Source organism: Cellulomonas terrae (genome assembly GCF_007990265.1).
Lineage (GTDB): Bacteria > Actinomycetota > Actinomycetes > Actinomycetales > Cellulomonadaceae > Cellulomonas > Cellulomonas terrae.
The window spans coordinates 115,344-198,548 of record NZ_BJWH01000005.1; the positions used below are offsets into that span (position 1 = coordinate 115,344).

The 83,205-nt window shown below is 73.0% G+C and carries 76 protein-coding genes and 2 riboswitches (1 of these 78 cut by a window edge); of the genes, 48 read left to right on the plus strand and 28 right to left on the minus strand.

What is annotated here, in order from left to right:
• A protein-coding gene (locus tag CTE05_RS07150) for a LacI family DNA-binding transcriptional regulator (protein WP_146845430.1) crosses the window boundary here: on the minus strand, positions 1-649 show its 5' portion. The gene continues 440 nt to the left of window position 1, outside the view; 649 of the gene's 1,089 nt are visible here — the first part of the coding sequence; the start codon lies at positions 647-649; the stop codon falls past the left edge of the window.
• A 250-nt stretch (positions 650-899) separates the two neighbouring features.
• Here CTE05_RS07150 and CTE05_RS07155 point away from each other — a divergent pair, with 250 nt between their 5' ends.
• The 6 genes from CTE05_RS07155 (at position 900) to CTE05_RS07180 (ending at position 9,156) form a co-directional block, all read left to right on the plus strand.
• On the plus strand, positions 900-3,206 hold the full coding sequence (locus CTE05_RS07155; protein WP_146845431.1) for a beta-xylosidase/alpha-l-arabinosidase: 2,307 nt from the start codon (positions 900-902) through the stop codon (positions 3,204-3,206).
• Entirely contained in the window at positions 3,203-4,240 is a 1,038-nt protein-coding gene (locus tag CTE05_RS07160) for an ABC transporter permease (RefSeq protein WP_246123393.1), read from the plus strand. Before CTE05_RS07155 ends, CTE05_RS07160 begins: the two co-directional genes overlap by 4 nt.
• Positions 4,237-5,142: a carbohydrate ABC transporter permease gene (locus tag CTE05_RS07165; RefSeq protein ID WP_246123395.1), complete on the plus strand. Its 906-nt coding sequence runs from the start codon at positions 4,237-4,239 to the stop codon at positions 5,140-5,142. Before CTE05_RS07160 ends, CTE05_RS07165 begins: the two co-directional genes overlap by 4 nt.
• A 33-nt stretch (positions 5,143-5,175) precedes the next feature.
• A complete protein-coding gene (locus tag CTE05_RS07170) occupies positions 5,176-6,843 on the plus strand; it encodes an ABC transporter substrate-binding protein (RefSeq protein WP_146845433.1) in 1,668 nt (555 codons plus the stop codon).
• 115 nt (positions 6,844-6,958) lie between these two features.
• Positions 6,959-8,473, plus strand: a complete 1,515-nt coding sequence (locus tag CTE05_RS07175; RefSeq protein WP_146845434.1) for a GH39 family glycosyl hydrolase — start codon at positions 6,959-6,961, stop codon at positions 8,471-8,473.
• Positions 8,474-8,478: 5 nt separating this feature from the next.
• Positions 8,479-9,156 (plus strand): DUF624 domain-containing protein, encoded by a 678-nt coding sequence (locus CTE05_RS07180; protein ID WP_186814768.1) that lies wholly within the window; start codon positions 8,479-8,481, stop codon positions 9,154-9,156.
• Here CTE05_RS07180 and CTE05_RS07185 read toward each other — a convergent pair.
• Genes CTE05_RS07185 through manD form a run of 3 tightly spaced genes read right to left on the minus strand, consistent with a single transcriptional unit; the run spans position 9,146 to position 13,606 of the window.
• Positions 9,146-10,144: an NADP-dependent oxidoreductase gene (locus CTE05_RS07185; protein WP_146845436.1), complete on the minus strand. Its 999-nt coding sequence runs from the start codon at positions 10,142-10,144 to the stop codon at positions 9,146-9,148. The genes CTE05_RS07180 and CTE05_RS07185 overlap by 11 nt on opposite strands.
• Positions 10,145-10,163: 19 nt before the next feature.
• Positions 10,164-12,326: an alpha-glucuronidase gene (locus CTE05_RS07190; RefSeq protein WP_146845437.1), complete on the minus strand. Its 2,163-nt coding sequence runs from the start codon at positions 12,324-12,326 to the stop codon at positions 10,164-10,166.
• Complete coding sequence (gene manD, locus CTE05_RS07195; protein WP_246123397.1) at positions 12,323-13,606, minus strand: D-mannonate dehydratase ManD; 1,284 nt, start codon at positions 13,604-13,606, stop codon at positions 12,323-12,325. The genes CTE05_RS07190 and manD overlap by 4 nt, the downstream gene beginning before the upstream one ends.
• A 193-nt stretch (positions 13,607-13,799) precedes the next feature.
• On the opposite strand from manD, the gene CTE05_RS07200 reads away from it, so the two are divergent.
• Together CTE05_RS07200 and CTE05_RS07205 are read left to right on the plus strand one after the other, a co-directional pair.
• Positions 13,800-14,804, plus strand: a complete 1,005-nt coding sequence (locus tag CTE05_RS07200) for a LacI family DNA-binding transcriptional regulator (protein ID WP_146845438.1) — start codon at positions 13,800-13,802, stop codon at positions 14,802-14,804.
• Positions 14,805-14,985: 181 nt separating this feature from the next.
• A complete protein-coding gene (locus CTE05_RS07205) occupies positions 14,986-15,465 on the plus strand; it encodes a nucleoside deaminase (RefSeq protein ID WP_146845439.1) in 480 nt (159 codons plus the stop codon).
• Positions 15,466-15,502: 37 nt separating this feature from the next.
• Here CTE05_RS07205 and recQ read toward each other — a convergent pair whose 3' ends face one another.
• The gene (gene recQ / locus CTE05_RS07210; protein ID WP_146845440.1) at positions 15,503-17,587 is read right to left on the minus strand and encodes a DNA helicase RecQ; all 2,085 of its coding nucleotides are present in this window, start codon (positions 17,585-17,587) and stop codon (positions 15,503-15,505) included.
• 149 nt (positions 17,588-17,736) lie between these two features.
• Between recQ and CTE05_RS07215 the strand changes: the two genes are divergently transcribed.
• Genes CTE05_RS07215 through CTE05_RS07230 form a run of 4 tightly spaced genes read left to right on the plus strand, consistent with a single transcriptional unit; the run spans position 17,737 to position 20,482 of the window.
• Positions 17,737-18,531 (plus strand): SDR family NAD(P)-dependent oxidoreductase, encoded by a 795-nt coding sequence (locus CTE05_RS07215; RefSeq protein WP_146845441.1) that lies wholly within the window; start codon positions 17,737-17,739, stop codon positions 18,529-18,531.
• Between the two features lie 30 nt (positions 18,532-18,561).
• Complete coding sequence (gene pyrE, locus CTE05_RS07220; protein WP_146845442.1) at positions 18,562-19,137, plus strand: orotate phosphoribosyltransferase; 576 nt, start codon at positions 18,562-18,564, stop codon at positions 19,135-19,137.
• Positions 19,138-19,144: 7 nt separating this feature from the next.
• The gene (locus CTE05_RS07225) at positions 19,145-19,855 is read left to right on the plus strand and encodes a DUF3137 domain-containing protein (protein WP_146845443.1); all 711 of its coding nucleotides are present in this window, start codon (positions 19,145-19,147) and stop codon (positions 19,853-19,855) included.
• Between the two features lie 57 nt (positions 19,856-19,912).
• Complete coding sequence (locus tag CTE05_RS07230; protein WP_146845444.1) at positions 19,913-20,482, plus strand: LemA family protein; 570 nt, start codon at positions 19,913-19,915, stop codon at positions 20,480-20,482.
• On the opposite strand, the gene CTE05_RS07235 is transcribed toward CTE05_RS07230, so the two are convergent.
• Both CTE05_RS07235 and CTE05_RS07240 read right to left on the minus strand, forming a co-directional pair.
• Positions 20,479-21,219: an HAD-IIA family hydrolase gene (locus CTE05_RS07235; RefSeq protein WP_146845505.1), complete on the minus strand. Its 741-nt coding sequence runs from the start codon at positions 21,217-21,219 to the stop codon at positions 20,479-20,481. The genes CTE05_RS07230 and CTE05_RS07235 overlap by 4 nt on opposite strands.
• 41 nt (positions 21,220-21,260) lie before the next feature.
• Complete coding sequence (locus tag CTE05_RS07240) at positions 21,261-21,995, minus strand: VTT domain-containing protein (protein ID WP_146845445.1); 735 nt, start codon at positions 21,993-21,995, stop codon at positions 21,261-21,263.
• An 84-nt stretch (positions 21,996-22,079) separates the two neighbouring features.
• Here CTE05_RS07240 and CTE05_RS07245 point away from each other — a divergent pair, with 84 nt between their 5' ends.
• The 7 genes from CTE05_RS07245 to fbaA all read left to right on the plus strand — a co-directional run bounded on the left by CTE05_RS07245 (position 22,080) and on the right by fbaA (position 29,809).
• Complete coding sequence (locus CTE05_RS07245) at positions 22,080-23,084, plus strand: LacI family DNA-binding transcriptional regulator (RefSeq protein ID WP_146845446.1); 1,005 nt, start codon at positions 22,080-22,082, stop codon at positions 23,082-23,084.
• 153 nt (positions 23,085-23,237) lie between these two features.
• Positions 23,238-24,605: an extracellular solute-binding protein gene (locus tag CTE05_RS07250; protein WP_146845447.1), complete on the plus strand. Its 1,368-nt coding sequence runs from the start codon at positions 23,238-23,240 to the stop codon at positions 24,603-24,605.
• 82 nt (positions 24,606-24,687) lie between these two features.
• Positions 24,688-25,575, plus strand: coding sequence for a carbohydrate ABC transporter permease (locus CTE05_RS07255; RefSeq protein ID WP_246123412.1), 888 nt, complete (start codon positions 24,688-24,690; stop codon positions 25,573-25,575).
• Positions 25,575-26,498, plus strand: coding sequence for a carbohydrate ABC transporter permease (locus CTE05_RS07260; RefSeq protein WP_146845449.1), 924 nt, complete (start codon positions 25,575-25,577; stop codon positions 26,496-26,498). The genes CTE05_RS07255 and CTE05_RS07260 overlap by 1 nt, the downstream gene beginning before the upstream one ends.
• A 32-nt stretch (positions 26,499-26,530) precedes the next feature.
• Positions 26,531-28,066 carry an arabinosylfuranosidase ArfA gene (gene arfA / locus CTE05_RS07265; protein ID WP_146845450.1) on the plus strand — a complete coding sequence of 512 codons (1,536 nt, stop codon included), beginning with the start codon at positions 26,531-26,533 and terminating at the stop codon, positions 28,064-28,066.
• A gap of 10 nt (positions 28,067-28,076) precedes the next feature.
• Positions 28,077-28,703, plus strand: coding sequence for a TrmH family RNA methyltransferase (locus CTE05_RS07270; RefSeq protein WP_246123401.1), 627 nt, complete (start codon positions 28,077-28,079; stop codon positions 28,701-28,703).
• Between the two features lie 80 nt (positions 28,704-28,783).
• Positions 28,784-29,809, plus strand: a complete 1,026-nt coding sequence (gene fbaA, locus CTE05_RS07275) for a class II fructose-bisphosphate aldolase (RefSeq protein ID WP_146845452.1) — start codon at positions 28,784-28,786, stop codon at positions 29,807-29,809.
• 43 nt (positions 29,810-29,852) lie between these two features.
• Here fbaA and CTE05_RS07280 read toward each other — a convergent pair whose 3' ends face one another.
• A complete protein-coding gene (locus tag CTE05_RS07280; protein ID WP_186814769.1) occupies positions 29,853-30,272 on the minus strand; it encodes an STAS domain-containing protein in 420 nt (139 codons plus the stop codon).
• Between the two features lie 79 nt (positions 30,273-30,351).
• Between CTE05_RS07280 and CTE05_RS07285 the strand changes: the two genes are divergently transcribed.
• Positions 30,352-32,478: a SpoIIE family protein phosphatase gene (locus tag CTE05_RS07285; protein ID WP_371863355.1), complete on the plus strand. Its 2,127-nt coding sequence runs from the start codon at positions 30,352-30,354 to the stop codon at positions 32,476-32,478.
• Here CTE05_RS07285 and CTE05_RS07290 read toward each other — a convergent pair.
• Positions 32,475-32,846, minus strand: coding sequence for an STAS domain-containing protein (locus tag CTE05_RS07290; RefSeq protein ID WP_146845455.1), 372 nt, complete (start codon positions 32,844-32,846; stop codon positions 32,475-32,477). The genes CTE05_RS07285 and CTE05_RS07290 overlap by 4 nt on opposite strands.
• Positions 32,847-32,954: 108 nt before the next feature.
• On the opposite strand from CTE05_RS07290, the gene CTE05_RS07295 reads away from it, so the two are divergent.
• On the plus strand, positions 32,955-33,383 hold the full coding sequence (locus CTE05_RS07295; protein WP_146845456.1) for a DUF3151 domain-containing protein: 429 nt from the start codon (positions 32,955-32,957) through the stop codon (positions 33,381-33,383).
• A 114-nt stretch (positions 33,384-33,497) separates the two neighbouring features.
• Entirely contained in the window at positions 33,498-34,784 is a 1,287-nt protein-coding gene (locus tag CTE05_RS07300; RefSeq protein WP_146845506.1) for an adenylosuccinate synthase, read from the plus strand.
• Here CTE05_RS07300 and CTE05_RS07305 read toward each other — a convergent pair.
• A complete protein-coding gene (locus CTE05_RS07305; protein ID WP_146845457.1) occupies positions 34,777-35,358 on the minus strand; it encodes a GNAT family N-acetyltransferase in 582 nt (193 codons plus the stop codon). The genes CTE05_RS07300 and CTE05_RS07305 overlap by 8 nt on opposite strands.
• Before the next feature lie 19 nt (positions 35,359-35,377).
• The gene (locus tag CTE05_RS07310; protein WP_146845458.1) at positions 35,378-36,640 is read right to left on the minus strand and encodes an MFS transporter; all 1,263 of its coding nucleotides are present in this window, start codon (positions 36,638-36,640) and stop codon (positions 35,378-35,380) included.
• Positions 36,641-36,706: 66 nt separating this feature from the next.
• Between CTE05_RS07310 and CTE05_RS07315 the strand changes: the two genes are divergently transcribed.
• From CTE05_RS07315 to purD, 3 genes are all read left to right on the plus strand, one after another.
• Entirely contained in the window at positions 36,707-37,303 is a 597-nt protein-coding gene (locus tag CTE05_RS07315) for a winged helix-turn-helix domain-containing protein (RefSeq protein WP_146845459.1), read from the plus strand.
• Positions 37,304-37,408: 105 nt separating this feature from the next.
• Positions 37,409-39,274, plus strand: coding sequence for a phosphoenolpyruvate carboxykinase (GTP) (locus tag CTE05_RS07320; RefSeq protein WP_146845460.1), 1,866 nt, complete (start codon positions 37,409-37,411; stop codon positions 39,272-39,274).
• 11 nt (positions 39,275-39,285) lie between these two features.
• Positions 39,286-40,590, plus strand: a complete 1,305-nt coding sequence (purD, locus tag CTE05_RS07325) for a phosphoribosylamine--glycine ligase (RefSeq protein WP_146845461.1) — start codon at positions 39,286-39,288, stop codon at positions 40,588-40,590.
• Here purD and CTE05_RS07330 read toward each other — a convergent pair.
• The gene (locus CTE05_RS07330; RefSeq protein WP_222595428.1) at positions 40,587-41,096 is read right to left on the minus strand and encodes a P-loop nucleotide/nucleoside kinase family protein; all 510 of its coding nucleotides are present in this window, start codon (positions 41,094-41,096) and stop codon (positions 40,587-40,589) included. The genes purD and CTE05_RS07330 overlap by 4 nt on opposite strands.
• An 18-nt stretch (positions 41,097-41,114) precedes the next feature.
• Here CTE05_RS07330 and CTE05_RS07335 point away from each other — a divergent pair, with 18 nt between their 5' ends.
• The 6 genes from CTE05_RS07335 to CTE05_RS07360 all read left to right on the plus strand — a co-directional run bounded on the left by CTE05_RS07335 (position 41,115) and on the right by CTE05_RS07360 (position 46,490).
• Positions 41,115-41,525 (plus strand): hypothetical protein, encoded by a 411-nt coding sequence (locus CTE05_RS07335; protein ID WP_146845462.1) that lies wholly within the window; start codon positions 41,115-41,117, stop codon positions 41,523-41,525.
• A gap of 19 nt (positions 41,526-41,544) precedes the next feature.
• Complete coding sequence (locus tag CTE05_RS07340; RefSeq protein ID WP_146845463.1) at positions 41,545-42,429, plus strand: phosphoribosylaminoimidazolesuccinocarboxamide synthase; 885 nt, start codon at positions 41,545-41,547, stop codon at positions 42,427-42,429.
• Positions 42,430-42,520: 91 nt separating this feature from the next.
• Positions 42,521-43,561: an ABC transporter substrate-binding protein gene (locus CTE05_RS07345; RefSeq protein ID WP_146845464.1), complete on the plus strand. Its 1,041-nt coding sequence runs from the start codon at positions 42,521-42,523 to the stop codon at positions 43,559-43,561.
• 19 nt (positions 43,562-43,580) lie between these two features.
• On the plus strand, positions 43,581-44,609 hold the full coding sequence (locus CTE05_RS07350) for a FecCD family ABC transporter permease (protein ID WP_146845465.1): 1,029 nt from the start codon (positions 43,581-43,583) through the stop codon (positions 44,607-44,609).
• A 49-nt stretch (positions 44,610-44,658) separates the two neighbouring features.
• Positions 44,659-45,687 (plus strand): FecCD family ABC transporter permease, encoded by a 1,029-nt coding sequence (locus CTE05_RS07355; RefSeq protein WP_246123405.1) that lies wholly within the window; start codon positions 44,659-44,661, stop codon positions 45,685-45,687.
• Positions 45,684-46,490: an ABC transporter ATP-binding protein gene (locus CTE05_RS07360; RefSeq protein ID WP_146845466.1), complete on the plus strand. Its 807-nt coding sequence runs from the start codon at positions 45,684-45,686 to the stop codon at positions 46,488-46,490. Before CTE05_RS07355 ends, CTE05_RS07360 begins: the two co-directional genes overlap by 4 nt.
• A gap of 7 nt (positions 46,491-46,497) precedes the next feature.
• Here CTE05_RS07360 and CTE05_RS07365 read toward each other — a convergent pair whose 3' ends face one another.
• Entirely contained in the window at positions 46,498-47,292 is a 795-nt protein-coding gene (locus tag CTE05_RS07365) for a DNA/RNA non-specific endonuclease (RefSeq protein WP_146845467.1), read from the minus strand.
• Here CTE05_RS07365 and CTE05_RS07370 point away from each other — a divergent pair, their 5' ends adjacent.
• Positions 47,293-48,753: an amidohydrolase gene (locus tag CTE05_RS07370; RefSeq protein WP_146845468.1), complete on the plus strand. Its 1,461-nt coding sequence runs from the start codon at positions 47,293-47,295 to the stop codon at positions 48,751-48,753. It begins immediately after the preceding gene.
• 120 nt (positions 48,754-48,873) lie between these two features.
• Positions 48,874-49,908, plus strand: a complete 1,035-nt coding sequence (locus tag CTE05_RS07375) for a zinc-binding dehydrogenase (RefSeq protein ID WP_146845469.1) — start codon at positions 48,874-48,876, stop codon at positions 49,906-49,908.
• Positions 49,909-49,917: 9 nt separating this feature from the next.
• Here the strand turns inward: CTE05_RS07375 and CTE05_RS07380 are convergent, their stop codons facing one another.
• A complete protein-coding gene (locus tag CTE05_RS07380; protein ID WP_186814770.1) occupies positions 49,918-50,865 on the minus strand; it encodes a DMT family transporter in 948 nt (315 codons plus the stop codon).
• Positions 50,866-51,074: 209 nt separating this feature from the next.
• Here CTE05_RS07380 and CTE05_RS07385 point away from each other — a divergent pair, with 209 nt between their 5' ends.
• From CTE05_RS07385 to CTE05_RS07410, 6 genes are all read left to right on the plus strand, one after another.
• Entirely contained in the window at positions 51,075-51,422 is a 348-nt protein-coding gene (locus CTE05_RS07385) for a PadR family transcriptional regulator (protein ID WP_222595429.1), read from the plus strand.
• A complete protein-coding gene (locus CTE05_RS07390; RefSeq protein WP_146845471.1) occupies positions 51,422-52,519 on the plus strand; it encodes a hypothetical protein in 1,098 nt (365 codons plus the stop codon). The genes CTE05_RS07385 and CTE05_RS07390 overlap by 1 nt, the downstream gene beginning before the upstream one ends.
• Complete coding sequence (locus tag CTE05_RS07395; protein WP_146845472.1) at positions 52,516-53,625, plus strand: hypothetical protein; 1,110 nt, start codon at positions 52,516-52,518, stop codon at positions 53,623-53,625. The genes CTE05_RS07390 and CTE05_RS07395 overlap by 4 nt, the downstream gene beginning before the upstream one ends.
• A gap of 80 nt (positions 53,626-53,705) precedes the next feature.
• Positions 53,706-53,960 (plus strand): phosphoribosylformylglycinamidine synthase subunit PurS, encoded by a 255-nt coding sequence (purS, locus tag CTE05_RS07400; protein WP_056593189.1) that lies wholly within the window; start codon positions 53,706-53,708, stop codon positions 53,958-53,960.
• Positions 53,957-54,652 carry a phosphoribosylformylglycinamidine synthase subunit PurQ gene (gene purQ, locus CTE05_RS07405; RefSeq protein WP_146845473.1) on the plus strand — a complete coding sequence of 232 codons (696 nt, stop codon included), beginning with the start codon at positions 53,957-53,959 and terminating at the stop codon, positions 54,650-54,652. The genes purS and purQ overlap by 4 nt, the downstream gene beginning before the upstream one ends.
• A gap of 7 nt (positions 54,653-54,659) precedes the next feature.
• A complete protein-coding gene (locus CTE05_RS07410) occupies positions 54,660-55,652 on the plus strand; it encodes a GNAT family N-acetyltransferase (protein ID WP_146845474.1) in 993 nt (330 codons plus the stop codon).
• On the opposite strand, the gene CTE05_RS07415 is transcribed toward CTE05_RS07410, so the two are convergent.
• Complete coding sequence (locus CTE05_RS07415; protein WP_146845475.1) at positions 55,580-55,957, minus strand: hypothetical protein; 378 nt, start codon at positions 55,955-55,957, stop codon at positions 55,580-55,582. The two genes, CTE05_RS07410 and CTE05_RS07415, sit on opposite strands and share 73 nt — an antisense overlap.
• 89 nt (positions 55,958-56,046) lie before the next feature.
• Between CTE05_RS07415 and CTE05_RS07420 the strand changes: the two genes are divergently transcribed.
• A complete protein-coding gene (locus CTE05_RS07420; protein ID WP_146845476.1) occupies positions 56,047-56,529 on the plus strand; it encodes a pyridoxamine 5'-phosphate oxidase family protein in 483 nt (160 codons plus the stop codon).
• On the opposite strand, the gene CTE05_RS07425 is transcribed toward CTE05_RS07420, so the two are convergent.
• The gene (locus CTE05_RS07425) at positions 56,526-57,785 is read right to left on the minus strand and encodes an O-succinylhomoserine sulfhydrylase (protein WP_146845477.1); all 1,260 of its coding nucleotides are present in this window, start codon (positions 57,783-57,785) and stop codon (positions 56,526-56,528) included. The two genes, CTE05_RS07420 and CTE05_RS07425, sit on opposite strands and share 4 nt — an antisense overlap.
• Complete coding sequence (locus tag CTE05_RS07430) at positions 57,782-58,195, minus strand: rhodanese-like domain-containing protein (RefSeq protein WP_146845478.1); 414 nt, start codon at positions 58,193-58,195, stop codon at positions 57,782-57,784. Before CTE05_RS07430 ends, CTE05_RS07425 begins: the two co-directional genes overlap by 4 nt.
• Before the next feature lie 60 nt (positions 58,196-58,255).
• A riboswitch (SAM riboswitch) is annotated at positions 58,256-58,356 on the minus strand.
• A gap of 117 nt (positions 58,357-58,473) precedes the next feature.
• Positions 58,474-58,588, plus strand: a riboswitch (SAM riboswitch).
• Between the two features lie 44 nt (positions 58,589-58,632).
• On the opposite strand from CTE05_RS07430, the gene CTE05_RS07435 reads away from it, so the two are divergent.
• The 3 genes from CTE05_RS07435 (at position 58,633) to CTE05_RS07445 (ending at position 61,488) form a co-directional block, all read left to right on the plus strand.
• Positions 58,633-60,027, plus strand: a complete 1,395-nt coding sequence (locus CTE05_RS07435) for an aminotransferase class V-fold PLP-dependent enzyme (protein ID WP_146845479.1) — start codon at positions 58,633-58,635, stop codon at positions 60,025-60,027.
• A 202-nt stretch (positions 60,028-60,229) separates the two neighbouring features.
• Positions 60,230-60,874, plus strand: coding sequence for a fasciclin domain-containing protein (locus tag CTE05_RS07440; RefSeq protein ID WP_146845480.1), 645 nt, complete (start codon positions 60,230-60,232; stop codon positions 60,872-60,874).
• 35 nt (positions 60,875-60,909) lie between these two features.
• A complete protein-coding gene (locus tag CTE05_RS07445) occupies positions 60,910-61,488 on the plus strand; it encodes a GNAT family N-acetyltransferase (RefSeq protein ID WP_146845481.1) in 579 nt (192 codons plus the stop codon).
• Here CTE05_RS07445 and CTE05_RS07450 read toward each other — a convergent pair.
• The 3 genes from CTE05_RS07450 to CTE05_RS07460 are packed head-to-tail and all read right to left on the minus strand — an operon-like array spanning position 61,472 to position 65,006.
• Positions 61,472-62,338 carry a MaoC family dehydratase gene (locus CTE05_RS07450; protein WP_146845482.1) on the minus strand — a complete coding sequence of 289 codons (867 nt, stop codon included), beginning with the start codon at positions 62,336-62,338 and terminating at the stop codon, positions 61,472-61,474. The two genes, CTE05_RS07445 and CTE05_RS07450, sit on opposite strands and share 17 nt — an antisense overlap.
• Positions 62,335-63,678 carry a 3-oxoacyl-ACP reductase gene (locus CTE05_RS07455; protein ID WP_146845483.1) on the minus strand — a complete coding sequence of 448 codons (1,344 nt, stop codon included), beginning with the start codon at positions 63,676-63,678 and terminating at the stop codon, positions 62,335-62,337. Before CTE05_RS07455 ends, CTE05_RS07450 begins: the two co-directional genes overlap by 4 nt.
• A 2-nt stretch (positions 63,679-63,680) precedes the next feature.
• Positions 63,681-65,006, minus strand: a complete 1,326-nt coding sequence (locus tag CTE05_RS07460) for an acetyl-CoA C-acetyltransferase (protein ID WP_146845484.1) — start codon at positions 65,004-65,006, stop codon at positions 63,681-63,683.
• Positions 65,007-65,110: 104 nt separating this feature from the next.
• Here CTE05_RS07460 and CTE05_RS07465 point away from each other — a divergent pair, with 104 nt between their 5' ends.
• Together CTE05_RS07465 and CTE05_RS07470 are read left to right on the plus strand one after the other, a co-directional pair.
• Entirely contained in the window at positions 65,111-65,944 is an 834-nt protein-coding gene (locus CTE05_RS07465; RefSeq protein ID WP_146845485.1) for a TetR/AcrR family transcriptional regulator, read from the plus strand.
• Complete coding sequence (locus tag CTE05_RS07470; RefSeq protein WP_146845486.1) at positions 65,941-68,013, plus strand: acyl-CoA dehydrogenase family protein; 2,073 nt, start codon at positions 65,941-65,943, stop codon at positions 68,011-68,013. Before CTE05_RS07465 ends, CTE05_RS07470 begins: the two co-directional genes overlap by 4 nt.
• A 108-nt stretch (positions 68,014-68,121) precedes the next feature.
• On the opposite strand, the gene CTE05_RS20430 is transcribed toward CTE05_RS07470, so the two are convergent.
• Genes CTE05_RS20430 through CTE05_RS07510 form a run of 8 tightly spaced genes read right to left on the minus strand, consistent with a single transcriptional unit; the run spans position 68,122 to position 77,895 of the window.
• Positions 68,122-68,835: a DUF2599 domain-containing protein gene (locus tag CTE05_RS20430; protein ID WP_222595430.1), complete on the minus strand. Its 714-nt coding sequence runs from the start codon at positions 68,833-68,835 to the stop codon at positions 68,122-68,124.
• Positions 68,832-70,307 (minus strand): alpha-amylase family glycosyl hydrolase, encoded by a 1,476-nt coding sequence (locus tag CTE05_RS07480; RefSeq protein WP_146845487.1) that lies wholly within the window; start codon positions 70,305-70,307, stop codon positions 68,832-68,834. The genes CTE05_RS20430 and CTE05_RS07480 overlap by 4 nt, the downstream gene beginning before the upstream one ends.
• Positions 70,304-72,109 carry a GH39 family glycosyl hydrolase gene (locus CTE05_RS07485; protein ID WP_146845488.1) on the minus strand — a complete coding sequence of 602 codons (1,806 nt, stop codon included), beginning with the start codon at positions 72,107-72,109 and terminating at the stop codon, positions 70,304-70,306. Before CTE05_RS07485 ends, CTE05_RS07480 begins: the two co-directional genes overlap by 4 nt.
• A complete protein-coding gene (locus CTE05_RS07490; RefSeq protein ID WP_186814771.1) occupies positions 72,106-73,665 on the minus strand; it encodes a glucoamylase family protein in 1,560 nt (519 codons plus the stop codon). The genes CTE05_RS07485 and CTE05_RS07490 overlap by 4 nt, the downstream gene beginning before the upstream one ends.
• A gap of 8 nt (positions 73,666-73,673) precedes the next feature.
• Positions 73,674-74,546, minus strand: a complete 873-nt coding sequence (locus CTE05_RS07495; RefSeq protein WP_146845490.1) for a carbohydrate ABC transporter permease — start codon at positions 74,544-74,546, stop codon at positions 73,674-73,676.
• On the minus strand, positions 74,543-75,559 hold the full coding sequence (locus CTE05_RS07500) for a carbohydrate ABC transporter permease (RefSeq protein WP_146845491.1): 1,017 nt from the start codon (positions 75,557-75,559) through the stop codon (positions 74,543-74,545). Before CTE05_RS07500 ends, CTE05_RS07495 begins: the two co-directional genes overlap by 4 nt.
• Before the next feature lie 4 nt (positions 75,560-75,563).
• Positions 75,564-76,838, minus strand: a complete 1,275-nt coding sequence (locus CTE05_RS07505; RefSeq protein ID WP_146845492.1) for a sugar ABC transporter substrate-binding protein — start codon at positions 76,836-76,838, stop codon at positions 75,564-75,566.
• Positions 76,839-76,878: 40 nt separating this feature from the next.
• The gene (locus CTE05_RS07510; RefSeq protein WP_146845493.1) at positions 76,879-77,895 is read right to left on the minus strand and encodes a LacI family DNA-binding transcriptional regulator; all 1,017 of its coding nucleotides are present in this window, start codon (positions 77,893-77,895) and stop codon (positions 76,879-76,881) included.
• A 281-nt stretch (positions 77,896-78,176) separates the two neighbouring features.
• On the opposite strand from CTE05_RS07510, the gene purL reads away from it, so the two are divergent.
• The 3 genes from purL to CTE05_RS07525 all read left to right on the plus strand — a co-directional run bounded on the left by purL (position 78,177) and on the right by CTE05_RS07525 (position 83,148).
• Positions 78,177-80,540, plus strand: coding sequence for a phosphoribosylformylglycinamidine synthase subunit PurL (gene purL / locus CTE05_RS07515; RefSeq protein ID WP_146845494.1), 2,364 nt, complete (start codon positions 78,177-78,179; stop codon positions 80,538-80,540).
• Between the two features lie 55 nt (positions 80,541-80,595).
• Complete coding sequence (gene rsgA / locus CTE05_RS07520) at positions 80,596-81,606, plus strand: ribosome small subunit-dependent GTPase A (protein WP_246123407.1); 1,011 nt, start codon at positions 80,596-80,598, stop codon at positions 81,604-81,606.
• A 177-nt stretch (positions 81,607-81,783) separates the two neighbouring features.
• Positions 81,784-83,148, plus strand: a complete 1,365-nt coding sequence (locus CTE05_RS07525) for a glycoside hydrolase family 6 protein (protein WP_146845495.1) — start codon at positions 81,784-81,786, stop codon at positions 83,146-83,148.
• Positions 83,149-83,205 lie beyond the last annotated feature (57 nt).

An 83,205-nucleotide genomic window follows, 5' to 3' on the forward strand; every position in this document is an offset into this window, starting at 1 on the left:
TGCAGAGCACGTCGACCGGGCCGGAGACGACGGCGATCTTGCGGTGACCGAGTCCGAGCAGGTGTCGCGTGGCCGCCAGGCCACCCGCCCAGTTGGCGGAGCCCACGGTCGGGACGCCCGCGGGCTGCTCGCCGGCGGTGTCGACGACGACGAACGGGATCGACCGGGTCTCCAGCTGGCGGCGCTGCGCGGGGTCGAGGTCGGACAGGACGAGGATGACGCCGCGCGGGCGCCGGGCGAGCACGTCGTCCAGCCACTCCTGGCGGGGCCGGTGCGCACCGCCCAGCTCGGAGAGCACGACCCCCAGCCGCTCGGGCCCGGCGACGGACTCGACGCCCTTGATGATCTGCACGGACCAGCCCGCGTCGAGCTCGTGGAAGACGAGGTCGAGGAGGCCCGGCCCGGTCTGGGCGCGGCCCCGGCGGCGGCGGTACTGGTGGCGGTCGATGACCTCCTCGACGCGCGCCCGGGTGACCGCGGCGACGTCCGTGCGGCCGTTGAGCACCTTGGAGACCGTCGGGATGGAGACGCCGGCCTCTTCGGCGATCAGGGCGATGGTCGCTGCGCTCCCGGTGCTCCCGGGGACCCCGGCGCCGGCCAGGTCCTCGTCGGTAACGGCGGCACCGTCGTCGGCGCTGGTGGTCGTCATGGTGGGGCGTCCCGGTCTGCTCGTCGCAACTATCGGGCCGAACGTAGCACCCACCTGCGGCGCGGCCCAGCACCGTCCGCGGATCTCATCCGCTCCCCGACAGTGCTCCGAATGAGAAACGTTTGCCAAAGTTCCCGTCCTGATTGCCAGGCGCCACCGAGGCGCCTAGCGTCCGTCAGCGGCAGATATCGACACCGCGGTCGATACTTTCGGCGCTCACAGGGCTGTGAGACGGGAGGTGGCAGGTCACATGACAGGACAGGAACACCGGCACGAGGCCCGGGTCGACGACCTGGTCGCCCGGATGACCCTCGACGAGAAGCTCTCACAGCTGGTCGGCCTCTGGGTCGGGGCCGACGCGGGCGGCGCCGGCGTCGCCCCGCACCAGTCCGAGATGACCGACGACGGCCTGCGCTGGGCCGACGTCATCCGCGACGGGCTCGGCCAGCTGACCCGTCCGTACGGATCCGCACCGGTCGCCCCGGCCGCGGGCGCCCGGTCCCTCGCGGCGTCGCAGGCCGAGGTCGTCGGCGCGAACCGCTGGGGCATCCCCGCGCTCGTGCACGAGGAGTGCCTCGCGGGGTTCGCCGCCTGGGGCGCGACCGCCTACCCGGTCCCGCTGTCCTGGGGCGCGAGCTTCGACCCCGAGCTGGTCGAGGAGATGGCAGCCCGGATCGGGACGTCGATGCACGCCGCGGGCGTGCACCAGGGGCTCGCGCCCGTGCTCGACGTGACGCGGGACTACCGCTGGGGCCGGACCGAGGAGACCATCGGCGAGGACCCCTACCTCGTCGGCACCGTCGGCACCGCCTACGTCCGCGGGCTCCAGGGAGCGGGCGTCGTCGCGACGCTGAAGCACTTCGCCGGCTACTCGGTCAGCCGCGCGGGACGCAACCTCGCACCCGTCTCGATCGGTCCGCGTGAGCTCGCCGACGTCGTCCTGCCCCCGTTCGAGATGGCGGTCCGCGAGGGCGGCGCGCAGTCCGTCATGCACTCCTACGCCGAGCTCGACGGCGTCCCGTCGGCGGCGGACAGCACCCTGCTCACCACGATCCTGCGCGACCGGTGGGGGTTCACCGGGACGGTCGTCGCGGACTACTTCGGCATCCGGTTCCTGCAGACGCTGCACGGCGTCGCGGGCTCCGAGGGGGAGGCGGCCGGGCTGGCGCTCGCGGCCGGGGTCGACGTCGAGCTGCCCAGCGTGCACTGCTACGGCGAGCCGCTGCGGGAAGCCCTGGCCCGCGGCGAGGTGGACGAGGGTCTGGTGGACCGGGCCCTGCGCCGGGTGCTGACGCAGAAGGCCGAGCTCGGCCTGCTGGACGCCGACTGGTCGCCCGTCGCCGACCCGGACCTCGACCTGGACGACGAGGGCAGCCGCGACGTCGCGCTCCGGCTGGCCCGCGAGGCGATCGTCCTGCTGACCAACCGGGACCGGACCCTCCCGCTACGGCCCGGCGCGCGGGTCGCGCTCGTCGGCCCCCTCGCGGACGACCCGATGGCGATGCTCGGCTGCTACTCGTTCCCCGCGCACGTCGGCGTGCACCACCCGGAGCACGGGCTCGGCATCGAGATCCCGACGCTCCTGGACGCGCTGCGCAGCACGCACCCGACGGTCACCCACACCCGCGGGTGCGACGTCACCGACCCCGACCGCACGGGGTTCGACGCCGCCGTCGCGGCCGCGCGGGACGCGGACGTGTGCGTCGTCGCGGTCGGCGACCGGGCCGGGCTGTTCGGCCGCGGCACGTCCGGCGAGGGGTGCGACGCCACCGACCTGCACCTGCCGGGCGTCCAGGCCGACCTGGTCCGGGCGGTGCTCGGCGCGGGGACGCCGGTCGTGCTGGTGCTGCTCACCGGGCGCCCCTACGCGCTCGGGTCGCTGGCCGACGACGCGGCGGCCGTCGTGCAGGCGTTCTTCCCCGGCCAGCTCGGCGGGCAGGCGCTCGCGGACGTGCTCACGGGTGCGGTGTCGCCGTCGGGCCGCCTGCCGGTCAGCCTCCCCGCCGACGCCTCCGGGCAGCCCGGCACCTACCTGTCCGCGCCGCTGGGCCGACGCACGAGTGTCTCGTCGGTGGACCCGACGGCCGCGTTCCCGTTCGGCCACGGCCTGTCGTACACGTCGTTCTCCTGGTCCGCCCGCGCCACCAGCGAGGAGTGGGCGGTCGACGGGGACGCCGAGGTCGAGGTGCTCGTCACCAACACGGGGGACCGCGCGGGCGCGGACGTCGTGCAGCTCTACCTGCACGACCCGGTGGCGCAGGTGACGCGGCCCGTCGTGCGGCTCGTCGGGTACGCCCGCGTGGAGCTCGCCCCCGCGGAGTCGGCGCTCGTCACGTTCGTCGTGCCGGCCGACGTCACCGCCTTCACGGGCAGGTTCGGCGCGCGCGTCGTCGAGCCGGGGGACGTCGAGCTGCGGGTCGCGCGGTCCAGCGCCGACGACAGCGACGCGCTCGCCCTGCGTCTCGTCGGCGACCTGCGGACCGTCGACCACACGCGACGGCTGACCACCGCGGTGTCCGTCGTGCCGCTGCACGCGCTGGAGGTGACCCGCGCATGAGCCTCAAGGAACCCGCGTTGGCCGAGCCGCTGGCGCCGATCGCGCCGGCCCTGGACCCGAAGCGCGGGAAGTCGCGCAACCCGCGCAAGGAGACCTGGGTCGCGCACGACGGCTCGGTCATCCCCGCCGCGCACCAGACCTGGCGGACGGCGCTGCGCAAGGACTGGCGGCTGTACTCGTTCCTGGTGCTGCCCCTGATCTTCCTGCTCGTCTTCCGGTACGTGCCGATCCTCGGGAACGTCGTCGCGTTCCGCCGGTTCCGCCCCGGCGGGAGCATGTTCGGCGACGAGTGGGTCGGCCTCTACTACGTCCGGATGTTCATCAACGACCAGCAGTTCTGGCACGCGTTCACCAACACGGTGATCCTCGGGTTCCTCACGCTGCTGGTGGTGTTCCCGCTGCCGATCGTCCTGGCCCTGATGCTCAACGAGGTCCGGTCGCGCCGGTTCAAGCGCAGCATCCAGACGATCTCCTACCTCCCGCACTTCATGTCCGTCGTCATCGTCGCGGGCATCGTCTTCCAGCTCACCAGCGTCAACGGCACGGTCAACCAGATCATCGAGGCGGCCGGCGGGCAGGCGATCACGTTCATGCAGGAGCCGTCGTGGTTCCGCACGATCTACCTGACGTCGGAGGTCTGGCAGACGGTCGGCTGGGGCACGATCCTCTACCTCGCGGCGCTCACGACGATCGACGAGCAGCTGTACGAGGCGGCCCGGATCGACGGCGCGAACCGGTGGAAGCAGACGTGGCACATCACCCTGCCGGGGATCCGCCCGACCATGATCGTGCTGCTCATCCTCAACGTCGGGACGTTCATGGCGGTGGGCTTCGAGAAGATCCTGCTGCTGTCCAACCCGCTGATCTACTCGACGGCCGACGTCATCTCCACGTACCTGTACCGCGTCGGGATCGTGTCCAACTCGATCAGCTACGCCACGGCGATCGGCCTGTTCGAGGCCATCATCGGCGTGACGCTGATCCTGTCGGCCAACGCGATCTCCCGGAAGACCGTGGGGGCGAGCCTGTGGTGACCGACATCGCCCTCCCGAGGAGCACCGGCGTCAAGGACAGCCGCGGCTACCGCACCTTCCGCTGGGTCAACGCGGCGGTCCTCATCATCGTGGCCGCCCTCGTCCTGTACCCGTTCGTCAACATCGTCGCCCAGGCGTTCAGCTCGGAGGGCTACATCAACTCGGGACAGGTCAACCTGGTCCCGCGCGGGTTCAACCTCACCACGTTCCAGGTGGTGCTCGGGGACTCGATGTTCTGGCGCAACTACCGCAACACCGTCGAGTACACGGTGGTCGCCACCGCCATCGCGATGGCCCTCACCACCACGTACGCGTACGCCCTGTCCAAGCACCACCTCAAGGGGCGCAAGTTCTTCATCGGCGTCGCCGTCGCCACCATGTTCTTCAACGGCGGGCTCATCCCGAACTACATCCTCATCAGCCAGCTCGGCTTCCGGAACACCCTGTGGGCGATCGTCCTGCCCAACGCCATCAGCATCTTCAACCTGCTGGTGATGAAGTCGTTCTTCGAGAACTTCCCGAGCGAGCTCGAGGAGGCCGCCTCGATCGACGGCATGAGCACCTACGGCGTCTTCTTCAAGGTGGTGCTCCCGCTGAGCAAGGCCGTGGTGGCGACGATGCTGCTGTTCTACGCGGTCTCGTTCTGGAACGGCTGGTTCGGCGCGTTCCTCTACATGGACGACCCGAACCTCTACCCGGTGACCGTGTACCTGCGCAACCTCATGGCGGGCGTCACGGGCGGCACCTCGATCCAGGGCGGCGGCACGGACAACCTCACCCAGATCGGCGCCAACGTGCAGTCCGTGACCATGCTCCTCACGGTCCTGCCCATCATCTGCCTCTACCCGTTCCTCCAGAGGTACTTCGTGTCGGGCGTGATGCTCGGCGCGGTCAAGCAGTAAGCCCACACCCCCTACTTCTCAACGAGGAGAATCATGCGTTCAACCAGGAAGCGCGTCGGGGCGGCTGCGTCGGTCGCGGTGCTCGCGCTCACGCTCACCGCGGCGTGCTCGTCGGGCGGCGACCCGGCCGACGAGCCGTCGGCCAGCAGCAGCGGCATCCCCGACGCTCAGCGCGTCGGCGCCATGGAGGACTTCGCGGTCGGCACCGAGTTCGTCGCGACGGAGCCCGTCACGCTCGGCGTGCTCTACCGCGACCACCCGAACTACCCGCTGAACGAGGACTGGCTGTTCTTCTCCCACCTGGAGGAGAACAACTTGGTCAGCTTCGACCTGACGAGCGCGCCGCTGTCGGACTGGGACGCCAAGAAGTCGCTGATCATCAGCGCCGGTGACGCGCCCGACCTGATCCCCGTGACGTACCCGGGTCAGGAGACGCAGTTCGTGTCCGGCGGTGCGCTGCTGCCGATCAGCGACTACGTGCAGTACATGCCGAACTTCCAGCAGCGGATCGAGGACTGGGACCTCCAGCCGTACATCGACAACCTCAAGCAGGCCGACGGCAAGTACTACATGCTCCCGGGCCTGTACGAGTCGCCGCAGCCGCAGTACTCCATCGCGATCCGCCAGGACGTGTGGGAGAACGCGGGGATCACCGAGGACCCGCAGACGTGGGACGACCTGCGGGACGACCTCGAGACGATCAAGGCCGCGAACCCGGGCGTCTGGCCGATGTCCGACCGCTGGTCCACGACGAACAACAGCCCGCTCGGCGCGACCCTGAACCTGGCGGCGCCGAACTTCGGCACGGTCGCCGGCTGGGGCTTCGGCAACGGCCTCGTGTACGACGAGGACTCCGCGACGTTCTCCTACGCGGCGTCGTCCGACGGCTACAAGGAGCTCGTCTCGTACTTCGCCTCGCTCGTCGAGGACGGCCTGCTCGACCCGGAGTCGGTCACCCAGGACGACGACACCGCGAAGCAGAAGTTCGGCAGCGGCCAGTCCCTGGCGATCTCGGGCAACACCCAGGAGATCACCAGCTACGCGAAGACCTTCACCGACGCGGGCAACACCGACGCGCAGGTCCACCTGATCCGCGTGCCCGAGGGCCCTGCGGGAGACAACGTCGCGTCGGGCAGCCGGGTCGCGTCGGGCTTCATGATCTCGTCGGAGGCGGCGGAGAAGCCGCACTTCCTCGCCCTCCTGCAGTTCGTCGACTGGCTGTACTACTCCGACGGCGGTCTCGAGTACGCCAAGTACGGCGTCGAGGGCACCACGTTCACCAAGGACGGCGAGACCCGCACCCTGGCGGCCGACGTCGACTGGAACGGCGTCAACCCCGCCGGCACCAAGAAGCTCAACGCCGACCTCGGGTTCAGCAACGGCGTGTGGATGCTGGCCAACGGCACGACGGACGACCTGATCCGCGGTCTGAACACCGCGGCGACGAACGAGTTCATCGACGCCATGGCGGACAAGACCGAGCTGCCGCTGGTCCCGTCCGCGCCCCTGGACGAGATGCAGCAGGAGCAGATCACGCTCTGGCAGGCCGCGCTCAACGACTCGGTCACGCAGAACACGGCCGCGTTCATCCTCGGTCAGCGCCCGCTGTCCGAGTGGGACGACTGGCTGACCGAGCTCAAGGGGCTCAACGTCGACCAGTACGTCGACACGTTCAACCAGGCGCTCGCCGCCAAGGGCTGAGCACACCGGTCGGCCCCGCGTGCTGCGCGGGGCCGGCCCCGACCATCTGACCGGCCGCGTCGTCGCCGTCGGTGACACCCTGACCCCGTCCCCCAACGGAGGTGCTCGTCCTCTCATGAACCGTCTCGTCGTCCCGTCCCAGCCCACCGGCCGCCTCTCGGACGCGTGGCGCGAGTGCGTCGGCACCGGCCGCCTCAACCTCGCCCTGCGCGCCGACTACCAGGAGTCCGCCGCGCTCGTGCAGCGCGAGATCGGCTTCCGGTACATCCGCGGCCACGGCCTGCTCTCCGACGACATGGGTGTCCTGCGCCAGTCGGAGGGCGTGACCCGGTACTCGTTCACCTACGTGGACCAGGTGGTCGACTCGTACCTGCGGATCGGGCTGAAGCCGTTCCTGGAGCTGGGCTTCATGCCCTCGGCGCTCGCGTCGGGGGACCAGACGGTGTTCTGGTGGAAGGGCAACGTGACGCCACCGCGCTCGCACGACGACTGGGCCGCGCTGGTCCGTGCGGTGCTGCGGCACCTGATCGACCGCTACGGCCTGGACGAGGTGCGCACCTGGCCGATCGAGGTGTGGAACGAGCCGAACCTGACGGTCTTCTGGCAGGGCGCCGACAAGGCCGCGTACTTCCGGCTCTACGAGGCGACCGCCCGGGCCGTCAAGGACGTCGACGCGTCCCTGCAGGTCGGTGGCCCGGTCCTGTCGCCCGGGTCCGACGAGTGGTGGGCACCGTTCGCCGACTTCGTCGCGGCGCGGGACGTGCCCATCGACTTCGTGAGCCGCCACGCGTACTCGTCCGGACCCGTCCAGCAGGTGCCGTTCGGCGTCTACCAGACGTTCGAGCCGCCGCAGGACCTGCTCGACCAGTTCGACGCCCCCCGCCGCTACCTCGAGGGCACTGCGCTCGCGGGCCTGCCGGTCCACATCAGCGAGTTCAACACCTCCTACCGGCCGGACAACCCGGTCCACGACACCGCCTGGAACGCCACCTACCTGGCGCCCGTGCTGGCCGGCGGCGGGGACCTGGTCGACTCGTTCTCGTACTGGACGTTCTGCGACGTGTTCGAGGAGGCGGACATCCCGACGTCGCTGTTCCACGGCGGCTTCGGGCTGCTGACCCACCGCCAGGTGCGCAAGCCGACCTACCACCTGTACGCGTTCATGGCCCGGCTCGGCGGGTCCGTCCTCGCCCGCGGCGTGGACCACCTCGTGTGCCGCGACGACGACGGGCGCGTGACCGTGCTCGCGTGGCAGCCGGTGGGGGGCTCCGACGACGGTCCCTACGGTTCGGCGCCGGCGACGCACGAGCTCCGGCTGCGGGTGCCGGTGGCCACGTCGAGCACCGCGGTCGTCCGGCGCTCCGTCAACGAGACCGAGGGCAACGCCTGGACCGCCTGGCGTGAGCTCGGCCGGCCGCGGAACCCGTCCGAGCGGACCCTCGACCTGCTCCGCGACGCCTCCGTGCCCGTCGTCCGGCACTCCTCCCTGTCGGCGACCGACGGCCACGTGGACCTCGACCTCGTGCTCGGGCGGCACGAGGTGACCCTGGTCGAGCTGCTCCCGGTGACCCCCGACGAGCACCCCGGACTGGACGACCGGCGGATCCTCGGCCAGGACGTGGTGGGATGACGGCCATGGCGACGAAGCCCGACGACGAGCTCGGCACCGGCGCGCTCTCGCGCTGGTCGGCGGTCGTCTACTGGTTCCTCGTGGTCGAGGGGATGATCCTGCTGACCTCTGCGCCCGGGCTGGTGCTGCTGACGCTGCTCGACCGGGACGTCAGCAACGTCCCGCTCGTCGCGCTCGCGTGCGTGCCGTTCGGTCCGTCGGTGGCCGCGGCGCTGTTCGCGTGGCGGGTGTTCGCCCGGGACCGTGACCTGTCCCCGGCGCGGCACTTCTGGCGCGGCTACCGGCTCGACGTCCTCGACGTCCTGCGCTGGTGGGTCCCGACCCTGGCGGTCCTCGCGATCATCGCCGTCAACCTCACGCACCTGGGCGCGACGGGCCTGCCGCCCGTCCTCGGCGTCGCGCTCGGGGCGGTCGCGCTGCTCGTCGTGCTGTGGTCCGGGCACGCTCTGGTGCTCAGTGCGCTGTTCTCGTTCCGCACCCGCGACGTGGCCCGCCTGGGCGCGTACTTCGTGGCGGGCAAGCCCCTGGTCACGCTCGGGTTCGTGTCGGTCCTCGTGCTCACCGCGGCGCTGACCTACGCGTCGGACTGGCTCCTGGTCCTGCTCGCCGCGCCGCTGACCTACCTGTACGCGCGGACGGCCGCGCCGATGGTCGCGGCGGCCGAGGCCCAGTTCACAGCCTGACCACCGTCTTGCCGGTCGTCTCGCCGCGCATCATCGCCAGGAACGCGTCGACCGCGTGGTCCAGGCCGTCGATGACCGTCTCGTCGTACGCGATCCGGCCGGCGGCGAACCAACCCCGCATGTCCGCGAGGAACGCCGGGTAGTGCTGCAGGTGGTACGGGACGGTGAACCCGCGCAGGGTGAGGCCCTGCTGGATGATCCGCGCCAGGTTCCGCGGTCCCGGCTGCGGGTGCTCGTCGTTGTACCCGGAGATCGCGCCGCACAGCGCGACCCGCCCGTCGCGCCGCAGGGCGCCGAGGGCCGCCTCCAGGTGCGCGCCGCCGACGTTGTCGAAGTACACGTCGATCCCGTCCGGCGCGGCCGCGCGCAGCTGGCGGTACAGGTGACCGTCCTTGTAGTCGAAGGCCGCGTCGAACCCGTACCGCTCCTGCACGAGCGCCACCTTCTCGGGCGACCCGGCCGAACCCACCACCCGCGACGCGCCCTTGAGCTTCGCGACCTGCCCGACCACCGACCCGACCGCGCCCGCCGCGCCGGAGACGAAGACGACCTCGCCGGGCTGCATCGACGCGATCTGGAGGAGCCCGAGGTGCGCGGTGAACCCCGTCAGGCCGAGCACCCCGAGGTACGCCGACAGCGGGACACCGTCGTCGACCACGCGGAACTGGCCGGCGTCACCCTGCGCGACGTCGCGCCAGCCCAGGTCGTGGCTCACCGCAGCGCCGACGGGCACGTCCGCCGAGGTCGACGCCACCACCCGGCCGACCGCGCCGCCGGTCATCGTGGCGTCCAGCGCGAACGGCGGGACGTACGACTCGGCGTCGTTCATGCGGCCGCGCATGTACGGGTCGACCGAGAGGAACGCGTTGGCGACGCGCACCTGGTCCCCGTCCAGCTCGGGCAGGTCGACCGTGACGGTGCGGAAGTCCTCGGGCACCGGCCACCCTTGCGGCCGTCGGACGAGCTGGACCTGGGTGCTGGTGGTCATGCGTCGATGATGGTGCAGGTCAGTAGATCGTGCGCCCCGTCGCGTCCGGGACGCCCGACCGGCGGAAGAACGCCGACCGCAGCTGGTCGCGCCACTCGCGGGCGCTGCGCTCCTGCTCGGCGAGCCGCTCGGTCACGCGGTCGAAGACGGCCTCCGGGACACGACCGTCCAGGGACGCCCACGCGGCAGCCATCCGCACCACGTCGTCGTACCCGTCCGCGTGCGTGTCGTAGACGTGCTGGATGACGGTCGACCCGCTGTGCAGCACGTGCGTCCACGGGACGTGGTGGAAGAACAGCAGCAGCTCGTCGGGGCAGGTCTCGACCGACTCGTAGACGTCCCGCCAGGGCGGGGGGTACTGACCGGTGAACCCGGTGCCCGTCGCGCGCGTGCGGTCGACGCCGATGCCGTCGCGGTCGGCGAAGTGGTACGTGCCCCACGCGGTGTACTCGTAGCCGTCCACGTCGGGGCCGTAGTGATGACCTGGGCGCACCATGAACCCGACGCCGAGCGGGGCCGTGTACTTCTCGTAGGTGCGCCAGGAGTCGTCGAGCACGGCGTGCACCGCGGACCGCACGGTCGGGTCGTCGCCGAACGTGAGCCCGATCCATTCGTCGAGGACCGCGAGCGGGTCCTCCTCGCCCCACGCGAGCCGCGCGAACGCGTAGAGGTTCGCCTGCGCGAGGGGGTGGCCGGTCCAGAACTCGTCGTCGCCGACGTTGGAGACCGCGACGATCCCCCCGGACGGCGGCACGGGGTCGTCCCTGTGGTGGACCGTTCCCGCGCGCAGTCCGGCCGCGACGTACCCCACCGAGCGCCCGTCGGCAGCGATCGGGAACCGCAGGATCTCGTCCCACTGCGGCGCGAGGTAGACGGCGTGCTGCTGCTGCCCCGTGTACTCCTGCGTCACCTGGAGCTCGACGGCCAGCCGCGTCCGGGGCATCGCGGCGATGACGGGGGAGACGGGCTCGCGCGTCTGGAAGTCCATCGGTCCGTACTTGACCTGGAGGACGACGTTGTCGTCGAACCGGCCGTCCAGGGGCGTGAAGTGGTCGTACGCGGCCCTCGCGCGATCGGTGCTGCGGTCGCGCCAGTCCTGGTGGTGGTCGTAGACGAAGGCCCGCCAGAAGACGGTGCCGCCGAACGGTGCCAGCGCCCGGGCCAGGACGTTCGCCCCGTCGGCGTGGTCCCGGCCGTACGCGAACGGTCCCGGCTGGCCCTCGGAGTCCGCCTTGACGACGAACCCGCCGAAGTCCGGGATCGACTCGTAGACGCGTGCGGCCGCGTCGGCCCACCACCGCTGCACGTCGGGGTCGAGCGGGTCGGCCGTCGTCAGTCCACCGAGTGACAGCGGTGCCGCGAAGCTGACCGACAGGTACACGCGGATCCCGTGCGGCCGGAACACGTCCGCGAGCCGGGCGACGTCGGCGACGTGGTCCGTGAGCAGCGTGGCCTCGGCGGCGTGCACGTTGACGTTGTTCAGCCCGACGGCGTTGATCCCGACCGACCCGAGCAGCCGCGCGTACTGCCCGACCCGCGCCAGGTCGTCGCGCACCCGCCCCTCGGACCAGAAGATCGAGCCGCCCGCGTACCCGCGCTCGACCTGGCCCATGACCGGATGGACGACGGTGTTGTCCCAGTGGTCGAGCATCCGGATCCTGTTCAGGGGCCCGTCCCAGTGCAGCTCACCCTCGGGGGCCGTGAACGCGGACTCCCCACGGCGTACCAGGGAGTGCATCCCGGAGAGCAGCCCGGCGGCCCCGTCGGCCATCACGACGGTGGTACCGCCGACCCGGATCGCCTGGAACGCACCCGGGCCTGTCGTCGTCCACCGGAGGATCGTGAAGCGCTCGCCGAGCACCGAAGCGATCGCGGGAAGGTACGGATCGTGCCGTTCCGGGGTGCCGGGACGGGGCACCAGCCGCGTGGCGAGGCTGCCGGCCACCGCCACGCTGGGCCCGATCGCGAGCACCACGTCCTGCGACTGCGCGACCTCGGCCGTCACGGACTGTGCTCGGGTCGTCGTCAGGCTGCCACCGAACCGTCGCGTGGCGGCGGCGACCTCGGCGATCACCGTCTCGGCGACCGGGCCGTCGTCCGGTCCGACCGCGACCAGCACGCGCCGCGACCCGAGCGCCCGGAACGCCTCGTCGGGCAGCCACAGGGGGTGCACGCCGGTCACCAGTCGTGCACCGTGCCGTCCTTGAGCCGGTTGAACGGCAGGTACGCCTGCGCGTACGGGTACCGCGCGGCGGCCTCGTCGTCGTAGGTGACGCCGAGCCCGTTCTCGGAACCGGGGTGGAGGTAGCCGTCCTCGAACGTGAACGTCTGCCGGAACACCTCGTTCGTCCGGGCGCCGTGCTGCATGTACTCCTGGATGCCGAAGTTGTGGATCGCCAGGTCCAGGTGCAGCGCGGCGGCCATGCCGACGGGGGAGATGTCGGTCGGTCCGTGGATGCCGGACTTGATCTGGTACTGCGCGGCGAAGTCGAGGATCCTGCGCAGCGCGCTGATGCCGCCCGTGTGCGTCACGGCGGACCGCACGTAGTCGACGAGCTGCTCGCGGACCAGCGTCTGGTAGTCCCACACCGTGTTGAACACCTCGCCGATGGCCAGCGGTGTGGTGGTGTGCTGCCGGACCAGGCGCAGCGCCTCCTGGTTCTCCGCGGGCGTGCAGTCCTCCAGCCAGAACAGGTCGTAGGGTTCGAGGTCCTTGCCCAGGCGTGCGGCCTGGATCGGGGTCATCCGGTGATGGCCGTCGTGCAGCAGCGGGACCTCGGGCCCGAACTCGCTGCGGACCGCCTCGAACACGGTCGGGATGTGCCGCAGGTACGCGCGGGTGTCCCAGTCCTCCTCGGCCGGCAGGGGAGCGCGCTGCGCGGGCTCGTAGTCGTAGCGGCCCGACGACGACGGCTGTGCGGCCACCCCGTAGACGGCGTCGATGCCCGGCACGGACGTCTGGACCCGGATCGAGCGGAAGCCCTGCTCCTGGTGGTCCCGGATGGAGTCGAACAGCTCGGGCAGGTCCCGCCCGCTCGCGTGCCCGTAGGCCATGATCCCGGTCCGGCTGGCGCCGCCGAGCAGCTGGTACAGCGGCATCCCGGCGACCTTCGCCTTGATGTCCCACAGCGCGACGTCGACGGCAGCGATCGCGGCCATGGTCACGGGGCCACGCCGCCAGTACGCCGACCGGTAGAGGAACTGCCACGTGTCCTCGATGCGGTGCGCGTCCCTTCCGAGCAGCAGCGGCACCACGTGGTCGGACAGGTACGACGCCACCGACAGCTCGCGACCGTTCAGCGTCGCGTCCCCCAGGCCGACGACCCCGTCCTCGGTGGTGAGCCTCAGCGTCACGAAGTTGCGGTCCGGGCTGGTGACGAGGACCTCCGCCGACCGGATCGCGGAGCCGTGCCCGGTCGGCGCCAGGTCGCCCGGCGCGGTGTCGGGGTGGTGCGTCGGCATGCCTGCTCCGTCCCGCCGACGACCTCGTCGGCGCTGCTCTGGTCCCTGGCGCAGCTCTGCGCGCGGGTCCACCGTAGGCGCACCGAGGACCGGAGACAAACGTTTGCCGATGGTTGCCAAGCGCCGGGTTGGCGGCCACGATAGGACCGCGTCGGGCCGGCCGGCCCGTCGTCCGACAGCTCGACGAGGACCGATGACCAGGCCACCCACCCTCCGGGACGTCGCGGCCGCCAGCGGCGTGGCCATCTCGACCGCCTCCCGCGCGCTCACCAAGCCCGGCCGCGTCAACGAGCGCACCGCGACGCGCGTCCGCGAGGCCGCGCGCCAGCTCGGCTACGCACCGAGCCCGACCGGCCGGGCGCTGAGCTCCGGCCGAACCCGCATGGTCGCCCTGCTCGTCCCCGACGTCACCAACCCCTACTTCTTCGGCATCGTCCGCGGCACCGCCGCCCGGCTCCGAGCCGACGGCTACGTGCACGTGCTGGTCGACGCCGAGGAGTCGGTCGAGGCGGAGGAACGCGCTCTGCGCGCACTGCGGCCCACCGTCGACGGAGCCGTGCTGGCCGCCTCCCGGCTGGACGACGACCGCCTGGAAGCCTGGTCGCACGAGTTCCCGATGGTCACGGTGAACCGCCCCGTGCCCGACCAGTCGGGCGTGCTCGTCGACACGGCGGGCGGCACGGGCCAGGCGCTCGCCCACCTGGCCTCCCTCGGGCACCGTCGCGTCGCCTACGCGGGCGGCCCGCGCGCGTCCTGGTCCGACCGCCGCCGGCGCGCCGTCCTGCGCACCGCGGCCAAGCGGCTGGGCGTCGAGGTCGTCTTCCTCGGTCCGTTCGTCCCGCGCCGCGAGGACGGGGCGGCCGCCGCGGACGCCGTCCTGCACGCCGACGTCACCGCCGTGCTGGCCTTCGACGACCTGCTCGCGTTCGGCATCCTCGACCGGCTGGCCGAGCGCGGGGTCGACGTCCCCGGCGCGATGAGCGTCGTGGGCTGCGACGACGTCTTCGGCGCCGACCTGGTCCGCCCCGGCCTGACCACGATCGCGGCCCCGCTGGAGCGCGCCGGCCACGCGGCCGCCGACCTCCTCCTGGCGCGACTCGATCCCACCCACCCCGGCGGCACGGTCACGGTCGAGCTCCCCACCCACCTGGTGGTCCGCGGCTCCACGGGCACGGCTCCGCTCCGCGTGGTCACCTGACACGCTCGAACCGCGCCTCCGCCGCCCCGAGGTCGGCAGTGTGGGACGAGAGCGTGCGTTGCGACTGCCGACCTCGTCGCCACGTGCCGTCCTCGCGCCAGGCCCGCATGGCCGGGCGGATGTCCCTGGTCCCGCACCGGCCGAGGTTGCGCGCTCGCGTGCTGGCCGCCACGGTGGCACGGTGACCATCTCCGACGTCGACCTGGCCCACCTCGCCCGTGCCGTCGAGCTCGCCCGCGAGGCGCTCGACGACGGCGACGAACCGTACGGCTCCGTCCTGGTCGACGCCGCCGGCCAGGTCCGGTTCGAGGACCGCAACCGCGTCAAGGACGGCGACGAGACCCGTCACCCCGAGCTCGAGATCGCCCGCTGGTCCGCGAACCACCTCACGCCGGCCGAGCGCGCGGCGTCCACCGTCTACACCTCGGGCGAGCACTGCCCGATGTGCGCCGCGGCCCACGCCTGGGTCGGTCTGGGCCGGATCGTGTACGCGACGTCCTCGGCGCAGACCGGTGCGTGGCTGGCGGAGTGGGGCATCCCCGCCGCACCGGTGGCACCTCTCCCGATCACCACGGTCGCACCGGGCATCCCCGTCGACGGACCGGTCCCCGAGCTCGCCGACGAGGTCCGCGAGCTCCAGCGCCGCCGGTTCGGGCTCTGATCAGGCGCCGTCGACCACGTCGTCGTCCGGGCCCCGGTCACACGGTCTCCGCGACCCCGTTCAGCGCGGCCAGCAGGCCCGGTCCGTGCCGTTCCAGCTTGGTCGCGCCGACCCCGCTGATCCCACCGAGCGCCTCGAGCGACGTCGGCCGCTGCGTCACGACCTCGCGCAGCGTCGCGTCGTGGAAGACCACGTACGCGGGCACGCCCTGCTCCTTGGCGACCCCTGCGCGCCAGGCCCGGAGCACCTCGAACAGCTCGACGTCGTCGCCGGTCAGGTCCGCTGCTGCGGTGGCCCGCGCGCCGCGCGAGCCGCGGGACCGGACGACCCTCTCGGTCTCCCGACGCAGCCGTACCTCGCGCGCGCCGCGCAGCACGTCCGCGCTGTCGGGCGCCAGCCGCAGGGTGCCGTAGCCGTCGGTGTCCACGCCGAGCAGCTCCATCGCCAGGAGCTGCCGGACGACCCCGCGCCACTCCCCGTCGGACAGGTCCTGTCCGACCCCGAAGGTCGAGAGCGACTCGTGCCCCAGCTGGGTGATCCGCGGAGTGACCTTGCCGCGCAGGATGTCGACCAGGTGGCCGACGCCGTACCGCTGCCCGCGCTGCTCCAGCCGGACGACCGTCGAGAGCAGCTTCTGCGCCGCGACGGTGCCGTCCCACGACTCGGGCGGCGTCAGGCAGGTGTCGCAGTTGCCGCACGGCTCGGACGGCTGGCCGAAGTAGTTGAGCAGCTGGACCCGGCGGCACGACACGGTCTCGCAGAGCGCGAGCATCGCGTCGAGGTGCGCGGTCAGCCGGCGCTTGTGGGCCGCGTCGCCCTCGGACGTGTCGATCATCCGCCGCTGCTGGACCACGTCGGCGAGACCGTACGCGAGCCACGCGGTGGACGGCAGCCCGTCGCGCCCCGCGCGACCGGTCTCCTGGTAGTAGCCCTCGACGGACTTCGGCAGGTCGAGGTGGGCGACGAACCGCACGTCGGGCTTGTCGATGCCCATCCCGAACGCGATCGTCGCCACCATCACGATGCCGTCCTCACGCAGGAACCGTGACTGGTTCCGCGCCCGCACCTGCCGGTCGAGGCCGGCGTGGTACGGCAGCGCGGTCACGCCGCGCTCCACCAGGAACTGCGCCGTCTGCTCGACCGAGTTCCGCGAGAGGCAGTAGACGATGCCGGCGTCCCCCTCGTGCTCGGTGCGCAGGAGGTTGAGCAGCTGGTCCCGCGGCTTGTCCTTGGGGGCGATCCGGTACTGGATGTTGGGCCGGTCGAAGCTCGCGACGAAGTGCTTCGCCTCCCCGAGCTGCAGCCGCTGCGCGATCTCCGCGTGGGTCTGCTCGGTCGCGGTGGCCGTCAGGGCGATCCGGGGGACCTCGGGCCAGCGCTCGTGCAGCATCGAGAGCTGCAGGTAGTCGGGCCGGAAGTCGTGCCCCCACTGGGAGACGCAGTGCGCCTCGTCGATGGCGAACAGGGCGACCGTGCCGCGGTCCAGCAGCTCGACGGTCTCCGGCACCCGCAGACGCTCGGGCGCCAGGTAGAGCAGGTCCAGCTCACTGGCGAGGTAGGCGTCCTCGACCTTCCGGCGCTCGAACGACTGCTGCGTCGAGTTGAGGAACCCGGCCCGCACGCCGAGCGCGGACAGGGCGTCGACCTGGTCCTGCATGAGGGCGATCAGCGGCGAGACGACCACCCCGGTGCCCTCCCTGACCAGGGCGGGGACCTGGTAGCACAGGGACTTGCCGCCGCCGGTCGGCATGAGCACCAGGGCGTCGCCGCCGCGGACGACCGTGTCGATGATCTCGGCCTGCTCACCGCGGAAGGCGTCGTACCCCCAGACGCTGTGCAGCACCTCCGCCGCGGCGGCCAGCGCGGCCTCCGGGTCGAGCGTCTGCGCCACCTGGCGGGGGATGTCCGGGCGGGCCGCGGGGGCGCGTCGGGGCACACCGGACCGGTCACGACGCTCCGCCGCGGGCAGCGCGCGCGGGTCGTCGTGCTCCGGCGGCGGTGCGTCGTAGAACGGGTCGAACGGCGGCTCCTCGTCGAGAGGCCAGTCCGGCACGTCGCTGCTCCACCCGTCAGTCACGCGGCACACCCTACGTCGCACCGCTGACGCGGGACGGCCCCCCATCCACAGGCGCTGCGCCGGGCGACCACGCCCTCGGTGCCGTCCGCGCAGGCCACGGCAGCACTGAAGACATGGTCGGCCCGCGGGACACCCGGAACGGACCCGTGTCGGCGACGCGCGCGACCTCGTGCGCTCTCCGTAGGGTGTTCCCCATGGCAACCGCACTCATCACCGGCGCGTCCGCAGGCCTGGGCCTGGAGTTCGCCTGGCAGCTGGCCACGGCCAAGCACGACGTCGTCCTGGTCGCCCGCGACGAGGAGCGGCTGACCCGTCTCGCCGCCCAGCTCGAGGCCGCCGCGGGCATCCGCGCCGAGGTGCTCGTCGCCGACCTGTCGGTCCGCGCCGACGTCGAGCGCGTCGCCGACCGCCTGCGCGCCACCGAGCGCCCGGTCGGCCTGCTGGTGAACAACGCGGGCGTCGGCCTCAACCAGCGCTTCGTCCCCGGCGACCTGGCCCGCGAGGAGACCGCGCTCGCGCTCATGGTCACCGCGGTGATGGTCCTCTCGCACGCCGCAGCGGGCGCCATGGTGCCGCGCGGCCGCGGGGCGATCCTCAACGTCTCGTCCGTCGCCGCGCTGCTGACGTCCGGCACGTACTCGGCGCACAAGGCGTGGGTCCGCGTGTTCACCGAGAGCCTCGCGGTCGAGCTGCGCGACACGGGCGTCACGGCGACCGCACTGAACCCCGGGTTCGTGCACACCGAGTTCCACGAGCGCGGCGAGATCGACATGACCGCGTACCCCGAGATCGCGTGGCTGAACGCCGAGGACGTCGTCGCGACGGCCCTCGCCGACGTCCGCCGGGGCGCGGTCCTGTCGACCCCGAGCCTGCGCTACCGGGCGCTGTCCGCGGCCGCCCGGCTGGCCCCGCGCTCCGCCGTCCGGGCGTTCGGTCGCTACCGCCGGGCCTACCAGGGCCAGGACACGGACGCCCCGACCATCGGCTGACGTCGGCCGGCTCCCGGTAGCCTGGCGGCCGTGACCCACGACCTCTCCCCGACGCCCCGCGAGCAGCTGCTCGACCTCATCACGACCCTCGCGGTCGTCCACGGGAAGGTCACGCTGTCGTCGGGCCGCGAGGCCGACTACTACGTGGACCTGCGGCGCGTCACGCTGCACCACCGCGCCGCCCCGCTGATCGGTCACCTGCTGCTGGACCGGCTGGAGGAGGTCGGCCTCGGCACCGCGGAGATCGACGCCGTCGGTGGGCTGACGCTCGGCGCGGACCCCGTCGCGACCGCCCTCCTGCACGCTGCCGCCTCCCGTGGTCAGGACCTCGACGCGTTCGTCGTCCGCAAGGAGGCCAAGGCGCACGGGATGCAGCGTCGCGTCGAGGGCCCGGACATCGCCGGCCGCAAGGTCGTGATCCTGGAGGACACGTCGACCACGGGCGGCTCGCCCATCGCCGCGATCGAGGCGGCGCGCGAGGCCGGCGCCGAGGTGCTGGGCGCCGCCGTGATCGTGGACCGCGCGACGGGGGCGCAGGCCAAGATCGAGGCGCTCGGCGTCCCGTACCACTACCTGTTCAGCCTGTCCGACCTCGGCCTGGCGTGACCCGACCGTGGGCGACGGTCTGTTCGGTGTCCTGGTCGTCCTCGGCCTGGTCGTCACGCTGGGCCTGTTCGTCGCCGGGCTGTGGGTGCAGAAGAAGCGCCACGAGCGGTTCGCGGCCTGGGCGCTGCGCCACGGCTGGACGTACGCCCGTGCGGACCACGCGCTGGTCGAGATCTCCCGCGGGCAGCCGTTCGGCCAGGGCGGTGCGCGGCGCGCGACCGAGGTCCTGCGGGGCACCTACGACGGGCGGGCCGCCCTCTCGTTCAGCTACCAGTGGACCACCGGGAGCGGGAAGAACCGCAGCACGCACCACGCGCACATCGTGGCGCTCGCGCTGCCGACGTACCTGCCGACCGTCGAGGTGACGCCCGAGGGGATCGGTGCCCGGCTGGCCAAGCTCGTCGGCGCCCAGGACGTGCAGCTCGAGTCCGAGGCGTTCAACCGGGCGTACCGGGTGGCGGCGACGGACCAGCGGACCGGGCACGCGATCCTGCACCCGCGGCTCATGGAGCGGCTGCTGCGCGGCGACGCGGTGGGCAGCGCCTGGCGCATCGATGGCACGTGGATCCTCTCGTGGGAGCCCGGCACCACGGACCTCGACCGGCTGGCGTCCCGGCTCGGTCTGCTCTCCGCCGTCGTCCGGTCGGTCCCGCGGCACGTCTGGCAGGACCACGGCTACGACCCCGCCCCGACCACGATCGGGCAGCAGGACGCCTGATCGTCGCCGTCCGACGCTACGATCGGCTGAACCGCCCTGTCTGCGAGAGGCCCTGCTGTGACCGCTGGTGTCATCGTCCTGATCGTCATCGCCGTGATCGTCGTGATCGCTCTCATCTGGGGTGTCGCGACGTACAACGGCTTCGTCCGCCTGCGGAACCTGGTGCAGGAGGCGTGGCGCCAGATCGACGTCGAGCTGCACCGCCGCCACGACCTGATCCCGAACCTGGTCGAGACCGTCAAGGGCTACGCCGCCCACGAGCGCGGGGTGTTCGACGAGGTCGCCCGGGCTCGCGCCGCCGCCGCCGGACCGGCCTCCGGACCCGCGGAGCAGGCGGCCCAGGAGAACCAGCTGACGCAGGCCCTCGGCCGGCTGTTCGCGGTGGCGGAGGCCTACCCGGTGCTGCGAGCGAGCGAGAACTTCCAGCAGCTCCAGGCGGAGCTGACCAACACGGAGGACCGGATCGCGGCGGGCCGCCGGTTCTACAACGCGAACGTCCGCGAGCTGAACACGAAGGTCGAGACCTTCCCGCCGAACATCATCGCGAAGGCGTTCCACATCGAGCGCGCCGAGTACTTCGAGGTCGAGGAGCCGAGCGTCCGCGCCGCCCCCGAGGTCAGCTTCTAGACGCGACCGACCAGGTCCTGGACCGAGTCCAGGATCTCGGTCGGGCGGAACGGGAAGCGCTCCACGTCCGCCAGCCGGGTGGACCCGGACAGGACCAGGAACGTCCTCAGCCCGGCCTCGATGCCGGCGACGACGTCGGTGTCCATCCGGTCACCGACCATGACGGTGGTCTCCGAGTGCGCGTCGATGCGGTTGAGCGCCGAGCGGATCATCATCGGGTTGGGCTTGCCGACGAAGTACGGCTGACGACCGGTCGCTGCACTGATCATCGCGGCGACCGCGCCGGTGGCCGGGAGGTCACCGTCGGCGGAGGGGCCGGTGACGTCGGGGTTGGTGGCGATGAATCGGGCACCGGCCTGGATCAGCCGGATGGCCTGTGTGATGGCCTCGAACGAGTAGGTGCGTGTCTCGCCCAGGACGACGAAGTCCGGCTGTGCCGCGGTCAGGGTGTAGCCGGCCTCGTACAGGGCGGTCGTCAGCCCCGCCTCGCCGATCACGTACGCGGAACCGCCCGGCATCTGGTCGGTGAGGAACTGCGCGGTGGCCAGCGCGGAGGTCCAGATGGCGTCCTCGGGCACGTCGATGCCCGACGCCGCGAGCCGGGCACGCAGGTCCCGCGTCGTGAAGATCGAGTTGTTGGTGAGGATCAGGAACGGACGGTCCCCGTCGCGGAGGGCCTTGACGAACTCCGCGGCACCGGGCAGCGCGGTCCCCTCGTGCACGAGGACGCCGTCCATGTCCGACAGCCACGAGCGGATCTCGCGCGGGCCGTGGTGCGTCACGCGCCGAAGGCCTTGCGCTCGACCTCGTCGCGCTCGGCCTGGTCGTCGTAGCGCTCGTCGCGTTCCTCGGGCTCGGCGCCCTTGCGGCGGGCCTTCCAGAGCTCGACGACGATGGGGATCACCGACAGGCCGACCACGACGATGAGGAGCGCCTCGATGTTCTCCTTGATGAACGTGAAGTTGCCCAGCCAGTACCCGAGCAGGGTCACGCCGACGGCCCACAGCAGGGCCCCGACCACGTTGTAGGTGATGAAGTACCGGTAACGCATCCCGCCCACGCCGGCCGCGACCGGGGCGTAGGTGCGCACGATGGGCACGAACCGGGCGACGATGATCGTGCGGCCGCCGTACTTGTCGAAGTACGCGTAGGTCTGGTCGATGTACTTCTTCTTGAAGAAGCGCGAGTCCGGCTTGTTGAACACCTTCGGCCCGACGGTGCGTCCGATGAGGTACCCGGTCTGGTCGCCGAGGAACGCGGCGGCGAACAGGACCAGGCAGAGCACCCAGATGTTGATGTCGAGCGAGTCCTGCGCGACCAGGGCGCCCGCCGTGAACAGGAGCGAGTCGCCGGGGAGGATCGGGAACAGCAGACCCGTCTCGACGAAGATGACGAGCGCGATGCCGACGAGGGCGGCGGTCCCGAACGACTCGATCAGGTGGTCGGCGTTCAGGAAGTCGGGCCCGAGGGCCGCGAGGGGCCCGGCGGCCGTGAGGGCGGTCGTCATCAGCATGTGCCCAGAGTACGGGGCTGCCGGTGAGCAGCCCGTGGCCGGGTTGTGCGGACCGTGTGCACCGGCGTGCTGAACAATGGCGGCGTGCGGGCCACCGTGAAGGACGTCGCTGCCCGGGCAGGGGTGTCGCCGAAGACGGTCTCCAACGTCATCCACGGCGTCGTCTTCGTGCGCCCGGAGACGCGGGAGCGTGTCGAGCGCGCCCTCGCGGAGCTCGACTACGTGCCCAACCTCGGCGCGCGCGGGCTGCGCAACGGCCGGTACGGACTGATCGCCCTGGCCCTGCCCGACCTGTCGACGGCGTTCTCCGCGGAGCTGGCGCACCACTTCGTCGAGGAGGCGCACTCGCGCGGCTGGTCCCTGCAGATCGAGGAGACCGCAGCGGAGCCGGGGCGCGAGCGCGACCTGCTGTCCCGCGCACGGTCGCACCTGCTCGACGGGCTCGTGCTCAACCCTGTCTCGCTGGAGGACTCGGCCGTGCCGGTGGTGCCGGGGCCGCTGCCGCCGACGGTGCTCATCGGCGAGGTCGTCCAGGACCGGGCGGACCACGTGGGCGTGGACAGCGTCGGTGCCTCGCGGGACGTGACGGAGCACCTCCTGGTGACGGGCCGGCGGCGGATCGCCGCCGTGGGGACCCCGCCGGTGGGCGTGGAGACGGCGGCGGCGCGGCAGCGCACGGAGGGGTACCGGGCGGCCCTGGCGGCTGCCGGTGTCGTGCACGACCCGGACCTCGAGATCCCGGTCCGGCACTGGACGACGGAGCAGGCGGTCGAGGCGACGCGGGCGCACCTGGTCCGCTTCCCGGCTCCCGACGCGTTCGTCTGCTTCACCGACTCCATGGCGTTCGGCGTGCTGAGCGTGCTGTGGGAGCGCGGGCTGCGGGTGCCGGACGACGTCGCGGTGGCCGGGTTCGACGACGTCGCGGGGGCCAGGTACGCGGTCCCGCCGCTGACCACGGTGGCGTTCGACCTCCGGGGCTACGCGGTCGCCGCGCTCGACCTGCTCACCGAGCGCATCGCGGACCCCGACCGGTCGCCGCGACAGCTGGTCTACCCGCACCAGGTCGTGGTCCGCGCCAGCACGGGCTGACGTCCGCGCTGGTCACGGACCTGTTGACTGCAGTGTGAGCGCGTCGGTTGGCGAGCCCGTTCCAACGATGTAATGATGCGAACCGGACACGGCGACGACGCCGGGCCGGCTACCGACGACGACGTCGGACGCGTCTCACGAAGGAGTGAGGGCATGGCACTGCACCACCTCGCGCCCCGCCGCACCCCCGCCGGCGCGGCCCTCCCAGCCGGTCCGGGCCTCACCCGGCGACAGATGCTGATCGGGTCCCTCGCCACCGTCGGCGGCGTCGCGGCAGCCTCGGCGCTCGCCGGGTGCGCTCCGACGGCGTCGGCGAGCGGCCTGCACCAGCTCGCCTACTGGCACCTGCTCAGCGGCGGTGACGGCATCAACATGGCCGGCCTCGTCGACCAGGTCAACGCCCTCGACCACGGCTACGAGGCCACCCAGACCGTGCTGGCCTGGGGGGCGCCGTACTACACCAAGCTGGCCATGGCGAGCGTCGGCGGGCGGTCGCCGGACGTCGCGATCATGCACGCCTCACGCGTGGCAGGCTACGCCCCGGGCGGGCTGCTGGACCCGTGGGACCTCGACCTCCTGGCCGAGCTCGGGGTGCAGGAGTCCGACTTCCTCGACCGCGTGTGGGCCAAGGGCGGGCTGGACGGCCAGCAGTACTCGATCGCCCTCGACTCGCACCCGTTCATCATGATGTACAACCTCGACGTCGCCGAGCAGGCCGGGGTGCTCGGACCGGACGGCCAGCTGGCGCCGATCACCAGCCCCGACCAGTTCCTCGAGGTCGCCCGGGCCATGCAGGCGGTGACCGGCAAGCACGGGCTGTCGTACGGCTACCTGGGCGACGGCGCCCAGATGTGGCGGCTCTTCTACACGTTCTACAAGCAGCACGACGCCGACTTCGACCTGTCCGGCCTCACGGCGACGGTCGACGACGACGCCGCGGTCTCGTCGCTCGAGTTCATCCAGCAGCTCCTCGACGGGACCATCTGCACACCGAACGGCGACTACGGCACCGCGGTCTCGGAGTTCATGTCCGGCGAGAGCGGGATGTTCTTCACCGGTGTCTGGGAGCTGCCGACCGCCAAGAACTCGGGCCTCGCGTTCGACGCCCAGCCCATCCCCACGCTGTTCGGGACGCCTGCCGCCTACGCCGACTCGCACGCGTTCACGCTGCCGCACCAGTCGAGCCCCGACCCCGAGCAGCGGCGGGCCAGCTACCGGTTCGTCGCCGACCTCCTGCAGAACTCGCTCGGCTGGGCCGAGGCGGGGCACATCCCCGGGTTCCAGCCCGTCGTGCAGAGCGCCGAGTACCAGGCGCTCGTCCCGCAGGCGCACTACGCGCCCGCCGCGGAGATCCTCAACTACGACCCGGAGGCGTGGTTCACGGGTTCCGGCAGCGACTTCCAGAACTACTTCCTGGAGACCGTGCAGGGCGTGTACCTGGACGGCGCCGACCCGGCCGAGGGCTTCGCCTCCTTCGTCCGCCGGGTGAACGTGCAGCTGGCCAAGCCGAACCCGGTGTGACCCGAAGGAGTTGAACGTGTCCTCTGCAGCTCTCGACGCCTCGGCCACGGGCGCACCGCCTCGCACGACGTCAGCCGAGGAGGTGCGACGCGGCGAGAAGGAACGCAAGGCCCGCGACAACCGCATCGGCTGGGCGTTCGTCGCCCCGTTCGTGGTCGTCTTCGTGATGTTCCTCATCTGGCCGTTCGTGCACGGCTTCTACCTCAGCTTCACCGGCGAGAGCATCACCGGGGCCGGTGGCCAGCTCATCGGGTTCGACAACTACGCCGAGGCGCTGCGAGACCCCATCATGTGGCGCTCCCTGCTGAACACCCTGTGGTTCACGGTGCTGTCCACGGTCCCGCTGGTCCTGGTCGCGCTGGTCCTGGCGCTGCTGGTGCACCAGGGGCTGCCCGGGCAGTGGCTGTGGCGGCTCTCGTTCTTCATGCCGTTCCTGCTGGCGTCCACCGTCGCGGCCCAGATCTGGATCTGGATGTACAACCCGCAGCTCGGGCTCGTGAACTACATGCTCGGGGCCGTGGGCGTCGAGCCGATCGCCTGGTTGCAGGACCCGACGTGGGCGATGATCGCGGTCGTCGTCGAGACGCTGTGGTGGACTGTCGGGTTCAACTTCCTGCTCTACCTGACGGCCCTGCAGAACATCCCGGAGCAGCAGTTCGAGGCGTCCGCGCTGGACGGCGCCGGCCGCTGGCGGCAGCTGCGGTCGATCACGATCCCGCAGCTGGGGCCGACGACGGTGCTGATCGCGATCCTGCAGGTCCTGGCCTCGCTGAAGGTCTTCGACCAGATCTACATGATGACCCAGGGCGGACCCGGCGGCGTCACGCGGCCGACCGTGCAGTACATCTTCGAGGTCGGGTTCACCGGCTACCGGTTCGGCTACGCCTCGGCGATCGCCTACATCTTCTTCGCCATCATCGTCATCGTCGCGATCGGTCAGATGCGGTTGACGACGAGGAGGAGCGCCTGATGACCACCACCGTCACCCCCCAGCCCCAGGCCGTCGGCGCGGTGCACAGGCAGCGCGGTCGGTTCGCCGAGAAGGCCGGCCTGCGCATCGGGGAGCGCTTCGCGAGCCCCGGTCGCATCGGAGCGATCGTCGCCCTCGTCCTGCTCGCCGCGTTCTGGCTGCTGCCGTTCCTCTGGGCCGTGGTCACCTCGTTCAAGTCCGAGACGGCCGCCGCCGCGACACCGGTGTCCTGGGTGCCGTCCGACGGCTTCACCACCGACGCGTACACGAGAGTGCTGCGCGAGGGGAACATCCCGCTGTGGACCTGGAACAGCCTGATCACCACCGTCGCGATCACGCTGATCACCCTGGTGGTGACGGCGCTGGCCGCCTACGCGTTCTCGCGGCTGGACTTCACCGGGAGGCGCTGGCTGTTCTGGGGGATCATCGCGTCGATCATCATCCCGCCGCAGGTGCTGATCGTGCCCCTGTTCTACGAGATGCTCACGCTCAACCTCATCGACACCTACTGGGCGCTGATCCTGCCGCAGGTGGTCCACCCGGCCATGGTGTTCATCCTCAAGAAGTTCTTCGACCAGGTGCCCATCGAGCTCGAGGACGCCGCACGCATCGACGGCGCCGGTCGCCTGCGGGTGTTCTGGTCGATCGTGCTGCCGCTGTCGCGACCGATCCTGGCCGCCGTGTCGATGTTCGTGTTCATCGGGGCGTGGAACAACTTCCTGTGGCCGTTCATCGCGACGAGCGACGCGTCGCTGATGACCCTGCCGGTGGGCCTGCAGACGGTGAAGAGCGCCTACGGCCTGCAGTACGCGCAGGTCATGGCGTCGGCGGTGCTCGCCGCGCTCCCGCTCGTGGTGGTCTTCCTGTTCTTCCAGCGCCAGATCATCAAGGGCTTCGCCACGACCGGCTTCGGCGGTCAGTAGCACCTGCACGACCCACCGATCGAAGGAGCTCCATGTCCCGCGCACGCGTCACGCTCGACCGCGACTTCGTCGTCGGGGCGGTTCCCCGGCGGATCTTCGGGTCGTTCGTCGAGCACATGGGCCGGTGCGTCTACACCGGCATCTACGAGCCCGGCCACCCGACGGCCGACGACCAGGGCTTCCGCCGCGACGTGCTGGACCTGGTCAAGGAGCTGGGTGCGACCGTCGTCCGGTACCCCGGGGGCAACTTCGTGTCGGGGTACGCGTGGGAGGACGGCGTCGGACCGGACCGGCCGCGACGGCTGGACGGCGCCTGGCACACCGTGGAGACGAACGCGTTCGGGCTGCACGAGTTCGTCGACTGGTCCCGCGTGGCCGGCGTCGAGGTCATGGAGGCCGTCAACCTGGGCACCCGGGGCGTCGAGGAGGCGCGCGCTCTCGTCGAGTACGCCAACCACCCGGGCGGCACCGAGCTGTCCGACCGGCGACGCAAGAACGGCCACGAGGACCCGTTCGACATCCGGCTGTGGTGCCTGGGCAACGAGATGGACGGTCCGTGGCAGATGGGCGCCAAGACCGCCGACGAGTACGGCCGGCTGGCGCAGGAGGCCGCGAAGGCCATGCGACTGGTGGACCCGCGGATCGAGCTGGTCGCGTGCGGCTCCTCCAACTCGGGCATGCCGACGTTCGGCGCGTGGGAGCAGACGGTGCTCGGGCACGCCTACGACCAGGTCGACTACGTCTCGCTGCACGCCTACTACCAGGAGCACGACGGCGACCACGCGAGCTTCCTGGCCAGCGCGGTCGACATGGACTACTTCATCGAGTCCGTGGTGGCGACGGCCGACGCGGTGCGCGCGAAGGGCAAGCACAAGAAGCACATCGATCTCTCGTTCGACGAGTGGAACGTGTGGTACCAGTCCGGCCTCGACACCGAGGACCAGCCGCACGTCATCGAGAAGGCGGGCATCTGGAAGGAGCACCCGCGGATCATCGAGGACGAGTACTCGGTGACCGACGCCGTCGTCGTCGGCACGTTCCTCAACTCGCTGCTGCGGCACGGCGACCGCGTGAAGATCGCCAACCAGGCGCAGCTCGTCAACGTCATCGCCCCCATCCGCTCGGAGGAGGGCGGCCCCGCGTGGCGGCAGTCGATCTTCTGGCCGTTCGCACGGACGGCGGCGCTCGCCCGCGGCGTGATCCTGCGGACCGCCGTGACCTCCGACCGCTACGACACCGCGCGGTTCGACGCGGTGGACCTGGTCGACGTGTCGGCCACCTGGGACGAGGAGCGCGGCCGGGTCGCCCTGTTCCTCGCGCACCGGGGTCTCGACGAGGACGCGGAGGTGACGGTCGACCTGCGCGGCTGGACCGCGGGCCGGGTCACCCGCGCCGAGGTGCTGACCGTGCCCGAGGGCGGCGACCGGCACACGACGAACGCGCAGGACGCCCAGGACCGCGTCGGGCTGCGTCCGCTCGACGGGGTGCGGGCCGAGGGCGGCGCCGTGACGCTGGGGCTGCCCCCGCTGTCCTGGGCCGTGGTCGAGCTGGAGGTCGCGCTGGCCTAGCGTGGCGCCCGTGGACGAGGAGCGCACGCAGGTCGGGGTCGGCCCGTGGCCGGGGGAGTGGCCGTCGGGTCAGCAGTACGACCCGGAGCTGCTCGCGCACGGGGACCGCCGCAACGTCGTCGACCGCTACCGGTACTGGACCCTCGAGGCGATCGTCGCCGACCTGGACACGCGCCGGCACTCGTTCCACGTGGCGATCGAGAACTGGGCGCACGACCTCAACATCGGGTCGGTCGTGCGCACCGCGAACGCGTTCCTGGCGGCGGAGGTGCACATCGTCGGCAACCGCCGCTGGAACCGGCGCGGTGCCATGGTCACCGACCGCTACCAGCACGTCCGGCACCACCCGACGGTCGAGGACCTGCTCACCTGGGCGGGCGAGCGCGACCTGCCGGTGCTCGGCGTGGACAACCTCCCCGGCTCCGTGGCTCTGGAGGGCTACCCCCTGCCGCGGGCCTGCGTCCTGCTGTTCGGCCAGGAGTCCGTGGGCCTCTCCGACGCCGCCCGCGACGCCGCCGTCGACGTCCTGCACATCGCCCAGTTCGGCTCGACCCGCTCCATCAACGCGGGCGCGGCCGCCGCGATCGCCATGCACGCCTGGGTCGCGCGGCACGCCGCCCCCGGTGTCCAGGGGTAGAACGTCCCGGGCGTCGCCCCGCGCGGGCGTGCCAGAATCGATGCGATACCCCCTCCCTCTACGCGCAGGAGATGCTGCAGATGGCCATCGCCACCCCCGAGGTCTACGCCGAGATGATCGACCGGGCGAAGGCGGGCAAGTTCGCCTACCCGGCCGTGAACGTCACGTCGTCCCAGAGCCTGACCGCCGCCCTGCAGGGCTTCGCCGAGGCGGAGTCCGACGGCATCATCCAGGTCTCCGTCGGCGGTGCCGAGTACGCCTCCGGCGCGACCGTCAAGGACCGCGTCGCCGGCTCGCTCGCGCTCGCGGCCTACGCGGCCGAGGTCGCCAAGGGCTACCCGGTGACCGTCGCGCTGCACACCGACCACTGCGCCAAGCAGAACCTCGACTCCTGGGTGCGGCCGCTGCTCGCGCTCGAGATCGAGCAGGTCAAGGCCGGCAAGCTCCCCACGTTCCAGTCGCACATGTGGGACGGCTCGTCCGTGCCGCTCGACGAGAACCTGGTCATCGCCGAGGAGCTCCTCGAGCTCTCGGTCGCCGCCCGGACGATCCTCGAGATCGAGGTCGGCGTCGTCGGTGGCGAGGAGGACGGCCACACGGCCGAGATCAACGACAAGCTGTACACGACCGTCGAGGACGGCCTGGCCACGGTCAAGGCGCTCGGCGCAGGCGAGAAGGGCCGCTACCTGACGGCCCTCACGTTCGGCAACGTGCACGGCGTGTACAAGCCGGGTGCGGTCAAGCTGCGCCCGTCGATCCTCGCGGAGATCCAGAAGGCCGTCGGTGACGCCATCGGCAAGGAGAACCCGTTCGACCTCGTGTTCCACGGTGGCTCCGGCTCGACCGAGGCCGAGATCGCCGAGGCCGTCGACAACGGTGTCATCAAGATGAACATCGACACGGACACGCAGTACGCGTTCAGCCGTCCGGTGGCGGACCACTTCTTCCGCAACTACGACGGCGTCCTCAAGGTGGACGGCGAGGTGGGCAACAAGAAGGCCTACGACCCGCGCGCCTGGGGCAAGCTCGCCGAGGCCGGCATGGCCCAGCGCATCGCGGAGGCCGCGCGCCAGCTCCGCTCGGCCGGGCACACGCTCGGCGCCTGACCCCTGACAGTCGAAAGGCCCCCCGGTTCCGGGGGGCCTTTCGTCAGTTGGTGCTGTCTCCGACCGGTTGGAACTCGGACTCGTCCCCCTCGACGACGTCCAGGAGCTCACCGATCCGCGTCACCTCGAGCAGGAACCGCACGGTGGGCGGCACCCGCAGCAGGCGGACGCGGTGCTGGGACCGGATGGACAGACGGGCCAGGAACGCGACTCCCGACGAGTCCATGAACGTCACGTGGTGAGCGTCGACCTCGATGGGCAGTCCCACCTGCTCCGCCTCCGCGGTCGCCTCCTGCAGCTCGGGGCCGAGGTCGGCGTCGACCTCGCCCGAGAGCACGATGCGTGTGGCGTCGGTCCCCACGATGACCTGCACCGCCCCCGGCTCTCCGACGACCCCTGCACCCTGGTCGGCCTGCGAGACGTCCGCAGGCCCGTCGGGGATCGTGCTGTTACCGTCGCGCACGGCGCTCCTCTCAGGTACTTCCGGCAGGCACGCGCCGCTTCTCGACGACCAGCCTGTTCGGAACGCTAGACGATCGGAGGTGGTGGTGGTCAACTCCCACGCCTCACCGCGCCCCGATCGGGCTCTCGCCGAGGTCCGCGACCGCGCCCTCAGAGCGACTTCCGTGCCGATGGCCCTGCTGGATGCGTCCGTCACGAACCTCCCCGTGATCTGGGTGAACGATGCGTTCGAGCGGGTGACCGGCTACGGCGTCGAGGAGGCGTTGCAGCGCCAGACGGCGATCCTGGACGACACCGCCCTGCAGCAGAGCGATCTCACCCGCCTGGAGGCCGGCCTGCGCGCCGGGCACGAGGTCGCCCACACGATCGTCCTGCGCCGTGCCGACGGCACCCGGCTCGCCTGCCGCGCGCACCTCTCCCCGGTCCGCGCCGACGACGACGGACCCCCGACCCACTGGGTCGCCGCGCTCCAGGACCTCACGGAGCAGCTGTCGCACGACGCGGAGCAGGCCGCGATGGTGGAGACGGAACGCCGCGAGCGGCGCAGCCTCGGGCTCATCGCGCAGGTGTCGGACCTCCTCATGGACGTCGACGACCCGCACGCCCTGCGCGAGATCGCGACGATCCTGCGCCGGGCCGTCGTCGGGTGGGCGGCGTTCTACCTCAACGACGGCGGCCTGCGCGTGGCCGACGGGATCGACGCGGGTCGCCCGCCGACCGGCAAGGGCTCGCGCCACGGGGAGGGTCCGACGGTGCGGGACGTCGCACCCGACCTCGTCCAGCAGCTCCTCGACGCCGAGACCGACCGGCCGGTCGAGGTGGCGCTCGGGAGCTTCTACGGTCCCGGGACGGCGTCCGCGTGGATCGCCCAGCAGGCGGAGGCGGGGCTGGGGGCAGCCCAGGACGGCACCGAGCGCTCCGTCCTCGTCTTCCCGCTGCCCGGTCGCCGCCGGGTGCTCGGGGTGCTCGTCGTGCACCCGCACGACGGTCACGGCCTGCGGGACCTGGAGCCGTCCGTGCGCACGGTCCTGGACCTGACGGCGCGCCGGGTCGGGCTCGTCATCGACAACGCACGGCTCTACGACCGCGAGCACCGGCTGGCCGAGACGCTCCAGCGGGCGATGCTCCCCGAGCAGGCCGAGGTCGACGGCCTGGACGTGTGGACGTACTACGCGCCGAACTCGGAGAACGCTCAGGTGGGGGGCGACTGGTACGACGTGCTGCAGGTCAGCCCCGACGTGGTCGGCGTGGTCATCGGGGACGTCGTCGGGCACGACGTCGAGGCGGCCGCGTCGATGGGTCAGCTGCGCTCGGTGGTCCGCTCCTACATCTTCGACATCACGACGCCCGGCCCGGTGCTGGAGCGTGTCGACCAGCTCGTGGCAGGGATGCGGGTGCCGCGCCCGGCGGGTCTGGTGCTGTCGACCCTGACCCGGACCGACGACGTGTGGCGGCTGGAGTACTCCCGGGCGGGGCACCTCCCGGCGCTGCTCGTCCGCGCCGGAGGCGTCACGCTGCTCGACGCGGCGGGCGGTCCGCTGATCGGCTTCGGCGGGACGCCCCGGTCCACCGGGTCGGTCGACCTGGAGCCCGGCGACGTCGTCGTCTACTACACGGACGGCCTCATCGAGCGCCGCGACCGCGGCCTGCGCGACGGGCTCGGGGCCCTGTCGGCGGTGGCCGCGGCCGTCACGGCACGGGACGCGGCGGGCGTCGGCGAGGAGCTGCTGTCGCGGCTCGCGGACCACCCCGAGGACGATGTCGCCGTCGTCGTGGTGCGCGTGCCGTCCCCGCTGGACACGTCCGGGCGCACGCGCAGCCCTCGCCGGCGTCGCTGGTCGCTGCCGAGCGAGGCGGCGTCGATCGGGCGCGCGCGGCACGCGGTGGTGCGGACCTGCCAGGCGTGGGGGATCGAGGACGCGGCGAACGCCGAGCTCGTGGTCTCCGAGCTCGTCGCCAACGCCGTCCTGCACGGGTTCGGGCACGTGTCGCTGCAGCTCTACGACACGGGGGACGGCCTGCGCATCGAGGTCGAGGACGCCAACCCCGCGCCGCCGGTCACGACCGACGGGCACCCTGGCCGGGTGGGCGGCTTCGGCATGCAGATCGTCGAGCGCCTCGCGGACTGGGGCTGGCGGCAGTCCCGCGGCGGCAAGCTGGTGTGGGCGAAGGTGCGACCCGGCTCGCTGCCGGACGGCGGACGCTAGGCCGGGGCGGACGCGCCGTCGGGACGGCGGAAGTCCGTCTGCTCGACGCTCGACTCGCACCGGTGGTCCGCGTCGATGCGGAACAGGTCGAGGGCGCCGCAGATCTCGATGACGAACAGGTCCCGCGGGTCCGCGCCGCGCAGGACGGTCGCTCCGCCGCGCTTGCGACCGGCGTCGGCGAGCGAGATGAGGAAGGCCGCCCCGGTCGAGTCCATGAAGGTGACCCGGCACATGTCGATGACCACGAGCTGACGGCGAAGGCCCACGACGCGCGCGGCGATCTCCGGGAACTGGTCACGCTCGGCCAGGTCCAGGTCGCCGGCGACGGTCAACGTCGTCGAGGTCGAGGACGTCGAGATCTCGATCATGGGCACCCTGTCTGCGGGGGGAGGTGCGTGCCGAACAGTGGTCCAGGTCGGCGGGACGACTGTAGTCGCGCTCCCAGCGCGTCGCACGCGGTGAGGGAGACTGGGTCCATGAGCCACGAGAACCTGCTGGACGGTCCCGCCCCGACGCTGCTGCCCGCCGACGGCCCGGACGCCGACGCCCGCGCGGCACTGAGCAGCGGAGCCACCCCGCGGGAGGCGGTCGCCGCGGCTCCGGCGGCGTCGATCCTGTGGGCGCTGCTGGCCGAGAACGCCCTCGCCGACGACGGTGACCCGGTGGCCGCCTACGCCTACGCGCGCACGGGCTACCACCGCGGTCTCGACGCGCTGCGCCGGGCCGGCTGGCGCGGTCGCGGGCCGATCCCCGCGGACCACGCGCCCAACGAGGGGTTCCTGCGGTCGCTGCTCGCGCTCGCGGAGGCCGCGGAGGCCATCGGCGAGTCCGAGGAGGCGACGCGGTGCGAGACGTTCCTCGTCGACAGCGGCACCTCGGTCACCGAGGTCGCCAACCTACGGTGAACATGACCATCTCTTGACGGTCCGGTACCCTCTCGGAGGTACTGGGTCACTGCCGCCCGGTGCCCGCGCCCTCTCCACGGGCGCGCACCGTAGGCAGGGGGAGTGGTGATCTGGATGCCGGCCGTCGTGGTGCTCGGAGCTCAGTGGGGCGACGAGGGCAAGGGCAAGGCCACCGACCAGCTCGGTGCGCGGACGGACTACGTCGTGAAGTTCAACGGCGGGAACAACGCGGGCCACACGGTCGTGATCGGTGGCGAGAAGTACGCCCTGCACCTGCTCCCTTCAGGGATCCTGTCGCCCGGTGTCGTGCCGGTCATCGGCAACGGCGTCGTCGTGGACATCGAGGTCCTGTTCGAGGAGATCGACGCGCTCGAGGCCCGGGGCGTGGACACGTCCGCCCTCAAGGTCTCCTCGGCGGCCCACGTGATCGCGCCGTACAACCGCACCCTCGACAAGGTCACCGAGCGGTTCCTGGGCAAGCGCCGCATCGGCACCACCGGCCGCGGCATCGGCCCCGCGTACTCCGACAAGATCAACCGCGTCGGGATCCGCATCCAGGACCTGTTCGACGAGAAGATCCTGCGGGAGAAGGTCGAGGGCGCCCTCGACCAGAAGAACCACCTGCTGGTGAAGGTCTACAACCGCCGCGCCATCACGGTCGAGGAGACGGTCGAGGACCTGCTGCGCCACGCCGAGCGCCTGCACCCGCTGGTCGCCGACACCCCGCTCCTGCTGAACACCGCGCTGGACGAGGGCAGGACGCTCGTCTTCGAGGCGGGCCAGGCGACGATGCTCGACGTCGACCACGGCACCTACCCGTTCGTCACGTCCTCGTCGGCCACGGCCGGCGGCGCGTGCACGGGCTCGGGCGTGGGACCGACGAGGATCGACCGCGTCGTCGCGGTCGCCAAGGCGTACACCACCCGCGTGGGCGAGGGGCCGTTCCCGACGGAGCTGCTCGACGACGACGGCGAGTGGCTGCGGCAGACCGGGGGCGAGTTCGGCACCACGACCGGCCGCCCGCGCCGCACCGGCTGGTACGACGCCGTCGTGGTCCGCTACGCGAGCCGCGTCAACGGGCTCACCGACCTGGTGGTCACCAAGCTCGACGTGCTGACCGGCCGGGACAAGATCCCCGTCGCCGTGGCGTACGACGTCAAGGGCCGCCGGTTCGACGAGATGCCGTACGACCAGTCGGACTTCCACCACGCGACGCCGGTGTACGAGTACCTCGACGGCTGGTCGGAGGACATCTCCGGGGCCCGCGAGTTCGACGACCTGCCCGCCGCCGCGCAGCGCTACCTGCTGCGGCTCGAGGAGATCTCGGGTGCGCGCATCTCGTCGATCGGGGTCGGACCCGGCCGCGAGGCCACGATCGTCCGGCACGAGCTGCTCAGCTGATCGGCCCGTCCCCGGAGACCCGGGCGTGCAGGTGCATGTCGTGCCAGCCGTCCGCGTGGAGGGCGTCGCCCCGCTTGGTGCCTTCCAGGCGGAAGCCCGCCCGGGTGGCGACCGTGCAGGAGGCGGGGTTGGCCACCGAGTGGTCCACCTCGATCCGGTGCAGCCCGAGCGTCGTGAACGCCCAGGTGCTGAGCGTGCGCAGCGCGGTGGTGGCGATCCCCCGGCCACGGGCCTGCGGCAGCACCCAGTAGGAGACGTCGGAGCGTCCGTCGCCGTGCTGCAGCGACCGCAGGCTGATCTGGCCGAGGACCTCGTCGGGCGTCGCGACGGCCCAGCCGGCGCCGGTCTCGTCCGCCCACCGCCGCGACCAGGACGCCGCCCACGCGACGGCCTCGTCGCGGTCCATCGACCGGTCGTGCCACCTGCGGATGGCGGGGTCGGTGTAGGCGGCGACCAGCACGGCGGCGTCCGAGGTGCGCCACGGCCGCAGGTGCAGACCGTCGGCGTAGAGGACCGGCTGGGGCAGGTCGCGCTGGGTTCCGGGCGTGATCGCCGGCGGCGTCAGTCGGGGCACGCGAGCAGTATGTCGAGGGTCAGACCGTCGCGGCGAGGGGTGCCGGGACGGCGACCTCGAGCTCGGCGACCATCCGCTGACGGACCACCGCGACGGGGTAGGCGACGGCGACGAGACACAGGGCCGTCGCGCCGACGAAGACCGCCGGCAGCCCCCACTGCTCCGCGACGAGCCCGCCGAGCAGCGCCCCGATGGGCATGAGCCCGTACGCCAGGGTCCGGCCGGCGCCCCCCACGCGGCCGAGCATCCCGGGCGCGACCATCCGCTGGCGCATCGACTGCGAGATCACGTTCCCGTTGGTGTTGGTGAACCCGAGCAGGAACACCGCGGTCGCGATGGCGGGCACGGTGGGCACGAGCACGGGGACCAGGAGCAGCAGGGTGTTCAGCGTCCAGCAGCCCAGCAGGAGCCGGACCTCGGGGATGCGGCGGCCGAGCGGCTCGGCGGTGAGCGAGCCGAGCACGGCACCCACCGCCAGCCCGGCGAGCACCAGCGGGTAGTGCGCGGGCTCGAGCCCGACGCGCGAGCCGGGACCGACCATCCAGAGCACGAACACCGCGAAGTAGCCGGTGTTCGCCAGGTTCAGCACGGAGCCCGCCACGAGCAGCGGTCGCAGCACCGGGTGCCGGACGAGGAAGCCGACGCCCTCCCGGACCTCGGACGACGCCGAGCGTCGCTCCGTCGCGGCGTGCCGGTACGACCCGGGGATGCGGGTGGCGATGAGCAGGAGCGCGAGCACGCCGAGCCCCGCGGGGAGCCCGAACAGCCACCCGGCGCCGAGGGCGAGCATCCCGCCGGCGACCGGTCCGCCGACGAACGCGGACATGACCTGCTGCGCGGCGAGCGTGCGGCCGTTGGCGGCGTCGAGGCGGGAGCGCGGCACGAGGTCGGGCACGAGCGCCGAGCCGGCGAGGTCGACGAAGACGTCGGTCACCCCGTAGAGCAGGACGATCACCGTCAGCGCGGGCATCGTCATCTGCCCCGATGCTGCCAGCCACACCGCGACCGCGAGCAGGGTGGCACGGGCGGCGAGCGCGACGACCTGGGTGTCCTTCCGGTCGCGACGGTCGACCACCACGCCGGCGGCGAGCCCGAGCACGAGCCAGGGGAGCCACGCGGCGGCGGTGAGCAGCGCGATCTGGGTGGGGGAGCGGGTCAGGGTGAGGGCGTAGAGGGGGACGCCGGTCTGCACGATGCCGTCGCCGAGGTTCGCCATCCCGGTGGCGGTGAGGTGGGCGGCGAACCTGCGACCGAGCGGCTTCCGCGTGGCGACCTCGGGCATGGCGTACCCCCGCTACGATTGAAGAGGAAACTCTGCAAAGACAACTCTGCAAAGGTATCTCTGCGAATGAGCGAGAGCAAGCCCCTGCCGTTCCGGGCCCGCGCCATCGGCCCGGAGGAGCTCAAGGCGCTGGCGCACCCCCTGCGGATGGCGATGTACGACTACCTGTCCGAGCACGGCTCGGCCACCGCCAGCCAGCTCGGCCGGCACCTCGGGGAGAGCAGCGGGCAGACCAGCTACCACCTCCGGCAGCTCGAGAAGCACGGGTTCGTCGAGGACGACCCCGCCCACGAACGCGGCCGGGACCGGTGGTGGCGCACGGTTGGGTACAGCCTCGACGGCCGGGACATGCTCCGCGACCCCCGGACCGCGGACGCCGCCAAGGCGCTGCTGCAGGGGGTCGTCGCCGACCGCGCCCAGGTGCTCCAGCGATGGCTGACCACGGGGGACACCCCGGAGTGGGAGGCCGCGTCGCTCAACGACCGGACGACGGCGGACCTGACGCTCGAGGAGATGCAGGAGGTCGTGCTCGCGGTGCAGGAGGTCGTCGACGGCGCGGTCAAGCGGGCCAAGGAGCGCAAGGCCGCCGGCGAGACGGAGGGCCGCCGACGCGTGCGGATCTACGTCGACGCGCTCCCGCTCCCGCTCGACGATGACGCCTGAGTTGTGCAGATCGAAAGAATCGCGGATGTTTCAGGCGTGAGGTGATGGAATCCCCGGGCGAAGAGGTCCACGGTGGAAGGACTGGATCCTTTCTCGGAGGTCGTCATGACGCTCGTCGAGCACTACCCCCTGCTCACCGTCCCGGCTGCACCCGGTGTGCACCGGCACCGGGCGCTGCACTCGTGGGTCGGGGCGGTCGCGGCACTCACGGAACCGGACGACGTCGTCTGGGTCGACGGTTCCGCCGAGCAGGCCGCCGCGCTCGTCGAGGGGATGGTCGAGGCGGGCACCCTCCTCCGGCTGAACGAGGAGCTCCGGCCTGGTTCGTACCTTGCGCGCTCCGACCCGTCCGACGTCGCCCGCGTCGAGGACCGCACCTTCATCTGCTCGGTCGACCCCGACGACGCCGGCCCGACCAACCACTGGCGGGAGCCCCACGTCATGCGCGCCGAGCTGGCGGGCGTGTTCGCCGGGTCGATGCGCGGCCGGACCATGTACGTCGTCCCGTTCTCGATGGGCCCGCTCGGCGGACCGATCTCGCAGCTCGGCGTGCAGGTCACCGACTCCCCGTACGTCGTCGTGAGCATGCGCGTGATGACGAGGGTCGGCACCCCGGTGCTGGACCTGCTCGGCACCGACGGCGACTTCGTCCCGGCGGTCCACTCGGTCGGTGCCCCGCTCGAGCCCGACGAGAGCGACGTCCCGTGGCCGTGCAACGAGACGAAGTACATCGCGCACTTCCCCGAGACGCGGGAGATCTGGTCCTACGGGTCCGGCTACGGCGGCAACGCGCTGCTGGGCAAGAAGTGCTTCGCGCTGCGGATCGCGTCGGTCATGGCCCGCGACGAGGGCTGGTTCGCCGAGCACATGCTCGTGCTGCGCGTGACGTCGCCGGCGGGCCGGGTCTCGCACGTCGCGGCGGCGTTCCCGTCGGCGTGCGGGAAGACGAACCTCGCGATGCTCCAGCCCACGATCCCGGGCTGGAAGGTCGAGACCATCGGCGACGACATCGCGTGGCTGCGGCCCGGCGGCCCGGGCACCGACGGGCGGCTGCGGGCGATCAACCCCGAGGCGGGCTTCTTCGGCGTCGCACCGGGCACCGGCGAGGCGACCAACCCCGCCGCGATCGCGACCCTGGCGCACGACGTGATCTTCACCAACGTCGCGCTGACCGACGACGGAGACGTGTGGTGGGAAGGCCTGACCGAGACGCCGCCCGACCACCTCGTCGACTGGCGCGGGAACGACTGGACGCCGGCGTCCGAGACGCCGGCCGCCCACCCCAACAGCCGGTTCACGGTCGCTGCGGACCAGTGCCCGACCATCGCCGACTCCTGGGACTCGCCCGAGGGCGTGCCGATCGACGCGATCTGGTTCGGCGGGCGACGGGCCACGAACGTGCCGCTGGTCGCGCAGGCGCGGAGCTGGTCGCACGGCGTGTTCCTCGGCGCGACGATCGCCTCCGAGCAGACCGCCGCCGCCGAGGGGCCCGTCGGCGCCCTGCGTCGCGACCCCTTCGCCATGCTCCCGTTCTGCGGCTACAACATGGCCGACCACTGGGGCCACTGGCTCCGGCTCGGCGCGCAGCTGTCCGCACGCGGCATCCCGCTGCCGGCGATCTTCGGCGTCAACTGGTTCCGCAAGGGCGCGGACGGGTCCTACCTGTGGCCCGGGTTCGGGGAGAACGCCCGGGTACTGGCCTGGGCGCTGCAGCGGCTCGACGGGTCGGTGGAGGGGACCGACTCGCCGATCGGCGTGCTGCCCGCCGACGGCGAGCTCGACGTGAGCGGGCTCGAGCTGCCGCCGGGCACGCTGGAGCAGCTGCTCGCGGTCGACCCCGCTGCGTGGCTGGCGGAGTGCGACCTGACCGAGGAGTTCTTCGCGCAGTTCGGCGACCGTCTGCCGCTCGCGATGGTCGACGAGCTCGACGCCCTGCGGACCCGTCTGCAGGCCGCGGAGGCCGCCGGGTAGGCTCCCGGCACGTGAAGATCCTCGTCGTCGGCACCGGTGCCCGTGAGCACGCGCTGGTGCGCGCGCTGTCCCTCGACCCCGCGGTGACCGCGCTGCACGCCGCACCGGGCAACCCCGGGATCGGGGCGCTCGCGACGCTGCACGCCGTCGACCAGCTGGACGGCGCCGCCGTGGCCGCGCTGGCCACGTCGCTGGACGCCGACCTCGTCGTCGTCGGCCCGGAGGCACCCCTGGTCGCGGGCGTCGCCGACGCGGTCCGGGCCGTCGGGATCCCCGTCTTCGGCCCGTCCGCGGCGGGCGCCCGGCTCGAGGGCTCCAAGGCGTTCGCCAAGGAGGTCATGGCCGCCGCCGGCGTGCCGACGGCCGAGCCGCGCGTGGCGACGACGATCGAGGAGGCCGCCGCCGGGCTCGACGCGTTCGGCGCCCCCTACGTGGTCAAGGACGACGGCCTCGCCGCCGGCAAGGGCGTCGTCGTGACCCACGACCGCGCCGAGGCCCTCGCCCACGCGCAGGCGTGCCTGGCCAAGCCCGGTGGTCGCCTCGTCGTCGAGGACTACCTCGACGGCCCCGAGATCTCGCTGTTCGTCCTGTCCGACGGGGTCGACGTCGTGCCGCTGGTCCCCGCACAGGACTTCAAGCGCGCGCTCGACGGCGACGAGGGCCCCAACACCGGCGGGATGGGTGCGTACTCGCCCCTGCCGTGGGCGCCCGCGGACCTGGTCGACGAGGTGGTCGAGCGCGTCGCGCGCCCGACGATCGCCGAGATGGCGCGCCGCGGCACCCCGTTCTCCGGCGTCCTCTACGTCGGGCTGGCACTGACGTCGTCCGGCCTGAAGGTCGTCGAGTTCAACGCCCGCTTCGGCGACCCCGAGACGCAGGTCGTGCTCGCCCGCCTGGAGACCCCGCTCGCCGCCGTCCTGCTCGCCACCGCGACGGGGACGCTCGGCACCCTGCCGCCCCTGCGGTGGCGCGACGACGCCGCGGTGACCGTCGTGATCGCCTCCGGCGGCTACCCCGGTGCGGTGCGGTCCGGTGACCCGATCACCGGCACCGAGGACGCCGACGCCCTGCCCGGGGTGCACGTCCTGCACGCCGGGACGGCGCTGCGGCTCAACGCGGCCGGCGACGACGACGACGCGATCGACGGCGCGCACCTGGTCTCCGCGGGCGGCCGCGTGCTGTCGGTGGTCGGGGTCGGCCCGGACCTCGCCGCCGCGCGGGCCGCCGCCTACGCGGGCGTCCACCAGATCGACCTGCCGCTCTCGCACTACCGCTCGGACATCGCCGCGGCGGTGGCCGACCTCCCGCTGGTCTAGCCGACCAGCGCCCGCACCTCGTCGGCCAGCGCCGCCGGGCTCCGGCCCGCGGTGTCGACGACGGTCGCCTCCGGCCAGGCGTCGAGGCTCCGCGACGCGACGTCGGACCAGGTCGGCTGCCGGTGCCCGGGGATGTCGGCCACCCGCTCCTCGACGCGGCGCCGGTGCTCGACGGGGTCGGAGCACACCACGTGGACCTCGACGATCCGCACGCCCGCCTCGTCGGCCACCCCCCGCCACCCCTCCTGGCTGGCGCGCACGGGGTTCACGCAGTCCGCGACCACGGGCAGGCCGAGGCGCAGGTTGTCCAGCGCGACCCGTGCTCCTGCCGCGTACCCCGCCTCCGCGGCGTCGGGGACCGCCAGCGACGACTGGACGATCGCCTGCTCGAGCGTGTCGATCCGCACGTGCACCGCGCGCGTCGCGCGGGCGAGCTCGCGCGCGAGCGTGGTCTTGCCGCTGCCGGGCAGACCGCCGAGGACCACCAGCACGGGTTTCTGGGTCATGGGTGCCATCATCGCCGGATGAGCACAACCGAGACCTTCGTGTACGGCGGCGGCGAGTGGGGCGGCGACGCCGACGCCGTCCCCAGCCTGACCATCGAGGTGCAGGACGGTGACATCGCGACGGTCGAGTACCGCCCGGCGCCCGACGGGCTCGGCCGGTTCTACCTGGGCTTCCAGCCGCGGGACTTCTTCGACGACCCGGCCGAGAGCGATCCGGTCGACCTGGCGGCCGAGGCGGAGGCGTTCGCGGAGTGGTCGCTGCTGGTCGGCGCGGTCGACGTCGAGGCCAAGCACGTCCGGCGCCTGCTGGCCGAGGAGCACGTGGACGAGCCCGAGGACACGTTCGTCGAGGAGACCGTCGAGCGGCTGGTCCGGCTGGTCGGCCTCCCGATCCCGGAGGGGCTCGACGGCGGGGACGACCTGGTCTGAGTCCTGCACACTAGGGGCCGTGACTGCTGAGCTCCCTGGCTGGACCCACTCGTACTCCGGCAAGGTCCGCGACCTGTACGTGCCGACCGACCCGGCGCAGGGGGACGTCGTCCTCGTCGTCGCGAGCGACCGGATCTCCGCGTACGACCACGTGCTCGACCCCGGCATCCCCGGCAAGGGCGTCGTCCTCACCCAGCTGAGCCTGTGGTGGTTCGAGCAGCTCGCGGACCTGGTGCCCAACCACGTGGTGTCGACGGACGTCCCCGCGCAGGTGGCCGGCCGCGCGATGGTCTGCCGCCGCCTGGAGATGTTCCCCGTCGAGTGCGTCGCGCGCGGCTACCTCACCGGGTCCGGGCTCGCGGAGTACCGGGTGTCCGGCTCGGTCACCGGCATCGCGCTGCCGGCCGGGCTGGTGGACGGCTCGCGGCTGCCGGAGCCGATCTTCACGCCGGCCACGAAGGCCGAGCTGGGGGACCACGACGAGAACGTCCCGTTCGAGACCGTGGTCGGGACCGTCGGCGCCGGCACGGCGTCGACGCTGCGGGACCTGACCCTCGCTGTGTACGCGCGTGCCGAGGCGATCGCGCGCGAGCGGGGCGTGATCCTGGCGGACACCAAGCTCGAGTTCGGCACCGACCCGACGACCGGCGCGATCACCCTGGGCGACGAGGTCCTCACCCCCGACTCCTCGCGGTTCTGGCCGGCGGACCTGTGGCAGCCCGGCCGGTCGCAGGCCAGCTTCGACAAGCAGTTCGTCCGCGACTGGCTGACGTCATCCGCCTCCGGGTGGGACCGGGCGGGCGACGCGCCGCCGCCGCGCCTGCCCGCGGACGTCGTCGCGCGCACCCGGGACCGGTACCTCGACGCCTACGAGCGGCTCACGGGGGCGCCGCTCGCCGTGTGACGCGTCGCTCACCTCGGACCACGGGACGGGCGGCGAGGAGAGGTTAGGCTTGCCTCATTCCACCGTCGCCCGACCGATTGGGAGCATCCCCGTGCGCATCGCCCGCCGCGCGGCAGCAGTGGCCTCCGCCACCGCCGTCGCGCTCACCCTCACCGCCTGCGCCGGGACGGCCGACGACCCTGCGGACGAGCCCACGCCGAGCGCGTCGGCGTCCGAGGACATCTTCCCCGTGTCGATCGACTCGACCCTCGGCACCGCGGAGATCGAGGCGAAGCCCGAACGCGTCGTGACCCTCGGCTGGGGTGCCGCGGACATCGCGCTCTCGCTGGGCACCGTGCCGGTCGGCATCGAGGAGGACACCTGGGGCGGCGACGCCGACGGGTACCAGCCGTGGTTCCGCGACGCGGTCGAGGACGAGGGCGCCGAGCTGCCCGAGACCATCGCGATGTACCCGGAGCTCGACGTCGACGCGATCGTCGCGCTCGAGCCCGACCTGGTGCTCGCCCCGCAGTCGGGCCTGGAGCAGGACGTGTTCGACCAGCTCTCCGCGTTCGTCCCCGTGGTCGCCTACCCCGGTGAGCCCTGGCAGACGTCGCTCGAGGACCAGGTGACCATCACCGCCGAGGCGCTCGGCGTCCCGGAGAAGGCCGAGCCGCTGCTGGCGGAGCGCCAGGCCGCGATCGACGACGCCGCTGCGGACAACCCGGAGCTGTCCGGGCTGACGTTCGCCTACGTCTACGGCGGCGACCAGCCGGGCGCCCTGTCGGTGTACCTGCCCGGTGACCCGCGCGTCGAGCTCCTGACCGGCCTGGGCCTGGAGCTCGCGCCGTCCGTCTCGACGCTGTCGGCGTCACCGGGGACGTTCGTCAGCACGCTCGGCCTCGAGAACGCGGACCAGCTCGACGACGCGGAGCTGCTCTTCACCTGGTTCAACGACACCGACGAGCAGGCCGCGACCGAGGCCCAGCCGCTCTGGGCGCAGATCCCGGCGTTCGCGTCCGGTGCCTACGTCCCCATGATCGACAAGCAGCTCGGCATGGCCGTCTCCGTGGCCACGCCGCTGAGCGTGCCGTGGGCGATCGACGAGTACGTCCCCCTGATCACGGCCGGCGCCGAGAAGGTCCAGGGCTGACGCTCCCTTCCTCCCCGCCGTGAGCACCGCAGTCGCCGAGGCCCCGCACGCCACCCGCGTGCGGGGCTCTCGCGCGCTCGTGCTCGGGCTGGTCGGCGCGGTCCTGCTGCTCGCGCTCGTCGCCGGGCTGAGCATCGCCGTCGGCGCCAAGCCCGTGCCGCTCGACGACGTGTGGTCCGCGTGGCGGCACCCGGACGGGTCCTACGTGTCGACGGTCGTCGCGTCGCGCATCCCGCGCACGCAGCTCGGCCTGATCGTCGGCGCCGCGCTCGCCGTGGCGGGCGTCGTGATCCAGGGCCTGACCCGCAACCCTCTCGGAGACCCCGGCCTGCTCGGTGTGAACGCGGGGGCGTCCGCGTCGCTCGTCGTGACGGCCGCGGTGCTGGGCGGGGCGGCCGGCCGGACGGTCTGGGCCGCGGTCCCGGGCGCGCTGCTCGCGGCGGCCGCGGTGTACCTGATCGGTTCCGGGGGCCGACGCGCGACGCCCGTCCGGCTCGTCCTAGCCGGTGCGGCCGTCTCGGCGGTGCTGGTCGCGCTGGTCGAGGCCATCACCCTGGGCAACCCGGAGGTGTTCGACACCTATCGCTCCTGGGTGGTCGGTTCCCTGGCCGGGCGGCCCTCGTCGACGGTCGGCGCCGTCCTGCCGTTCGTCGTCGTCGGCCTCCTCCTGTGCCTGCTCCTCGCGCGGCCTCTCAACGCGCTCGCGCTCGGCGACGAGACCGCGACCTCGCTGGGGCTGCGCGCCGGCCGGACCCGGTTGGTCGGTGCCGCCGGGGCGACCCTGCTGTGCGCCGCCGCCGTGGCCGCCGTCGGGCCCATCGCCTTCGTCGGGCTGGCCGTCCCGCACGTCGTGCGCTCGTTCACCGGCTCCGACCACCGCTGGCTCCTGCCGTACTGCCTGGTGCTCGGACCGGTCCTCCTGCTCGCCGCCGACGTCGTCGGTCGCGTCGTCGCCCGGCCCGGAGAGCTGCCCGTCGGGGCCGTGACCGCGTTCGTCGGCGCGCCGTTCCTCATCCTGGCCGTCCGCCGAGGACGGGTGGGGCTGTGAGCGGGCCGGAGGGCGGGGTCGCCCACGGGTCCGCGACCGGGAGAGCACGGTGACCGCGGTCCTGACCCTCGGTCCGGCCGTCGCCGTGCGCTGGCGGCGTCGGCCCGTCGTCGTCTGCATCGTCGCGCTGACGATCGTGCTGGTCACGATGCTGGTGACGCTCTCCGCCGGCCGGCTCGGCATCCCGCTGTCCGAGCTGCCGGGCGTCATCGCCGGCACCGGGTCGCGCGCGCAGGAGTGGGTGCTGTGGACCAACCGCCTTCCCCGGCTCCTCGTCGCCGCGGCGGCCGGCGCGGCGTTCGCGGTCTCCGGGGCGATGTTCCAGTCCGTCACGCGCAACCCGTTGGGCAGCCCCGACGTCATCGGCCTCGGCGCAGGCGCCGCAGCGGGTGCGGCGGCGGCCGCGCTCGTCTGGCCCGGGCTGGTGCCGGTCCCGGTCGGTGCGCTGGCCGGCGCCGGCCTCGCGATCGGCGCGGTCTACCTCGGCTCGGGGGCGGGGTTCCGGGCACCCCTGCGGATGGTCGTCGTCGGCATCGCCGTCGGCGCGATGTCGATGGCGTTCGTGCAGCTCGCCCTCGCCCGGGCGACGCGCGAGGACGCGCAGGTCGTCGCCGCGTACCTCAACGGCAGCCTCGCGGCGCGCGCCTGGTCGGACGTGGTCCTCATCGTGGTCGCGCTCGTCGTGCTGCTGCCCGTCGCGCTCGCCCTGACCCGGCCCATGCAGCTGGTCGAGATGGGCGACGAGGTCGCCGTCGCGGTCGGGGTCCCCGCGGACCGCGTGCGCACCTGGGCCGTCGTCGTCGGTGTGCTGCTCACCGCGGCGGCCGTCACCGTGAGCGGGCCGATCGCGTTCGTCGCCCTGACCGCCCCGCAGATCGCCCGCAGGCTCACCCGGTCGACGGGACCCGGGATGGTGGCCGCCGCGTGCTGCGGTGCCGCGGTGCTCGTCGTCGCCGACCTGGTCGCCCAGTACGCCGTGCCGGGCATCGTCTACCCCGTGGGCGTCGTCACCGCCGCGCTCGGTGGTGTGTACCTCGCGTTCCTGCTGGTCCGCGAGTGGAGGAGGAGCCCCGCGTGAACGGTCCGCCGCTCGAGGCCGAGGGCCTGACCCTCGCGTACGACCAGCTCGTCGTCGCCCAGGACCTGTCCGTGCAGATCCCGCGCGCCTCGTTCACCGTGATCATCGGGCCGAACGGGTGCGGGAAGTCGACGCTCCTGCGCGCGCTCGGCCGCACCCTGAAGCCGCGGGCCGGTCGCGTCCTGCTCGACGGCGAACCCATCGCCGCCCTGAGGAGCAAGGACGTGGCCCGCCGGCTCGCGCTGCTGCCGCAGAGCCCCGTCGCGCCCGAGTCGATCACCGTCGGCGACCTCGTCGCCCGTGGCCGCTACCCGCACCAGGGCATCCTGCGGCAGTGGTCCGCCGCGGACGCCCGGGCCGTCGCGGACGCCCTCGACGCCACCGAGGTCGCCGACCTGCGCGACCGGTACGTCGCCGAGCTGTCCGGCGGCCAGCGGCAGCGCGTGTGGCTCGCGATGGCGCTCGCCCAGCAGACCGACCTGCTGCTCCTCGACGAGCCGACGACGTTCCTCGACATCGCGCACCAGTTCGAGGTCATGGACCTGTGCGCCCGGCTGCACGAAGAGGGCCGCACGCTCGTCGCGGTCCTGCACGACCTCAACCAGGCCGCCCGGTACGCCACGCACCTCGTCGCGATGAAGGCCGGGGTCGTCGTCGCCGAGGGTCCGCCGTCCGACGTCGTGACCGAGCCGCTGGTGCGCGAGGTGTTCGGGCTCGCCTGCCGGGTGGTGCCGGACCCGGAGACCGGGACGCCGATGGTCGTGCCCGCCCGCCGCGACGCGCACGTGCGGCACCTGCCCTAGGAGCGCGTCAGAGCCGGACCTGCTCCAGGGTGGTCAGCGGCACCCAGCGGTCGCCGTCCGCCCGGGCGCCGACGGGCACGAGCACGTCGGCGTCGACCAGCGGCCCCAGGTCGATCCCGGTCAGCGACTCGACGTCGACGACGGGCACCTGGAACGTGCGGAAGGCGCCGAGCGGGGGGACCTCGGCCTGGAGGCTTCGCACGAAGGGCGTCTGGTCCAGCACGAACCCGGCCGCGCGCAGGTCACCGGACGACGCCCACGCGGCGACCTTCCAGAACCTCCGCGGGATCTGGACGCCACGGTAGACCGGGTCGTCGTCGGCGAGGACCGGTCCGGTGAACACCGACACCCGGTGACCGAGCGTCCGGGCGTACTCGAGCACGTGGTCCTCGAGACCCACCCAGAGCAGCTCGCCCTGGTTGAACGCGGACGCCTGCGGGGCGGCGTTCGGGTACGCGAACGTGTCGAAGTTCGCCCGTCGAGCGGTCACGAGGTCGCCCCAGACTGGGTCACGACGGCGCACCAGGTGGCCCCGGTCGAGGTCGTTGCGCGCGTACAGCTCCGGACCGGCCTGCTCGTCGGCGGGCACGCGCGGGTCGAGGTGCCAGTCGTCGCCGCGCTCCAGGTTCACCAGCTGAGCGCCGTCGATGTTGACCGCGGTCGCCGCGGCGAGCCGGCGCTCCGGGTCGAGCAGCACCGTGAAGTGCGTGGACGGGAGGTCGCGGACGGCCTGCGCAGGGACCGGGAGCGGAACCGGCGGGCCGAGGAAGGTCGGGTCGTAACCGCCGTCTACGTTGCTCACATGCGGACCGTACCGACCACCTCCGACCTCCTGCTGCGCGACGCCCGCCTGGTGGACGGCGGGGCGCCCGTGGACGTCCTCGTGCGCGCCGGACGCGTCGCCGCCGTGGGACCCGGGCTCGTCCACGACGGTCCGCAGGTGGAGCTCGACGGCCGCTGGGTCATGCCCGGCCTCTGGGACGCGCACGTGCACCTGACCCAGTGGGCGTTGGCCCGCCGGCGGCTGGACGTGTCCGGGGCGACGTCCGCCGCGCACGCCGTCGCGCTCGTCGCCGCCGCGCCCGCTCCACCCCCGGGCACGGCCCTCGTCGGCTTCGGGTTCCGCGACGGGCTCTGGCCCGACGTACCGACCGCCGAGCTGCTCGACGCGGCCGTCGGCGACCGCCCCGTCGTCCTCGTCTCCGGCGACCTGCACTGCGCGTGGGTCTCGACGGCTGGGCTGCGGTTCCTCGGCGTCGGCGCGCACCCCACCGGTCTCCTCCGGGAGTCCGAGTGGCTCCCGCTGCAGGGCGTCGTCGACCACGTCCCCGACGGCGTCGCCGACGCGCTCGTCGACGACGCCTCCGCAGCGGCCGCCGCCCGCGGGGTCGTCGGCGTGGTCGACCTGGAGATCGCCGACAACCTGGCCGTCTGGCGCCGGCGGACCGCCGCCCGACCCGGCCGGCTGCGCGTGCGCGCGGGCGTCTGGGAGGAGTTCCTCGACCGTGTCGTCCGCGAGGACCTGCACACCGGCGACGTCATCGGCGGGCTCGTCACGCAGGGACCGCTGAAGGTCATCACCGACGGCTCGCTGAACACCCGCACCGCGTACTGCCACGACCCGTACGCCGACCTGACCGGCCCGAACGCCCACGGCGTCCTGGCGGTGCCCCCGTCCCGGCTCGCGCCCCTCATGGCGCACGCCACCCGGCACGGCCTGCGCTGCGCGATCCACGCGATCGGCGACGCCGCGAACGCGCTCGCGCTCGACGCCTTCGCGGAGTCCGGAGCGGCCGGGTCCGTCGAGCACGCGCAGCTCGTGTCCTGGGCGGACGTCGAGCGGTTCGTGTCGCTCGGAGTGGTCGCCAGCGTGCAGCCCGAGCACGCCATGGACGACCGCGACGTCGCCGACCGGTACTGGCCCGGTCGCACCGACCGCGCGTTCGCGTTCGGGTCCCTGCACCGCGCCGGCGTCCGGCTGGCCCTCGGGTCCGACGCACCCGTCGCGCCCCTCGACCCGTGGGTCGCCGTCGACGCCGCCGTCAGCAGGTCCCGTGACGGCCGCCCGGCGTGGCACCCCGAGCAGGCGATCGACCGTCGGGCCGCGCTGGAGTCCTCCGTCGACGACCGTGGCCTGACCCCGACGGTCGGGGCGCCCGCCGACCTCGTCGTCCTCGACGCCGACCCGCTCACCGCCCCGCTGCGGGGGATGCCGGTGGCGGGCACGCTGGTGGCCGGCGGCTGGACCCACCGCGCGTTCTAGCCTGCCCACGCCGCGCACAGAGCTGCTCGTGTGAAGAGTTCGTCGTGCCCAGCGGAACGAACTCTTCACGCGAGCGAGTGTCGCGACGTCGTCGCGGCCGCGTCAGCGAGGATGAGTGTCGTGCGTGCCGTCGTGATCCCCGAGTTCGGCGTCCTCCCGACCGTCCGCGAGGTCCCGGCACCGACGTGCCCCGACGACGGCGTCGTCCTGCGGGTGACCGCCACCGGCGTCTGCCGCTCCGACTGGCACGGCTGGCAGGGGCACGACGACGACATCACGCTCCCGCACGTGCCGGGCCACGAGCTGGCGGGGGTCGTCGTCGAGGTCGGTCCGCTGGTCCGCTCGTGGGGCATCGGCGACGAGGTCACCGTGCCGTTCGTGTGCGCGTGCGGTGCCTGCGCGGCGTGCCTCGCGGGGGAGCAGCAGGTGTGCGAGCGGCAGCGCCAACCGGGGTTCACCGACGACGGCTCGTTCGCCGAGCTCGTCGCCCTCCACCACGCCGACGTCAACCTGGTCCGGCTCCCACCCGGCATGTCCGCGGTGACCGCCGCGGGGCTGGGCTGCCGGTTCGCGACCGCCTACCGGGCCGTCACCGTGCACGGGCGCGTCGGTGCGGGGGACTGGGTCGCGGTGCACGGCTGCGGGGGCGTCGGGCTGTCGGCGGTGATGGTGGCCGTCGCCGCCGGTGCCCGGGTCGTCGCGGTCGACGTGTCACCGGTCGCCCGCGACGCAGCACGCGAGATCGGAGCCGCCGTCGTCCTGGACGGCACCGGCGACGTCGCCGAGCAGGTCCACCGGGCGACGGGCGGCGGTGCGGCCGTCTCGCTCGACACTCTGGGCAGCCGCGCGACCGCGACCGCGTCGATCCTGTCGCTGCGCCGCCGCGGCCGGCACGTGCAGGTGGGCCTCCTGCTCGGTGCCGACACCGCCCCGCCGCTGCCCATGGGCCGGGTGATCGGGTGGGAGCTCGAGGTCTACGGCAGCCACGGCATGGCCGCCCACGAGTACCCCGCGATGCTCGCGCGCATCGCGTCCGGCGAGCTCGACCCGTCCCGGCTGGTCGGGCGCACGGTCGGCCTCGACGAGGCACCGGCCGCGCTCGCGGCCCTGGGCGACGGGTCGGGCGGCCCGGGGATGACGGTCGTCGTCCCCTGAGACCCGACCTCAGGTGACGTCGGCAGGCTCCGTCACGCGCTCGTCCGCCGCCGCCGCGTCCGCCGACCGCCGCCGCGCCGCCCCCCACTGCGTCAGGCCGACACCGGCGAGCACGATCGCGCCACCCACCGGCTCGTACCAGTGCAGACCCTCGTCCAGCACGAGGACGCCCAGCGTCGTCGAGACGAGCGGGATGACGTAGGTGACGCTCGCCGTGACGGTGGCGCCGGCGCCCGCCAGGACGCGCCAGAACAGCACGTACGCGAGCCCGGTCCCGCCCAGGCCGAGCGCGAGCAGGGCCAGGGCCGGCGCCGGGGCGACCGGTCCGACGAGCGGCGTGGAGACTGCGAACGGCAGGATCACCAGGGCGCCGACGGCCAGCTGCACGGCCGGCAGGGCGACGTTGGAGAGGCCGGTGCTGGTCAGCCGGCGCCGGCTCCACGCGTTCCCGAGGCCGTAGCAGAACGTGGCACCGAGCAGCATCAGGCCGCCGACCAGGTCGATGGCGCCGGTGTTCCAGACGCCCAGCAGGACGGCGATGCCGCCGAAGCCCAGCACCAGCCCGCCGACCTGCACCCGATCGGGCCGCTCGCTGGGCAGCAGGAGCGCGACGAACACGGCGGTGAACAGGGGAGTGGTCGCGTTCACGAGGCCCGCGAGGACGGACGTCACCCGCTGCTCGGCCAGCGCGAAGAGCACGAACGGGATCGCCGTCATGATCGCGCCGACCATCACGAAGTCGCCGATCCGGCGGCGCTCGACCCGCACGCGCTCGCGGCGGATCAGCAGGATGACGGCGAGCAGCGCGAACCCGATCGCGATCCGGCCGAACGCCACCTGGGTCGGCGCGAACGTCTGCAGCGCCAGGGCGATGAACAGGAAGCTGCACCCCCACAGGACCGCGAGCAGCAGGTAGGGGCCGATCCAGCCGCGGGTGGCGGGGGCCGCAGGAGTCATCCGCGCATCATGCCTCCGACCACCGACACGGACCCCATCCAGCGCCCTCGATCCGGTCGCAACCGCCATGAACCGACGCCAGGGTCGTGAGCGGGGGATCCTCCGATGGATGGTCGCGCGGAGCCCGACCTCGGGTAGCGGGACCTCCCGGCGCCGCTCGGGTGGCCGGGCCCTTGTCCTCATAGGTCGGCACGCGATATATATCGCGCATGGCGTTCCGGATGAGCGAGCAGGCGTACTACGTGCTCCTGTCGTTGGCCGAGGAGCCCCGCCACGGCTACGGAGTCGTGCAGGCGGTCAAGGACCTGTCGGACGACCGCGTCCGGCTCGGCGCGGGCACGCTCTACGGCATCCTCGACCGGCTGGTGGAAGCGGGTTACGCGGAGGCGTCGGGCGAGGTCGTCGTCGACGGCCGGCTGCGTCGCTACTACCGGCTGACGCGCGACGGGATGGCGGCCCTCGCCGCCGAGACCGCCCGCCTGACGGACCTCGCCTCGCTCGCGCGGCGCGTGCTCGCGGCCCGCCCGACGACGCGTCCCGCCCTCGGGTCGGCCTGATGCGCAGCCTGGACCGGTCCGCGGCGTTCTGGCTGCGTGCCTACACACCGGCCTGGCGGGCACGGCGTGCCGACGAGGTCACGGCCGTGCTGGTCGACCTCGCACCCGACGGCGCCCGTAGCCTCGACCTCCGGACGGTGCTCGGTCTGCTGCGCGGTGGCGTGGCGACGCGCTGGCGCCAGACCCCGCCGCTGCGCGTCTACCTGCCGTACCGGTTGCTCGACGTCCGTGTGCCGCCGCAGTACCGGGAGTGGGTGCGTCAGGACATCGCCTCGCCGGGTGCCCTGCGCCGCAACCTGACCGGTCGCCTCTGGCTCTTCGTCCTCCCGCTCTGGAACGCGCTGGCGTCTGACACCCGTGGCGACACCCTGGCGATGTGGACGGTCCTGACGATCGCACTCACGGCCACCCTGCTGTGCGTCCGCCCGGGCTCCGTCGTGCGGCGCAGGCTGCAGCGCCATGCCCGCACATCGCCCCCGGTCGTCGGCTCGTGGGTCTGGGTGCGGACGTCCCGCGCACGGGTGGCCGCCGAGCCGGGTGCCCAGGCGCTGGTGCTCCTGCTGACGGTCGGCGCGGTGGCGTGGTCGACCGCCGCCGTCCTCGCCCCGACGCGCCTCGGATCGGTGCCGTGCGACGCCGCCGGTGCGCTGGCGTGCTCGGAGCTCGTCGTCGTCCCGCGGGACCACACCGCGCTGATCACCGCCCCGCTGACGGCTGCCCTGCTCGCGGGCGTCGGCCTGGCGGTCGCCGTCCGGCGACGCCTTGCCCGGCACCTCGCCGACCGCCCGGAGCAGCCCGCCCGCCAGCTCGTGGGACTCGCGCCGCACGCCGGCCCGGGCCTCGCCCTGTGGGTCGGGCTCATCCTCGCGGGGGCGACGGCGGAGGCGACGGGGACATGGGCCCTCTCGCTCTCCGCACTCGCGGCACCGGCGTGCCTGCTGCTCCTGCCCACGGCCGCGGTCCTCTGGCTCCTGGCACGCACGACGCCCGGCTGCGCGTTCGTCGACCTGCGGCACGTGGCCTGGACGGGCCGCCCCGTCGAGGTCGACCGGTACGACACCGACCTGATCCCTGCTGCCGACCTGGTGAGGCGATGACCACCGACCCCCGCTTCGAGCGCTCCGCCCGCTTCTGGCTCCGCGCCTACCCGCGCCGCTGGCGGCTGCGGCGGGCCGACGAGATGGTCGCGCTGCTCGCCGACCTCGCCGCCCCGGGAGCGACGCGCGTCGACGTGCGGACGGCTGCGGGGCTCGTCCGGTCGGGGTGGGCGACGCGGGCGCGGACCCGGCCGCCGCTGCGGCACGCGCTCGCGTACCGGCTGTTCGACCGTCGCGTCCCGGCCCGCTACCGCGGGTGGGTCCGTGACGACCTGGAGGGTGCCTCCGCGCCGCTGCGGGTCGTGGGCAGCGTGGTGCTCGTGCTCGTGGCCGTCTCTGTGCTGCTCCCGCTGGCGACCGGCGACCGGCCGCACGCGCCGTCGTGGTCCGCCGTGGTGGTCGCCCTGGGGATGTCCGTCGGCCTCCTGTCCCGCGGCCGCCGGCAGCTGCAGAAGCAGTCACGCAAGCACCTCGTGCCCGACGGGGGTGAGGAGGTCACTGCCGACACCCTCCTGTTCGGGTGGGTGATGCGCGACCGGCTGACCGCACGCGGGACCGCGGGGATCCTGACGGTCGCCGTGGGGGTCGTCGGGCTGGGGGCCGTGGCGGCGTGCCTGGCGGCGCCGACCAGGCTCGCTGCGGCGGCGTGCGGCGACGCTTGCGTCGGGACCGTCACCGTCGCGCGCTCCGGCATCTCGCCCGCGCTGCTGGTGGCGCTCGCCGGAGCCCTGGCGGTGGGGGTGCTCGGCTCGCTGCTCGCCCGCCGCCGGCTGCGACGCCTGGTCCCCGTCCGGCCCGCGCAGCACGCCCGGCGCCTCGTCCGGCCGACCCCGCGGCACCGCATGCTGCTCGTCACGCTGAGCGGCTGCATCCTCGGTGTCGCCTGGGTGGAGGGCACCGGGCGCGCGGACCTGTTCTTCTCCGTCGGGGTCGCGGCGGGTGCGCTCCTCGTGCTGCCGGCGCTCCTGGTGGTCTGGCGCACGTCGTGGAGAGGCCCGGCCGACCTGGCCCTCGTCGACGCCCTGCGGATCGCGTTCCGGGGCCGGCAGTCGCGCGTCGACACCTTCCAGGAGGGCCTCGTCCCCGCCCTCGTCGCCACCGACTGAGCAGGTGCGCGGGACGCCTCGAACCACTCGCTAGAATCGCCGCGACCCCCCACCGCCGCGCGAACACCTGGAGCCCTTTCGTGGGACGAGTCGTCGTCGATGTCATGCCGAAGCCCGAGATCCTCGACCCGCAGGGCAAGGCCGTCGCCGGCGCCCTGCCGCGGCTCGGGTTCGGGCAGTTCGCGTCCGTCCGTCAGGGCAAGCGGTTCGAGCTCGAGGTCGACGGGCCGGTGACCGAGGAGATCCTCGCCGCGGCCCGTGAGGCCGGCGAGCACGTGCTGTCCAACCCGGTGATCGAGGACGTGGTCGCGGTCTACGAGGACACCCAGGCATGACGAGGATCGGTGTCGTGACCTTCCCCGGCACGCTCGACGACCGCGACGCAGCCCGCGCGGTCCGCCTCGCGGGCGCCGAGCCGGTCTCCCTCTGGCACGGCGACGCGGACCTGCACGGGGTCGACGCGGTCGTCCTGCCCGGCGGCTTCTCCTACGGCGACTACCTGCGTGCGGGTGCCATCAGCCGGTTCGCGCCGGTCATGGGGGAGATCATCGACGCTGCGCACAAGGGCCTGCCGGTGCTCGGCATCTGCAACGGCTTCCAGGTCCTCACGGAGGCGCACCTGCTGCCGGGCTCGATGATCAAGAACGACCACCTGCACTTCGTGTGCCGTGAGCAGGTCCTGTCGGTCGACAACGTCGACACGGCCTGGACCCGCGACTACACGGCGGGGGAGCACATCACGATCCCGCTGAAGAACCAGGACGGCCAGTACGTCGCCGACGAGCACACGCTCGACGAGCTGGAGGGCGAGGGCCGCGTGGTCTTCCGCTACCAGGGCTGGAACCCGAACGGGTCCCGCCGCGGCATCGCCGGCATCGCGAACGCGGCGGGCAACGTCGTCGGTCTCATGCCGCACCCCGAGCACGCCGTCGAGCCGGGCTTCGGTCCGGACGGCGCCCAGGGCCCCCGCACCGGGACGGACGGGCTGCGGTTCTTCACGTCGGTCCTGCACGCGCTCGTCGGCTGACCGCCGGATGAGCGTCGAGCTCGTCGTCGTCGGCTGGGACGACCCGGAGGCTGCGCGGCTGCGGGCCGCCCAGCAGGCCGAGCTCCTCGACCGCTACGGCGAGGAGGACATCGGTCACGCGATGACCGGCGAGGACATCGTCTCGGTGGTCCTCGTGCGCGTCGACGGCGAGGCGGTCGCGACGGGTGCGCTCCGCTCGCTGGCCGAGGACCCGGCCTACGACGCGGTCCCGCCGGGCACGGGCGAGGTCAAGCGCATGTACGTGCTCCCCGGGCACCGTGGCCGCGGCTACTCCCGGCTGGTCCTCGCCGAGCTCGAACGGCTGGCGGTGGTCGAGCACGACTGGCGCCGGCTGATCCTGGAGACGGGTCCGCTGCAGCCGGAGGCCATCGGCCTGTACCTGCGGGCGGGCTTCCTCCCGATCGAGAACTACGGCGAGTACGTCGGCGTCGCGGACTCGCGCTGCTTCGCCAAGGAGCTCTACCCGACGGCTCGCGAGCCCCGCACGGGCGAGCGACCCACGGTCACGCTCACGCGCACGGAGTGGTCGGACCCGGTCGCGGTGGCGCTGCGGTACGCGATGTGGCTCGACATCGAGGTGCGGTACCCGGAGATCGCCGCGAGCACGCCGGGGGGGTTCGAGGCCGACGACCCCCAGCAGGGTGTCGGCGCCCTGACCACCGTCATCGCCTGGGTCGACGGCCAGCCGGTCGGCTGCGCGACCCTGCGCGCCGCGCGGGACGGCTACCCCGCGGGGTCGGCCGAGCTGAAGAAGGTCTGGGTCGACGAGGCCGCGCGCGGGTCCGGGGCGGCCCGCGCCCTGCTCGCCGCGCTCGAGGACGACGCACGCGAGCGCGGGCTGACCAGCGTGGTCCTGCAGACGGGGATCCGCCAGCCCGAGGCGGTCACGCTCTACCTGTCGGCGGGCTACCGACCGGTGGTGCCCTTCTTCGACTTCGCGGGCGACTTCCTGTCGCTCTGGATGGCCAAGGACGTCTGAGCGCGGGTCCGGGCGACCTCGGCGAACCGCATCCACTCGTCCTCCAGCGACGCCGGCAGGGCGACCCAGTCGTAGAAGTACCGGTCGCCGTCGCCGGGCGCCCACACGGTCGCTCCCGGCAGGGCCAGCGCCTCGGCGTGCTCCGCCGTGTCCCGGCCGAGCTTGACCGCGAGCCGGTCCCCGCCGACGTGCGCGGCGAACATCGTCGACCCGACCTTGAGGATCGGCCGCCCCATCATCTGCGCGTGCGTGGCACCCCGGGCGACCAGGTCGTCGGCCATTGCCTCGTAGTCGCTCCCCGTCATCCCCCGAGCATGCAGCACCCGTCCGACACGCCTACGGTGGCCGGACCCGCGGTCAGCAGCCCCGCGGGTGCGCAGGTCGAGGAGGACGCATGACGCACGACGACGACATCGCCACGGTGGCCGGTCTCATCAAGGACGCGAAGATCGCGATGCTGACGACGGTCGGCGCGGACGGCTCGCTGGTCAGCCGGCCCATGGGGGTGCAGGACGTCGACTTCGACGGGGACCTCTGGTTCTTCGCGGACGCCGACAGCCACAAGGTGCACGAGATCGAGGCGGGCAGCCCGGCGAACGCGGCCTTCGCCGACGCGACCGCGTGGGTCTCGGTCTCGGGCCCGGCCGAGGTGGTCCGCGACGTGGCCAAGAACCGCGAGCTGTGGGGCGCGACGGCCGAGGCGTGGTTCCCCGACGGACCCGAGACCCCCGGCCTGGTGCTCGTCGTGCTGCACGGGCGGACGGCCGAGTACTGGCACGCCAAGGGTGGCCGCCTGACGACGGCGTTCAGCCTGGTCAAGGCCAAGGTCACCGGTGAGCGCTACGACGGCGGCGAGAACGAGACGGTGCAGCTCTAGCCCGCGAGCGTCCCGAGGGCCTGCGCGAGGTCGTCGATGAGGTCCGCCGGGTCCTCGAGCCCCACGGACAGCCGCACGGTCGACTCGGCGATCCCGACCGCCGCGCGGCCCTCGGGACCGAGCTTGCGGTGCGTCGTGGTGGCCGGGTGCGTGACCAGGGACTTGGCGTCGCCGAGGTTGTTGGAGATGTCGACGACCCGCAGCGCGTCCAGGAAGCCGAAGGCGACCTTCTTGGTCACGTCGGGGGTCGCGCCCTCGGGCACGGCCAGGTTGAACGTGACGACGGTCCCGCCTCCGGACTGCTGCGCGAGCGCGAGCGCGTGCTGCGGGTGCGACGGCAGGTACGGGTAGCGCACGAGCGAGACCCCGGGCTGCTGCTCGATCCAGGTCGCGACCTGCAGGGCCGACGCGGTCTGGTGGCGCACCCGCAGCGACAGCGTCTCCAGGCCCTTGAGCAGCACCCACGCGTTGAACGCCGACAGCGACGGGCCGGTGTTGCGGATGAGGGTCTGCACCGGACCGTGCACGTACTCCTCCGTGCCGAGGATCGCGCCGCCGAGCACCCGGCCCTGCCCGTCGATGTGCTTGGTCGCGGAGTACACGACGACGTCCGCGCCGAAGTCCAGCGGCCGGGACAGCACGGGGGTGGCGAAGACGTTGTCGACGATGACCGTCGCCCCGGCGGCGTGCGCGAGCCGGGTCACGGCCGCGATGTCGACGAGGTCCTGCATCGGGTTGGACGGCGTCTCGAAGAAGACCACGTCGGCCGGCGTGGACAGGGCCGCCTCCCACTGGTCGAGCTCGTGGCCGTCGACGTAGTCGGTGCGCACGCCCCACTTGGCCAGGATCTCCTCGAAGATCACGACCGTGGACCCGAACAGCGCGCGGGCGGAGACGATGCGGGAGCCGGACTCGACCAGCGCCGCGATCGCGGTGAACACCGCGGACATGCCCGACGCGGTGGCGACGGCCGCCTCGGCGCCCTCGAGCAGGCGCAGGCGCTCCTCGAAGGTGGACACGGTGGGGTTGTTGTACCGGGAGTACAGGAACCGGTCGGTGTCACCGGCGAACGCGGCCTCGGCCTCGGCGGCACCGCCGTAGACGAACCCCTGCGTGAGGAAGAGCGCCTCGGACGTCTCCTGGAACTGGCTGCGGACCAGGCCGCCGCGCACCGCGAGCGTGTCGGGGCGCAGGTCCGCACGGGGGGTGCGACGGTCGTCCCAGTCGTTCGGACCGGGGACGCGTCCGGCGCTCACGCCTGCCGCCAGGGCAGACCGGCGGCGCGCCAGCCGGAGTGGCCACGGTGCCCGTCGGGACCCACGTCGCCCTCGAAGCCCTCCAGCACGTTGTACGCCGGACCGAGGCCCGCGGCGGTGGCGGCCTGCGCGGCCGCGATCGAGCGCACGCCCGAGCGGCAGAGGAACACGACCGGCCGGCCGGCCGTGACGCCCGCCTCGGTGAGCTGCTTGAGGAACTGCGGGTTCGGGCGTCCCGACGGGTAGGAGACCCACTCGACCAGGGCGGCGCGCCCGTCGATCGGGGCGGAGTCGGGGATGCCGACGTAGCGCCACTCGGCGTCGGTCCGGACGTCCACGAGCACGGCGCTCTGGTCGGACGTCAGGAGGTCCCAGGCCTGCTGGGGGGTCAGGTCGCCGGCGTAGCTCATACGGGCCTCGTCTCGTGGGTGGTGGCGCGCCTGCGTTCGATCGGTCGGGCCGTCATGTCGCCTCCATCGGTCCTGGCGGTAGCACCCTCGGCCGGGCACAGGGTGCCCGCGGGTTGCTGCGGCGTCGTCGAGCCAGATCTCTCAGCCGCTCTGGATGGTGCGGCGATGCTACGCGCGGCGACGCCCGCGCTCCAAGTGGTGGACAAGGCGTCCCGTCAGGCGAGACGGTTCGCGTGCCGCGTTGACAGGTCCCCGGACGTGCCGGGACCCTCGTCACAGGTCATGAGCGCCAGCGTCAAGCCCCGGCTCGCTGGCCGGCAACCCTCCTCCGCGGTGGGGTGCCCCGGGTGACGACCTGGCCGCGCCCCGCCCGGGTCGCGGCAAGCGCGGGGTTCCACCGCAGGCGGTGTCCCCCCGGAACGTGTCGGAGGACCATCATGACCGTCATCGCCGAGCGCCCCTCGTGTGCCTCCGTCGACGAGGTGGGCGCCCTGCTCCCGGTCGTCGGCGGCACCACCACCGTCCCGCTGGTCGACGGCACGCAGCGCGTCTACGCCAACCTGGACTACGCCGCCAGCGCCCCGGCGCTCGAGGCCGTCGCCGCCCGCGTGACGGAGGTGCTGCCGCTGTACGCGTCCGTGCACCGCGGCGCCGGGTACCTGTCGCAGGTGTCGACGGCCCTGTACGAGTCGGCCCGCCAGACCGTCGCCCGGTTCGTCGACGCGCGTCCCGACGACGTCGCGATCATCACGCGCAACACCACCGACTCGCTCAACCTCCTGGCGGGCGTGGTCCCCGACGGTGGCCGGGTCCTCGTCCTGGACGTCGAGCACCACGCCAACCTCCTGCCCTGGGTGCAGTCGAGCGAGCGGCACGGCAACCGCACGACGATCCTGCCGATCGCACGGACGGTCGCCGAGACGCTGGACGCGCTGCGCGCCGAGCTCGCCCGGCAGCCGTACGCGCTGGTCACCGTCACCGGCGCGTCCAACGTGACCGGCGAGGCGCTGCCGATCGACCAGGTCGTCGCGCTCGCCCACGCCGAGGGTGCCCGCGTGGCGGTCGACGGCGCGCAGCTGGTCCCGCACCGCGGCTTCTCGCTGACGAGCACGGACGCCGACTACGTCGCGTTCTCCGGCCACAAGACGTACGCACCGTTCGGTGCGGGGGCCCTCGTCGGCCGTCGCGACTGGCTGGACACGGGCACGCCGTACCTCGCCGGCGGTGGCGCGGTGCGCGACGTGCGCGCCGACCGGACCGTCTGGCAGCCCGCGCCGGCGCGCCACGAGGCCGGGTCGCCCAACGTCATCGGCGCCATCGCGCTGGCGGAGGCGTGCGACCAGCTCGCCGCGCTCCCGGCCGGCGCCCTGGCGGCGCACGAGGAGGCGCTCCGGGAGCGGCTCGTCGCCGGGCTGTCGGCCATCGACGGCGTCGAGGTCGCGCGCATCTGGCCCGACTCGGAGGCGCCCGTCGGTGTCCTCACGTTCACGGTGCCCGACCACGACCCCGGCCTCGTCGCGGCGTACCTCGCGGCCGAGCACGGCATCGGGGTCCGCGACGGTCGCTTCTGCGCGCACCCGCTCCTGGCGCACCTCGGCGCGTCCGGCGGGGCCATCCGCGCGTCCGTCGGTGTCGGCACGACGAGCGAGGCCGTCGACCGCCTGGTCGTCGCGCTCACGCAGTACCTGTCGACGGGCCCCGCCGTCCGCTACGAGGTCGTCGACGGCTGCTGGGCGGTCGTCGAGGACACCCGACCCCTCCTCGCGGTCCACGGCCTGAACCACCTGGCGGCGACGGCCGCAGCAGCCTGCGGCCCCGCCCTGGACGACTGACCGCCGGGTCACAGCCGCGCGAGAACGTGACTCTGCGACGAGCGCGGCAGTCGCAACTGCCCCGCTCGTCGCGAAGGCACGCTCTCGGCGAGTGCATCCCGCGGGCGGGTTCCGGACGAAGGGGACACAGGGCGTCCTCCCGGGTGCCCGCGCGGTGCGGCGCACAGGCGTCGGCCGCGACCGTCGTCCGTAGGAGCCCACCATGAGGATCCGTCGCACGCTCTCCGCCCTCGTCGCCACCGGTGTCGTCGCCGGCGCGGGACTCGCCCTCGCGCCCGCCGCGACCGCGGCCCCACCCACCGGGACGTCCAGCCTCGCCGCCCTGCTCGCCTCCGACGGCGACACGTTCGACCGCAGCTGGCGGGACTTCGACATCCTCGACCAGGCGGTCGGCGCGGTGCTCGCCGCCAAGCCGGGCAGCCCGGTCGCGGTCCTGGCCGACGGGACCGTCCCGCTCACCGCGTTCGTCCCGACGGACCGCGCGTTCCAGGTGCTGGCCAAGGACCTGACCCACCGCTGGTACGGCACCGAGCAGGAGGTCCTCACGGCGCTCGCGGGCGCGGTCGGCATCGACGCGATCGAGCAGGTGCTGCTCTACCACGTGGTCCCCGGCGCGACGATCGACTCCGGCACGGCGCTGGCCAGCGACAACGCGGTGCTGACCACCGCCCAGGGCGGCACGTTCACCGTCGACGTCCTGTCGAAGCGCTGGGGCATCGTGCAGCTGCGGGACCAGGACCGCAACGACCTCAACCCGTTCCTCGTCCCCGGCAAGCTCGACCTGAACAAGGGCAACGTGCAGATCGCGCACGCCATCACGTTCGTCCTGCGCCCCGCGGACCTCTGAGCGTCCCGAGGGTCGGGTCGTGCCAGGATCGGCGGATGCTGCACGACCTGACCCTCGAGGGCCACGGCACCCGGCTGGTCCCGCTGGCCGACGAGCACGCCGAGCCGCTCTCCGCGTTCGTCGACGACTGCCTGTGGGCGGGGATGTCGTCGCCGACCCCCGGCTCCCCGGCGGCGATGCGCTCCGAGATCCGCACGGCGGATGCGGCGCCCGGCCGGCTGGCGTTCGCCGTGGTCGACGCCGGGACCGGGGTCGTGCGGGGATCGACCTCGTTCTACGACCTCGACCTGCGCATCGGCCGCGTCGAGATCGGCCACACGTTCTACGATCCCCGCTGGTGGGGCACGACCAACAACCCGTCGTGCAAGCTCCTGCTCCTCACGCACGCGTTCGAGACGTGGGGCTGCGCTCGCGTCGCGTTCCGTGCCGACGCCCGCAACGCCCGCTCGATCGCGGCGATCCGCCGCCTCGGCGCGGTGCCGGAGGGCGTCCTGCGCAGCCACCGGCTGGCCCCGGACGGCAGCCGCGGCGACAGCGCGTACTTCTCGATCCTCCCCGACGAGTGGCCCGCCGTCCGTGCCGGGCTGGAAGCGCGGCTCAGCGCAGCGGGGTGACCGACCCGGTCAGGTGCGGCTTGCCGGAGCGGGCGTCCCAGCCGGCGAACGTGAACCCGTCGTCGGCGCGCGCGACCCGCACGGTGACGGTCCCCGGCAGGAGCACCGGCTTCACGAACTCGACCGCCCACTCGAACGCGTCCCCGCGCCGGGCGCCCACGTCGGCGAGCGCCCGCGACGCCGTGTACATGCCGTGCGCGATGGCCCGCGGGAAGCCGAGCGCCTTCGCCGACAGCGCGGTCAGGTGGATCGGGTTCCGGTCGCCGGACACCGCCGCGTACCGGCGCCCGGTGTCGCCGTCGAGCGTCCAGCGTCCGGTGGGCGTCGGCGGGGCGAAGGTCTCCGACGACTCGTCGACCGACCCGGCGAGGAAGATCCCCCGCGCGAGGTACGTGGACACCCCGCGCCAGGCGACCGAACCGTCGACGGACACCTCCGTCACCAGGTCCACCTGGGTACCGGACCGGTGCGGCCGCAGGTCGGTGGCGGTGGCGCGGACGTCGAGGTCGTCGGTGAGCAGGACCGGTCGCTGCTGCGTGACGCGGTTGGCCACGTGGACCAGGCCGACGAGCGGCAGCGGGAAGTCGCTGCGGACCATCAGGGCGGTGGCCACCGGGAACGCCAGGACGTGCACGAACCCGGCGGGGAGCACGTCGGACGCGGACTCCCCGAGCAGGTGCTGGTAGTCCGTCAGGTGCTCGGAGGACGCCCGCACCCCACGGACGACGTACTCGACGTCGGGCAGCACGGTCGGCCCGGAGCGCACGCGCCGCGCGAGCGAGAGCCCGGCGCCGCGGGCGAACAGCCCGCCGAGGCCCGGCACCTCGGGCAGCACGACCGTCGACGTCATGCGCCCACCATGTTCTGCCCGCACACGCGCAGGACGCGTCCGACCACGCCGCCGGCCGCGGGGGAGGCCAGGAACGCCACGGTCTCGGCGACGTCCACGGGCTGCCCGCCCTGCTGCAGCGAGTTGAGCCGACGGGCGACCTGCCGCGTGACGGCGGGGATGCGCGCGGTCATCTCGGTCTCGATGAACCCGGGAGCGACCGCGTTCGCGGTCCCGCCGAACGCCTCGAGCAGCGGTGCGGTCGCCCGGACCATGCCGATGACCCCGCCCTTCGACGCCGCGTAGTTGGTCTGTCCGCGGTTGCCGGCGATGCCCGACGTCGACGCGAGCGACACGATCCGCGGCGCGTCCGTGAAGTCGCCGGAGGTCAGCAGCGCCTCGTTGATGCGCAGCTGCGACGCGATGTTCACCGCGAGGACGGAGTCCCACTTGTCGGGGCTCATGTTCGCGAGCAGCTTGTCGCGCGTGATCCCGGCGTTGTGCACGACGATGTCGAGCCGCCCGTGCCGCTGCAGCGCGTGCTCCAGGATGCGGGCGCCGGCGTCGTCGGCCGTGACGTCGAGCTGCAGCGCGGTCCCGCGGACGCGGTTGGCGACGGTGACCAGCTGCTCCCCGGCGGCGGGGACGTCGACCGCGACCACGGTGGCTCCGTCGCGGGCGAGCGTGTCGGCGATCGACGCGCCGATGCCGCGGGCCGCTCCCGTGACGACGGCGACGCGGCCGGCCAACGGCGCGGCCCAGTCTCCGGGCAGCGTGCCGGCCGCCGAGTCGACGGCGAGCAGCTGCCCGTCGACGAACGCGGACTTGGTGGACAGGAAGAACCGCAGGGCACCGAGCACGGAGGGGGCGGTGACCGGGACGTCCTCGGCCAGCACGACGCCGTTGCCGGTCGACCCGCCGCGCAGCTCCTTGGCCAGCGACCGCAGCAGCCCGTCGACGCCCTGCCGTGCGGCGGCGACCGCGGGGGCGTCGTCGGCCCGCGAGGCGCGGGAGACGGTGACGACGCGGGCGCCCTTCGGCAGCTCCTTGAGCACGGCGCCGGCGGCCAGCACCGGCTCGGAGAGCTGGTCGGGGTGCGTCAGCTCCGTGAGGGCGAGGACGACCGCGGAGTACCGCGTGCCGGGGGTCGCGTGCCGGTGCACGTCGAGGTCCCAGTCGGAGGACAGGAACCCGGCCAGCGCGTCGGACTCCGGTCCGCGTCCGAGCACCAGCGCCGCGCCCTGCAGGAGCGGCTGGCCGGGCTCGTAGCGACGCAGCGGAGCGGGCTGGGGCAGCCCGAGCTGCTTCGCGACCTTCTTGGTGAAGCCGCTGTTGACCAGGTTCAGGTAGGTGTCGCTCATGGTCAGGCCGCCTCGAGGATCGCGGTGAGGCCCAGCCCGCCGGCTGCGCACACGGACACGAGCGCCCGGACGGGCTTGTCGGAGCCGGACTCGGTCTTGCGACGGTGCAGCTCCTTGCTGATCGTCGCGACGATCCGCCCGCCGGTCGCGGCGAACGGGTGGCCCGCGGCCAGCGACGACCCGTGCACGTTGAGCTTCGCGCGGTCGACGGTGCCGAACGCGCCGTCGAGGCCCAGCCGGGTCCGCCCGAACTCCTCGGACTCCCACGCGGCCAGCGTCGTCAGCACGGTCGCCGCGAAGGCCTCGTGGATCTCGACGTAGTCGAGGTCGTCCAGCGTCAGCCCGTTGCGGGCCAGCAGGCGCGGTACCGCGAACGCGGGGGCCATGAGCAGGCCGTCGTCGCCGTGCACGAAGTCGACCGCGCCGGCCTCGGCGTCGACCACCGAGGCGAGCGGGACCAGGTCGTGCGCCGCAGCCCACTCCGCCGAGCCGAGCAGCACCGCGGAGGCGCCGTCGGACAGCGGCGTCGAGTTCCCGGCCGTCATCGTCGCGGGGGTGTCCAGCCCGAGCCCGAACGCCGGCTTGAGCTTCGCAAGCTTCTCCAGCGAGGAGTCGGCGCGCAGGTTGGCGTCACGCGTCAGGCCGCGGAACGGGGTGACCAGGTCGTCGAAGAACCCGGAGTCGTAGGCCGCGGCGAGCCGCTGGTGGCTGGCCAGCGCGATCTCGTCCTGCGCGGCCTGCGTGATCTCCCACTGGGCGGTCGTGAGCGCCTGGTGCTCGCCCATCGACAGGTGCGTGCGCGGCTCACCGGTGTTCGGCGCGACGGGCGCGAGGTCCTTCGGGCGGATCGTCGCGACGGCGGCGAGCTTCTGCCCGACGGTCTTCGCCCGCGACAGGTCGAGGAGCGCGCGGCGCAGCCGGTTGCTCACGGCGATGGGGGCGTCCGACGTGGAGTCGACGCCGCCGGCGATCGCGGACTCGAGCTGACCGAGGCGGATCTTGTTGCTCAGCGAGACGACGGTCTCCAGACCGGTCGCGCAGGCCTGCTGCACGTCGTACGCGGGGGTCTCGGCCGACAGGGCCGACCCGAGGACGGCCTCGCGGGTGAGGTTGAAGTCCTTGCTGTGCTTGAGCACGGCACCCGCGGCGACCTCGCCGATGCGCTCGCCCTGCAGGCCGTACCGGGCGACGAGCCCGTCGATCGCCGCGGTGAGCATGTCCTGGTTGCTGGCCCGCACGTAGGGGCCGCCGGCGCGGGCGAAGGGGATCCGGTTGCCGCCGAGCACGTAGGCCTTGCGGATCTCGGGTGTGGGGGTGGGGCGTGCCATGGGCGCGTTCCTCTCGCATCGTCGTCGAGCGCAGGGGTGTCGAGCACGGTGCGCTCGAAGTGACGTGGTGTCCGAAACCCACAGTACCTGATACCTTCGGTCTCGTGAGCCCTGTCACACCGGGTCCGTCGAAGGCGACGGCCCTCACGCTGCTGAACTCCGAGGTCGGTCGTCCGCGACCGGCCCTTCCGACGCCCCCCGCGACCAGACGCCCTGCCGAGGACGCGTTCGCGGCCGACGGCCGGTCCACCCGCTGGGCCGACCACCGCGAGGCCCGCCGCGCCGAGCTGGTCCGCATCGCGCGCCGCACCGTCCACCACAAGGGACCCGACGTCTCGATGGAGGAGATCGCGGCCGCCGCGGGCACCTCCAAGTCGATCGTCTACCGGTACTTCGCGGACAAGACCGGCCTGCAGATCGCCGTCGCCGAGGCCGTCGTGCTGCAGATCCAGGGGGCGCTGGAGGGCGTCCTGCGGATCGCGCCGACCCCCCGCGACGGTCTGCGGGCCATGGTCGCGGTGTACCTCGAGATGATCGAGTCGTCGCCCAACGTCTACGCGTTCGTGACGCGCAACGGGTCCGTGGAGTCGGGCGGGCCGCTCGGGCACTTCCTCGACTCGGTCACCGCGCTCGTCGCGGCGCCGTTCGCCCGTGGCTTGACCGAGGAGCACGAGGGCAGGCGCACGGCACGCAGGCCCGAGGCGTCGGAAGAGGACGACAGCGCTCTGGCGGCGCGCGTCGCGCTGGCCGAGTCCTGGGCCGCCGGCGCCGTCGGCTTCGTGCGCGGCTCCGGCGAGTGGTGGCTGGCCCACCGCGAGGAGCCCGCCAGCCCGGACCGCGAAGAGCTCACCGCCCAGGTCGCCGCATGGCTCTGGGCCGGACCCGTCGGGCTGCTCGCCCGTGACCGCAACCGCACCACTCCGGAGGAGTCCCGATGACCACCACCAGCACGCGCCCCACCGTCGAGGCGCCCGAGGCCGGCGACCCCCGCCTCGACGCCGACGTCACCAACGTCGACATCGCGCACCTGCAGCAGGTCCTGCTCGGGCACTACCCGGAGCTCCGCCTGGCCGCTCGCAAGCTCATGGCCGACGAGCGGTTCCACCGGATCGAGGGCCAGTCGCTCGCCGACCACCGCGAGCGCGTCCTCGGCCAGCTCCGCCTGCTCGCCGCCGAGGGCGACGTGCACCGCTCGTTCCCGAAGCGGTTCGGCGGCCACGAGGACCACGGCGGCTTCCTGGCCCGGTTCGAGGAGCTCACGCACGCGGACCCGTCGCTGCAGATCAAGTCGGGGGTGCAGTGGGGGCTGTTCGCCTCGGCGATCTACCACCTGGGCACCGAGCGCAACCACGACGAGTTCCTCGCGGACGCGCTGTCGGTCGCGGTGCCGGGCGCGTTCGCGATGACGGAGACGGGCCACGGCTCGGACGTCGCCGCCATCGGCACCACCGCCACGTACGACCCGGCCACGCAGGAGTTCGTCATCCACACGCCGTTCCGCGCGGCCTGGAAGGACTACCTCGGCAACGCCGGCGTCCACGGTACGGCCGCCACCGTGTTCGCCCGGCTGATCACCGCGGGCACCGACCACGGCGTGCACGCGTTCTACGTGCCGATCCGCGACGAGGCCACGATGGAGTTCCTCCCGGGCGTCGGCGGTGAGGACGACGGGCTCAAGGGTGGCCTGAACGGCATCGACAACGGGCGGCTCTGGTTCGACCAGGTCCGGGTCCCGCGCACGAACCTGCTCAACCGGTACGGCGACGTCGCCGAGGACGGCACCTACTCGTCGCCCATCGCGAGCCCGGGCCGCCGGTTCTTCACGATGCTCGGCACGCTCGTGCAGGGTCGCGTCTCGCTCGACGGTGCCGCGGTCACGGCCGCCCGCATCGGCCTGACCATCGCGATCACGTACGGCAACCAGCGCCGGCAGTTCAACGGCGCGTCGCCCACCGACGAGGTCGTCATCCTCGACTACGCCGAGCACCAGCGCCGCCTGCTCCCGCTGCTCGCGGAGACGTACGCCGCCGGGTTCGCGCACGAGGACCTGCTCGCGGCGTTCGACGACGTGTTCTCCGGCCGCAACGACACCCCGGAGACGCGCGAGGACCTCGAGACGCTCGCGGCGGCGCTCAAGCCGGCGTCGACGTGGCACGCGCTGAACACGCTCCAGGTCGCCCGCGAGGCGTGCGGTGGGGCGGGCTTCCTCGCGGAGAACCGGATCACGGGGCTGCGCGCCGACATGGACGTGTACGCGACGTTCGAGGGCGACAACACCGTCCTGCTGCAGCTCGTCGGGAAGCGCCTGCTCACCGACTACGCGAAGGGCTTCAAGCACCTCGACGCGACGAAGGTCGCCCGCATGGTGGCCGAGCGTGCGTCCGACGCGGCCCGGTACCGCACACCGTTGCACCGCGCCGTGCAGACCATCGCCGACGTCGGCGACCCGCGCCGCTCGGCCGGTCAGCTGCGCGAGACGGCCACGCAGCGCGAGCTGCTGGTGGACCGCGTCGAGACGATGGTCGAGGAGGTCGCCCAGGCCCTGCGCCCGGCGCAGAAGGCCGACCCCGCGACCGCGGCGGCCCTGTTCAACGCCCACCAGCATGAGCTCATCGCCGCGGCCCGCGCGCACGCCGAGCTGGTCCAGTGGGAGTCGTTCACGGCCGCGCTGGAGCGCGTCACGGACCCCGGCACCCGCCAGATCCTCACCTGGGTGCGGGACCTGTTCGGGCTCACCGTCATCGAGCGCAACCTCACCTGGTACCTGCTGAACGGCCGGCTGTCGGCCGGGCGTGCTCGCACCGTCACGTCGTACATCGACCGGCTGCTGGCTCGCCTGCGCCCGCACGCTCAGTCCCTGGTCGACGCGTTCGGCTACGAGCAGGCGCACCTGCGCGCACCGATCGCGTCGGGCGCGGAGCAGGCCCGGCAGGACGAGGCCCGCGCCTACTACCGGGCGCAGCGCGCGTCCGGCGATGCCCCCGTCCCGGAGAAGCACAAGCGCTGACCCCCCGACCGCGCGCCGATCCGGCGCGCCGACCCGCCGCCACACCCCCCGGGCGGTGGGTGCTCGGCCCGCCTCCTGCGCACCTCGCACGAGGCGGGCCGAGCCTCGTCAGGGGTTGCAGCGCTCGCGGATCATCTCGATGGCGTCGACGTCGGGCCGCCAAGGCTCCAGGTTCCAGGTGGCCTTGTCCGGGGCGCCGAGCTCGTGGCACTCGAGCTGCGCCTTCATGCCGGGGGTGTCGGCGTCGGGTGCGAGGGCGACGACCTGTGCCCATAGGCCCTCCTGCGCGGCCTGCCCGCGGGCGCGGGCCCACGCGCTGGGCGTGACGGCGAGCGAGCGCCCGCCCTCGTTCTCCCCCCAGACGGCGCTCTCGACCGCGACGGTCGTGAACCAGAGGTCGGCGGCGTCGCCGAGCCGGACGACCTCGGGTCGCACCTGGACCAGCCCGGTACCCCACGGGTCGGTCGTCAGACCGGCGACGAACACGCCGGAGCCGTCGCGGATCGCGGCGGTCCCGTCGGACAGCGCGGTGATCGTCAACCCCTCGGGCGTCGCGACCAGCGCGTCGCCGGGGACGGCGGCGCGGGCGGAGCCGTCCGGGTCGACCGCCACCGCGAGACCGGGCACGGAGACGGTGAGCGTCACGGCACCGGAGGTCACGGGCGTGCCGGTCGCGCGGATCGCAGCGGGGTCCGTCGGGTCCACGGTCGGGGTCGGCGTGGCCGACGGGGACGGCGCCGGCGAGGGCTCGGGCGGGTCCGGGCTGCAGCCCACGAGCACGAGTGCGAGCAGCGCCGCGACCAGGGCTGCTCGTGTCCTCACGCTGCGAAACGTACCGGCCCGTCCGTCAGCCAGGCGCACTCCGCAGGTGTGACGATCGTCGGGTCCGCGCCGGCGCCGCTGCGCGCGACCACCGCCGTCCCGGGCGGGAGGCGCCACGGGCGGGACGACGTGTTGAGCGCGACGAGCGCGTCGCCGCGGCGGCCGACGAGCACCCCGGGCCGGGCGTCCTCCCAGGACAGGTCCTCCGACGTCCACAGCCAGCGGCGTGCGGCGAGCGCCCGGTGCAGCACCGACCACGCCGACGCGGGGTCGGTCTCCTGCCGCTCGCGGGCGTACTCGGGCCAGGTCGCGGGGACCGGCAGCCACGGCGTGCCCGTCGTGAACCCGGCGCCGGGTCCCGACGTCCACGGCAGCGGCACGCGCGCGCCGTCGCGGTTGGGCAGCTGGCCACCGGACCGCAGGGACTGCGGGTCCTGCCACCGCTCCGGGGGTACGTCGGCGTCGGGCAGGCCCAGCTCGTCGCCGGCGTACAGGTAGAACGCGCCGGGCAGGGCGAGCAGGAACAGGTGCAGGGCGAGGGCGCGCTCGGGTCCGAGGCGCGTCGCGACCCGGGCGATGTCGTGGTTGCCAGCCACCCAGGCGGGCAGGGCACCGACCGCGCGGTGGGCGGCGAGCTGGGCGTCGACCGTCCGGCGCAGGGCCGCGGCGGACCAGGGTGTGCGCAGGACGTCGAACGCGAAGGCCTGGCCCAGCTCGTCGGCGCGGGCGAAGGCCGCGGTGCGCTCGGGCGGTCCCCAGGCCTCCGCGACTGCGGGCGCGTCGCCCAGCACGTGCCTCCACGAGCGGTAGATGTCGTGCACCTCGTCGCGGTCCCAGTGCGGGTGCGGGACGCCCGGGCGCACCTCGCCGTACGCGGGGTCCTTCGCCAGCCCACCGGCCACGTCCACCCGGAACCCGTCGACGCCGCGCCCCAGCCAGAACCGCAGCGTGTCCGCGAAGTCGGCCCGCACCACCGGGTGCGCCCAGTTCAGGTCCGGCTGCTCGGGGGCGAACAGGTGCAGGTACCAGTCGCCGTCGGGGAGCGGCGACCAGGCGGGCCCGCCGAACATCGACCGCCAGCCGGTGGGCCGGGAGCGGATGTGGAACAGCTCCCGCTCGGGTCCGCCGGCGCGCGCGGCGACGAACCACGGGTGCTGGTCGGACACGTGGTTCGGGACCAGGTCCATGAGCACCCGCAGCCCGCGCTCGTGCGCCTCGGCGAGGAACGCGTCGAACGCGGCGAGGTCCCCGAAGAGCGGGTCGATGTCGCGGTGGTCGGCCACGTCGTACCCGTGGTCAGCCTGCGGCGAGCGGTACACCGGCGTGAGCCACACCGCGTCGACGCCCAGGCGAGCGACGGCGTCGAGCCCGGCGGTCAGACCCGCCAGGTCACCGACGCCGTCGCCGTCCCCGTCCAGGAAGGACCGGACGTACACCTGGTAGACGACGGCACCGCGCCACCAGGGGCTCACCCCGCGTGCACCGCGCGGACCAGCTCGACCAGCACGATCGACGGGTTCGGCAGGTCGACGTCGATCGTCGACCCGTCGAGCGGGCGCTCCGTGACGGCGAGCCGGTCGGCGGCCCGCAGGCTCGCCCACTGCTCGTCGGTCGGCCAGTCGGCACCGTCCGACATCGACGACCACACGGCCGCGATGTTCGAGTGCTCGGCGTCGACCCTCGACTCGCGCACGGTCCAGTCGCCGTCGGGCAGACCGTCGAGCACCACCCGGGCGGTGCGGGCCAGCGCCGTCGAGCCGTCCACCAGCCCCTGGTCGAGCGTGCCGTTCCAGAGCGCGATCGCGATGCGGTCCTCGTCGCGCGACGCCCACACCTCGACCAGGCTGTCCGCACCGTCGCCGGTCACGGTCGCCGCGACCTCGTCGCGACCCAGCTGCTCCAGCAGCCACAGCGCCCACCACCGCGGCTTGCGCAGCTCGCCGACGGTCCGCAGCCCGAACCCGCCGTGCAGGAGGCGCGGCGGTCGGCCGAGCTCCTCGAACTGGTCGGAGACCACCCAGTAGGACAGCGCGTCGATCCGCCCGGCCGCCGACCGCATCCCGCGGACCAGGAAGGCCGCGGAGAACACGCCGTCGTTGGCGTTGCCGAAGTGCGTCGGGCTCACGCCCCACTCGGTCCACCAGATCTGCGCGTCCTCGCGCCCGTGCCGCGCGAGCGTCGCCCGCACGTCCAGGGGAGCGTTGCCGTAGGTGTGCGTCGACACGAAGTCGACGGGTGCGCCGGACGACGCGACGTGCTCCAGGAGCCCGTCCACCCACCCGGCCGCCGCGGTCGACGGACCGCCCACGACGAGCCGGTCGTCCACCGCGCGGACCGCGTTCACGGTGACGTCGTACAGGCGCCAGAACTCCTCGCGCGTGCCGGACCAGAAGACCTCGAGGTTCGGCTCGTTCCACACCTCGAACGACCACCGGTCGCGGACCTCGTCGAGGCCGTACCGCCGGACCAGGTGCGCGACGAGGTCGGTGATCAGCGCGCCCCACCGGTCCCAGTCCTTCGGCGGGGACACGATCGCGCCGTAGTCGAACACGGTCACGTCCGGGTCCGACGCCAGGTCGCGCGGCATGTAGGACAGCTCGACGACGGGACGCAGGCCGAGGGCCAGGAGCGCGTCGTACGTCGCGTCGACACCCGAGAAGTCGTGCACGGGCTCGCCGTCGACCTCGCGGTAGACGCCGAGGTCGTCGCAGAGGATCGCGTGCGCCCGGACCGTGGCCACACCGAGCTCGTCGTGCGCCGCCCGCAGCGCCGACGTGAGGTCCGCGGAGATGCTCTGCCCGCCGACCGTCTCGTCGCTCAGCAGGAGGCTGAGGTGCTCCGAGCCGATCATCGGCCGCCAGGGCCGGGGCAGCTCGCGGACCACGGTGGCGACGTCCACCAGGACCTCGACGCCCGCGTCACCGGAGGGCAGCGAGGCCGCGACGACCTCGTCACCCGCCGGACCGGTCACGTCGACGTCGGTGACCGTGGCGACGGCGTAGCGGTACGGCACGCCCGGCTCGCCGGTGGTGTCGGCGTACGGCCCGTGCGGGACCGCCAGCACGTCGCCGCCCTGGTGGTCCAGCGGCTTCCCGTCGCGGACGACCTGGTACCCGACCGCGCCGTCGACCGGCTCCCAGTGCAGGGTCACCTGCCCCACCCCCGGCGCGGCGTACAGCCCCGCCGGGGGTGCGAGCACCGGGATCTGCCCGGCCGCGGCGGTGTCCGAGCGACGCCCGATCCTGTTCTCCCAGTCCGTGCGCGCCTCGGTCACTTGATCACCCCCGCGCTGAACTCCTCCTGGCCGATGAGCGGCCGCAGGACCTTCTCCACCTGGCGGGTGCCGAACGACTCGTGCAGGACGCCGCCGCCCAGCACGTTGCCCAGCGCGCCCAGGACCATGCCCTGGTCGAGCGACAGGTACCGGTCCGCCTGCGTGTTGGAGCGGACCGCGACGGAGTCGTAGAACCCGCCGTCGCCGTACGCGCCGAGGACCGTCTCGATGTTGCGGAGGTTCTGCACGGCCTCGCGCGGTGCGTACGGCAGCGCGAGGAAGGACGCGTGCGGGGTCACGACGCCGTCACCGAACGTCGGCGTCGGGTTGGTCGCAGGGCGGCAGCCCTCGTAGCCCGCGTCCACGTTCGTCTTCTCCGCGTCCGAGGGGTACCCGGTCGGGTCCATGCCGATCGCGTCGACGCCGTAGACGGCGTACGAGGCGAACGGGTCGCTCGCGGGGGAGAAGCCCCAGTAGCCGTAGCCGGCCTCGACCATGCCGTGCTCGATGTGCGCGCGGACGGCGAGCGGGTGGTTGACACCCCAGCTCTTCGGGGCCCACTCGGACTCCGGCACGAACAGGTCCGGCATGAGCTCCTCGAACATGTCGCCGCCCCACGTCGGGACGATGTGCATGCCGCGGTACGTGAACGCGCCCTCGAACACCTCGATGCCCTCGTACGTGCGCGTCACGCCCACCGGACGCTGCTCCAGCCAGTCCCAGTCGCAGCTGGCCGGGAACGTGCGGGCCGTCGCGTAGTAGTGCGCGGGCGGGATCTGGCCGCGGGCGATGCCGATGTAGCTGGCGATCCGCGGCTCGGAGTTGGTGATGTCGTAGTGGTTGTTGGTGAACCACACCGGCGTCCCGTCGACCGTCCCCGGCGTGGAGGTGCCGGCCGGGGGAGCGGCCCAGAACCCGCCGCGCAGCAGACCTGCTCGCCCGGGGATGCCGCCGTTGGCGGCCGGGTCGTAGAACGCCGCGAAGTTCATCGGCTCCAGCAGCGCGTCCGCCTGCCTGCGCAGGGACGGCTCGGCGGTGCGGACCACCATGAGGGCCGCGGCCATCCACCCGTTGTCCACCGACGACAGGAACGGGTAGATCGTCTCGCCCGTCGGGAACACGGTGAGCTTGGCTGCCGTGGCCTCGTCGTACCAGTTGTAGAACATGCCGCTCGGCTCGTGGCGCTCCATCGTCGCCAGCGTGGCGAGCGTCTGCTTCATCCGCTGCCTGGCCTCGCGCTTGCCGATGATCCCGAGCTCCTCGGCGGAGATCGTGGACCACAGGTACGCGCCGATGTTCGTCGGGGACGTGTAGCCGGACCGTGTCGCCGGGTCCAGGGACGCGTCGATGTTGTCGGCCGGCAGGCCCGTGGTCTCGTCCGTCATGGCGACGAACGACGTCCACGTGTCGTGCCCCCAGCGCTTCAGGTCCGCGCGGTCGTGCCGGCTGAGGCCGAGGTCGTCGTGGTGCCGGCCGCCTGCGGAGGCGGTGGTGGCACCGGTGAGGAGGAGTGCCGCAGCCGCTGCTGCGGCCGCGAGAGGTCGGAGTCTCATCATCGAGCCCTTCATGACTTGAGGCCGGTGGTCGCCAGGCCCTGCACGACGTGCTTCTGGAGCGCGAAGAACAGGACGAGGATGGGGAGGACGACGACCATCGAGCCGGCGAGCAGGAGGCCGTACTGCGTGGAGTTCTGCCCGACGCTGTACAGCGCGAGCGCGACCGGGAGGGTGTACATGTCCTCGGTGCTGGACACGACCAGCGGCCACAGGAAGTTGTTCCAGGAGCCGAGGAACGTGAGGATCGCGAGCGTCGCGAGGGCCGGCTTGCACAGCGGCATGACCACCCGCGCGAAGATCCGGAACTCCCCGGCGCCGTCCACGCGCCCGGCGTCGATCAGCTCGTCGGGGATCCCCTGGATGAACTGCCGCATGAGGAACACGCCGAAGGGTCCGGCCAGGAACGGCAGGATCAGGCCGAAGTACGTGTTGACCATGCCCAGGTTGCTGATCTGCACGAACAGCGGGACCAGCGTGACCATCCCGGGGATCATGAGCGTGGCAAGCACCAGCCGGAACAGCCACGCGCGCCCCCAGAAGTCGAGCTTGGCGAACGCGTACCCGAGCATCGAGCAGAACACCAGGTTGCCGACCGTCACGACGACCGCGACGAGGACGGAGTTGGCGAAGAACTGCGGGAAGTCGAGCCGTGTGAACAGCTCGCGGAAGTTGTCCAGCGTCGGGTTCTGCGGCCACCACGTGGGCGGGTTGGCGCGAAGCTCGCCCTCGCTCTTGACCGACCCGAGGGCCATCCAGACGAACGGCGTGACGACGAGCACGAGGCCGATGCCGAGCACCGCGTAGAGCCACGGGCGGGCCTGCGGCTCGCCGATGTGCGACCCCACCGTGCCGCGGGGCTTGGTGTCCTGGAGCGTGGTCATGCCGACGCACCTCCCGCGCGACGGAACCAGCGGCGCTTCGGACCGGTCGCGTCGTCGCGCTCGCCGAAGACCTTGAACTGGATGATCGTGAGCACCACGACCGCGGCGAAGAGCACGTAGCTCATCGCGGCCGCGACGCCGTAGTTGCCGAACCCGAACGTGTTGTAGACGAGGTAGGCCACCGAGAGCGTGCTGTTCAGCGGACCGCCCTGCGTCATGACGAAGGGCTCCTCGAAGAACTGCAGGAAGCCGATGCCCGTGATGACGCCGGCGAAGAGCATGGTCGGCCGGATCGTCGGGATGGTGATCTGCCGCAGCCGCTGCCAGGCGGTCGCACCGTCGAGCGCGGCGGCCTCGTGCAGGGCCTTCGGCACGGACTGCAGGCCGGCCAGGAAGATCACGACGAGCGTGCCCAGGTTCCGCCAGACCGACATCGCGATGAGCGACGGCATCGCCCAGGTGGTGCTGCCCAGCCAGTCCGGACCGGTGATGCCCACCCAGCCCAGCACCTCGTTGATCAGCCCGTTCTCGGGTCGCAGCAGGAACCGCCAGACGACGGCGACGGCCACGATCGAGGTGACCACCGGCATGTAGTACCCGATCCGGAAGAACCCGGAGAGCTTGGTGATGCCGGTGTTGAGTGCGATCGCGATGGCGAGCGCCGTGATCATCGTCAGCGGGACACCGACGACGACGAAGTAGAGCGTGTTCGTCGCGGCCTTCCGGAACGTCGGGTCGGCGAGCACGGTGGCGAAGTTGTCGAGGCCGACGAAGTTCACCGCGAACGGGTTCTGCAGGTCCCGGCTCTTGATGTCGGTGACGCTCATGAAGAGCGACGAGATCACCGGCCACGCGGTGAAGACGAGGAACAGCACCACGAACGGTGCGGCCAGTCCCCACGCGGCGATGCTGCGCCGTCGGCGCAGGGGGGAGGAGCGCCGGACCCGGGGGACGGCCTGGTCGGCCGCCCCCGGTGCCCGCACGCCCGACCCGGAGGTCAGGGTCGTGGACATGAGGTCAGAGCCCCGTGCCGATCGACTCGGCCTGCTGCTGGATGGCCGTGGCGGCCTCCTGCGGGTCCATGCCGGACTTGCAGACCTTCTCCAGCTCGGTGTCGATCACGTTGGCGATCTGCTCCCACGTGGGGATCGCCGGCGGTGCCTGCGCGGTCGTCATCTGCTCGCCGAACACCGCGAGGCGCTCGTCGGAGGCGAGGTCGCCCGACTCCCACGCGGACTGCACGGCGGGCAGGTCGCTGGTCTCCGCGTACCAGTCGGCCTGGACCTCGGGGTCGCTCAGCCACTGCACGAAGGCCCACGCGGCGTCGCGGTTCTCGGCGCTCTTGAACACCGCGAGGTTGCTGCCGCCGATGAACGACGCCTGCGTCTCGCCGGCGGGCAGCGGGGCGAGGGTCACGGTGTCCAGGAAGCCCTCGCCGCCGGACTCGTCGAGGAGCCCGATGTGCCACGGACCGGACTGGAACGCGCCGATCTTGCCCGCGACGAAGTCGGGTTCCAGCGTGCCCTCCGGCAGCTCCTTGGGGGCGACGCCGTCGGTGAAGAACGACTGGTAGTACGTGAGCGCCTCGACGAACTCCGGGGTGTCGAACGTGAACTCGGTCTGGTCGGCGTTCATGATCTCGGCGCCCGCCTGCCAGGCGAACGGCAGGAACGTCTGCCACGCGCCGGTCTGGCCGGGCTGCAGGTTGATGCCCCACTGGGCGCCCGCGGACTGCATGCCCTTGGACATCGCCGTGAGGTCGTCCCAGGTGGCGGGCGTCGGCGACACGCCGGCCTGCTCGGCGAGCGCGGTGTCGACGTACAGCACCCGGGTCTCGACGTACCACGGCACGGCGTAGGAGGTGCCGCCGACCTCGGTGGAGCCCCAGGCTCCCTCGAAGAACGTGGACTCGTCGATCAGGTCGGGCGGCGTCGGGTCGAGCCCGCCGCTCGAGGCGAACTCACCCATCCACGTCGTCCCGATCATCGACACGTCGGGCACCTCGTCCGCGGCGATCGCGGTGGCGATCTTGTCGTGGGCGGCGTCCCAGGGCACGGCGGTGACGTCGATCGTCACGTCGGGGTTCTCCTCCGTGAACGCCTCTGCGAAGGCTCCGAGCTTCTCGCCCTCGGTGCCCATCGCCCAGACGGTCACGGTGCCGCTGAGCTCGTCGGTGTCGACGGCGGTGGCGGTCGCGTCCCCGGTGGTCGTGTCGTCGCCTCGACCGCAGGCGGTCAGGGCGAGCGTCGTGACGGCGAGCGCGGCGACGCCGATGCGCGCAGTTCTCCTCATGGTGGTTCCTCCTCGAACCGGACGGGCCGCAGGGGGTCCGTCAGGGGTGCAGGCCGCAGCTGTCGCGGACCACCAGGTCGGTGGCCAGCAGCTCGTGCCGCGGGGTGGTGCGGGTGGCGGTGATGCGCTCGTCGAGCACCTCGGCGGCGAGGGACCCGAGCGCGCGCATCGGTTGGCGGACGGTGGTGAGGGCGGGGCGGGCGTGGCGGGCGGCCATGACGTCGTCCCACCCGGTGATCGCGATGTCGTGCCCCACGCGCAGGCCGGCCTCCTCGGCCGCGACGATGGCGCCGAGCGCGATCTCGTCGTTCGCGCAGACGAGGGCGTCGGGACGCCGGCGCCCTTCGAGCAGGGTGGCGGCGACGCGCGTGCCGGACGCCTCGTCGAACAGGCAGGGGGTCTGGGTCGGCTCGATGCCGTGCGCGCCGAGACCCTCGCGTATCCCGAGGAACCGCTCGGCCACGTCGGGGGACTCCTCCGGGGACCCGAGGAGCGCGACGCGCTCCAGCCCGTGACCGGCCAGGTGCTCGCCGAGGGCGCGGGCCGAGGTGAGCCCGTCGGTGCGGACCGAGTCGACGTCACCGAGCTCCGGCCGGGCCAGGACGACCACCGGGAGGCCGGCCAGGCCGGCGATGACCTCGTCGGAGACCGTGCGGCCCAGCAGCACCATCCCGTCGACGCGTCCGGCCAGGTCGCGCACGGCCGACGCCGGGTCGGGGCGGCCGTGCGTGGCGAGCACGAGGACGCTGCGGCCGAGCTGCGAGGCGGTCTCCTCGTACCCGAGCAGGACCTCGGCGTAGTACGGGCCGGACAGGTCGGGGAAGACGATCCCGTTGGCGGCGTGCGTGCGCGCGGCCAGCGAGGTGCCCGCGTGGCTGGGGCGGAAGCCGAGCTCCTCGACGGCGGCGAGCACGCGAGCCCGGGTCGCTTCGGCGACGGGTGCGGAGCCGTTCATGGCCCGGGAGACGGTCGCGATCCCGACGCCGGCGTGCGCGGCGACGTCGTAGATCGTCACCGCGCCCGTGTCGTGGCCCGGAGGCGTAGGAAGCGCTTTCATGTGGTGACCGTCACACCTCCCGACGAGTTGCGCAACTCGAGCGGGAGGGCGTGATCACGGTCATCTCGCGCCGTCCCGAGTCACGGGGGACCTGTCCCCGCAGGTCAGTGCCGCGATCCCCGGGCCGGGCCGCAGCGCCGCAATTGCCCGGAAACTCGTCGGCGCGGACGCTGCTCCGGGACGCGTCCGGGCGCCGGTATCCTGACCCTCGTCTGCCGATGTCGGCTGTGTCGTCGGCCCGTCGGCCGGCGAGCGGCCCACGGTCTCCACCGAGGGAATCGATGACCACCGCACCTGCGCGCGCCCCCCAGACCGACACCGTCGACGTCGCCGCCGCGACCCCCGACCAGGAGCAGCCGTTCGCGGAGCTGGGCCTGAAGCCGGACGAGTACCAGCGGATCCGGGACATCCTCGGGCGGCGCCCCACGGCCGCCGAGCTCGCCATGTACTCGGTGATGTGGTCGGAGCACTGCTCGTACAAGTCGAGCAAGAACCACCTGCGCCAGTTCGGCGAGAAGACCACCGACGCCATGAAGGAGCACCTGCTCGTCGGCATCGGCGAGAACGCGGGCGTGGTCGACATCGGCGACGGCTGGGCCGTGACGTTCAAGGTCGAGTCGCACAACCACCCGTCCTACGTCGAGCCGTACCAGGGCGCGGCCACGGGTGTCGGCGGCATCGTGCGCGACATCATCTCGATGGGCGCGCGGCCCGTCGCTGTCATGGACCAGCTGCGCTTCGGCGCCGTCGACCACCCCGACACCGCCCGCGTCGTGCACGGCGTCGTGGCCGGGGTCGGCGGGTACGGCAACTCCCTCGGCCTGCCCAACATCGGCGGCGAGCTCGTGTTCGACCCGTCCTACCAGGGCAACCCGCTGGTCAACGCCCTGTGCCTGGGCGTCCTGCGGCACGAGGACATCCACCTGGCCAACGCCTCGGGCGCGGGCAACAAGGTGGTCCTGTTCGGTGCACGCACGGGCGGCGACGGCATCGGGGGCGCGTCGATCCTCGCGTCCGAGACGTTCGACGACACCAAGCCCTCCAAGCGCCCGTCGGTGCAGGTCGGCGACCCGTTCATGGAGAAGGTGCTCATCGAGTGCTGCCTCGAGCTCTACGCCGCGCGCGTGGTCGAGGGCATCCAGGACCTGGGCGCCGCCGGCATCTCCTGCGCGACGAGCGAGCTGGCCTCCAACGGCGACGGCGGCATGCACGTCGACCTGGAGAACGTCCTGCTGCGCGACCCGTCGCTGACCGCCGGCGAGATCCTCATGTCGGAGTCGCAGGAGCGCATGATGGCCGTGGTCCGGCCCGACCAGCTCGACGCGTTCCTGGCCATCACCGGCAAGTGGGACGTCGAGACGGCCGTCATCGGCGAGGTCACCGGCACCGGGCGCCTCACGATCGACCACCACGGCCAGCGGATCGTCGACGTCGACCCGAAGACCGTCGCGCACGAGGGCCCGGTCTACGACCGCCCGTACGCGCGCCCGGCGTGGCAGGACGCGCTCAACGCCGACACCGTGGCCACGCTGCGCAAGCCCTCGACCAACGCCGAGCTGCGCGCCACCGTCCTGGAGCTCCTGGCCAGCCCCAACCTCGCCTCCAAGGCCTGGGTGACCGACCAGTACGACCGCTTCGTGCAGGGCAACACCGCGCTCGCGCAGCCCGACGACTCCGGCGTCGTCCGCGTCGACGAGTCCACCGGCCTCGGCGTCGCGCTCGCCACCGACGCCAACGGCCGGTACGCCAAGCTCGACCCGTACACGGGCGCGCAGCTGGCCCTGGCGGAGGCGTACCGCAACGTCGCGACGACGGGCGCCCGTCCGCTGGCCGTGACCGACTGCCTCAACTTCGGCAGCCCCGAGCACCCCGACTCCATGTGGCAGCTGGTCGAGGCGATCCGCGGCCTGGCCGACGCGTGCCAGGTGCTCGAGGTCCCCGTCACCGGCGGCAACGTCTCGCTCTACAACGGCACGGGGGAGCCGGGCCTCATCGACTCCGCCATCCACCCGACCCCCGTGGTCGGCGTCCTGGGCGTGCTCGACGACGTCGCCGACGCCACCCCGTCGGGCTGGACCGCCCCGGGCCAGGCCGTCTACCTGCTGGGCACCACGCGCCCGGAGCTGGACGGGTCGGCATGGGCCGACGTCGTGCACGGCCACCTCGGTGGGCTGCCGCCGGCCGTCGACCTGGCCGCGGAGCGCCGGCTGGCCGAGGTCCTCGTCCGCGCCAGCCGCGACGAGCTCGTCGACGCCGCGCACGACCTGTCGGAGGGCGGTCTGGTCCAGGGGCTCATCGAGTCGAGCCTGCGCTTCGGCGTCGGCGTGCAGGTGTCGCTCGAGACGCTCTGCGCCCGGGACGGCCTCACGCCGTTCGAGGCGCTGTTCTCGGAGTCGACCGCCCGCGTGCTCGTCGCGGTCCCGCGCTCGGAGGAGGTCCGCCTCGTCGACCTCTGCACCGCGCGCGGCGTCCCGGCGCTGCGCCTCGGGGAGACCGCCGAGTCGTGCTCGCCCGGTGCCGGCACCCCGACCGACGCCGCCGACCACGTGCACGGTCCCGCGGTCGAGGTGCAGGGCGTGTTCACCCTGCCCCTGGCGGAGGCCCGCGAGGCCCACGAGGCGACCCTCCCGCACTACTTCGGCTGACCGCTCCCGGAATTTCCGTGGCTGGTCGCGGCCGGGCGCTCCTACCGTCGAGGGCGTGACCGACCTCTTCCGCGTGGTGCGCGCCGACAAGGGCGCCGTCCTCGTGCTGCCCGCCGACGGGCTCGACGGCGCTCACGACCCCCACCGGGTCACGCTCGACCGGGACGGTCTGCTGGCGAGCGAGGGCGGCGAACGCCTCGTGCCGACGGTCGGGGACTGGTTGCACGTCGACGAGACGGGCCCGAGCCTTCGGCGCCGCACCACCGCCCTGGTCCGCGACAGCGCGGGCGCCACGTCGCGGGTGCAGGCGCTCGCCGCCAACGTCGACGTCGTCCTGGTGGTCGAGCACCTCGAGCCGGACCCGGACCTCGGCCGCATCGAGCGGCTGCTCACGCTGGCGTGGCGCTCGGGCGCGACGCCGGTCGTCGTCCTGACGAAGGCCGACCTCGTGCCGGACCCCGAGGGCATGACGTCGGAGGTCGAGGCGGTGGCCCTCGCTGTCGACGTCCACACCGTCAGCGTCCCGACCGGGCAGGGGCTCGACGCGCTCCGTGCGCTGCTGGTCCCGGGAGCCACCCTCGTCGCGGTCGGCCCGTCCGGCGCCGGCAAGTCCACGCTGGTCAACGCGCTGGCGGGGCGGGACGTGATGGAGACGGGGGAGCGGCGGGCAGACGGTCGCGGCCGGCACACGACGACGCACCGCGAGCTCGTCCCGCTGGCGGGCGGCGCGATGCTCATCGACACGCCGGGCATCCGCGGGGTCGGCGTCGTCGCGGACGAGGACGCGCTGGACACCACGTTCGCGGACGTGGCCGAGCTGGCGGCGGCCTGCCGGTTCGCCGACTGCCACCACGCGGGCGAGCCGGGCTGCGCCATCCGGGCGGCACTCGACTCCGGGGAGCTCGCGGAGCGCCGGTTCGACAGCTGGCGGCGGCTGGCGAAGGAGGCGGCGTACCAGGCCCGACGGTCGGACGCGCGGCTGCGTGCCGAGGAGCGCGACCGCTGGAAGAAGGTCACCAAGGAGTACCAGCGGGGCCTGCGCGGGTCGGGCCGTCCGCGCCCCTGAGGGCCGCGCGGAAGCGCATCGACGACCGCGTTTCCGATGACAAAACGATTAGGTTCCTCGCCCCCGCTCGCCATACCCGGGGCACGTCGGGTTTCCTCGACGGGACCGGGACGCAGCAGCCGTCATCGTCGACGGCGAGCCGGTCCCGCCCATCGCACCTGACGTCCGAGGAGATCCATGCCCACCCGCAGAAGTGCCACCGCGATGCTCGCCGCCGCGGCCGTCGCGGTCGCCGGCCTCAGCGCCGTCGCCGCAGCCACCACCGCACAGGCAGCCCCCGGCTGCAAGGTCGAGTACAAGATCACGAACCAGTGGGGCGGCGGCTACGGCGCCGACGTCACCGTCACCAACCTGGGCGACCCCGTCAGCTCCTGGACGGTCGCGTGGACGTTCACGGCTGGGCAGAAGATCACGCAGCTGTGGAACGGCAACGCCAGCCAGAGCGGCTCGACCGTCTCCGTCGGGAGCCTGCCGTACAACGGCTCGCTGGGGACGAACGGGAAGACGAACTTCGGCTTCAACGGCTCGTGGAGCGGGTCGAACCCGGTCCCGACGACGTTCACCATGAACGGCACCACCTGTACCGGTACCACCCCGACGCAGACGCCGACCCCCACGCAGACGCCGACGCAGACCCCCACCCCCACGCCGACGGTCACCCCGACCCCGACCCCGACGCCGACCCAGACACCCCCGCCGACCTCCGGCAGCTTCTACGTCGACCCGGCGACCCAGGGGTACCGCGCCTGGCAGCAGGCGAGCGGCACCGACAAGGCGCTGCTCGAGAAGATCGCCCTGACCCCGCAGGCGTACTGGGTGGGCAACTGGGCCGACGCATCGCACGCCAGGGCCGAGGTCGCCGACTACACCGGCCGCGCCGTGGCAGCCGGCAAGACCCCGACGCTCGTCGTCTACGCGATCCCCGGCCGTGACTGCGGCTCCTACTCCGGCGGCGGCGTGGCCGAGAGCGCCTACGCGGCCTGGATCGACACCGTCGCGTCCGGCATCCAGGGCAGGCCCTACGTGATCCTCGAGCCCGACGCGCTCGCCCAGCTGGGCGACTGCAGCGGTCAGGGCGACCGGATCGGCTTCCTGAAGTACGCCGCCAAGGCGCTCACCCTCAAGGGCGCCCGCGTGTACATCGACGCCGGCCACTCGTCGTGGCTGCCCGTCAGCACCGCCGTGAACCGCCTCAACCAGGTCGGCTTCGAGTACGCGGTCGGCTTCGCGCTCAACACGTCGAACTACCAGACGACCTCGGCGTCGAAGTCCTACGGCCAGCAGATCTCGCAGCAGCTGGGCGGCAAGCGGTTCGTCATCGACACCTCCCGCAACGGCAACGGCTCCAACGGCGAGTGGTGCAACCCGCGGGGACGGGCGCTCGGCGAGAGGCCGACGCTCGTGAACGACGGCTCCGGTCTCGACGCCCTCCTGTGGGTCAAGCTGCCGGGCGAGTCCGACGGCACCTGCAACGGCGGCCCGTCGGCCGGCGCCTGGTTCCAGGAGATCGCCCTGGAGCTGGCCCGCAACGCGAGGTGGTGACCGGCACCCAGCCGTAGGTCATCCTCAGGAGCTCGCGGACGCCACGGATCGTGGCGT

What these genes read in the sequence shown, in the direction of transcription:
- CTE05_RS07155 (WP_146845431.1), top strand. Translation starts at nt 900, where the DNA reads ATGACAGGACAGGAACACCGGCACGAGGCCCGGGTCGACGACCTGGTC.
- CTE05_RS07160 (WP_246123393.1), top strand. Translation starts at nt 3,203, where the DNA reads ATGAGCCTCAAGGAACCCGCGTTGGCCGAGCCGCTGGCGCCGATCGCG.
- CTE05_RS07170 (WP_146845433.1), top strand. Translation starts at nt 5,176, where the DNA reads ATGCGTTCAACCAGGAAGCGCGTCGGGGCGGCTGCGTCGGTCGCGGTG.
- CTE05_RS07175 (WP_146845434.1), top strand. Translation starts at nt 6,959, where the DNA reads ATGAACCGTCTCGTCGTCCCGTCCCAGCCCACCGGCCGCCTCTCGGAC.
- CTE05_RS07180 (WP_186814768.1), top strand. Translation starts at nt 8,479, where the DNA reads ATGGCGACGAAGCCCGACGACGAGCTCGGCACCGGCGCGCTCTCGCGC.
- CTE05_RS07185 (WP_146845436.1), bottom strand. Translation starts at nt 10,144, where the DNA reads ATGACCACCAGCACCCAGGTCCAGCTCGTCCGACGGCCGCAAGGGTGG.
- manD (WP_246123397.1), bottom strand. Translation starts at nt 13,606, where the DNA reads ATGCCGACGCACCACCCCGACACCGCGCCGGGCGACCTGGCGCCGACC.
- CTE05_RS07200 (WP_146845438.1), top strand. Translation starts at nt 13,800, where the DNA reads ATGACCAGGCCACCCACCCTCCGGGACGTCGCGGCCGCCAGCGGCGTG.
- recQ (WP_146845440.1), bottom strand. Translation starts at nt 17,587, where the DNA reads ATGGGGGGCCGTCCCGCGTCAGCGGTGCGACGTAGGGTGTGCCGCGTG.
- CTE05_RS07215 (WP_146845441.1), top strand. Translation starts at nt 17,737, where the DNA reads ATGGCAACCGCACTCATCACCGGCGCGTCCGCAGGCCTGGGCCTGGAG.
- CTE05_RS07235 (WP_146845505.1), bottom strand. Translation starts at nt 21,219, where the DNA reads ATGGACGGCGTCCTCGTGCACGAGGGGACCGCGCTGCCCGGTGCCGCG.
- CTE05_RS07240 (WP_146845445.1), bottom strand. Translation starts at nt 21,995, where the DNA reads ATGCTGATGACGACCGCCCTCACGGCCGCCGGGCCCCTCGCGGCCCTC.
- CTE05_RS07250 (WP_146845447.1), top strand. Translation starts at nt 23,238, where the DNA reads ATGGCACTGCACCACCTCGCGCCCCGCCGCACCCCCGCCGGCGCGGCC.
- CTE05_RS07260 (WP_146845449.1), top strand. Translation starts at nt 25,575, where the DNA reads ATGACCACCACCGTCACCCCCCAGCCCCAGGCCGTCGGCGCGGTGCAC.
- arfA (WP_146845450.1), top strand. Translation starts at nt 26,531, where the DNA reads ATGTCCCGCGCACGCGTCACGCTCGACCGCGACTTCGTCGTCGGGGCG.
- fbaA (WP_146845452.1), top strand. Translation starts at nt 28,784, where the DNA reads ATGGCCATCGCCACCCCCGAGGTCTACGCCGAGATGATCGACCGGGCG.
- CTE05_RS07290 (WP_146845455.1), bottom strand. Translation starts at nt 32,846, where the DNA reads ATGATCGAGATCTCGACGTCCTCGACCTCGACGACGTTGACCGTCGCC.
- CTE05_RS07295 (WP_146845456.1), top strand. Translation starts at nt 32,955, where the DNA reads ATGAGCCACGAGAACCTGCTGGACGGTCCCGCCCCGACGCTGCTGCCC.
- CTE05_RS07300 (WP_146845506.1), top strand. Translation starts at nt 33,498, where the DNA reads ATGCCGGCCGTCGTGGTGCTCGGAGCTCAGTGGGGCGACGAGGGCAAG.
- CTE05_RS07310 (WP_146845458.1), bottom strand. Translation starts at nt 36,640, where the DNA reads ATGCCCGAGGTCGCCACGCGGAAGCCGCTCGGTCGCAGGTTCGCCGCC.
- CTE05_RS07315 (WP_146845459.1), top strand. Translation starts at nt 36,707, where the DNA reads ATGAGCGAGAGCAAGCCCCTGCCGTTCCGGGCCCGCGCCATCGGCCCG.
- CTE05_RS07320 (WP_146845460.1), top strand. Translation starts at nt 37,409, where the DNA reads ATGACGCTCGTCGAGCACTACCCCCTGCTCACCGTCCCGGCTGCACCC.
- CTE05_RS07330 (WP_222595428.1), bottom strand. Translation starts at nt 41,096, where the DNA reads ATGACCCAGAAACCCGTGCTGGTGGTCCTCGGCGGTCTGCCCGGCAGC.
- CTE05_RS07335 (WP_146845462.1), top strand. Translation starts at nt 41,115, where the DNA reads ATGAGCACAACCGAGACCTTCGTGTACGGCGGCGGCGAGTGGGGCGGC.
- CTE05_RS07370 (WP_146845468.1), top strand. Translation starts at nt 47,293, where the DNA reads ATGCGGACCGTACCGACCACCTCCGACCTCCTGCTGCGCGACGCCCGC.
- CTE05_RS07380 (WP_186814770.1), bottom strand. Translation starts at nt 50,865, where the DNA reads ATGACTCCTGCGGCCCCCGCCACCCGCGGCTGGATCGGCCCCTACCTG.
- CTE05_RS07385 (WP_222595429.1), top strand. Translation starts at nt 51,075, where the DNA reads ATGGCGTTCCGGATGAGCGAGCAGGCGTACTACGTGCTCCTGTCGTTG.
- CTE05_RS07390 (WP_146845471.1), top strand. Translation starts at nt 51,422, where the DNA reads ATGCGCAGCCTGGACCGGTCCGCGGCGTTCTGGCTGCGTGCCTACACA.
- CTE05_RS07395 (WP_146845472.1), top strand. Translation starts at nt 52,516, where the DNA reads ATGACCACCGACCCCCGCTTCGAGCGCTCCGCCCGCTTCTGGCTCCGC.
- purQ (WP_146845473.1), top strand. Translation starts at nt 53,957, where the DNA reads ATGACGAGGATCGGTGTCGTGACCTTCCCCGGCACGCTCGACGACCGC.
- CTE05_RS07410 (WP_146845474.1), top strand. Translation starts at nt 54,660, where the DNA reads ATGAGCGTCGAGCTCGTCGTCGTCGGCTGGGACGACCCGGAGGCTGCG.
- CTE05_RS07415 (WP_146845475.1), bottom strand. Translation starts at nt 55,957, where the DNA reads ATGACGGGGAGCGACTACGAGGCAATGGCCGACGACCTGGTCGCCCGG.
- CTE05_RS07420 (WP_146845476.1), top strand. Translation starts at nt 56,047, where the DNA reads ATGACGCACGACGACGACATCGCCACGGTGGCCGGTCTCATCAAGGAC.
- CTE05_RS07430 (WP_146845478.1), bottom strand. Translation starts at nt 58,195, where the DNA reads ATGAGCTACGCCGGCGACCTGACCCCCCAGCAGGCCTGGGACCTCCTG.
- CTE05_RS07435 (WP_146845479.1), top strand. Translation starts at nt 58,633, where the DNA reads ATGACCGTCATCGCCGAGCGCCCCTCGTGTGCCTCCGTCGACGAGGTG.
- CTE05_RS07440 (WP_146845480.1), top strand. Translation starts at nt 60,230, where the DNA reads ATGAGGATCCGTCGCACGCTCTCCGCCCTCGTCGCCACCGGTGTCGTC.
- CTE05_RS07445 (WP_146845481.1), top strand. Translation starts at nt 60,910, where the DNA reads ATGCTGCACGACCTGACCCTCGAGGGCCACGGCACCCGGCTGGTCCCG.
- CTE05_RS07450 (WP_146845482.1), bottom strand. Translation starts at nt 62,338, where the DNA reads ATGACGTCGACGGTCGTGCTGCCCGAGGTGCCGGGCCTCGGCGGGCTG.
- CTE05_RS07455 (WP_146845483.1), bottom strand. Translation starts at nt 63,678, where the DNA reads ATGAGCGACACCTACCTGAACCTGGTCAACAGCGGCTTCACCAAGAAG.
- CTE05_RS07460 (WP_146845484.1), bottom strand. Translation starts at nt 65,006, where the DNA reads ATGGCACGCCCCACCCCCACACCCGAGATCCGCAAGGCCTACGTGCTC.
- CTE05_RS07470 (WP_146845486.1), top strand. Translation starts at nt 65,941, where the DNA reads ATGACCACCACCAGCACGCGCCCCACCGTCGAGGCGCCCGAGGCCGGC.
- CTE05_RS07490 (WP_186814771.1), bottom strand. Translation starts at nt 73,665, where the DNA reads ATGATGAGACTCCGACCTCTCGCGGCCGCAGCAGCGGCTGCGGCACTC.
- CTE05_RS07495 (WP_146845490.1), bottom strand. Translation starts at nt 74,546, where the DNA reads ATGACCACGCTCCAGGACACCAAGCCCCGCGGCACGGTGGGGTCGCAC.
- CTE05_RS07500 (WP_146845491.1), bottom strand. Translation starts at nt 75,559, where the DNA reads ATGTCCACGACCCTGACCTCCGGGTCGGGCGTGCGGGCACCGGGGGCG.
- CTE05_RS07505 (WP_146845492.1), bottom strand. Translation starts at nt 76,838, where the DNA reads ATGAGGAGAACTGCGCGCATCGGCGTCGCCGCGCTCGCCGTCACGACG.
- CTE05_RS07510 (WP_146845493.1), bottom strand. Translation starts at nt 77,895, where the DNA reads ATGAAAGCGCTTCCTACGCCTCCGGGCCACGACACGGGCGCGGTGACG.
- purL (WP_146845494.1), top strand. Translation starts at nt 78,177, where the DNA reads ATGACCACCGCACCTGCGCGCGCCCCCCAGACCGACACCGTCGACGTC.
- CTE05_RS07525 (WP_146845495.1), top strand. Translation starts at nt 81,784, where the DNA reads ATGCCCACCCGCAGAAGTGCCACCGCGATGCTCGCCGCCGCGGCCGTC.